General features: G+C 53.8%; 92 protein-coding genes, 5 tRNA genes and 2 riboswitches (1 of these 99 running past the window's edge). Of the genes, 31 read left to right on the top strand and 66 right to left on the bottom strand.

Going from position 1 to position 115,343, the window contains the following annotated elements; genetic code table 11:
• From fusA to modA, 20 genes are all read right to left on the bottom strand, one after another.
• Nucleotides 1-447, bottom strand: partial view of an elongation factor G gene (gene fusA, locus HF984_RS04895; protein ID WP_168614564.1) — the 5' portion only. 1,671 nt of this gene lie to the left of the window's left edge; 447 of the gene's 2,118 nt are visible here — the first part of the coding sequence; it begins with the start codon at nucleotides 445-447; its stop codon lies off the left edge, out of view.
• A 75-nt stretch (nucleotides 448-522) separates the two neighbouring features.
• Nucleotides 523-993, bottom strand: coding sequence for a 30S ribosomal protein S7 (rpsG, locus tag HF984_RS04890; RefSeq protein WP_168614563.1), 471 nt, complete (start codon nucleotides 991-993; stop codon nucleotides 523-525).
• Entirely contained in the window at nucleotides 993-1,367 is a 375-nt protein-coding gene (rpsL, locus tag HF984_RS04885; protein ID WP_168614562.1) for a 30S ribosomal protein S12, read from the bottom strand. The genes rpsG and rpsL overlap by 1 nt, the downstream gene beginning before the upstream one ends.
• 478 nt (nucleotides 1,368-1,845) lie before the next feature.
• A complete protein-coding gene (locus tag HF984_RS04880; RefSeq protein WP_168614561.1) occupies nucleotides 1,846-5,736 on the bottom strand; it encodes a DNA-directed RNA polymerase subunit beta' in 3,891 nt (1,296 codons plus the stop codon).
• 73 nt (nucleotides 5,737-5,809) lie between these two features.
• Entirely contained in the window at nucleotides 5,810-9,307 is a 3,498-nt protein-coding gene (gene rpoB, locus HF984_RS04875) for a DNA-directed RNA polymerase subunit beta (protein ID WP_168614560.1), read from the bottom strand.
• A 396-nt stretch (nucleotides 9,308-9,703) separates the two neighbouring features.
• Nucleotides 9,704-11,185, bottom strand: a complete 1,482-nt coding sequence (locus HF984_RS04870; RefSeq protein ID WP_247596466.1) for an L-serine ammonia-lyase — start codon at nucleotides 11,183-11,185, stop codon at nucleotides 9,704-9,706.
• Between the two features lie 104 nt (nucleotides 11,186-11,289).
• Nucleotides 11,290-12,405 carry a glycine cleavage system aminomethyltransferase GcvT gene (gene gcvT / locus HF984_RS04865; RefSeq protein WP_168614559.1) on the bottom strand — a complete coding sequence of 372 codons (1,116 nt, stop codon included), beginning with the start codon at nucleotides 12,403-12,405 and terminating at the stop codon, nucleotides 11,290-11,292.
• A gap of 170 nt (nucleotides 12,406-12,575) precedes the next feature.
• Nucleotides 12,576-15,419, bottom strand: coding sequence for an aminomethyl-transferring glycine dehydrogenase (gcvP, locus tag HF984_RS04860; RefSeq protein ID WP_168614558.1), 2,844 nt, complete (start codon nucleotides 15,417-15,419; stop codon nucleotides 12,576-12,578).
• 55 nt (nucleotides 15,420-15,474) lie between these two features.
• A riboswitch (glycine riboswitch) is annotated at nucleotides 15,475-15,585 on the bottom strand.
• Nucleotides 15,586-15,691: riboswitch (glycine riboswitch) on the bottom strand. It abuts the riboswitch before it with no gap.
• Nucleotides 15,692-15,802: 111 nt separating this feature from the next.
• Nucleotides 15,803-17,020: an MFS transporter gene (locus HF984_RS04855; protein WP_168614557.1), complete on the bottom strand. Its 1,218-nt coding sequence runs from the start codon at nucleotides 17,018-17,020 to the stop codon at nucleotides 15,803-15,805.
• 42 nt (nucleotides 17,021-17,062) lie between these two features.
• Nucleotides 17,063-17,869, bottom strand: a complete 807-nt coding sequence (gene narI, locus HF984_RS04850; protein ID WP_168614556.1) for a respiratory nitrate reductase subunit gamma — start codon at nucleotides 17,867-17,869, stop codon at nucleotides 17,063-17,065.
• Nucleotides 17,870-17,872: 3 nt separating this feature from the next.
• A complete protein-coding gene (gene narJ / locus HF984_RS04845) occupies nucleotides 17,873-18,628 on the bottom strand; it encodes a nitrate reductase molybdenum cofactor assembly chaperone (RefSeq protein ID WP_168614555.1) in 756 nt (251 codons plus the stop codon).
• 5 nt (nucleotides 18,629-18,633) lie between these two features.
• Complete coding sequence (narH, locus tag HF984_RS04840; RefSeq protein ID WP_168614554.1) at nucleotides 18,634-20,268, bottom strand: nitrate reductase subunit beta; 1,635 nt, start codon at nucleotides 20,266-20,268, stop codon at nucleotides 18,634-18,636.
• Complete coding sequence (locus HF984_RS04835) at nucleotides 20,268-23,990, bottom strand: nitrate reductase subunit alpha (protein WP_168614553.1); 3,723 nt, start codon at nucleotides 23,988-23,990, stop codon at nucleotides 20,268-20,270. Before HF984_RS04835 ends, narH begins: the two co-directional genes overlap by 1 nt.
• Before the next feature lie 76 nt (nucleotides 23,991-24,066).
• Complete coding sequence (locus HF984_RS04830) at nucleotides 24,067-25,266, bottom strand: ThiF family adenylyltransferase (RefSeq protein ID WP_168614552.1); 1,200 nt, start codon at nucleotides 25,264-25,266, stop codon at nucleotides 24,067-24,069.
• Nucleotides 25,263-25,742: a molybdenum cofactor biosynthesis protein MoaE gene (locus HF984_RS04825; protein WP_168614551.1), complete on the bottom strand. Its 480-nt coding sequence runs from the start codon at nucleotides 25,740-25,742 to the stop codon at nucleotides 25,263-25,265. The genes HF984_RS04830 and HF984_RS04825 overlap by 4 nt, the downstream gene beginning before the upstream one ends.
• The gene (locus HF984_RS04820) at nucleotides 25,732-26,217 is read right to left on the bottom strand and encodes a MogA/MoaB family molybdenum cofactor biosynthesis protein (protein ID WP_168614550.1); all 486 of its coding nucleotides are present in this window, start codon (nucleotides 26,215-26,217) and stop codon (nucleotides 25,732-25,734) included. Before HF984_RS04820 ends, HF984_RS04825 begins: the two co-directional genes overlap by 11 nt.
• Nucleotides 26,218-26,718, bottom strand: a complete 501-nt coding sequence (gene moaC, locus HF984_RS04815; protein ID WP_168614549.1) for a cyclic pyranopterin monophosphate synthase MoaC — start codon at nucleotides 26,716-26,718, stop codon at nucleotides 26,218-26,220.
• Nucleotides 26,719-26,761: 43 nt separating this feature from the next.
• Nucleotides 26,762-28,096 (bottom strand): molybdopterin molybdotransferase MoeA, encoded by a 1,335-nt coding sequence (locus HF984_RS04810; RefSeq protein ID WP_168614548.1) that lies wholly within the window; start codon nucleotides 28,094-28,096, stop codon nucleotides 26,762-26,764.
• A complete protein-coding gene (locus HF984_RS04805) occupies nucleotides 28,093-28,851 on the bottom strand; it encodes an ABC transporter permease (RefSeq protein WP_228008221.1) in 759 nt (252 codons plus the stop codon). Before HF984_RS04805 ends, HF984_RS04810 begins: the two co-directional genes overlap by 4 nt.
• 69 nt (nucleotides 28,852-28,920) lie before the next feature.
• On the bottom strand, nucleotides 28,921-29,706 hold the full coding sequence (modA, locus tag HF984_RS04800; RefSeq protein ID WP_168614546.1) for a molybdate ABC transporter substrate-binding protein: 786 nt from the start codon (nucleotides 29,704-29,706) through the stop codon (nucleotides 28,921-28,923).
• A 127-nt stretch (nucleotides 29,707-29,833) separates the two neighbouring features.
• On the opposite strand from modA, the gene moaA reads away from it, so the two are divergent.
• From moaA to HF984_RS04775, 5 genes are all read left to right on the top strand, one after another.
• Nucleotides 29,834-30,928 carry a GTP 3',8-cyclase MoaA gene (moaA, locus tag HF984_RS04795; protein WP_168614545.1) on the top strand — a complete coding sequence of 365 codons (1,095 nt, stop codon included), beginning with the start codon at nucleotides 29,834-29,836 and terminating at the stop codon, nucleotides 30,926-30,928.
• A 1-nt stretch (nucleotide 30,929) separates the two neighbouring features.
• Complete coding sequence (locus HF984_RS04790; RefSeq protein ID WP_168614544.1) at nucleotides 30,930-31,199, top strand: MoaD/ThiS family protein; 270 nt, start codon at nucleotides 30,930-30,932, stop codon at nucleotides 31,197-31,199.
• 6 nt (nucleotides 31,200-31,205) lie between these two features.
• Nucleotides 31,206-31,796 (top strand): NTP transferase domain-containing protein, encoded by a 591-nt coding sequence (gene mobA / locus HF984_RS04785; RefSeq protein ID WP_168614543.1) that lies wholly within the window; start codon nucleotides 31,206-31,208, stop codon nucleotides 31,794-31,796.
• 21 nt (nucleotides 31,797-31,817) lie between these two features.
• The gene (locus HF984_RS04780) at nucleotides 31,818-33,023 is read left to right on the top strand and encodes a molybdopterin molybdotransferase MoeA (protein ID WP_168614542.1); all 1,206 of its coding nucleotides are present in this window, start codon (nucleotides 31,818-31,820) and stop codon (nucleotides 33,021-33,023) included.
• Nucleotides 33,024-33,125: 102 nt separating this feature from the next.
• Nucleotides 33,126-34,133, top strand: a complete 1,008-nt coding sequence (locus tag HF984_RS04775; protein ID WP_168614541.1) for a LacI family DNA-binding transcriptional regulator — start codon at nucleotides 33,126-33,128, stop codon at nucleotides 34,131-34,133.
• Here the strand turns inward: HF984_RS04775 and HF984_RS04770 are convergent.
• The 12 genes from HF984_RS04770 to HF984_RS04715 form a co-directional block, all read right to left on the bottom strand.
• On the bottom strand, nucleotides 34,130-34,765 hold the full coding sequence (locus HF984_RS04770; protein ID WP_168614540.1) for a GNAT family N-acetyltransferase: 636 nt from the start codon (nucleotides 34,763-34,765) through the stop codon (nucleotides 34,130-34,132). The two genes, HF984_RS04775 and HF984_RS04770, sit on opposite strands and share 4 nt — an antisense overlap.
• A 124-nt stretch (nucleotides 34,766-34,889) precedes the next feature.
• Entirely contained in the window at nucleotides 34,890-35,459 is a 570-nt protein-coding gene (locus HF984_RS04765; protein WP_168614539.1) for a PTS sugar transporter subunit IIA, read from the bottom strand.
• A gap of 222 nt (nucleotides 35,460-35,681) precedes the next feature.
• Complete coding sequence (locus HF984_RS04760; RefSeq protein WP_168614538.1) at nucleotides 35,682-37,763, bottom strand: sucrose-specific PTS transporter subunit IIBC; 2,082 nt, start codon at nucleotides 37,761-37,763, stop codon at nucleotides 35,682-35,684.
• Between the two features lie 184 nt (nucleotides 37,764-37,947).
• Nucleotides 37,948-39,453: a glycoside hydrolase family 32 protein gene (locus HF984_RS04755; RefSeq protein WP_168614537.1), complete on the bottom strand. Its 1,506-nt coding sequence runs from the start codon at nucleotides 39,451-39,453 to the stop codon at nucleotides 37,948-37,950.
• 107 nt (nucleotides 39,454-39,560) lie between these two features.
• Nucleotides 39,561-41,063: a glycoside hydrolase family 32 protein gene (locus HF984_RS04750; protein ID WP_168614536.1), complete on the bottom strand. Its 1,503-nt coding sequence runs from the start codon at nucleotides 41,061-41,063 to the stop codon at nucleotides 39,561-39,563.
• Nucleotides 41,064-41,371: 308 nt separating this feature from the next.
• The gene (gene rplL / locus HF984_RS04745; protein WP_168614535.1) at nucleotides 41,372-41,746 is read right to left on the bottom strand and encodes a 50S ribosomal protein L7/L12; all 375 of its coding nucleotides are present in this window, start codon (nucleotides 41,744-41,746) and stop codon (nucleotides 41,372-41,374) included.
• A 108-nt stretch (nucleotides 41,747-41,854) separates the two neighbouring features.
• Complete coding sequence (gene rplJ, locus HF984_RS04740; RefSeq protein WP_168614534.1) at nucleotides 41,855-42,391, bottom strand: 50S ribosomal protein L10; 537 nt, start codon at nucleotides 42,389-42,391, stop codon at nucleotides 41,855-41,857.
• A gap of 623 nt (nucleotides 42,392-43,014) precedes the next feature.
• Nucleotides 43,015-43,710, bottom strand: coding sequence for a 50S ribosomal protein L1 (gene rplA / locus HF984_RS04735; protein ID WP_168614533.1), 696 nt, complete (start codon nucleotides 43,708-43,710; stop codon nucleotides 43,015-43,017).
• A gap of 120 nt (nucleotides 43,711-43,830) precedes the next feature.
• Nucleotides 43,831-44,259: a 50S ribosomal protein L11 gene (rplK, locus tag HF984_RS04730; protein ID WP_168614532.1), complete on the bottom strand. Its 429-nt coding sequence runs from the start codon at nucleotides 44,257-44,259 to the stop codon at nucleotides 43,831-43,833.
• A 267-nt stretch (nucleotides 44,260-44,526) separates the two neighbouring features.
• Nucleotides 44,527-45,288 (bottom strand): transcription termination/antitermination protein NusG, encoded by a 762-nt coding sequence (gene nusG / locus HF984_RS04725; protein ID WP_168614531.1) that lies wholly within the window; start codon nucleotides 45,286-45,288, stop codon nucleotides 44,527-44,529.
• Between the two features lie 134 nt (nucleotides 45,289-45,422).
• Complete coding sequence (gene secE / locus HF984_RS04720) at nucleotides 45,423-45,689, bottom strand: preprotein translocase subunit SecE (protein ID WP_168614530.1); 267 nt, start codon at nucleotides 45,687-45,689, stop codon at nucleotides 45,423-45,425.
• Nucleotides 45,690-45,775: 86 nt separating this feature from the next.
• Nucleotides 45,776-45,848, bottom strand: a tRNA-Trp gene (locus tag HF984_RS04715).
• Between the two features lie 305 nt (nucleotides 45,849-46,153).
• Between HF984_RS04715 and HF984_RS04710 the strand changes: the two genes are divergently transcribed.
• On the top strand, nucleotides 46,154-47,356 hold the full coding sequence (locus tag HF984_RS04710) for a pyridoxal phosphate-dependent aminotransferase (protein ID WP_168614529.1): 1,203 nt from the start codon (nucleotides 46,154-46,156) through the stop codon (nucleotides 47,354-47,356).
• 79 nt (nucleotides 47,357-47,435) lie between these two features.
• On the opposite strand, the gene HF984_RS04705 is transcribed toward HF984_RS04710, so the two are convergent.
• On the bottom strand, nucleotides 47,436-48,503 hold the full coding sequence (locus HF984_RS04705) for an HAD hydrolase-like protein (protein WP_168614528.1): 1,068 nt from the start codon (nucleotides 48,501-48,503) through the stop codon (nucleotides 47,436-47,438).
• 373 nt (nucleotides 48,504-48,876) lie between these two features.
• Here HF984_RS04705 and HF984_RS04700 point away from each other — a divergent pair, with 373 nt between their 5' ends.
• Nucleotides 48,877-49,905 carry a 6-phosphofructokinase gene (locus HF984_RS04700; RefSeq protein WP_168614527.1) on the top strand — a complete coding sequence of 343 codons (1,029 nt, stop codon included), beginning with the start codon at nucleotides 48,877-48,879 and terminating at the stop codon, nucleotides 49,903-49,905.
• Nucleotides 49,906-49,998: 93 nt separating this feature from the next.
• Here the strand turns inward: HF984_RS04700 and ygfZ are convergent, their stop codons facing one another.
• The 4 genes from ygfZ to HF984_RS04680 form a co-directional block, all read right to left on the bottom strand.
• Nucleotides 49,999-51,138, bottom strand: coding sequence for a CAF17-like 4Fe-4S cluster assembly/insertion protein YgfZ (gene ygfZ / locus HF984_RS04695; RefSeq protein ID WP_168614526.1), 1,140 nt, complete (start codon nucleotides 51,136-51,138; stop codon nucleotides 49,999-50,001).
• A complete protein-coding gene (locus HF984_RS04690) occupies nucleotides 51,138-51,812 on the bottom strand; it encodes a heme-binding beta-barrel domain-containing protein (RefSeq protein ID WP_168614525.1) in 675 nt (224 codons plus the stop codon). Before HF984_RS04690 ends, ygfZ begins: the two co-directional genes overlap by 1 nt.
• Before the next feature lie 137 nt (nucleotides 51,813-51,949).
• A complete protein-coding gene (locus HF984_RS04685; protein WP_247596464.1) occupies nucleotides 51,950-54,409 on the bottom strand; it encodes an MDR family MFS transporter in 2,460 nt (819 codons plus the stop codon).
• Nucleotides 54,410-54,741: 332 nt separating this feature from the next.
• On the bottom strand, nucleotides 54,742-55,500 hold the full coding sequence (locus tag HF984_RS04680) for a hypothetical protein (RefSeq protein WP_168614524.1): 759 nt from the start codon (nucleotides 55,498-55,500) through the stop codon (nucleotides 54,742-54,744).
• 177 nt (nucleotides 55,501-55,677) lie between these two features.
• Between HF984_RS04680 and HF984_RS04675 the strand changes: the two genes are divergently transcribed.
• From HF984_RS04675 to HF984_RS04640, 8 genes are all read left to right on the top strand, one after another.
• Nucleotides 55,678-56,370 carry a winged helix-turn-helix domain-containing protein gene (locus HF984_RS04675; protein WP_168614523.1) on the top strand — a complete coding sequence of 231 codons (693 nt, stop codon included), beginning with the start codon at nucleotides 55,678-55,680 and terminating at the stop codon, nucleotides 56,368-56,370.
• A gap of 97 nt (nucleotides 56,371-56,467) precedes the next feature.
• The gene (gene mshD, locus HF984_RS04670) at nucleotides 56,468-57,478 is read left to right on the top strand and encodes a mycothiol synthase (protein WP_168614522.1); all 1,011 of its coding nucleotides are present in this window, start codon (nucleotides 56,468-56,470) and stop codon (nucleotides 57,476-57,478) included.
• Between the two features lie 51 nt (nucleotides 57,479-57,529).
• On the top strand, nucleotides 57,530-59,755 hold the full coding sequence (locus tag HF984_RS04665) for an RNA degradosome polyphosphate kinase (protein ID WP_168614521.1): 2,226 nt from the start codon (nucleotides 57,530-57,532) through the stop codon (nucleotides 59,753-59,755).
• Nucleotides 59,756-59,906: 151 nt separating this feature from the next.
• Nucleotides 59,907-60,902, top strand: a complete 996-nt coding sequence (locus HF984_RS04660; protein WP_168614520.1) for an NUDIX hydrolase — start codon at nucleotides 59,907-59,909, stop codon at nucleotides 60,900-60,902.
• A gap of 227 nt (nucleotides 60,903-61,129) precedes the next feature.
• Complete coding sequence (locus tag HF984_RS04655; RefSeq protein ID WP_168614519.1) at nucleotides 61,130-61,951, top strand: thymidylate synthase; 822 nt, start codon at nucleotides 61,130-61,132, stop codon at nucleotides 61,949-61,951.
• Nucleotides 61,952-61,953: 2 nt separating this feature from the next.
• Nucleotides 61,954-62,526, top strand: coding sequence for a dihydrofolate reductase (locus tag HF984_RS04650; protein ID WP_168614518.1), 573 nt, complete (start codon nucleotides 61,954-61,956; stop codon nucleotides 62,524-62,526).
• Between the two features lie 138 nt (nucleotides 62,527-62,664).
• A complete protein-coding gene (gene asd, locus HF984_RS04645; protein ID WP_168614517.1) occupies nucleotides 62,665-63,804 on the top strand; it encodes an aspartate-semialdehyde dehydrogenase in 1,140 nt (379 codons plus the stop codon).
• Between the two features lie 16 nt (nucleotides 63,805-63,820).
• The gene (locus tag HF984_RS04640; protein ID WP_168614516.1) at nucleotides 63,821-64,258 is read left to right on the top strand and encodes a GntR family transcriptional regulator; all 438 of its coding nucleotides are present in this window, start codon (nucleotides 63,821-63,823) and stop codon (nucleotides 64,256-64,258) included.
• Nucleotides 64,259-64,279: 21 nt separating this feature from the next.
• Here the strand turns inward: HF984_RS04640 and HF984_RS04635 are convergent, their stop codons facing one another.
• The 13 genes from HF984_RS04635 to HF984_RS04575 form a co-directional block, all read right to left on the bottom strand.
• A complete protein-coding gene (locus HF984_RS04635; RefSeq protein WP_168614515.1) occupies nucleotides 64,280-64,675 on the bottom strand; it encodes a TIGR02611 family protein in 396 nt (131 codons plus the stop codon).
• A gap of 1,600 nt (nucleotides 64,676-66,275) precedes the next feature.
• Entirely contained in the window at nucleotides 66,276-67,373 is a 1,098-nt protein-coding gene (locus HF984_RS04630; RefSeq protein ID WP_168614514.1) for a UDP-N-acetylmuramate dehydrogenase, read from the bottom strand.
• A gap of 19 nt (nucleotides 67,374-67,392) precedes the next feature.
• Nucleotides 67,393-68,658: an MFS transporter gene (locus tag HF984_RS04625; protein ID WP_168614513.1), complete on the bottom strand. Its 1,266-nt coding sequence runs from the start codon at nucleotides 68,656-68,658 to the stop codon at nucleotides 67,393-67,395.
• A 204-nt stretch (nucleotides 68,659-68,862) separates the two neighbouring features.
• Nucleotides 68,863-69,321, bottom strand: coding sequence for a MaoC family dehydratase (locus HF984_RS04620; RefSeq protein WP_168614512.1), 459 nt, complete (start codon nucleotides 69,319-69,321; stop codon nucleotides 68,863-68,865).
• A gap of 6 nt (nucleotides 69,322-69,327) precedes the next feature.
• Nucleotides 69,328-69,786: a MaoC family dehydratase N-terminal domain-containing protein gene (locus HF984_RS04615; RefSeq protein WP_168614511.1), complete on the bottom strand. Its 459-nt coding sequence runs from the start codon at nucleotides 69,784-69,786 to the stop codon at nucleotides 69,328-69,330.
• A gap of 136 nt (nucleotides 69,787-69,922) precedes the next feature.
• Nucleotides 69,923-71,218, bottom strand: a complete 1,296-nt coding sequence (locus HF984_RS04610; RefSeq protein ID WP_168614510.1) for an Nramp family divalent metal transporter — start codon at nucleotides 71,216-71,218, stop codon at nucleotides 69,923-69,925.
• 171 nt (nucleotides 71,219-71,389) lie between these two features.
• Nucleotides 71,390-72,400, bottom strand: a complete 1,011-nt coding sequence (locus tag HF984_RS04605; protein WP_168614509.1) for an LLM class flavin-dependent oxidoreductase — start codon at nucleotides 72,398-72,400, stop codon at nucleotides 71,390-71,392.
• A gap of 92 nt (nucleotides 72,401-72,492) precedes the next feature.
• Nucleotides 72,493-73,134: an HD domain-containing protein gene (locus HF984_RS04600; RefSeq protein WP_311242221.1), complete on the bottom strand. Its 642-nt coding sequence runs from the start codon at nucleotides 73,132-73,134 to the stop codon at nucleotides 72,493-72,495.
• 135 nt (nucleotides 73,135-73,269) lie between these two features.
• Nucleotides 73,270-73,341 (bottom strand) — tRNA-Thr (locus HF984_RS04595).
• 1 nt (nucleotide 73,342) lies between these two features.
• A tRNA-Met gene (locus HF984_RS04590) sits at nucleotides 73,343-73,416 on the bottom strand.
• Between the two features lie 31 nt (nucleotides 73,417-73,447).
• Nucleotides 73,448-73,519, bottom strand: a tRNA-Thr gene (locus HF984_RS04585).
• Nucleotides 73,520-73,718: 199 nt separating this feature from the next.
• On the bottom strand, nucleotides 73,719-75,749 hold the full coding sequence (locus tag HF984_RS04580) for a DEAD/DEAH box helicase (RefSeq protein WP_247596463.1): 2,031 nt from the start codon (nucleotides 75,747-75,749) through the stop codon (nucleotides 73,719-73,721).
• Between the two features lie 358 nt (nucleotides 75,750-76,107).
• Nucleotides 76,108-77,706: a DUF2079 domain-containing protein gene (locus HF984_RS04575; protein ID WP_168614507.1), complete on the bottom strand. Its 1,599-nt coding sequence runs from the start codon at nucleotides 77,704-77,706 to the stop codon at nucleotides 76,108-76,110.
• A gap of 118 nt (nucleotides 77,707-77,824) precedes the next feature.
• Here HF984_RS04575 and HF984_RS04570 point away from each other — a divergent pair, with 118 nt between their 5' ends.
• Entirely contained in the window at nucleotides 77,825-78,817 is a 993-nt protein-coding gene (locus HF984_RS04570; protein WP_168614506.1) for a DNA-3-methyladenine glycosylase family protein, read from the top strand.
• Nucleotides 78,818-78,878: 61 nt separating this feature from the next.
• On the opposite strand, the gene trxA is transcribed toward HF984_RS04570, so the two are convergent.
• From trxA to HF984_RS04555, 3 genes are all read right to left on the bottom strand, one after another.
• Nucleotides 78,879-79,265 (bottom strand): thioredoxin, encoded by a 387-nt coding sequence (gene trxA, locus HF984_RS04565; protein ID WP_168614505.1) that lies wholly within the window; start codon nucleotides 79,263-79,265, stop codon nucleotides 78,879-78,881.
• Between the two features lie 216 nt (nucleotides 79,266-79,481).
• A tRNA-Tyr gene (locus tag HF984_RS04560) sits at nucleotides 79,482-79,563 on the bottom strand.
• Between the two features lie 114 nt (nucleotides 79,564-79,677).
• The gene (locus HF984_RS04555) at nucleotides 79,678-79,989 is read right to left on the bottom strand and encodes a hypothetical protein (protein WP_168614504.1); all 312 of its coding nucleotides are present in this window, start codon (nucleotides 79,987-79,989) and stop codon (nucleotides 79,678-79,680) included.
• A gap of 290 nt (nucleotides 79,990-80,279) precedes the next feature.
• Between HF984_RS04555 and HF984_RS04550 the strand changes: the two genes are divergently transcribed.
• Entirely contained in the window at nucleotides 80,280-80,771 is a 492-nt protein-coding gene (locus HF984_RS04550; protein WP_168614503.1) for a YajQ family cyclic di-GMP-binding protein, read from the top strand.
• A gap of 242 nt (nucleotides 80,772-81,013) precedes the next feature.
• Here the strand turns inward: HF984_RS04550 and htpX are convergent, their stop codons facing one another.
• Nucleotides 81,014-81,892, bottom strand: a complete 879-nt coding sequence (gene htpX, locus HF984_RS04545) for a zinc metalloprotease HtpX (protein WP_168614502.1) — start codon at nucleotides 81,890-81,892, stop codon at nucleotides 81,014-81,016.
• 129 nt (nucleotides 81,893-82,021) lie between these two features.
• Nucleotides 82,022-84,310, bottom strand: a complete 2,289-nt coding sequence (locus HF984_RS04540; RefSeq protein WP_168614501.1) for a sigma-70 family RNA polymerase sigma factor — start codon at nucleotides 84,308-84,310, stop codon at nucleotides 82,022-82,024.
• Between the two features lie 380 nt (nucleotides 84,311-84,690).
• On the opposite strand from HF984_RS04540, the gene HF984_RS04535 reads away from it, so the two are divergent.
• Together HF984_RS04535 and HF984_RS04530 are read left to right on the top strand one after the other, a co-directional pair.
• Nucleotides 84,691-85,203 carry a Fur family transcriptional regulator gene (locus tag HF984_RS04535; protein WP_168614500.1) on the top strand — a complete coding sequence of 171 codons (513 nt, stop codon included), beginning with the start codon at nucleotides 84,691-84,693 and terminating at the stop codon, nucleotides 85,201-85,203.
• A gap of 95 nt (nucleotides 85,204-85,298) precedes the next feature.
• Nucleotides 85,299-86,780, top strand: a complete 1,482-nt coding sequence (locus tag HF984_RS04530; RefSeq protein ID WP_168614499.1) for a catalase — start codon at nucleotides 85,299-85,301, stop codon at nucleotides 86,778-86,780.
• 98 nt (nucleotides 86,781-86,878) lie between these two features.
• Here the strand turns inward: HF984_RS04530 and HF984_RS04525 are convergent, their stop codons facing one another.
• Nucleotides 86,879-88,189: an SseB family protein gene (locus HF984_RS04525; RefSeq protein ID WP_168614498.1), complete on the bottom strand. Its 1,311-nt coding sequence runs from the start codon at nucleotides 88,187-88,189 to the stop codon at nucleotides 86,879-86,881.
• A gap of 257 nt (nucleotides 88,190-88,446) precedes the next feature.
• Between HF984_RS04525 and HF984_RS04520 the strand changes: the two genes are divergently transcribed.
• Together HF984_RS04520 and rarD are read left to right on the top strand one after the other, a co-directional pair.
• On the top strand, nucleotides 88,447-89,793 hold the full coding sequence (locus HF984_RS04520) for a DUF6882 domain-containing protein (RefSeq protein ID WP_168614497.1): 1,347 nt from the start codon (nucleotides 88,447-88,449) through the stop codon (nucleotides 89,791-89,793).
• A gap of 155 nt (nucleotides 89,794-89,948) precedes the next feature.
• Nucleotides 89,949-90,902, top strand: a complete 954-nt coding sequence (rarD, locus tag HF984_RS04515) for an EamA family transporter RarD (RefSeq protein WP_168614496.1) — start codon at nucleotides 89,949-89,951, stop codon at nucleotides 90,900-90,902.
• Nucleotides 90,903-90,969: 67 nt separating this feature from the next.
• Here rarD and HF984_RS04510 read toward each other — a convergent pair whose 3' ends face one another.
• Nucleotides 90,970-92,880 carry an FAD/NAD(P)-binding protein gene (locus tag HF984_RS04510; protein ID WP_168614495.1) on the bottom strand — a complete coding sequence of 637 codons (1,911 nt, stop codon included), beginning with the start codon at nucleotides 92,878-92,880 and terminating at the stop codon, nucleotides 90,970-90,972.
• A gap of 116 nt (nucleotides 92,881-92,996) precedes the next feature.
• On the opposite strand from HF984_RS04510, the gene HF984_RS04505 reads away from it, so the two are divergent.
• The 5 genes from HF984_RS04505 to HF984_RS04485 are packed head-to-tail and all read left to right on the top strand — an operon-like array spanning nucleotide 92,997 to nucleotide 99,153.
• Nucleotides 92,997-94,649: a TIGR04028 family ABC transporter substrate-binding protein gene (locus tag HF984_RS04505; protein ID WP_168614494.1), complete on the top strand. Its 1,653-nt coding sequence runs from the start codon at nucleotides 92,997-92,999 to the stop codon at nucleotides 94,647-94,649.
• Nucleotides 94,646-95,581: an ABC transporter permease subunit gene (locus HF984_RS04500; RefSeq protein WP_168614493.1), complete on the top strand. Its 936-nt coding sequence runs from the start codon at nucleotides 94,646-94,648 to the stop codon at nucleotides 95,579-95,581. The genes HF984_RS04505 and HF984_RS04500 overlap by 4 nt, the downstream gene beginning before the upstream one ends.
• 2 nt (nucleotides 95,582-95,583) lie before the next feature.
• Entirely contained in the window at nucleotides 95,584-96,387 is an 804-nt protein-coding gene (locus HF984_RS04495) for an ABC transporter permease (RefSeq protein ID WP_168614492.1), read from the top strand.
• Entirely contained in the window at nucleotides 96,384-98,054 is a 1,671-nt protein-coding gene (locus HF984_RS04490) for a dipeptide ABC transporter ATP-binding protein (protein ID WP_168614491.1), read from the top strand. The genes HF984_RS04495 and HF984_RS04490 overlap by 4 nt, the downstream gene beginning before the upstream one ends.
• Before the next feature lie 16 nt (nucleotides 98,055-98,070).
• A complete protein-coding gene (locus HF984_RS04485; RefSeq protein WP_168614490.1) occupies nucleotides 98,071-99,153 on the top strand; it encodes an alkylhydroperoxidase domain protein in 1,083 nt (360 codons plus the stop codon).
• An 84-nt stretch (nucleotides 99,154-99,237) separates the two neighbouring features.
• Here the strand turns inward: HF984_RS04485 and HF984_RS04480 are convergent, their stop codons facing one another.
• The 8 genes from HF984_RS04480 to HF984_RS04450 all read right to left on the bottom strand — a co-directional run bounded on the left by HF984_RS04480 (nucleotide 99,238) and on the right by HF984_RS04450 (nucleotide 107,182).
• Nucleotides 99,238-99,375, bottom strand: coding sequence for a methionine/alanine import family NSS transporter small subunit (locus HF984_RS04480; RefSeq protein ID WP_168614489.1), 138 nt, complete (start codon nucleotides 99,373-99,375; stop codon nucleotides 99,238-99,240).
• A 4-nt stretch (nucleotides 99,376-99,379) separates the two neighbouring features.
• The gene (locus tag HF984_RS04475) at nucleotides 99,380-100,966 is read right to left on the bottom strand and encodes a sodium-dependent transporter (protein WP_168614488.1); all 1,587 of its coding nucleotides are present in this window, start codon (nucleotides 100,964-100,966) and stop codon (nucleotides 99,380-99,382) included.
• Nucleotides 100,967-101,278: 312 nt separating this feature from the next.
• Nucleotides 101,279-102,337 carry a polyprenyl synthetase family protein gene (locus tag HF984_RS04470; protein WP_168614487.1) on the bottom strand — a complete coding sequence of 353 codons (1,059 nt, stop codon included), beginning with the start codon at nucleotides 102,335-102,337 and terminating at the stop codon, nucleotides 101,279-101,281.
• Between the two features lie 48 nt (nucleotides 102,338-102,385).
• Nucleotides 102,386-103,084: a demethylmenaquinone methyltransferase gene (locus HF984_RS04465; protein WP_168614486.1), complete on the bottom strand. Its 699-nt coding sequence runs from the start codon at nucleotides 103,082-103,084 to the stop codon at nucleotides 102,386-102,388.
• 114 nt (nucleotides 103,085-103,198) lie between these two features.
• Nucleotides 103,199-103,579, bottom strand: coding sequence for a cupin domain-containing protein (locus HF984_RS04460; RefSeq protein WP_168614485.1), 381 nt, complete (start codon nucleotides 103,577-103,579; stop codon nucleotides 103,199-103,201).
• A 101-nt stretch (nucleotides 103,580-103,680) separates the two neighbouring features.
• Nucleotides 103,681-105,387, bottom strand: a complete 1,707-nt coding sequence (gene menD / locus HF984_RS04455) for a 2-succinyl-5-enolpyruvyl-6-hydroxy-3-cyclohexene-1-carboxylic-acid synthase (RefSeq protein ID WP_168614484.1) — start codon at nucleotides 105,385-105,387, stop codon at nucleotides 103,681-103,683.
• Between the two features lie 330 nt (nucleotides 105,388-105,717).
• A complete protein-coding gene (locus HF984_RS11700; protein ID WP_265578803.1) occupies nucleotides 105,718-105,849 on the bottom strand; it encodes a hypothetical protein in 132 nt (43 codons plus the stop codon).
• 319 nt (nucleotides 105,850-106,168) lie between these two features.
• On the bottom strand, nucleotides 106,169-107,182 hold the full coding sequence (locus tag HF984_RS04450) for an o-succinylbenzoate synthase (RefSeq protein ID WP_168614483.1): 1,014 nt from the start codon (nucleotides 107,180-107,182) through the stop codon (nucleotides 106,169-106,171).
• Nucleotides 107,183-107,325: 143 nt separating this feature from the next.
• Here HF984_RS04450 and HF984_RS04445 point away from each other — a divergent pair, with 143 nt between their 5' ends.
• The gene (locus HF984_RS04445) at nucleotides 107,326-108,705 is read left to right on the top strand and encodes a phosphatase PAP2 family protein (RefSeq protein ID WP_247596462.1); all 1,380 of its coding nucleotides are present in this window, start codon (nucleotides 107,326-107,328) and stop codon (nucleotides 108,703-108,705) included.
• Between the two features lie 78 nt (nucleotides 108,706-108,783).
• Here HF984_RS04445 and HF984_RS04440 read toward each other — a convergent pair whose 3' ends face one another.
• Nucleotides 108,784-109,695 (bottom strand): MBL fold metallo-hydrolase, encoded by a 912-nt coding sequence (locus HF984_RS04440; RefSeq protein WP_168614482.1) that lies wholly within the window; start codon nucleotides 109,693-109,695, stop codon nucleotides 108,784-108,786.
• A gap of 206 nt (nucleotides 109,696-109,901) precedes the next feature.
• On the opposite strand from HF984_RS04440, the gene gluQRS reads away from it, so the two are divergent.
• The 4 genes from gluQRS to HF984_RS04420 all read left to right on the top strand — a co-directional run bounded on the left by gluQRS (nucleotide 109,902) and on the right by HF984_RS04420 (nucleotide 114,590).
• Nucleotides 109,902-110,858: a tRNA glutamyl-Q(34) synthetase GluQRS gene (gluQRS, locus tag HF984_RS04435; RefSeq protein WP_168614481.1), complete on the top strand. Its 957-nt coding sequence runs from the start codon at nucleotides 109,902-109,904 to the stop codon at nucleotides 110,856-110,858.
• Complete coding sequence (locus HF984_RS04430) at nucleotides 110,851-111,783, top strand: EamA family transporter (RefSeq protein ID WP_168614480.1); 933 nt, start codon at nucleotides 110,851-110,853, stop codon at nucleotides 111,781-111,783. The genes gluQRS and HF984_RS04430 overlap by 8 nt, the downstream gene beginning before the upstream one ends.
• 208 nt (nucleotides 111,784-111,991) lie before the next feature.
• Complete coding sequence (putP, locus tag HF984_RS04425) at nucleotides 111,992-113,488, top strand: sodium/proline symporter PutP (protein WP_168614479.1); 1,497 nt, start codon at nucleotides 111,992-111,994, stop codon at nucleotides 113,486-113,488.
• 148 nt (nucleotides 113,489-113,636) lie between these two features.
• A complete protein-coding gene (locus HF984_RS04420; RefSeq protein WP_168614478.1) occupies nucleotides 113,637-114,590 on the top strand; it encodes a 1,4-dihydroxy-2-naphthoyl-CoA synthase in 954 nt (317 codons plus the stop codon).
• The last annotated feature ends 753 nt before the right edge of the window (nucleotides 114,591-115,343 follow it).

Genomic DNA, 115,343 nt, shown 5'->3' with positions numbered 1-115,343 from the left:
GGTGAAGTAGAAGTCAGCACCCAGCTTGTCCATCTTGTTGACGAAGCAGATACGGGGAACTTCGTACTTATCAGCCTGACGCCATACGGTCTCTGACTGGGGTTCTACACCCTCTTTACCATCGAATACAGCAACTGCGCCGTCCAAAACGCGCAGTGAACGCTCAACCTCAACAGTGAAGTCAACGTGGCCGGGGGTATCGATGATGTTGATCTGGTTGTTCTTCCAGAAACAGGTGGTAGCAGCAGAAGTAATGGTAATACCACGTTCCTGCTCCTGTGCCATCCAGTCCATGGTTGAAGCACCATCGTGGGTTTCACCAATCTTATGGTTAATACCGGTGTAGAACAAAATACGTTCAGTAGTGGTGGTCTTACCGGCGTCAATGTGCGCCATAATACCAATGTTGCGGACCTTATTAAGGTCGGTAAGCACGTCTTGTGCCACTTGTCTCTCCCTTTGTGAAGATACTTTGAAAGCCTGCCAGATTCATATATCAAATCTGGCAGGCTACTCAAAGAATTACCAGCGGTAGTGTGCGAAGGCCTTGTTAGACTCAGCCATCTTGTGTACGTCTTCGCGACGCTTCACAGCGGCACCGAGACCGTTGGACGCATCCAAGATCTCGTTCATCAGACGTTCAGTCATGGTCTTTTCGCGGCGGACCTTTGAGAAGCCAACGAGCCAGCGAAGTGCAAGCGCAGTTGCGCGACCTGCACGAACCTCAACCGGAACCTGGTAAGTTGCGCCACCAACACGGCGTGAGCGCACTTCCAGTGAAGGCTTGACGTTGTCCATAGCCTTCTTCAAGGTTACTACGGGATCAGAGCCGCTCTTCTGAGCAACACCTTCGAGTGCACCGTAAACAATGCGCTCAGCGGTTGATTTCTTACCGTCAACCAGAACCTTGTTAATGAGCTGAGTTACCAGCGGTGAACCGTAAACCGGATCATTGACGAGAGGACGCTTGGGAGCGGGACCCTTACGAGGCATTACTTCTTCTCCTTCTTAGCGCCGTAGCGTGAACGAGCCTGACCACGGCCCTTAACACCCTGGGTATCCAGAGCGCCACGAACGATCTTGTAGCGAACACCGGGGAGATCCTTAACACGACCACCGCGAACGAGCACGATTGAGTGCTCCTGCAGGTTGTGACCCTCACCGGGGATGTAAGCGGTTACTTCAACGCCACCGTTGAGCTTTACACGAGCAACCTTACGGAGTGCTGAGTTCGGCTTCTTAGGGGTGGTGGTGTACACACGGGTGCACACGCCACGCTTCATGGGGCTGCCCTTCAGAGCGGGCGCCTTAGTCTTTACGACCTTAGGAGTACGGCCCTTGCGGACCAACTGCTGAATTGTAGGCACTATTCGTGTTCCTTGATTGTTCTTAGAATTTACCGATCTTCGTCCGGATAAATCCCTTGTCGATTGCTTGCCTCAGCTTTCCCAGCAAGAGAAAAGTATCTGGGCATGCGTAAAAATGGCATTTAGGCGTCAGATCAAAAATGATCAACGCCAAAGGACTGTATCCATACTGCCATTGATTCGAAGCCAGATAGCAACGTATCTGTTGTAACAACAGATCAGAAAATTCATATTTTCACACTGAGGCTAACTACTTCACATAAAACTATAGCGGCATACGAGCGCTTAAGCTAGCCCGTTAACACCGCGATATCGCTACATATGGCTTAAATTCGATGATTTACGACACTTAGAGTCTGCCAAATTGCACCGATGTAACTTATGCGACTTTTGGCTAACTACTTTAGCCACCAAAAACCAAGGACGCGGCCCTCCCCCGGTGGAAGAGAAACCGCGTCCTTTATTTATCAGCTAGTGATTACTGACCGAAGTTGTAATCATCCAGCGGAATAGCCTGGAACTCAGGAGCAACAGAACCCTCGTTCTCAGCAGCGTAGCTGAAATCAGAGAACATGGTCGGAGTTGCTGAGTACAGTGACTCACGAGCCTCGTCAGTAGGCCCAACTTCAACATCGTTGTAGCGTGCCAGACCGGTACCAGCCGGAATGAGCTTACCGATGATGACGTTCTCCTTAAGACCAACCAGCGGATCAGACTTGCCTTCCATAGCAGCCTGAGTCAGAACGCGGGTGGTCTCCTGGAAGGACGCTGCAGACAACCATGACTCGGTAGCCAGTGATGCCTTGGTAATACCCATCATTTCCGGACGACCAGCCGCAGGACGCTTGCCTTCTGCAAGTGCCTGACGGTTAGCTGACTGGAAGGTCGTGGACTCTACCAGCTCACCGGGCAACAGTGAGGTATCGCCGGATTCAATCACGGTGACGCGACGGAGCATCTGACGGACGATAACCTCAACGTGCTTATCGTGAATACCTACACCCTGTGAACGGTAAACGCCCTGAACCTCATCAACCAAGTGCTTCTGAGCCTCACGAGGACCACGAATACGCAGAACCTCCTTGGGATCAACAGCACCGGAAACCAGCTGGTCACCAACGTTGACGTGATCGCCTTCAGCCACATTCAAACGTGCACGACGCAGAACGGGGTATGCGATAGGCTCATCGCCGTTGTCAGGAGTAACTACGAGCTTGTAGGACTTCTCGGTATCTTCAATCGAGATACGACCTGCAACCTCAGAAATCGGAGCAACGCCCTTAGGGGTACGTGCTTCGAAGAGCTCCTGAATACGGGGCAGACCCTGAGTAATATCGTCTGCTGATGCAACACCACCGGTGTGGAAGGTACGCATGGTCAGCTGGGTACCGGGCTCACCAATTGACTGAGCCGCAATAATACCAACAGCCTCACCGATATCAACCAAGTTGCCGGATGCCATGGAGCGACCGTAGCACAGTGCACAAACACCGACTGCGGACTCACAGGTCAGGACTGAGCGAACCTTGACTGACTCGATACCAGCAGCAAACAGCTTCTCGATAACGGGATCGGAAACGTCCTCACCAGCAGAAACCAGTACGTTACCTTCAGCGTCCTTGATATCAACAGCAAACGCACGACCGTGGATTGAGTTCTCAACCTCATCATGCAGGGTTACTGCACCGGTCTCTTCGTCAACCTGAACCAAAGGCAAGGTCAGACCACGCTTGGTGCCACAGTCGTGCTCGCGAACGATAACGTCCTGTGAAACGTCAACCAGACGACGGGTCAAGTAACCGGAGTTTGCGGTACGAAGCGCGGTATCAGCAAGACCCTTACGCGCACCGTGGGTTGCGATGAAGTACTCCAAGACCGACAAGCCTTCACGGTATGAAGACTTAATCGGGCGAGGCATAATTTCACCCTTCGGGTTTGCCACAAGACCACGGATACCCGCAATCTGGCGAACCTGCATCCAGTTACCACGCGCACCTGAAGTAACCATTCGGTTAATGGTGTTCAAACCTGAGAGGTTATCGCGCATAGCTGCAGCAACCTCGTCAGTTGCCTTGGTCCAAATATCAATCAGTTCGGTACGACGCTCGTCATCGTCAATCAGACCGAGATCGAACTGGCTCTGAATATCAGCTGCCTGCTTCTCGTAGCCTTCCATAATGGCGGGCTTGGTCGGAGGCGCAGCAATATCTGAAACCGCAACGGTAACGCCTGAACGTGATGCCCAGTAGAAACCGGTGTTCTTCAGGTTGTCCAAGGTACGTGCCACGACGTCCATGTGGTACTTCTCAGCCAGATCGTTAATCAGAGCACCAAGGCCCTTCTTATCTGCAACGCCATCGTACCAGGGGTAGTCAGCGGGCAGAGTCTGGTTGAACAGAACCTGACCAACAGAGCAGTCAACGAGCAGGCGGTCACCGGGCTGGTAACCTTCCGGAAGCTCGTAACCTGCCGGAGGCACAAAGTCATCAAGAGCGATCTTGACCTTGGTGTACAGCTCAATCTCGTGCAGATCCATTGCCATGATTGCTTCAGCCAATGAGCTAAACGCACGACCCTCGTTCTTCTCACCATCACGCGGAGTGGTCAGGTGGTACAGACCGATAATCATATCCTGGTCAGGAACCGCAACAGGACGGCCGTCTGAGGGCTTCAAAATGTTGTTTGATGAGAGCATCAAAACACGAGCTTCAGCCTGAGCCTCGGGTGACAGCGGCAGGTGAACTGCCATCTGGTCACCGTCGAAGTCAGCGTTGAACGCTGAACATACGAGCGGGTGCAGCTGAATAGCCTTACCTTCAACGAGCTGAGGCTCGAACGCCTGAATACCCAGGCGGTGAAGGGTAGGTGCACGGTTCAAGAGCACGGGGTGCTCGGTGATGATCTCTTCGAGAACGTCCCACACCTGCGGGCGGAAACGCTCCACCATACGCTTTGCGGACTTAATGTTCTGAGCATGGTTGAGATCAACAAGGCGCTTCATCACGAAGGGCTTGAACAGCTCAAGCGCCATCTGCTTAGGCAGACCACACTGGTGCATCTGCAGCTGAGGACCACCAACAATAACTGAACGACCTGAGTAGTCAACGCGCTTACCCAGAAGGTTCTGACGGAAGCGACCCTGCTTACCCTTAAGCATGTCTGACAGTGACTTCAGCGGACGGTTACCCGGGCCAGTCACAGGACGACCGCGACGGCCATTGTCGAACAGTGAGTCAACAGCTTCCTGCAGCATACGCTTTTCGTTGTTCACGATAATCTCGGGAGCACCAAGATCAAGCAGACGCTTGAGGCGGTTGTTACGGTTGATCACACGACGGTAGAGGTCGTTCAAGTCGGAGGTCGCAAAGCGGCCACCATCAAGCTGAACCATGGGGCGAAGTTCCGGCGGAATAACCGGCACAACGTCCAAGACCATACCCAAAGGTGAGTTATCGGTAGTCAAGAATGAGTTGACAACCTTAAGACGCTTCAGCGCACGGGTCTTCTTCTGACCCTTACCGGTCTGAATGATTTCCTTCAGAGCGTCAGCCTCAGCCTGCATGTCAAAGTTCTCAAGGCGCTTCTTAATGGATTCAGCACCCATTGAGCCCTCGAAGTACATGCCGTACTTATCAACCATTGAGCGGTAGAGCGCCTCATCACCTTCAAGGTCAGCAACCTTGAGGTTCTTGAAACGGTCCCATACCTTGTCAAGGAACTCGATTTCGCGTTCGTGATTCTTGCGAACTGACGCCATCTGACGTTCAGCCTGCGCACGAAGCTTATCGATCTGCGACTTCTTGCCGCCCTCAGCCTCAATGCGAGCGAGTTCCTCTTCGGTCTCGCGAGCAATCAGGTTGATGTCGGAGTTCATCTGATCGGTGAGAACCTTCTTGTCACGATCGTGAGCTGCCTGAAGATTCGGCAGATCCTCGTGACGCGCGTCCTCATCAACGCTGGTAATCATGTACGCAGCGAAGTAGATGATCTTTTCAAGGTCCTTCGGAGCCAGATCAAGCAGGTAACCCAAGCGTGAAGGAACACCCTTGAAGTACCAGATATGAGTTACAGGAGCAGCAAGCTCAATGTGACCCATACGCTCACGACGTACTTTAGCGCGGGTAACCTCAACACCACAGCGTTCGCAGATGATGCCCTTGAAGCGTACACGCTTGTACTTACCGCAGTAGCACTCCCAGTCGCGGGTAGGACCGAAGATACGCTCGTCGAACAAGCCCTCTTTCTCAGGCTTCAGGGTTCGGTAGTTAATGGTCTCAGGCTTCTTAACCTCGCCGTATGACCAGCCGCGGATATCCTCGGCGGTGGCAAGGCCAATACGCATCAAACCAAGTGAAGATTCGTTGGACATTTGGTCCTTATCTCTTTTCCGTAAGTTTTGAAGACTTCTAATTTTTAGGATGCGGGTGCTAAACCGAGAAGGTTTAGACCTCTTCTACTGAGTTCGGCTCTGCGTGTGACAGGTCGATGCCCAGTGCATCCGCTGATCGGTAGCCTTCATCCTCAACATCGCGCATTTCAATGGTCTGACCGTCGGTTGAAAGAACTTCAACGTTCAGGCACAGTGACTGCATTTCCTTGATGAGAACCTTGAAGGACTCGGGGACGCCCGGCTCGGGGATGTTCTCGCCCTTAACGATTGCCTCGTAGACCTTCACGCGACCGTGAACATCGTCAGACTTAATCGTCAGGATTTCCTGCAGGGTGTAAGCGGCGCCGTATGCTTCGAGCGCCCAAACTTCCATCTCACCAAAGCGCTGACCGCCGAACTGAGCCTTACCACCCAGGGGCTGCTGGGTAATCATTGAGTAAGGACCGGTTGAGCGTGCGTGAATCTTGTCGTCCACCAAGTGGTGCAGCTTCAAGATGTACTGGTAACCCACAGAAATCGGCTCCGGGAAAGGCTCACCTGAGCGACCGTCAATCAAACGTGCCTTACCGGTACGGTTGATCAAACGCTCACCGTCGCGGTTGGGGTTGGTGTGATCGAGCAGGTCGAACAGCTCGTCTTCGTACGCACCGTCGAACACGGGGGTTGCAACGGTGGTGGGGCCTGACTCCTTGGGGAAGTTCGGCATGCGGTCGAGCCATGCGGGGTTGCCTTCAATCTTCCAGCCCTGCTTAGCCAACCAACCGGTGTGAACCTCAAGAACCTGACCGATGTTCATACGGCCGGGAACACCCATGGGGTTCAGGATGATGTCAACGGGAGTACCGTCTTCCATGAAGGGCATATCTTCGATGGGAAGAATCTTTGAGATAACACCCTTGTTACCGTGGCGGCCTGCAAGCTTGTCGCCGTCGGTAATCTTACGCTTCTGAGCTACGTACACGCGTACGAGCTGGTTCACGCCTGCGGGCAAATCTTCGTCATCATCGTCACGGTCGAAAATACGAACGCCGATAACGGTACCTGACTCACCGTGAGGAACCTTCAAAGAAGTATCGCGAACTTCGCGTGACTTCTCACCGAAGATTGCACGGAGCAAACGCTCCTCAGGAGTCAATTCAGTTTCACCCTTGGGGGTTACCTTACCGACGAGGATATCGCCTGCTTCAACCTCAGCACCGATGTGGATGATGCCGCGCTCATCAAGAGCTGACAGAACGTCCTCGGATACGTTGGGGATGTCGCGGGTGATTTCTTCTGCACCCAGCTTGGTGTCGCGAGCGTCAATCTCGTGCTCTTCAATGTGGATTGAAGTCAGAACGTCGTCTGAAACCATGCGCTGGGACAGGATGATGCCGTCCTCGAAGTTGAAGCCTTCCCATGACATGTATGCCACGAGCAGGTTCTTACCGAGTGCAAGCTCACCGTTGTCGGTTGAAGGGCCATCTGCAATGAGGCCACGAGCTTCAACGCGGTCACCTTCGCGTACAACAACACGGTTGTTGTAGCAGTTACCGGGGTTGGAGCGTGAGAACTTCATAATCGGGTATGAAGAAGCGGTGCCGTCGTCGTTGCGAACTACAACGAGGTCAGCTGAAACCTCGGAGACAACGCCTGCCTTCTTAGCAAGAACAGAGTCGCCTGAATCCAGTGCTGCGTACTTCTCCATCCCGGTACCAACAAGCGGAGCTTCTGACTGAAGCAACGGCACAGCCTGACGCTGCATGTTAGCACCCATCAGTGCTCGGTTAGCGTCGTCGTGTTCCAGGTAAGGAATCAACGCGGTTGCTACAGACACCATCTGGCGAGGCGAGACGTCCATGTACTGAACCTCTGCGTTCTCAACCAGAACAGCTTCGCCAGAACCATCGCCTGCACGGCACAGAACCTGATCTTCGCTAAAGCGGAAATCATCGTCCAAAGGTGCGTTTGCCTGCGCAATAATAGCGCCCTTTTCGTCATCAGCGGTGAGGTACTTAACCTCGTTGGTGACCTGACCGTCGCGAACGATGCGGTAAGGGGTTTCGATGAAGCCGAAGGGGTTGATGCGACCGTAGGTAGCCAATGAACCAATCAGACCAATGTTCGGGCCTTCAGGGGTTTCAATGGGGCACATACGACCGTAGTGAGACGGGTGAACGTCTCGAACTTCCATGCCTGCCCGGTCACGTGATAGACCACCGGGGCCAAGCGCTGACAAACGACGCTTGTGGGTCAGACCTGCCAGCGGGTTGTTCTGGTCCATGAACTGTGACAGCTGTGAGGTACCGAAGAACTCCTTGATGGATGCAACAACCGGGCGGATGTTGATCAGTGACTGAGGAGTGATTGCCTCGGCGTCCTGGGTGGTCATACGCTCGCGTACAACGCGCTCCATGCGGGACAAACCGGTGCGAATCTGGTTTTCAATCAATTCACCAACAGCTCGGATGCGACGGTTACCGAAGTGGTCGATATCGTCGATATCAACGCGGATGTCGGTCTCTTCGCCATCGCGGATGCCCTTGATGGATGAGCCACCAGCGTGCAGGGTTACCAGGTAACGAATCATCGCTGCGATGTCGTCCTGGGTGAGAACCATTGCGCTGGGATCGTTCAAAGGAGTGTCGATACCGAGCTTGCGGTTCACCTTGTAGCGGCCAACCTTCGCGAGGTCGTAACGCTTGGGGGTGAAGTACATGTTATCGAGCAGAGCCTGAGCAGCATCCACCGTCGGGGGCTCGCCCGGACGCAACTTACGGTAGATATCGAGCAGAGCCTCTTCGCGGGTCTCAACAGAGTCCTTTTCGAGGGTTGCACGGATGGAGTCGAACTCACCGAATTCGCTCAGAATCTTAGCTTCGGTCCAGCCAAGTGCCTTCAGCAAAACAGTCACTGACTGCTTACGCTTACGGTCAAGGCGAACGCCAACCTGATCGCGCTTATCGATTTCAAGTTCGAACCATGCACCGCGTGAAGGGATAATCTTCGCGCTGTAGATGTCCTTATCTGAGGTACGATCGGCTGACTTTTCAAAGTAAGCACCGGGTGAACGTACCAGCTGTGAAACAACGACGCGCTCGGTACCGTTAATGACGAAGGTACCTGACTCGGTCATGAGCGGGAAGTCGCCCATGAACACGGTCTGCTGCTTGATTTCGCCGGTGTTGTTGTTCATGAATTCGGCCTTGACGTACAGCGGAGCCGAGTAGGTCGCGTCGCGATCCTTTGACTCTTCCATGGTGTACTTGGGGTCAGCGAATTCAGGATCGGAGAATGACAGGGACATGGTGCCCTGGAAGTCTTCGATCGGGGAGATTTCTTCGAAGATTTCAGCAAGACCTGAAATCTGAGCAACTGAGTTGTCGCCGGTTTCCTTTGCTGCTTCTACGCGAGCTTCCCAGCGTTCGTTGCCTACAAGACGGTCGAAGCTGTCAGTCTGCAGTGAGAGCAGATTGGGAACCTGAAGGGGTTCGGAAATTTTTGCAAATGAAATGCGGCTGGGTGCACCGCCGCTAGCGGTTTGGTTATTAGAGGTGCTCGAGGCGACCAAGATTGGATCCTTCCACAGACCTGTTAGATTTGCGACACTGTATCCCGCCAGAGGAAAGGTCGTTACGTGGAATTCTTGAAAGTCAATAACCCCGCTAGTGATAACCCTATGAGGGGATTACCGCTGGTTGAGCTTTAGCTGTTTGCAGGTTGACTGTTCAAGAAATCGTGTGACGTCTTTACTCTGTATTCAACATGCCCACCGCTATATGAAGGCACAGAAGGTTAGGGAAAGCGTAAGTATTTACATTACAGCAACACAGAAAAATTGTCTATACCTTCTAGGGTAAGATTTTGCAACTTTCAGATGCTAAATCGGCACAATTATCCTCTAAAAACACAAAACCTACGCAGTTTTGAAACGCGTAGGCTTTGTGTTTAGTTTTTCATGAATAAATTAGCACTCCACGACGTTGACAGCCAGACCGCCCATAGAGGTTTCTTTATAGCGGTTAGACATGTCTTCACCGGTCTGACGCATAGTTTCGATGACCTGATCGAGAGAGACGCGATGCTGACCATCTCCACGCAAGGCAATACGGACAGCGTTGATTGCCTTGGTAGCAGCCATAGCGTTTCGCTCGATACACGGAATCTGAACCAGACCACCCACCGGGTCACAAGTCAGACCAAGGTTGTGTTCCATCGCGATTTCAGCGGCGTTTTCCACCTGCTCCACGGTTCCACCCATCACCTGAGCCAAACCTGCTGCCGCCATGGAGGACGCGGTACCAACCTCGCCCTGGCATCCCACTTCAGCACCAGAAATGGACGCGCGCTTCTTATACAGCGCTCCAACAGCCGAAGCCGCCAGGAAGAAGTCAACGATTGCGTCATCCTGTGCTTTCTGACCGTGGCTACGAACCGAGGGAACGTAGTTCAACGCATAATGCAGAACAGCCGGGATAATGCCCGCAGCACCGTTGGTAGGCGCGGTTACGACACGTCCGCCAAAGGCGTTTTCTTCATTGACGGCAAGAGCGATCAGGTTAACCCAATCGGTTGCCATTTCCATGGACTTACCGCTGTCTTCTTCCATCAAATCACGATGCCACTGACCGGCGCGGCAACGAACCTTGAGGTTACCAGGCAAGTAACCGACGCGAGAGAGCGATGAGCCAATGCACTCACGCATGACCTGGCGAATAGCCAAGATACCTTCTCGCACCTCTTGCTCTGAACGCTCAGATTTCTCGTTTTCCATCTTGAGCTGAGCGATGGTAAGGCCATTTGAGTTAGCCATGTCAACCATTTCTTCAGCCGAACCGAAGGGGTAAGGAGCGTGGTCAAGCCCGCCACCGGACGCTGCCTCTTCATTTTCTTCAATAATGAAGCCGCCACCGATCGAGAAGTAGGTACGCTCAAGGAGCACCTTCTCCCTCGCAAAAGCCGCCACCTTAATACCGTTTGTATGACGCGGCAAGATAGTAAGCGGACGCAGAGTCATGTCTGACTCTTTATAGTTCACTACGGGGCCTTCAACCAGACCCTGGTCACGAGACGGAGCGCCCTTCTCATAGGTTGCGGAACTAAAACCGGCCAGCGGCAAAGTGCCATCAACCTGGTTACGTTCCATCATGCGATCAGCATCAGCGATGCTAATGGTCTCGGGAACAAAACCGCACAGACCCTTGAGTGCTGCGCTCATAGTGCCGTGACCGGCGCCGGTGGCAGCCAAAGAACCATACAAGTCAATGTGTACACGATCTACAGACTCAAAGACGCCTTCGTCAATAAGCTCTGCAACAAAACGGTTGGTTGCACGCATCGGTCCAACGGTGTGGGATGAGGAAGGACCAATACCAATGCTGAATAGATCAAAAACGCTGATGTCGTATTCCAGCGCCTCTGCCTGCTTAAGTTCGGAACTAATGTCCAAGAATATTCGCCTTCTTCTTTGCGGTGCACACAAGCGCACCTACTGTCTATGATGCCTCAGAATGAGGGGTGCTTATTCATTTTTTAATAAGCACCCCTATTATTCTATTTTTCGCGCTTATAAAAAGGAAGCTCAACTACATCGAAGGGAGCCTGCTTGCCGCGAATATCAACATTAATGGTGTTACCAACAGTTGCATAATCGGTTTCTACCAAAGCCATGGCAACGGGGTACCCCAGTGTGGGCGAAGGAATGCCGGAGGTGATCTCGCCAATCGTCTTCTCACCATCAACCAGTGTTGATCCGGCACGAGCAGGACGCTTAGCCTGCGCCTTCAAACCAACCAGCGAGCGCGCGGGTGCAGACTCAGCCATCTTTGCCAACGCCTCGCGTCCTACAAAATCAGCCTTTTTCTTGGTCAGAGCAATTTCAACCAGTCGGCCCAAGCCAGCTTCAAAAGGAGTAATGTCCAGACCGAGCTCGTGACCGTAGAGCGGCATGCCCGCCTCCAGTCGCAAAGAATCGCGGGCTGCCAAACCGGCAGGCTCAACTCCCTCATCTTTGCCAGCTTCAAGAGCGGCATCCCAAATAGTCTGCGCATCCGCGTTCTTCACATAGATTTCAAACCCGTCTTCGCCGGTGTAACCGGTACGAGCCAACAAAATTTCGACTCCGGCAATTGTTACAGGCACAGAGGCGTAGTAACCGAGCTCGCGCACAGCGTCTTCATCGCTGACGCCCATTGCCAGAACAATCTTCTCTGAAAGAGGACCCTGAACAGCAACCAAAGAAGTCTCTTCAGACTCATTGGTGAACTCAACATCAAAATCACCGACGCGCTCGCTCATCGTCTTGAAATCGACCTCAACGTTTGCCGCATTCGGTACAACCATGAATTCATTATCAGCTAGACGGTAAGTAATGAGGTCGTCGATGACGCCGCCCTCTTCATTAACCAAAATCGAATACTTAGCCTTGCCGACCTTCAAAATCGACATATTTGAGACCAGCGCGTAGTCCAAAAATGCGCCTGCGTCTGCACCTTTCACACGGAACTCACCCATGTGCGAGAGATCAAAAACGCCAGCAGACTGACGCACGGCGTGGTGCTCAGCAACATCGTTCTTGTACTTCAGCGGCATATCCCATCCACCGAAATCGGTAAATGATGCGCCCAACTTATCGTGGGCATCGTAAAGAGCTGTTTTTTGAGGAGTCATAATATAAAACCTTCTGTTGACGGTGCTTCGTTGCACCCTTTAAGAAAATGAAAAAGAGAACGCAGAGCGCGGCGAGACGCCGTTGATAAAAGACAGCCCCGCCGCGCTTGCTAGTGTCCGCTGCTCGTAAAACGCAGGGGCTACGAAGCTATGTCTCGGGCGCGAACTTCTTACTTGTACTCGATGTCGAATGCGTCCATCGGAGGGCAATCACACACAAAGTTGCGATCGCCGCCCACGCCATCGATGCGTCCTACAGACGTGAAGTACTTAGCCTGATGCAGCGAAGCAACAGGGTAAGCTGCCTGGCTACGGGTGTAGACACGGTCCCAGGTATCTGAGGTGACGTCTTCAAGAGTGTGGGGTGCATGACGAATGACAGAGTCTTCAACGCTGACCTTGCCATCGATGATTTCCTGAATCTCAGCGTGGATGCTTTCCATAGCCTCAATAAAGCGATCCAGCTCCTCCAAGTTCTCAGACTCGGTAGGCTCAACCATCAGGGTGCCGGGAACAGGGAACGCAAGGGTAGGTGCGTGGAATCCGTAATCCATCAATCGCTTACAGACGTCCTCAGCCGTGACCTTGGACGCCGCAGTCAGCTCACGCAAATCCAAGATGCACTCGTGAGCAACAAGGCCGGTTTCAGTTGAGGTGTAAAGAACCGGGTACTTGTCTGAAAGCTTCTTAGCAATGTAGTTAGCGTTCAAAATTGCGTACTCACTGGATGCGCGCAGACCCTTTGCACCGGTCATTGCGATGTACATCCACGAAATCGGCAGTACACCGGCTGAACCGAACATAGCCTGAGAAATCGGCAGAGGTGCACCCTCGATATTGCCTTCTGCATCGGCAAGGTAACCGTTACCGGGTAGGTACTTCCCAAGGTGAGCACCCACAGCAACAGGACCAACGCCGGGGCCACCACCACCGTGAGGAATAGCGAAAGTCTTATGAAGGTTGAGGTGTGAAACATCGCCGCCGAACTGACCGGGCTGAGCCAGACCCATCTGAGCGTTGAGGTTCGCACCGTCAACGTAAACCTGACCGCCAGCATCATGGACCAACTGGCAAACGTCCTTGACCTGCTCTTCAAACACACCGTGCGTTGACGGGTAGGTAATCATAATGCCCGCAATGGTGTCGCTGTACTTCTCAATCTTTGCCTTGAGATCGTCAACGTCAACAGAGCCGTCGGACGCGGTAGCAACAGAAGCAACCTTAAGACCGGCAAGTGCAGCTGAGGCAGCGTTAGTACCGTGTGCCGACTGCGGAATCAAAACGATATCGCGCTGCGTATCGCCATTATCTTCGTGGTATGCGCGGATAGCGCGAAGACCAGCGTACTCACCCGATGCGCCAGAGTTAGGCTGCAGTGAAATTGCGTCGTAGCCGGTAATTTCGGTGAGCCAACCTGAAAGTTCATCGATGAGAAGCTTCCAGCCCTTTGCCTGATTCTCAGGAACCAGCGGGTGAATAGCCGCGAACTCAGGCCAAGAAATGGGTTCCATCTCAGCAGCTGAGTTGAGCTTCATGGTGCATGAGCCCAGAGGAATCATAGTGCGATCAAGCGCGAGATCCTTGTCAGACAAACGACGCAGGTAACGCATCATAGCGGTTTCTGACTGGTAGAGGTGGAAGACCGGGTGCTGCATGTACTCGTCAGTACGCAAAAGCTCAGCTGCCAGCTCATACCCTTCTGCTGATTCCGGCAGGGTTCCGCCCAGAGCCTTCACAAGACGTGCCAAAAGTTCTTCACCGTGAGACTCGCCCACAGAAATTGAAACGCGGTCAGCATTGATACGGCGGATATTGACGCCGGCCTCAAGCGCTTGAGCAACCAGTTCATCGGCGCGTCCTTTAGCTTCGAGAGCAACAGTGTCAAAGAAGCTATCGTGAACGACCTTCAAGCCTGCTTCTGAAAGGCCAGCAGCGACGCGTGAAGCATTAGTGTGCAGACGCTCAGCAATAGCACGCAGACCGGCAGGGCCGTGGTACACAGCGTACGCACCAGCGACAATTGCAAGAAGCGCCTGAGCAGTACAGATATTTGAGGTCGCCTTCTCACGACGAATATGCTGCTCACGAGTCTGCAATGCCAGACGATACGCGGGCTTACCCGCAGCGTCCTGTGAAACACCCACCAGACGGCCGGGAAGGTTACGCTCCATACCCTTGTGAATAGCAAGGTACGCTGCATGCGGGCCGCCGAAGAAGAACGGCAGACCAAAGCGCTGAGTGTTACCCACAGCAATATCAGCGCCAAGCTCGCCGGGAGACTTCAGCAAGGTAAGCGCCAGCAGGTCAGCATTAATTGCCACCAGCGCATTACGCTCGTGAGCGTCCTTCACCAGCTGAGCGACATCACGAACTTCACCGTCGTGAGCGGGGTACGCGAACACAACACCGTACAAATCGCCCTCAGGCAAACCGTCGGAGAAGTCAGTAATCACAAAATCAATGCCCAACGCATCGGCACGCCCCTTGACGACAGAAAGAGTCTGCGGAAGCACACGTGAATCAATAGCAAAGAAGCCATTCTTCACCTTCTTATTTGCGCGGTGCATCATCACAACGACCTCAGCAACTGCGGTGGATTCATCCAACAAAGACGCGTTAGCGATATCCAGGTCGGTCAGTTCCATCACGGTGTTCTGGAAGTTCAACAGAGCCTCAAGACGACCCTGCGAAATCTCAGGCTGGTAAGGAGTGTACGAGGTGTACCAGCCGGGATTCTCAAGAATGTTGCGGCGCAATACAGGCGGGGTAACAGCATCGTAATAACCCGCACCAATCATCTGCGCGTACACGTCGTTCTGAGCTGCATACTCTGCAAGCTTTGCCTGAGCCTCGTGCTCGCTCAACGCCTCGGGCAGGTTCAAATCGGCATCAAGTCGGATCTGAGAGGGAACTACTGCATCAATCAGCTTATCGAGAGACTCATAACCCAAATCTGAGAGCATCTGCGCAGTCTCATTTTCGTTGGGGCCAAGATGACGGTCGGTGAAGGACATGAAAACTCCTGGTAAAAAGCGACACCGCGATGGCTCGCTCTAGTGTTTTAAGTGCCCTCCCCGCTCTGTCGTAGACCTGAGAGTTTTCACGTTTAAAGGTTTCCACGCAAAACCTATACGAACGCTTGCCCCTTCGGTGGAGGTGTTACGCCCCTCTCCAGAGTTGCCTGAGCTAGCGGTACCTTTGCCTGAGAGTTTCCCGGGGAGGGTTTGCTCCTTCGGCGCCGCGTCCCGGCCCTCACCGGTCGACGGTCTCTCCCGCATAGCAGTAGACAGCAAAATCACTACTAAGTGTGCCACACATAACACAAAAGCACCACCTGAGAGCAGATGCCTCAGATGGTGCTTTTAAGGGGGTATTAACCAGGACGCTAGTTTGAGAGTTAGCGAGCCTTAGGCTTGCTGCCGTTTTTGATGACCAAGGAAATCAGCAACGCCACGCCGGCGGTGATTGCCAGAGCAACCTGCGCCCAGAAATAGTGGCCATTAGCGCCGTAGACAGCACCCATAACCAGCGGAGGGAAGTATCCACCGAGACCACCTGCTGCAGAAACAAGACCGCCAACAGTACCGGTATCTTCTGGCTTAGCAGCGCGTCCAACCCAACCAAACACGGTACCGGTACCGAAACCGATAAAGACCGCCATGATGATGAACAAAGCGTAGTAAACAGCAGGTGATGCGAACTGCTGAGCAATCAGCAGTGAAAGCACAACAACCGCCGCGAACATAATCAAAGTAACAGGACGAGGGCCAAGCTTGTCAGCAGCTACACCACCAAATGGACGAGCAACCACAGCGCAGGTAGCGAACAAAGCCGCAAAGGTACCAGCCTGAACAGGATCAAAGTTGTAGACGTTACTCATGTAAGTCGGAATGTAGTTTGAGAACGCCACAAACGCACCAAAGATAACACCGTAGATAAAGCACAGTTCCCAGGTAGCAATATCCTTCATAGCGTGCTTGATCTTCGGCATAATCGGCTCAGCCTTCTTACCGCGAGTCTTCGGTGAGTCCTTCAAAAAGAACCACACAATCACAGCGTAAACCAGCGCGATAGCAGCGATAATCAGGTGAGTTTCAAAATAACCAAAAGCCTTAACCATGCGAGGGTTGCAGAAAGCTGCAACAGCGGTACCGATCATACCCATGCCGAAAATACCGGTCGCCAAACCCTTACGGTGAGGCTCATACCACGACGCCGAGAAAGGAATACCCACAGCAAAGATAGAACCGCCAATGCCCAAGAAGAAAACAGACACCAAAAGCAAGGGGTAATTACCAGTCTGACCGATCAAAGCGGTAATCAGCACCATGATAGAAGTCAGAACCAGCAAGCAGGTGAACATGATGCGTCCGCCGAACTTATCGGTCAGCGCACCCACAGGAATACGAGCCACAGCACCGACAATCACAGGCATAGCAATCAGGGCAGAAAGCTGACCGGGAGTAAGGTGGAAAGCCTCTTTGTAGTAAGACTTAGCCAACGGACCAATCATGGCCCAACCCCAGAAGCCAATCGTCGAGGCAAGCGTAGCCATAATGACGTTTTTGAGCTGACCCTTAAGCTGCGGGTCTCGCTCCATGGTTGTAGTACTCATTTTTCCTCTACTACGGGTGTGAGTGTGTCAATTAGATAAGAATTATTTCTTCATGCGGTGCAGATGCAGACCGCGACGCTGCTCTTCAGCGCTCTTATCAGAAAGCTTGGCAGCGGTAGCCATCGGTTCCCAGCCGCGACGAGGTGCTCGCGCGCCGCGTCCTTCATTACCGCGTGAACGGTACACAATGTAAGGACGGAAGAGGTAGTGGAACGGCGCGGTGAAAGCGTGTACCAAGCGGGTAAAAGGCCACAATGCAAAGAGCAAGAAAGCTACAACGATGTGCGCTTTGAACTCCATCGGTACGTTGCTCATCAAGCCCACATCAGGCTGGAAGGTAAACAGCGAACGGAACCACGGTGAGATATCGCCGCGGTAATTGTGGCCGTGATGTCCCTGGAAAGCGCTAATGACGGTGGTAGCCACACCAAGAACAATTGCGCCCATCAAGAAGATGTACATGATCTTATCGTTAGTAGTGGTCGCGCGGAACACCGTTGCGTTGGTTCGACGGCGGAAAATCATCACCGCAAGACCAACAATCACGGCAATACCAAACGGCAGACCGGCGATAATCGCGAACAAGTGATACATCTCGTTGGAAATTCCAACGGCGTCAGTCCAGCTCCACGGAATAACCAAACCGATAATATGACCGCCCAGCACACCCACTAGACCGTAGTGAAACAGCGGGGATGCGATGCGCAAAACCTTGGACTCATAAACCTGAGATGAGCGAGTGGTCCAGCCGAACTGATCGTACTTATAGCGCCAAATCGTGCCACCGATCAAAAGAACGATGGAGATGTACGGCAAAATCCCCCACAGTAAGTGGTCGAGGAAGTTCATCGGTTAGCTCCTGGCAGATGTAGGTGGTGTTGAAGGTTGAAGAAGAGGCAATAGCCTGGGGTCCGTTGGTTCAAGCCCCACGGTCTCGCTGGGTGGGTTAGGACGCGCCATCTTCTGAATCTCGGCAGAAGACTGCGGTGATTCTCCCGGTAACGAATCGCAGATGCACTGCACCAGCCCGTAGAACGCTAAAGAATCATCGCGCAACGCAAAACGCAAAAGCTCAAGCGAGGGACGGTATGCCTGAAGGGCTGCGCGGCCAGCACGGGAATCGACCAGGGCGGTGAATTCTAGAACCAGCGGCAGGTAATCGGGCAGCTCACCGTGCAAGTCGGTAACCATGCCCGAATCTCGGTACATCTTTTTGAAGCGAGTTAGAGCTTCACCGCGACGACGGGTATCGCCTTCGGTCCAGTACGACATATGGAAAGAATGACGGCGGGATAGGTCATATTCCTGCACGTACTGCCCCGCGATATCCTCAAGCGGAGCGGAATCGTACCAGCGCTGAACGTCCTCGATAGCATTGACCAGAGCATCATGGTTAACCTCGCGGGCTAACTCTAGAAACTCGGGAATAAATGATCGGATCTCTTCGCTGGGATAGCGCATGAGCACTGATGCGCTTTGATAGAGCACGCGCTCGGCATCGCTTGCCTCACCGTGGTCAGCGTCGAAAGGATCAGTGGACGCGGGTGCTGCGGACCCAGCTGAAGCTGAGTCCGCTTTGCCCAATAGTTTTGAGAAAAAACCAGCCACGAACGCTACGCCTTCTTTGAGCCGCTGGTGTTAGGGAACATCGCGTCGGGGCGGCTGTTGCCGTCCCACATGAAGATGTCGACCTTGCCGTCAGCGCGCGCGGTGTTTGCGTAGGATCCTGCTGAAACGGGTACGGGACGGTCGCCCATGCCGGTAAAGGCATCGTCGTACAGCATGCCGGGGCCGCCGTCGCCATCCAGCGAGCAACCGATTTCTTCGAGGTTGTGTGCTTCTTCCATGTGAGCCGAAGGAATCACGTAACGCTCGGAGTACTTTGAGATTGCCATGAGGCGGTACATCTCGTACATTTCTTCTCCGGTCATGCCCACAGCGTTAGCAATGGACTCATCACCCACGTTGCCCAAGGTGATATCACGCATGTACGAACGCATCGCAGCAAGCTTCTTGAGAACGTCAACAATGATGCCGGTATCGCCGGCAGTGAAGAGCTCAGCCAGGTACTCCACGGGAATACGCAGGGAGTCGATGGCGCCGAAGAGGTTATCCTTGGACTCACCGTCGTGACCCTGTTCCTTGAGTAGATCGATAATCGGTGACAGCGGCGGTACGTACCAAACCATGGGCATGGTGCGGTACTCGGGGTGCAACGGAAGCGCAATCTTCCAGACCTTCGCCAGCTTGTAGACAGGTGACTTCTGAGCCGCATCAATCCATGATGAAGGAATACCGCTCTTCTTCGCCTCGGCAATAACTGTCGGGTCAAAGGGGTCAAGCATCAAATCGAGCTGTGACTGGTAGAGGTCCTTCTCATCGGGTACGGACGCTGCTTCGGTAACCTTGTCAGCGTCGTACAAGAAGATACCGATGTAGCGCATACGACCAACACAGGTTTCAGCACATACGGTAGGAATACCGTGTTCGATACGGGGGTAGCAGAAGGTGCACTTCTCTGCTTTGCCGCTCTTGTGGTTGAAGTAAATCTTCTTGTAGGGGCAGCCGGTGATGCACTGGCGCCAACCGCGGCAACGATCCTGGTCGACGAGCACGATGCCGTCTTCTTCACGCTTGTAGATAGCACCTGAGGGGCAGGACGCCATGCAAGAGGGGTTCAGGCAGTGCTCGCAGATGCGCGGCAAGTAGAACATGAAGGTCTTTTCGAATTCGAACTTGATCTTCTCTTCTGACTCTGTGCGAATCTTCTCAACAATGGGATCCTGGTGACCGGTAGCATAGGTACCGCCCAAATCATCGTCCCAGTTTGCCGACCAGTCGATAGCGGTGTCTTCACCGGTAATCAAAGACTTAGGCTTTGCAACCGGAAAGTCATCGCCCAAAGGAGCGTTGGTCAGGTTCTCGTATTCGTAAGTCCACGGTTCGTAGTAGTCGCTCATTTCGGGCTGAACCGGGGACGCGAAAATGGTGAAGAGCTTCTTGAAGCGGTTACCGCCCTTGAGCTCCAGGCGACCACGTTTATTTAGCTCCCAGCCACCCTTCCAGCGCTCCTGGTCCTCGTAGCGCTTGGGGTAGCCAAGACCGGGACGGGTCTCAACATTGTTGAACCACACGTACTCGGTACCGGTACGGTTGGTCCACGCCTGCTTACAGGTGACTGAACAGGTGTGGCAACCAAGGCACTTATCCAGTGCCATGATCATAGAAACTTGAGCCATAACTCGCATTAGTAGGTTACCTCCTGCTTACGACGGCGAATGACTGAAACGATATCTCGCTGATTACCGGTGGGGCCCAAGTAGTTGAAGGCGTATGCCAAATGGGCGTAACCACCAATAAGGTGGGTGGGCTTAACCAGGATGCGGGTGACGGAGTTGTGAATACCGCCGCGCTTACCCGTGGTTTCGGACTTAGGAATGTCAACCAGGCGTTCCTGTGCGTGGTGCACATAGACGACGCCCTGCGGCAGACGGTGCGAAACGACCGCGCGTCCTACAAAGACACCGTTGTCGTTGATGCACTCAATCCAGTCGTTGTCCTTGACTCCGATGCGTTCTGCGTCCTGGGGTGAGATCCATGCGTGCGAACCACCGCGAGATAGTGCCAGCATGTACAGGTTGTCATGGTATGAGGAGTGGATGGACCACTTGTTGTGCGGGGTCATGTAGCGAACCGCGATAGTGACCTCGTCGGTCTGCTCCCCCAGAACAGGGGCACCAAAGAGCTGGTGCATATCCAGCGGCGGGCGGTAGGTCGGCATCTGCTCGCCCATTTCGCTCATCCAGTCGTGATCCAAAAAGAAGTGCATACGACCGGTGAGGGTATGGAAGGGCTTGAGCTGCTCGATGTTCAGGGTGAACGGTGCGTAGCGGCGACCGCCGGTTTCTGAACCTGACCACTCGGGTGAGGTGAACACGGGGCAGGGACGATCCTGCGTATCACGGAAGGTGATGCGCTTTTCTTCGTTGCCTTCTGCCAGGTGCACGAACTTCTTGCCAACGCGCTTTTCAAGCTGCTTGAAGCCTTCAATAGCAACGGGGCCGTTAGAGGTACCGGAGAGCGCCAAAATGGTATCAACCAGCTTCTCAACGGTGTCGAGAGCAGGAAGTCCCTGCCCCTTACCGGAGTTCATCACGCCGTGCTCTTCTGCCAGCTTCTTGAGCTGCGGGTTCACATCAACGGTCACAGCCTTGGTAGTGGTACCAAGCTTTGACATGAGCGGACCCACCGAGGTGTACATATCGTACAGAGCAGGGTAATCGCGCTCAACCACGGTAAAGATCGGCATGTTCTTGCCGGGGACGCCCTTGATGCCCTGGTTCTTCCAGTCAGGAGCGTGGCCACCGGGCTGAGCGATCTGACCGGGGGTATCGTGCTGCAACGGCACCGAAACAACGTCCTTGCGAGCGCCCAAGTGCTTTGCCGCCAGCTTTGAGAAGACGTATGCCAGTTCCTTGAAGGTCTGGTAGTCAGTCTTTGCCTCCCACGGCGGATCAATAGCCGGGGTGAAAGCGTGGATGTAGGGGTGCATATCGGTTGATGAGATATCGAATTTCTCGTACCAGGTTGCGGTCGGGAAGACGATGTCTGAGGACAGGGTTGATGAGGTCATGCGGAAGTCCGCGGTGACCAGCAGGTCCAGCTTGCCTTCGGGTGCGGTTTCGGTCCACTTGACTTCGCGCGGGTGTACGTCGGAGTCACCGTTGCCCAGCACATTGTTGTGGGTGCCGAGCAGGTGCTTGAGGAAGTACTCTTCGCCCTTAGCCGATGAGCCCAGAAGGTTATTGCGCCACAGCATGAGTGTGCGCGGCCAGTTGACGGGGTTGTCGACGTCTTCAACGGAGAATTCAAGATCGCCTGAGTTCAGGCGGTCTGCAACGTACGACGCGGGATTTTCAGCGGCACCGGCATCGACGGCAGCTGCCGCCTTGTCCGCCAAATCCAGCGAGTTCTCGGGGAACTGCGGGTAGAACGGCATCCAGCCCATGCGTGCGCTTCGGGCAACAATGTCTGCAGTGTGTACGCCCTTCAGCTCACCCTTCGCAAGCGGTGACTGAACGGAATCCGAGGAGTAACCGTCCTTGCGCCACTGGTCAGTGTGCATGAACCAGAAAGAGGTACCTGCCTGGGTGCGCGGAGGACGAATCCAGTCAAGTGCGTTCGCCATGTTAGCCCAACCAGTAATGGGGCGAGCCTTTTCCTGACCAACGTAGTGGGCCCAGCCACCACCGTTGCGGCCTTCGCAGCCACACATCATGAGCAGAGCGAGAATCGCGCGGTAGGTCGCGTCACCGTGATACCACTGGCAAACACCAGCACCGAGAATCACCATAGAACGACCCTTAGAGTCGATGGAGTTCTTCGCGAATTCGCGAGCTACGCGAATGACAGCTTCTGCCGGAACCGAGGTGATTTCTTCCTGCCATGCAGGGGTGTACTGAGCTTCAACATCGTCTAGACCCTTTGCCCAGTCACCGGGCAAGCCCGGGCGACCAACACTGTACTGCGCCAGCATCAAATCGAAGACAGTGGTGACTTCCATACCTTCGACGTTGATAGTGGGAACGCCGCGTGAAACAACGTAACCATCACCGTTCGGGGTATCGAAGGCAGGCATCTTGATTTCGGCTACGCCGGTAGCGCCACCGGGAACGTCGTTGATCGACAGAGCGGGCTTGATGCCGTTGAGGTCAAGATTCCACTTGCCCATGTCCTGCTCGTTGTAGCGGTGGCCCATGGTGCCGTTGGGAATGAAGACTTCGCCGTTATCGCGGTTAATCAAAGCGGTCTTGAAGTCCGCATCTGCCTGGCCCTCACCAATGGAAAGGTCGGATGCCTTCACAAACTTGTGAGGTACCTTTCCACCGTCTTCGCGGGTTTCAAGGCGAACCAAGAAGGGGAAGTCGGTGTAGGTGGTGACGTAGTCTTCAAAGAATTCAACGCGCTGATCGACAAAATTTTCCTTAAGAATGACGTGACCCATCGCCATTGCAAGTGCAGCGTCGGTACCGGGCTGAGCGGGAAGCCACTCATCGGCAAACTTGGTGTTATCAGCGTAGTCCGGTGACACGGTGACGACCTTGGTTCCGCGGTAGCGAACCTCTGCCATCCAGTGCGCATCGGGGGTACGGGTAACGGGGATGTTCGAGCCCCACATCATGAGGTAGGTTGCGTCCCACCAGTCGCCTGACTCACGAACGTCCGTCTGGTCACCAAATACCTGCGGTGATGCTACGGGAAGGTCAGCGTACCAGTCGTAGAAAGATGTCATGACGCCGCCGATGAGCTCAATGTAGCGAGCGCCGGATGCGTGTGATGCCATGGACTTTGCAGGAATCGGTGAGAAGCCGATGTTGCGGTCGGGGCCGTAGGTGCGGATGGTGTGAATTTGTGAGGCAGCTACGATTTCAAGAGCTTCGGTCCAGGTAGCGCGAACCAGACCGCCCTTGCCTCGTGCGCTGGTGTAGCGACGACGCTTTTCGGGGTCGGTCACGATGGATTCCCACGCATCGACGGGGTCGCCCAAACGCGCTTTAGCTTCGCGGTACATCTCCAGCAGGGGGCCACGAATGTAGGGGTACTTCACGCGGGTTGGTGAGTAGGTGTACCACGAGAATGCAGCGCCGCGGGGGCAACCGCGAGGCTCATATTCGGGGCGGTCAGGGCCAACTGTGGGATAGTCGGTTGCCTGAGCTTCCCAGGTAATCACACCGTCTTTGACGAATACCTGCCAGGAGCAGGAACCGGTGCAGTTAACGCCGTGGGTTGAGCGAACAACCTTGTCGTAGCTCCAACGGTCGCGGTAGAAAACATCGCCTTTTCGTCCACCTTTACGGTAGACGGTACGACTATCTTCTGATTCGTCCCATTTGGAGAAGAACTTGCCAAATTTGATGAGGCGGTCCGAGATCGGGCCGTCTGGTCCGGGTGCGTGGGAAGTCTGAGTCATACAGACCAGAATATAAATTATTCGGCATAAAAAATACCAAATAAAAATATGACCTAATTCATCAAAACTTTACGCTTCAAGCATTCTCAAACCAGGAGTTAATTCCACCCCGCAGGGAATAAAACTCGCCATCGGCAACCTCTGAGAGTAGGTGCGCAGCCTCTAGCGAGCGCACACCACCGGCACAGTAAACGAGTACTTGATTGCCACCATCCCCCAAATGGCGCGGAATATCGCCCTTGAGTGCACCTTTACCAGATAGCGAGCGAATTTCACTCAGCGCCCAGTGGTGAGAACCAGGGATACTCACAGCCTCATGTTCATGCAGTTCACGCACGTCCAACAGATAAACCGAGCCTTCTTCAAGCTCCTTTTTTACCTGCTCAAAGTCAACTTCGCGAACACCTTTTTCTCCACTGAGCACTGCGTCACTCTTTGAATTATGACTATTTATGACGCTTTCTCGCGACGTTTCTTCCGCATTATTTGCTTCCGATTCGGAAACCGTGATAGGAGTCGATTCTTTTTCTTGACCATCCGAGTCCCCAGCCAGCAAAGGAATGTATTCCCAGCGTCCTTCAAGACCGGAGTAATAACCAACTTCACCCATTAGGGGCGTACCAACACCGGTGAGCACCTTAAGGGTTTCAAGCGCCATAGAAGTACCCACCACACCGGCAAGCGCGCCGAGGACGCCAGCAGTCGCGCAGTTAGGAACAGAGCCGGGTTCCGGCGCTTGGGGATACAGGTCTTCATAGACAGGACCTCGCCCTGACCAGAACACGCTCATCTGAGCATCAAAACCAAGAATCGCGCCCCACACATGCGGAATCTGCAATTGTGCGCAGGCTGCCGAGGCAATATAACGCGTCTCAAAGTTGTCGCTACCGTCGAGCACAGCGTCCGCGCCGTCCAACAGCTCTGCCGCATTATTCTCGGTGAGGCGTTCTTTAAGGACGTTGATGCGCACGGTAGGGTTCAGCGAGCGCATTGCCAGTGCCGCAGACTCGGCCTTGGAGTTACCAGCGGATGCAAACGTGTGAATCACCTGGCGATGCAGATTAGAAATTTCGACGCTGTCATCGTCAATCACGGTAATGGTTCCCACACCAGCAGCCGCCAGGTACAAGAGAGCGGGCGCGCCCAATCCCCCGGCACCAATCACAGCTACGTGAGATTCTTTAGCCGCGTTCTGGGCTGATGCTCCCCACTCCGGCAGAATAAGCTGGCGACGGTACAGCTGAATTTCAATAGAACTGAAGTTTTCTACGCTCATGAGTCAATTCCTACCCACTCCACGTCTCCGCTTGTGAGTGTCTGTTCTTTCCAAATTGGTACTTCGGCTTTGATAGTGTCTGCGACTTTCTCGCAGACCTCAAAAGCTAGACCGCGATGGGCTGCAGCAACCATCACCGTCAAGGCGGATTCCCCGATGGGGATATCTGCAACGCGGTGCACTGCCAAGATTCGCACGCCGTCTACTTCACCTGCAATTTTGTGCGCCACCTGCGCGATGGCGTCTTTCGATGAAGGATGATCGGAATACGAAAGACCGCGCACCGACTCACCGTGATCGTGGTTGCGCACGATACCGTCAAAAATAACAAGGCCACCCATCGCATCCGTCATCACTTGCTCGCGCCATTGAGTGGAAAAAGGCTCGAGAGGTTCAGCGATGATATCGGTGTGCACCACCGCTGACTGCGCCGGCTCTGTTAAAGGATATTTTTCGAGGTGCGGATTAGTGATCATGGTAGTCCTCCATCTGACACAGGATATGACTCAAAATTGGTTCTAGAGTGTCTACACCGTCGCGCACTCCCCCGCGAGATCCGGGCAGGGTCATTACAAACGTCCTGCCGATAACTCCCGCGATGCCGCGTGAGAGAACCGCCGCCGGAGTATTCTGCAATCCACGCGCCCAAAATGCGTGCATAATCCCGGGTATTTCTTTATCCACGTACGTGCGGACAGCCTCAACGGTGCGGTCATCGGAGTTTAACCCGGTACCACCTGAGGTCAAGATGATAGTGGGCAGATTTCCGTCTTCGACCAGTTGAGTAAAGTAGGCAGGAAAGTCATTGTCGGTCACCACAACGGCATCGGGCGTTTCAAACCCCTGTTCACGAAGCCAGTTCACCGCAATAGGTCCTGACTTATCTTCGTAAATGCCTTTAGCTGCACGAGTGGACGCGACAATCACTAAAGCTGTGCCACGTGCCGTCATTTATTTACCCTCGCTTGCAGGTTTATCCGTCACTGACCAATCCCCCGATTTACCGCCCGATTTTTCGAGCACTCGGATTCCTTCTATGACTGCGTATTTATCAACCGCCTTAATCATGTCAAAGACAGTTAGTGCAGCGGTTGAGACGGCGGTCAGGGCTTCCATCTCCGCCCCCGTCACGCCGCGTGTTTTCACGGAAACTTCAACGCGAACGTAGTTATCACCGCGATCAAAGTCCACGGTAATCTTGCCCAGCGGTAAAGGGTGGCAGAGCGGAATAATCTCGGGCGTTTTCTTAGCACCCATAATCGCAGCAACACGTGCTACCGGCAGCGCGTCGCCCTTTGGCAAGTCTGCGTCAAAAATTTTCTCAATCACATCGGGACGCGTGTAGATAAAGCCCTCTGCAATTGCCGTGCGGGTGGTGACTGCTTTTTCTGTTACATCTACCATGTGAGCGCTACCGTCTTCACGAACATGGGTGAGGTTTTCCGAAGTCATCTTAGTCTTTCGTGAGGTCGTATGGGTTTGAGGTGAAGTAGTTTTAGTCCGGTAAATACCAGATACGCACCGCGTCCTTATTCTTGTACTCGCGGCCGGGTTCTAGTTCGATCAGGCAGTTCGATTCTGAGGCGGCATGCAAGAGGTGCGACCCCGCCCCACCCTTTATTTCAGCTGTGAGGACAGCGGCTCCATCGGGGAGGAAGCCCATCGTTGTGGTGCCGCGCCTGAACTGGGTTTTAGCATCCAGCCCTTTCACCGTATCAGTCGTAGAGAGCTGAGCCGTCACCGGCTGATCAGTGACTCCAAGAAAGTACACAGCGTTCAAGGCAACGCGGACCGCCCGTGTGTACGTCACCAGAGTGCTTACGGGATTACCCGGCAATGAGATGACAGGGATTCGTTGTTCGGTAAGCGACAGCACGCTTACACCTTGTGGCCCACCGGGCTGCTGGCTGATATGCCCAAACCAGCAGTCAGCCTCCCCTTTTTTCGCTAGGGCGTTGAGAGCGTTACGCACAACCTCATAGCGCCCAGCACTAATACCACCGCAGGTCACCACGAGATCCGGCGAATATGTTGCGCTATCGGTGGCGAGGATACCTTGGAATTCTTCTGCATCATCAGTGATGCGACGAGCCGTTACCTCAGTAATCTTGTCAGCAGCCAGCAGCCCGGTAAGAAGCGGCGCGTTCGCATCGTAAATTTTACCGGCCTGCAAAGAGTCAGAATCTGCCTGGACTTCTTCACCGCCGGTATACACCAGGACGCGAGGACGTCGGTGCACGAGAACCTCACCGATGCCCTGCCCCGCCAAAACGCCAAGATGAACAGCGCCAAGAACGGTACCTGCATCTACTAATCGAGTGCCGCGTCTAATGTCCTCGCCCGCGGTTCGTACAAAAGTGCCCGGCTCTACCTCGGGCAGGCGCACGCGTCCTCCTTCTGCAACAAATCCCTGGGCATCCACCTCAGAATCCACTGCTTGTGAGCGTTCCACCGGAACTACAGCGCTAAAGCCCTGAGGAATCGGTGCGCCGGTCATAATAGGGTGAACGGCGCGGGCGCAAACGTCAACAGAACCTTGAAAACCTGCGGGAATATCGTGCCCCACCGTAAACTCTCGCGCATCAGAGAGAGCATCTGCCGCGGTGAGAACATAACCGTCCATCTGAGAGTTATCAAAAGACGGTGAATCCAGTGCGGCATCAATGGGTTCAGCTAAAACCTGCCCTAAAGCGTCCGCAAGCGGCACACGATGCGGTGCAAGGAAGGCAACGCGTTGCAGTATGGCGGTAAGCCGTTGCGCATACTGTTGTGGAGACTCGTTGTGCGCAGAAAATAGTTCTGAAAAATTATCTTCAGCAGAAAGCATCATGCCCCCTTCTTGTGCACTATCAAGGTTAGTGCAAAAACCCCGATGAGTAAGAGGTAGATTGCGATCATGACCAGTGCGCTCCCCAGGGCACCTGCGCTGTCGCTTGAGGAGAGCATCAGCTCAATATTGAGCGGCAAGGTACGCGTTCTACCTTCTAGATTTCCAGCGAACATGAGTGTTGCACCGTATTCGCCCAGCGCTCGCGCAAAGCTCATCAAGGATGCGGTGGCTAGACCAAATCCGGTGACGGGCAGCAATACGCGGAAGGTAATATCATAGGCGTTTGCCCCTTCGGTGAGCGCAATTTCTTCGAACTCTACAGGTACGGTTCTTAGCACGTTGACGTAGGTTGCTACAAAAAAGGGCAAGGCAACAAAGACCTGTGCCAGCACCACGGCAATCGGTGTAAAGGTAACGGTGAAGCCCAACTCGTTGAGCCAGTGTCCGATGAGTCCTTTGCGCCCCCAAAAATAAACCAGCGCAAGTCCCGATACTACGGGCGACAGCACTACTGGCGCGTAGATGAGAGCGTACAGAGCGTTACTGATTGAACTCCAGCGGGTGCGCGGTAGCACCCGCGCCAGCACAATAGCGAGGGGCACACCAATAATCATGCACACGAGGGTGGAGGCAACCGCGGTTTTCACCGACAGCAACGCTGCCGCTTTCACCTGCGGGTTCGCCAGCAGTTCAGAAAGCTGACCCCACGGGATAGCTACCGCTAATCCCACGAAAGGGCCAACAGTCAAGCACACGCCAAGAAGCGCGGCGCCATAAAACCACCGCGGAACCAAGGAATGGGCATGTCTGAAATATGAAGACAATTACTGTGCCTTATCGAATCCGTATTTTTCCAAGACAGATTGGGCTTCAGCTGAATTGAGCCACTGCGCGAAATCCGTCGCTGCGCTGTTCGATTCGCCCTGCGAGGTCAGCGCCATCGGGTATTCATTAGGCGGAACATCAGCAAGTTCGATAACCCGTGCGTCTTTGATATTACGAGCATCGGTGGTGTAGACAAAACCGGCGTCCACCTCACCATTTGAAAGCTTTGTCGCAACTTTGCTGACGGAAATTTCTTCTGACCGGGTTGACACCGTCGCCCCTGCTTTATCAAGAGCAGTGGTAGCCAAGCGTCCGCACGGCACGTCAGAGGCGCAGATACCAGTCACGACATCCTCGCGCTGCAGGTCTTGAATGGACTGAATATTTTTAGGATTACCGGGAGCTGTGACCAAAACGAGCTGGTTAGTAGCAATAACCTCGGTATCCTTCTCCAGCGAATCCACCTCAGAATGTGCTTTTTCCATAGCTGCAGCATCCGCAGTAATCAGCACATCAGCGGGTGCACCATCCGCCAATTGGCGCACTAACGTTGAGCTACCCGCATAATTAATCTGCACATCGACGTTGTGGGTTTCTTCATATTTCTTCTCAAGCTCATCTCCAGCGGCATTAAGCGAGGCAGCAGCAAACACAATGATAGGCGCGGTAGAAGACGCTTCGCCGGGAGAATCGGCCTTTATCTGAGAGTCAGCCCCTTGTGAGCATCCCGCTAAGACTGCCCCTGAAATCGCGGCGGTAACGCCCAGTGCTACCTTTGTGTTCATAACAGACATTCCCTTTCGTAAGTAAACTTACGTATAATGACGCGGATGGTATGTTGACTGCAATTCGGCTAGTCTAAATATACCTACCATATGCAAATTTCTTTCTTTCACGTGCAAAGGTGTGTGTATGAACTCATCCCCTCAACACCTCGGTGCAATAGCTATGCCACCGCGCAACCGCCCCAACGCCAAGCAGGGCAGCTCTCAGCTGATTGACCAGTGGGGACGAGTCGCGACAGACCTGCGCATCTCACTCATTGATAAGTGCAATCTACGCTGTACATACTGCATGCCGGCAGAAGGTCTCGACTGGTTGCCTCAGTCCAAGTTGCTCACAGCTGACGAAGTAGTGCGTATTGCTCGCATCGGTATTGGCACTTTCGACGTTGAAGAGATCCGTTTTACCGGCGGCGAGCCCCTGGTTCGCGCTGATTTTCCCACTATTCTGCGCCAGATTCGTCAGGAGTTTCCTGAGGTTCCCCTGTCTGTAACGACTAACGGTCTGGGACTGGAGAAGAAGATTGATGAGCTCATTGATGCTGGTCTAACCCGCCTGAATGTTTCGATGGACACCATCTGCAAAGAAACCTTCGCCAAGCTCACCCGCCGCGACCGTCTTGATGACGTCGTCAAAGGTATCGATTACGCAGCCTCTCGCGGCATCAAACCCATTAAGATCAATGCTGTTCTGATGCCCGGCGTGAACGACCACGAGGCTCCGGAGCTTGTCGATTGGGCCCTAGGACGCGGCTACCAGTTGCGCTTTATTGAGCAGATGCCGTTGGACGCCGACCACCAGTGGGATCGCGATAACTTAATTACCGCTCACGACATTAAAGAGCAGCTCTCTATCAAATACGATTTAACGCCGCATCCGGCACCACGTAAAAGCTCACCGGCGATGCTTTGGGACGTGCGCCCCATGGGTAGTCCCGACGTGCTGGGGCAGGTGGGCATTATTGCCTCGGTGACAGAGCCTTTCTGCGCGGCCTGCACCCGCACCCGCATCACCTCAGATGGTAAGGTGAGAAGTTGCCTCTTCTCGCTGACCGAGACCGATTTGATGGGTGCAATGCGCAGCGGCGCATCCGATGAAGAGGTTGCCGCTATCTGGCAAAATGCTATGTGGAATAAGCCCGCGGCTCACGGTAAGAACAGTGCTGGTTTTGAGGCTGAGGACTTTGTTCAGCCGGAACGCTCGATGAGTGCTATTGGAGGCTAATATGGACGTTCATTTTTTTGCAGCTGCACGTGCTGCCGCAGGAACGGCGCAGACAACGGTTCAGCATCATCAGTTGTCGAGTCCTTCCCTCGGCGCGCTGATCGATGTATTGGGCCGAGATTTTGAAGGCAAGAACACCGGCGCTATGGGACTTGCCGACGTCCTCACGCGATGCTCATTTTTGGTAGACGGTGTGAGCACCACCGACCTTACCACGTCCCTTGAGAACGCGCACCGTGTAGATGTTCTGCCTCCATTCGCTGGAGGATAAATCGCGGTGTCTGGCGTGAATTTTAACGCGATTATTCTTGCCGGTGGACGCTCCTCCCGACTCGGTGGCACCCCAAAGGCTCTACTGTCTGACGGATCAAAAACGTTACTTGCATCCACAATAAAGGCAGTGTCCGATGCCCGTCACACGATTGTGGTTGGCCCAGCTGATTTGCCGGTTTCTGAAAATGTGCTGCTAACGCGTGAAGACCCACCGTTCTCCGGACCGGCAGCAGCGTTGGCGGCAGGTGCTTCGCGCCTCGCATCCTTGGGTTCACCCGCTGAGTGGACGGTTATTCTCAGCGTAGATATGCCCTATATTTCGACGGCTTTCACCGCGCTTGTGGAGGCAACTACCGACGCGGCTCCCGATGTGCTGGGTTTTATGGGTGAAACTGAAGGCATACGTCAGCCCCTTGTCGGCATTTATCGCACTTCTCAGCTAGTTCAGGCGCTGTCTAGCGATATGACGGATTGCTCTGTTCGGTTTGCCCTGCGTCCGCTGTCTCCTGCGATCGTACAGTTGCCCGCCGGGTCAACCGATGATGTTGATACGTGGGAATCCGCCCGAGCCACCGGGTTTGACCGTCAACTTTAGAAGAACGAACAGAAGGCTTTCATGCACCATCCTGCCTCTATCGACTGGGATTCAGCGCGTGCCGCTCTCTTCGAGATTGCCCGCGCGCGCCTTTCACCCGCGGTTATGACGCTCACGGTTCACGATGCCATTGGGTATGTGCTTGGGCGCGATGTTTTATCGCCGATGCCGGTGCCTCACTATGATTCTTCAGCAATGGACGGTTACGCAGTTGCTGGTCGCTCACCGTGGACGCTGAAAATCCCTGATTATCCTGATGACAGCACCCAGAATATTCACAAGCTCACCGTTGCGCTGGCAGCCGGAGAGGCCACCCCCATCTTCACGGGCGGGCTGATTCCTGAGGGTTGTGAGAGCATTGTACGCAGTGAGCACGCCAGACTAGAACAGCAGGATGCTGCTACCCTGCTTTTCTCGGAGCATGGCGAGCCAGCTGCTGGAAAAGATATTCGCCGAGCTGGCGAAGAGCTGGATCGCGGTGCTTTGCTTGCCCGCTCAGGCACCAGCGTCACGCCGCGGTTAGCAGCCGCTTTAGCTGTGGGCGGCATTGATGAGGTCGACGTCTATGAGCCGGTGGGTGTAGCTGTTGCCTTTAGCGGTAATGAGATCATTACCTCTGGCGTGCCGGGGCCGGGCGAAGTGCGCGATGCCTTTATGGGCGCTGTCCAACCGATGGTAAGCACCCTCGGCGCCCAAGTTGTTCAGTCTCGTCGCCTCCCCGATGAGGCACAAGCGTTCACCTCGTGGCTTCAAACAACCGACGCGCCGGTGCTCATGGTCACCGGCGGCTCCAGCACCTCAGGCGTTGATATGGTGCGCGATACTCTGGCAGAAATTGGAGCCACCTATGTCTTTGAGTCGGTTTCGGTACGTCCGGGACACCCCGCCCTGGCGGCACTCCTGCCGGGCAACCGCATCCTGCTAGGGCTGCCGGGCAACCCGCTTGCCGCCTATACCTCGCTGTATTCGTATCTTCCAGCGCTACTCGATGGTGCTTGCCAAAGAGAGTTAAGAACACTACCGACAGCCCCACTGGCACGTGATGCGCAGGCAGGACGCGGCGGCACCGCCCTTATTTTGCCGTGCGCTCTGAACTCTGGCGAATTAACTCCCCTCGAACACCGGAAATCACACATGCTCACAGCTTTCGCTAGCGCCGATGCGCTCGCCGTAGTACCTGCATCCGGGTCGAGCGCAGGTGAGCTAGTAGGCTACATCCGATTGTAAGTTCTGCCGAAACCTGACACTTTATAGCCTGCTTTCCGAAGCTCGGGTGAGGCTTACCACCGCATATAATGGCTGAGTTAGTTTTCGATGCAGAAAGTAGCCATGGTTAATCCAACATTAGAAGACGTTGCGGCTATCGCTGGCGTATCGCCCACCACCGTCTCACGCGTGCTGAACAACCGCGGCTATTTGAGCGAGAAAACTAAGCAGAAAGTTTTCGCAGCGATGCAGGAGTTGGACTACCGCCCCAACGCTATCGCGCGTTCTTTGCAGAACAAGAAAACCAAAATCGTTGCTTTGATTTTCCCGACAGTCGCGCATCCTTTTTACGGGGCGATGGCAACGTACCTTGAAGAGCGGCTATCCGATCGCGGGTACAGGGTGATTTTATGCAATAGCCAAGATCATCCCGAGCGCGAACGCGACTACATTGATATGTTGCTTTCGCATCACGTCGATGGTGTTATTACCGGCGCTCATTCCGATGCTATCGCCAACTACCCCACCTTGCGTTCTGCTCTGGTGACGATTGATCGCGAGCAGAGCCAGCGCTATCCCAATATTCGGTGCGATAACTACGGCGGGGCACGCAAGGCTACCTCGGCTCTTATTGATGCGGGGGCGCGCCATATTGTGCACATTACCTCTACACGGTCTGATACGAATCAGCGTCAGCGAGGCTACCTAGATGTCATGCAGGAGAACAATCTCGAACCTCGTATTTTAGAGGTGGGTTTCGCGTCTGAGAGCGCTGCCAAAAATAGGGCAATTACCGATTACCTTGACCAGCACCCCGAGGTAGATGCTGTGTTTGGTTCGAACGATACGTACGCAGCCTACGCGCTGAACTGGGCTCAAGTACAGGAGAAAAAAGTTCCGCAGGACTTCCAAGTAGTAGGCTTCGACGGCACTCAGGCTATTCACTCGTTACTTCCGCACCTTGCTACCGTTGTTCAGCCCATTGAAGATATGGCTGAAAGGGCAGTAGAGCGACTCGTAGAAGCAATGGAGTCCTCAACTCCGCACGAGGTCATGGCCGATGAATCCCGCCTCGAAAACGATGTTTTCCCGACCGTCTTTCGGCCGGGAACCACAGTACGACTGCCCTAACGCTTACCCCGGTTTTTGTCGATAGCCGACACCGGCGAGGGACGCCACATCCCCAACACAGCGTTGCTCAGCTTGCCGAAACCGCCCATCTCAATAAAACCGTGGCGCCGATACAGCGCCGCCGCGTCATAATTTGATGCTTCAAGGTAGGCAGGATACTCCCCTAGCTGCTGACAACGATATTCGAGCAGAGCTCCGCCTACTCCTTTACCTCGGTCGCTCCCGTGCACTCCTACACAGTACAGGTACCAGTGGGTAAAGACCGGACGCGCGCGCAACAGCCCCACTTCAACCAGTGCAGCTCGTGCAAGGCCCAGCTTGAGCGCTTTAGCATAACCGCGCACCGAGTGAAGATCTTTCATGAGATCATTTTTACGTTGGGGAGATTCCCACAGAGCCGCCCCCAGCACAGTACCCTGATCATCCACGGCTACGTCAATAATGCCGTACTCTTCCTGAGCAAAATGATGCTCAATCTGAAAAGTGAAGAGAGCTCGCGAACGACGAATTCTCATCTGTCCGCCTAAAGCCCGGCTCATCACCGGATCCTTTTTAAAGGCATCCACCAGCGCCTCGACAGCCCCCGGTAGATCGGCCTTAGTTGCTTGGCGAATAATTATCTGCTCGCTCATCTATTCTCTTTTCGCGTGGTTTTTGTGGGGAAGGGGAATATACGTCAAAAGATTTTAATATACCGATGAATACAGAAAAGCAGGACGCTCCGAGAACGTCCTGCTTTATTCGAAAAATTTTGTATTATGCGCTCGCGTCGATGGAGAATGTCACGAGATCAGCACCGTGAACGGTCTGGCTACCGGTGCTCACGCCATCAGCCAGTGATGTTCCTGTGACCAATCGACGGTGGTTGGTTGCTACCAAAGGAGTGGTCACCTCATAGCCGGCACGCTTAATCTGATCTACGTCGAATTCTACAAGAAGGTCACCGCGCTTGACGATATCACCCTTAGCAACCTTTATATCGAAATGCTGACCGTCAAGTTCAACGGTGTCGAAACCAATGTGAATTAGTAGCTCAAGACCTTCGTCGGTGCGGATACCTACAGCGTGACCGGTGGGGAAAGCTACCGTCAGTACACCGTCAGCGGGTGCATACAGCTTTCCTTCGCTGGGTTCAATCGCCACGCCGGGGCCGAGAGCGCCGGTTGAGAAGGTGGGATCTGAAACCTCAGAAAGCTCGCGGACTGTACCGGTCAAGTGAGCGCCAAGAGTAACAATCTCGCCACCCGATTGAACGGGAGGTTGCTCAGTTGCGGTAGGGGCGGTGTCTTCTTTGCCACCGAAAAGTTTTGAGAAAAAGCCAGCCATAGGGGCCTCCTTGATGCTTCATTGAGTATTACGCGTCGTCAACAAAAAATAATAAGTCGGATGCGTGTTATCACGATTTTAGCATTCCGGTAACTTCTGATTTTGGTGCTTTGTTGGGTTACACCGCTTTTCCAGTTTTCGAAAAGTTTTTCTCTCGGTAGACAAAAAGTGCTGGCATACGCTGGTGAGTATGCCAGCACTTTTTGCGTGAAAATAAGGTTGTTACTTCTTAGTAACGCTCAAGAAGTCACTACCAGCTACTACGTTACCGTTGTGAGCAACGCCCGCGGTGAGGGATGAACCCTGCACAGCTTTCTTCGCGTTGGTAATCACCAACGGAGTTGCCAGCGGATAGCCTTCGGCAGCAATTGCCTGGGGGTCGAATTCAACCAGGACGTCACCACGCTTAACTGTATCGCCCTTAGCAACCTTGAGATCAAAATGCTTGCCATCGAGTTCAACGGTGTCGAAGCCAATGTGCATGAGCAAATCGAGTCCGGTTTCGGTACGCATACCTACTGCGTGGCCGGTGGGGAACGCCACGGTAACCTTGCCATCTGCAGGAGCGTAGAGCTTGCCTTCGGTAGGTTCAATAGCGGCGCCGGGGCCAAGAGCACCGGATGCAAAGGTGGGGTCTGAAACCTGTGAGAGTTCCAGAGCCTTACCGTTAAGGTGGGCGCCGAGTTCTACGACCTCACCTGAAGTCGCGGACGCTACGCCAGTAACACCGGTTGCAGCGGCGGCGGTGGCCACACCAGCGCCTGCGGTTGCACCGTTTTCAGTGGTTGCGCGTTCTGAACTAGCTGCTTCGGTATGAGCGGCAACAGAGCCGCCAGCAGGAGTGTGAGCCGGTGCCGCGTTGAGAGCCGCAACTTCAGCATCCTTCTCAGATGCCTGACCGGCGAACTTACGCTTACCCATAATGAAGCTGACGATAAATGACAGCAAAGTGGTGATGATCAGAGCGATGAAGAAGCCGCCCCAGCCCCAGCCAGCGTTAGGAATGATGGAGAGGAAGCCCAGGTAACCAGCAGCACCGGGGGCGCTTGCCTTAATACCGAACAGAGCAACCAAAAGACCACCTACAGCTGCCGCGCCCATTGCCACGAAGAAAGGCCAGCGCAGGCGCAGGTTTACACCGAAGATTGCAGGTTCGGTAATACCCAAGAAAGCTGAAGGAGCTGATGCACCCGCAACACCCTTAAGCTTCTTGTCCTTGGTGGTCAAGAAGACTGCCAAAGCAGCTGCACCCTGTGCGACGTTAGCCATAGAAGCAATTGCGAAGATGAAAGAGCCACCCTGGGTAAAGAGCTGAAGCTCAATAGCGGGGAATGACTGGTGCAAACCGGTGATAACAATCGGTGAGTAGAACAGACCAAAGATCAGACCGCCCAAAGGTCCTGCAGTGTTGTACAACCAGTTGATGCCGTCGCCCAGCATAGTACCGAGCTTGAACATGGGAGGACCAACCAGCAGGAAGGTCAAGAAGCCGGTAATCAGCAGGGTAAGAGTGGGAGTGAAAATAAAGTCTACAACGCCCTTGAGTACCTTGTGGAAGAACTTCTCAAGGTGCGAAAGGATGAATGCCACCAAAATGATGGGGAGCACGGTGCCCTGGTAACCTGCCTGCTGAACCTGCAGACCAAAGACGTCCCAGTAGGTCATGGTGCCGTCCTGCAAAGCAGCAGCTACGCCGTAACCGTTAACCAGTGCCGGCGACACCATAGCAGCTGCCATGGTCATGCCCAGGTAGGGGTTACCGCCGAACACCTTGGTTGCTGAATAGCCCACCAAAACGGGCAAGAAAGCAAACGGCGCTGCTGAAATCAGGTTAACAATCTCAGAGAAACCGGTCCATGCAGGGTACATTTCAACCAGTGACTGGGGGCCAAAGAGATCTTTAGCAACCAGCACATTGTTGATAGCCATCAAGAGACCGCCACCAACCAGCACCGGAATCAGGGGCAGGAAGATGTCGGAGATGACCTTGATAAAACGGGTCAGAATGTTGCCCTTTGAGGCAGCAACTGACTTCAGCTCATCTTTGCTGACCTGCTTCATGCCGCGGGCAGCCATCACCTTGTAGACCTCGTCGACATCGCCGGGACCGACAATAATCTGGAACTGGCCCGAGTTGTTGAAGGTACCCTTCAAATCATCGTCATCATCCAGACCAGCCTGATTGATCAGGCCTTCGTCTTTGAGGACGAGGCGCAGACGGGTTGCACAGTGCGCACCAGCCTGAATGTTATCGAGCCCGCCGACGTTCGTCAGAACGCGCTCTGCCACGGATTTATGATCCATGTCTTCTCCTCTGTACAGTGCATTTTGCCGATTCCTGTTGCAACAAGAGAAGGCAAGGTTAGTGATGCAGGTTCAGCATCAAATATGCTAATCGTTTGACACTCTAGCACGTGGTTGCCGTCACGTATCAAAGTGAGGCAGATTATTACCGCAGAATTTATGCCAGATTCTGAACTTATTTTCGCTACTTCTGCAGTGCGGCAAACTTCAGGTCGCTGACCTGCGAAGACGCATCCTGGGAAAATTCGTTCGTGAATTTTAGCGTGCGGGAATCATCGTTGAAGTAGCAACGCGCGGTGAAAGTAGTCTCTCCCCCATCGATAAAGATTTCTACAACCGATGAGTCAACGATGAGGTCAAAGGTACGCTCAGCTTTCGCAGAAAGATCAGCTGTGCGAGTCTTGCCAGCAGCCAGGTAACGATTACCGGAGCGGTCCATAACCACCGACTTCTCAGCAAAGGTCACGTACATGGTCTTACCCGCCTGATCATGCAACTCCAGGCTCACGGGACCGTTAGAAACATCAACAGTGCCGCTGACTCTAAATACTCGCTGATCTTTGATCGCGGCAACTTCACCGTCGATGAATTCAGTAGCGTTCAGCGTCAATTCATCGTTAATTTGATCAGCAGGACGCTGCACAATGCGTCCATTCGTCAGAGTAAAGATGCGCGGAAGAGTCAGGCAGTGCAACCAGTGGTTCTCCCAGCTGGGATGCATATCTTGATCAGACAAACCGCACCACGCGCCGATAGTAATTTCACCGTTTTCGCCCTCAATGTTGTAAAAAGGCTGCGGTGCATAAAACTCAAAACCGGCATCGAGCTCAATGAACTCTGAATCCAGCGTGAAGTGCGTGCCGTTCAGCTCGCCCACTACGTAGCCGCACTGATAAAGGTTGGTAAAGTGATTACCCGTCGCGTCCATGCCCTGGGGACTGAAAATCAAAACGTCGCGTACCTGGCCGGTAGCGGTATCGGTCATGCGGGCGACAGCCGGGCACTCCCACATGTAGCCCATGTGTTGCTCGAAGGGCTTGTCAAACGTAATTTCACCGTCAAAAGTCCAATTACGACGATCATCCGATGAATACTTGAGAATCGCACCGGTCAAATCATCGTGCTGAGCACCTAACAAGGCATAGTATTTGCCGTCTTCTTCCCAAACTTTGGGATCGCGAAAATGCGCGGTGTACCCTTCAGGCTGAGACATAATCAGCGGGTTAACATCGTGCTGTTTGACGAAGGTTTCGCACTCGTCATCTGAAGTCACTAGACACTGGTATGACGATCGAACTTCGTTCTCGTCTTTCACATTTCCGGTGTAGTAGAACTCGTAGGTGCCATCGGGCGCAATAAATGCCGACCCCGAGTAGCAACCTCGCTTGTCATACCAGTCAACGGGATCAATAGCGCTTTTATCATCTTGCCAGTGCAACAAATCAGTGCTGGTTGCGTGACGCCAGAACACCTGATGCTCAGGATGCGTAGGCGCATACTGATAGAAGGCGTGGTAGATACCTTTGTCGTAGAACAAACCGTTAGGATCATTCAAACGCCCCACAGGAGGCGCAAGATGAAGCACCGGATAATCGGGGTCATTAATAACGGTTTCATGCCAGGTGCGGTATTCATGCTCTGCATTTGCATACAGCTGTGCCGGGTTTGCGTGGGGTGTGCGATCTACCATCAATCGGTCTTTCAGTAGGAAGTGTCAAACGTTTGTCTCATCAAACACATTCCCAGAATACCGAAAATTGCCCCGTGGCAGTGACCCGGCACATAGTCAAAGACTGGTTAATCTTCCAAATACGCGACGCTCAGATTTTCTACCGAAGGTACTCCGCCCTGTTCGGGAGGACGCACAAAGACAGCCTGCGGTGCGCCATCTAGATAGATGCGGGCCGAGAAAACCTCAGCTCCGGCGTCCACAAACATTTCAAGAGCAGAGCCGTCAAAGAGAATCTCAAACTGACGCGAGTTGCTGGGAGTCAGCATCCGGCGGCGAATAGGGCCGCCCGCTTGATAGCGAGCGAATCCGCGGTCGAGAGCCGCGAAGTCCTGCCCGAAAGTCATAACCACAGGCTCGCCTTTTTCGTCACGGAGCCCCAGCTGCACGTTGTGCTCCCCCACGTTGAGGGTGCCTTTGAGGCGGAACTGGCGGCGACCACGAACATCAGCCAGAATTCCGTCCTCGCTCATCTGTGCTGCCTGCAGGGGCAAGACCTCATCGAGCTGTTTGACCGGACACTGAAAAAGTTTTCCGTTGTGAAGCTCGAGTTCGCGTGGGTAAGTAAGCATATGAACCCAACGGTTTTCCCAGCTGGGATGATCGTCTTCTTCAGCATTACCAAACCAGCCCATCAGCACGGGAGCATCATGCTCTTCATCCGCGGCGTGAACAGTTTGCGGAGCGTAGAACTCAAAACCGGCGTCGATCTCGGTAAAAGGTTGCTCAATGTCGAATTTCAGGCCATCAAGCTTCCCTACCACATAACCGCACTGATAGATGTTGTTGTACTTATCGCCATCGGGTTGCATACCCTGCGGGCAGAAAATAAAGATATCTTTTTCTACACCGGTAGCAGTGTCAGTGATGGTCAAGAAAATAGGGCATTCAATCATGTAGCTCATATCGCCGATTGAAGTGTCCGAAAATTCGATTTCTCCCTCAAACGTCCACTCGCGTCGATCCGAGGACGAGTAGCACACCACAGCGCCAGTATTATTAGTGCGCTGCGCACCCAAAAAGGCGTAGTAGATGCCGTTGCGCTCTACAAGGTGGGGGTCTCGGTAATGAGCGGTGTACCCCTCTGGCTGGTCAAAAATCAGCGGGTTGTTTTCTTCGCGCTCAAAAGTTTTACCTTTGTCATTTGAGGTAAACATCGACTGATAGGCACTACGGTTGTTCATCTCATCTTTGACGTTACCGGTGTAGAAAAACTCGTAAGATCCGTCGGGGGCCACAAAACCCGAGCCAGAATAGCATCCCGACTTGTCATACCAGCTAATCGGTGCAATCGCCGTTTTCTGATCGCTCCAGTTGGTGAGGTCAGTACTGACAGCATGACGCCAGAAGACAGCGCGGGTAGGGTGCAACGGCGAGTACTGGTAAAAAGCGTGGTAAACGCCGTCATCATAAATAAGACCGTTGGGATCGTTGAGACGCCCTACAGGCGGAGCCAGATGGAGTTTAGGATACTCCGGGTCAGCACTCACGGTTTCAACATAGTCGGTGTAAACCTGCTCTGAATCCAGAAGTAGCTGATCGGCGTCAGGACGCGGCGCGTAGATGCTCAAGTGGTGTCAATCCTTCAATATGTCAATCGTTTGTCATATTCGTGCAAGAGTCAATACTCTACTCGTTCAACGCTCACCTCTCAACGTGATAAGTCGCTCTTATAAGCAGGGTGATAACCTTCAAAGATCTCTCGCATTGAGGGTCTGACTAGGCAATATACTTCGTTTAATGCAAAATGCTATCAAGCACTGTACCCATGTGTGCGAGTTTGGGCTATACCACAGTTAAAAGCCGCAGGGCGGCACCACCGTAAGGTGATACCGCCCTGTGCGTAAGAACAGCGAAAACGCTACGAAAAGTAATGGAATTACTTGAGGGTGATGGTTGCGCCTGCGCCCTCGAGCTGTTCCTTTGCCTTTTCTGCGTCTTCCTTTGAAGCGCCTTCGAGGATAGCCTTGGGAGCTGAGTCAACGAGGTCCTTAGCTTCCTTGAGGCCGAGTGAGGTAAGTGCGCGAACTTCCTTAATCACTGCGATCTTCTTGTCGCCTGCTGATTCGAGGATTACGTCGAATTCGTCCTTCTCTTCAGCTGCTGCTTCGCCGCCAGCTGCGCCTGCAACTGCAACGGGAGCTGCTGCGGTTACGTCGAATTCTTCTTCAAATGCCTTAACGAATTCTGAAACCTCTACGAGTGAGAGTTCCTTGAATGCTTCAATGAGTTCTTCGATGGAAAGCTTAGCCATTGTTAGGCTCCTTCTTTATCAGGTGTAGGTAATGTACCTACATGTGAAAAATCTTTGGGTTTGCTCGAGCATCGTGCCGAGCGAAGCTGAAAAATCAGCGGATCAGAATTACTCTGCGTCCTCTGCGGGTGCTTCTTCTGCTGCTGCAGGTGCTGCACCTTCGGTTTCTTCGAGCTTGATGCGCAGTGCATCCACGGTGCGTGCAATCTTGGAGAGTGCACCCTTTGCGCCGCCTGCAACCTTTGCCAGCAGAACCTCGCGTGATTCGAGGCTTGCGAAGCGGTCAACGCCTGCCTGATCGAGAGCTTCACCTTCGTAGTAACCGCTCTTGATAATCAGCTGGGGGTTTTCCTTGGCGAAGTCACGCAGTGCCTTTGCAGCGTCAATGAATTCACCGTTGATGAATGCAATTGCGCTAGGACCTGCAAGCTGACCTTCGAATGCGTCGATGCCAGCTTCCTTTGCTGCGATACCAGCAAGGGTGTTCTTCACCACGGCATATTCAGTCTCTGCGCCCAGTGCGCGGCGAAGCTCCTTGAGCTTTGCTACTGAGAGACCACGATACTCAGTGAGGACTACTGCGTTTGAGCTTGCGAAGCGTTCCTTCAGCTCAACAACCGCAGCTGCCTTTTCTGCTGTCGCCATAGTATTCCTTCCGTTCTTGGTCGCTGGCCGAGTTCTTTTGAGCCTTTCGGCAATAAAAAAACCCCGGCGCGTAAGCGACGAGGTAGAACACAATAGTAGTTTCGGTTTCTAAAAACCGTTTGTGTTTGTCCATCACCTACGCGGGCGGTTCTTTCGAACTCTTCTCTGCCAAACTTCTGATGAAGAAGGCATAGACCAGCGGTCTTTGGTTCTTCTATCAAACCACAGAAAGGGCGAGCCGACAAGCTGGAATGCTCACTTTCATCGTTTAAGCGCGGTTAATCACTTAAATGTGGCGGAGTTACGATGCTGGCGTCTGTGGATGAGGCTCGCTGCCAGTCCGAAGAAACCTAAAAATAGAACGGCTATCGAAAGCCGTTGAAGTACATTCGCTGAGTGCTACCCGCGGAAAGTACAGCAAGCGGCAAACAATCCTTCTCGCCTGATTCGCTTCGCTCATGAGGCGATTCATGCCAGACCCACCAGTTCGCCGCTTACTGTACTTGCCTTCGAACGTACGCACATCCCCAAAACCTCAGACTGTTTCAGTAATAAAAATCCGGCGCCCTCCCCTACAGGAAAGACGCCGGATTTTTATAAAAGCTCTAATCTACAAAGGTAGATTATGCTGCAACCTCTGAGGGGTCCACGGGAATGCCGGGGCCGAAGGTGGTAGCAACGGTAGCCTTTGAGATGTAGCGACCCTTTGATGATGAGGGCTTGAGGCGGTTGATTTCCTCAAGTGCTGCTTCAAAGTTCTCAACAAGCTGTGCTTCTGAGAATGATGCCTTACCAATGATGAAGTGCAGGTTTGAGTTACGGTCAACGCGGAAGTCGATCTTACCGCCCTTGATATCGTTAACTGCCTTGGTAACGTCCATGGTGACGGTACCGGTCTTGGGGTTCGGCATGAGGTTACGAGGACCAAGAACCTTACCCAAACGACCAACCTTACCCATCAGGTTGGGGGTTGCAACTGCTGCGTCGAAGTCAACCCAGCCGCCAGCAATCTTAGCGATCAGTTCGTCTGAACCAACGAAATCTGCGCCTGCTGCCTCTGCTTCAGCTGCCTTATCGCCTTCAGCAATAACTACGACGCGAGCGGTCTTACCGGTGCCGTTAGGCAGGTTTACAGTACCGCGAACCATCTGGTCAGCCTTACGGGGGTCAACTGAAAGACGAAGAGCCACCTCAACGGTTGCGTCGGTCTTAGTTGAAGAGGTTTCTTTCGCAAGAGCAATTGCTTCTGCAGGGGTGTAGAACTTACCCTCTTCAATTTTGGCTACAGCTGCCTTGTACGCCTTGCTGCGCTTTGCCATCTGCTTATCTCCTTATGCAGTTGTGGTCATTATGAGCCGCGCGGGCCCTGCCACATGCTCACACTCATGTAGGTGTAAGCGCTTAAAAATTTTCAAGTGTAGCTTGCGCTACGGGAGGCCTTACTTAACCTCGATACCCATTGAACGAGCGGTGCCTGCAATGATCTTTGCAGCTGCATCGATGTCGTTCGCGTTGAGGTCGGGCATCTTGGTTTCAGCGATTTCGCGAACCTGTGCCTCGGTGATTGAACCAACCTTGTTGGTGTGGGGCACACCTGAACCCTTAGCAACGCCAGCAGCCTTCTTGATGAGGCCTGACGCCGGAGGGGTCTTGGTGATGAAGGTGAATGAACGGTCTTCGTAAACGGTGATTTCAACCGGAACGATGTTGCCGCGCATGTGTTCAGTTGCAGCGTTGTAAGCCTTGGTGAACTCCATGATGTTCACGCCGTGCTGACCCAATGCGGGACCAACGGGAGGAGCCGGGTTAGCAGCGCCTGCCTGAATCTGCAGCTTAATGAGGCCTGAGACCTTCTTCTTGGGAGCCAATGTAGCGTCCTTTTCTTAGCTGTGGAACCAACGCACAGGAGCGTGACGTTGGCGGTTGGCAACCGTGGCGCGGTTGCCCTGCATGAGTCCGCTAAGCGTGAGCGAACACATGCAACTAACTATCATAGTGGTTTTAAGGTTTTAAAACCAATGAAAGCTGAATTCCTCCGGTGTTCTTTTCTTCACACCAACTATCCGAGTAACCGCCCTTACCACTACAAAAGCCCCACTCCCTGAACAGGGAGTGGGGCTTTCGCATCAAAAGTTTTACATCTTGGTGACCTGGTTGAAGTTCAGGGTCACGGGGGTCTCGCGCTCGAAGACAGAAATAAGAACAACCATTGAGGATGATTCGGGCTTGATTTCTGAAATGGTCGCGGGCATACCCTCGAACGGGCCTTCCTTGACGGTGACAGCCTCGCCAACTTCCCAGCCGGTCTCGTACTGGGGTGCAGCCGCAGGTGCCTCGCCTGCGTCGGCCTGCTCGGTTTCGAAGACAGGAGCCAACATGTCAACAACCTCATCCAAGCGCAAGGGCACAGGGTTGTAAGCGTCCTGGCCCACGAAGCCGGTCACACCGGGAGTGTGGCGGACAACACCCCAGGTCTCATCGGTCAGGTTCATGCGAACCAAAACATAACCGGGGATGCGCACACGACGAACGAGCTTCTTGGAAGTGTTCTTAACTTCCATGACCTCTTCCATCGGAACCTGAATCTCGAAGATGTCTTCTTCGGCGTTGAAGGTCTGAGCGCGGGTTTCAAGGTTAGTCTTCACGCGGTTCTCGTAGCCAGCGTAGGTGTGAATGACGAACCATTCACCTTCCTGGCGACGCAACTTGGACTTGAATTCTTCCATCGGATCCACTGCAGGCGCATCTTCAGTTTCTTCCGCTACCTGAGCAGCAGCTACCTCAACAGCCTCAGCGGGCTCTTCGGCGCCGGTTGGCTCCGCGTCGATTTCTTCGGTGTGCTGAGAAGAAGTCTCTACAACTTCTTCGGTTTCGGGTGAAAGTTCCTGGTCGGACACTTTTGCCTGCTTTCCGTGATACTGAAAGAACCTCGCGTTACACACAAAATGTAACGAAGGTTCTTAGTTCGTTCAGTTAAGTCTAAATCTCTAAACTCAAGTCTAAATTATTTCGGTAACTTAAGCACTCAACGCTAAGCGCCAGGCATATCTCCGTTACCGAAAATCCAGAATGCTGCCTGACCAAAGAGGTAGTCAAGACCAAAGATGAGGAGCATCATGAAAACCACAAATACCAGAACAACAGCTACATAGTTAGCCAGTTCTTTTTTAGTGGGAGTAGTAACTTTTTTGAGTTCTGCGATGATTTCGCGGAAGAACTGCAAAATGCGACCAAAGAATCCACGACGCTTGTCAGTTTCGGGTGTGCGTCCGGCAGAAGCAACAACAGACTTAGCCATAGATGCGACGCCCCTTTCGTTGATTCATGAGCGGATATCGCGCCAGATGAACCGCTTGAAAAAATAATATAACTGAGGCTTGGAAGCAGGGCGGACAGGACTCGAACCTGCAACCTGCGGTTTTGGAGACCGCTGCTCTACCAATTGAGCCACCGCCCTTTGAAGTACTAATTACTTCTAGGGTTTATGTCTTGATACAGGACATAAAACAGTTGTCCGGTTGCGAACAACAGGTACAACTCTAAGGGATAAAAAAATATTTTGCAATTCAGCTGGTCTCAGCGTTCTGCGCCGCACACCCTATTGCGCCCCTGCGGCCCGCCAAAACACAGTTGATTATGTCTCACTGCGGTATTTCACCGCGACAATACACGCTCCGCTCCGCGCGCATCATTATGCTTTTAACCACGGACATTACTGTTATCGCACCGCTAGAAACGTGCACCACGGAAAGAGAGCGTCCCATGTCATCACGAATTTCACGCCGGATTGCGGCGATTGCTCCGAGTGCGACCTTGGCTGTCGACTCCAAAGCTAAGGCTCTAAAAGCAGAAGGACGCCCGGTTATTGGCTTCGGCGCGGGTGAACCTGACTTTCCCACTCCCGACTACATTGTCGAAGCAGCAGCTAAAGCCGTTCGTGACCCCAAAAATCACCGCTACACAGCCGCCGCTGGTTTGCCCGAGCTCAAGAAGGCAATCGCTGAGAAGACCAAGCGTGATTCAGGCATCGACATTGATCCTGCTCAGGTGATTGTTACTAACGGCGGCAAGCAGGCAGTCTACGAAGCTTTTGCAACCGTCATTGATGAGGGCGACGATGTGTTGCTGCCCGCTCCTTACTGGACGACCTACCCCGAGGCAATCCGCCTAGCCGGTGGTAACCCCATTGAAGTTTTTGCCGGATCTGAGCTTGAGTACAAGGTCACCCCCGAGATGCTCGAGGAAGCCTACACCGAAAAGACGAAAGCACTCATTTTTGTTTCTCCGTCTAACCCCACCGGCGCTGTTTACACTCCCGAAGAAACCAAAGCTATCGGTGAGTGGGCATTGGCTAAGGGCATCTTTGTTCTCACCGACGAAATCTACGAGCACCTCACCTACTACGGTGTTCCCTTCACTTCCATTGTTAAAGCCGTTCCCGAATTGGCTGAGAACACCGTCATCCTCAATGGCGTAGCAAAGACTTACGCTATGACAGGCTGGCGGGTGGGCTGGCTGATTGGCCCCACCGACGTTGTCAAAGCAGCAACCAACCTGCAGTCGCACCTGAGCTCCAACGTCAACAACGTAGCTCAGATTGCAGCGCTCACCGCAGTTTCAGGTTCACTGGATGCCGTCAACAAGATGCACGAAGCATTTGATCGCCGCCGCAAGACCATCGTCGAAGCTCTCAACGCTATCGAGGGTGTCCACTGCCCCACTCCTAAGGGAGCCTTCTACGTGTATGCGGATGTGCGTGAGCTACTGGGTAAGGAAATCGCGGGCAAGACCCCGAAGACCTCAGCTGAGCTTGCCGAAATCATTTTGACCGAAGCAGAAGTTGCTGTGGTTCCAGGCGAAGCATTTGGGCCCTCAGGCTACCTGCGTCTTTCATACGCACTCGGCGATGACGACCTCGCAGAAGGCGTAGGACGCATCCAGAAGCTCTTGGCAACCGCCAAGTAAACTGTTTCTTTCCAAACAATAGCCTCTTGCCACTTTGTGCTGGCAAGAGGCTATTTTGTTCCTTATCCATGGATAAGGTCTATGCGAAAAGCTCAGGCAGATTCTTGAGATCCGATAGAACAGTGCTGCGAGAGCTGAAGTCATCAGCTTCAAAAAGACCGGTGGTTACCGCAACAAAGTTGAACCCGGCATCCAATGCCGCTTGCTCGTCTGTCAGTGCGTCGCCAACATAGGTAATCTCGGTTTTCCCTAACGCCTTCAAAAGTTTGGACGCTCTGCCAAAGACGCGAGAATCAGGCTTATGGAAGTCAGTAAGATCAGCTCCCTGCACCAGCAAAAGGCGATCCATCGGGTATCCGTGGCGTGTCAACTCAGCGACCGCTCGTTCCGTCACTGTAGATGTAATGATTCCCACCGCAATACCGCGATCCAGCAGTTCGTTCACCGCGTCCAATGCACCGTCGATAGGCTTTTTAGGAAAACGCTCATTGCTAGCTTTATTGGCCTCAAGACGTTCCTCGGGTGTTCCCAGTCCGCCATAGAGCAGGGCGATCATTTCTTCGAACGGTTTACCCCAGTGCTCGGTGAGTTCTTCGTCCGTCAGGTCGATACCGAAAGAATCCTTAGCAACAAACCGATGGTGCTCCCACTTGACCTCACGCGTTAAAAACAGGGTATCGTCCAAGTCAAAAAGCACAGCACGACGCGGGTTAGCAGCACCGGTCACCACAGACTTTTTGGCGAGGTCAGCAAGAATCAACTGCCCGGCAGATGAAACCTGCTCTGCCTCTGCGGCGCCCACCCACCGCAGCTCTTCAATTTCTTCGGACGCCTGCGGAGACCCCTCAAGGACGGCCGCAAAAGCGTGAAGATTGACCTGTTTACCTTCGCGCTTACCGTGGGCTTGACCGGTAAACACGCCGAGCTCGACCGCGGATTCTTCAACTAGCTTCGTTGCCAGCTCCTCCTGAACCTCTCGCTCTAAAGCCTGCTCAGCGGTTTCGTCAGTCTCGATTTTACCGCCGGGCACGTAAAACGTGTCCTTGCCATAGCTACGAGCCACCAAAAGCTTGCCATCACGTACTGTCACCAATGCTGATTTTTGGATGGGGTCATTGAGAGCATAGGTGGGACGGTCATTCGACATGATTTACCTGCTTTGCGTGACATGCTGAGAATGGTCAACATCATCTCAACTCGATATTAGGGCTCGCCTCATCGTAGCGACTGTCGGCATCGAATCCATACATTCTTGCCACAATGCTGAAGTATTACGCTAACCCCACTGCTTCCCCGCGGTTTGTTTAGGTAAAAATACACCTAATGCAGAGTGAAAGTTCATACTCAACAACCACTCCCACAGCTACCCACATAACAACAGATTTACTACAATAGAAACCAACTGGCATTGGTGTTTACAGTCGTCGCACAAGATGAAAACTCGTGCAAAAAGATTACAAACACACATCACGGTGCCAACATCAACCATTTCCACCTGGAAAATTTTAGGAGATCCTCCCATGAAGATCGGTCTGCTCACCTCCGGCGGCGACTGCCCCGGCCTCAACGCTGTTATTCGCGGTGCTGTACTCAACGGCATCAAAACATACGACTACGAATTCGTAGGCTTCCGCGACGGCTGGCGCGGTGTTGTAGAGGGCGATTACATGGATCTCCCCCGTACCAAGGTTCGCGGTCTGGCACGCCAAGGTGGCACCATCCTCGGCACCTCACGCACTAACCCCTTCGATGGCAACGGTGGCCCCGAGAACATCGAAATCATGCTTGAAAAGAACGGCATCGATGCAATCGTAGCTATCGGTGGTGAAGGCACCCTCGCTGGTGCAAAGCGCCTGGCTGACGCGGGTCTTCCCGTTGTTGGTGTTCCCAAGACCATCGATAACGATCTTCAGGCAACCGACTACACCTTCGGTTTCGACACCGCTGTTTCCATCGCAACCGACGCAATGGACCGCATCCGCACCACCGGCGAATCACACCACCGTTGCATGGTCGCAGAGGTTATGGGCCGCCACGTAGGCTGGATTGCTCTGCACTCAGGTATGTCAGCAGGTGCTCACGCTGTGCTGATTCCCGAGCAGAAGGTCTCCATGGAACAGGTTTCACAGTGGGTCAAAGAAGTACACGACCGCGGCCGCTCACCGCTCGTTGTTGTTGCTGAGGGCTTCATTCCCGAAGGTTTCGAAGAAGTAATGCACGACAAGGGCGTAGAGAAGGACGGTCGTCCCCGCCTCGGTGGCATCGGCGAATACGTCACCCACGAAATCGAACGCATCACCGGCATCGAAACCCGTAACACCACCCTGGGTCACATCCAGCGCGGTGGCGCCCCCACCGGTTTTGACCGCGTGCTTGCAACCCGCCTGGGCATGGGCGTTGTCGACATGATCCATGACAAGGAATGGGGCAAGATGGTTGCTCTGCAGGGCACCGATATCAAGCGTGTTGACTTCTCAGAGGCACTCGACGGTCTTAAGACCGTTCCCCAGCACCGCTGGGAGGAGGCTAAGGTTCTCTTCGGCCGCTAAGCCAAGGCTCTTTTAGGAAGTTATAGAAAAGCGTCCGCACTCGGTAGTGAGTGCGGACGCTTTTCTTTTGCAGTTTAGAGGGCTGTTAGGCTCCTAGCGGAGGAAGTCTCCCATATTTCGACGTCCGACAACCTGACCGGCGTCGGGTGCAACAATCACCATCTGTGAGGCTGCGTAGTCGACAGTAGGTGCGTTCTCCTCACCGTCATCAGCTAACGATTCTTCACTAACAATCAACTGCGCCTTAGGATCTACGTTTCGCTTAATAACTGCAAGCGCGATTGGTCCTGCCTCGTGGTGCAAGGCTACCGAGGTGACGCGTCCGACCTTCTTGGTTCCCGCATACACCACTGAACCTACCGGAGGCTGTGTATGCTCCGTGCCGTCGAGGTCCAGAAAGACCAGACGGCGCGGCGGGTGACCCAGGTTGTGCACGCGTGCCACGGTTTCCTGACCTTTATAGCACCCCTTATTGAGGTGGACAGCGGTGCGCATGAGGTCGAGCTCGTGAGGAATTGTTTTCTCATCGACTTCGTAAGCTGCGCGAGGACGCCATGCCTCTACGCGTAGTGCTTCTGCAGCCCACGTACCGGCTAGTTCGCAGCTCTCCCCCAGAGCCTCAAGGTGCTCAGCGGGAAGAATATACAGATACCAGTTGCGTTCCGTTCCAGGGTGATTGTCGGTTGCAGCATAGCTGAAGCCACCGGTGACGATGCCAGGCCAAGGGTCGCACCAGGTTACTGCGTCCTTCAAAGTATCGGGTGCAGCATCAAGCTGGGCCATGTTCTGAGTTGATCCCACTACCGCGTACTCTGCTGTGCGGTTTTCAATCTCAACGCGCAGCATGAACTTCATGCTGTTCAAAAAATCAGTGAGCGGCTGAGCCTGGTCGCGTTCGACAATTAGCCACACGGTGTCGTGAGCTTCAACGGCGTGAGCGTAAAACTCAATGCGCCCCTGAACCGACATCAAAAGCAACTCACTGCCCCGAGCAACATCGGGAGAAGTCATGACCTGGGATGACAAGGTGGTCAACCATCTCGCTCGGTCAGCACCGGTGACTGTTACAACACCCAGATGAGAAAAATCAACGATAACGGGCTGATCGGTAGCGCGTGCCAAACGGCGCTGTTCACGCATTGGATCGCCATAGTGTGCCGCGACACCAGCGTCCGCTCCCGTTGCAGAGAACGTGCCGTATCGCTGCATCAAAGGGCTGACGTAATCACTCATTATTTGTCGTTGCTTTCTTCGCTCTCATCCAGTGAGCCGAACATGGTAGTACCCAGCGATTCACCGCTCATGCTGGAGGTCTTGCGCAGTTCTGCGGATGCGTGCTTCTCGAGCTTCTTGGTCTCGGGATTGGCGGTTTCCCAGTCCCACATGAGGTTGCCGTTTACAAGACCCCACAGGCGAACAGATCCCGCGTATTCTTTAGAGATTTCATCGCGCATGAGGTTACCGGTCTGCATACGCACAACGGGGCCATTAACCATGCCCACGTAATTTTCGCTGATGCCGCCGGGGTGGCTGATGGTTGCCATGATGTTGAAGCCGTCGTCAGCGTTGCGCAGCTTTTCGACGGATTCTGCGTCTGCAAACTCGGGGACGATATCTGCCGCTACCAGACCGGGGCCAACGTCGCCGTCTTTTTGTTCGCGGTCAATTTGCCAAAAACCTGTCTCGACAGAAATAGGACGCAATTTGTTGCCGTCATCGTCAAGCAAGAAAGACTCCGCGCGGTATTCGATGAAGGGCAAACCGTCTTGAGTAAAGGTAATGATCTGACCGAAAGGAGTCTGCTCCTCGCCTTTGTACCAGAGGGAACCGGTACCTTCCCAGGTGCCAAGCATCCAAGAAAGCGGTACGAGTTCGGGTGAAAGATTTGAAGGAATTTCAATAGCCATGTCTCTAGTCTATTACGACGCTCTAGGCTGGCACAGAGAGTTATCCCTGCGGTGAACAGGCCTCACAACGTTTCTCTCAGGATGCGAAAAAGCGGCCAGAACCGCCTGGGGCTCTGGCCGCTTGTGTCGAAAAGTTGTTACTTCTTGCTTGATTTAATCAAGGCAATAGTTGCAACAATCATCGACATTGTAGAGGTGGCAAGCGCAATCATGCTTTCCGTTGAAATGCGCTGCGCCGGTGCCGAGTGATCAGCAGAAGGTACAACGCGCACGTTATACACCGGTTGCTCTGCTGGTTCTTCTGCGGTCGCACGGCTGTCGTGAGCGCGCACGGCCTCACGGTCTGCAATTTCCGGCGCGGGCGCTACTACAGCTGCAACGGGAGCCGCATCCGAGTAGGTGAAATCGCGGGATGCTGAAGGCTTAGATTCAACCTTGTCTTCGGTCTTTGCAGGATCTTCCATACCTCCTGCAACGATCGCCTGCGCCGCGGTACCGGGAGCAACCGTCTCGGCAACGATGACGTTACTTGAGGTCACTGCCTCGGGTTCGCGGTTATCGGCATGATGCTTATCGGCGGCTTCCTGCAGTGCTGATGAGTTACGCAGCGGCGGAACCTTGAAGAACAGCGACAGGATGAACGCGACCAAAATCGCGACAAAGCCTACCCAGTACACCGTTACAGCTGACTCGGTGAAACCGCGCATGAACGGGCGAGTCAAACGTGAGTCTGCACCATCGAGGTATGAAGTATCCGACGTTGATGCAGAATCATCGGAATTTTCGCTGTCAGAATCAGCGTTGTTAGAAATTTCCTCTGAGATCTGAGGAGCGATCTGATCAACCCAGTAGGCGCGCTGATCGTCATTAGCCCAGTCAACAGTCAAGGTACCGTTTGAAACAGTTGCATGAGCCTGTTCAGCGGCAGCGCTCAGCGCGTGCTCTTCAGCTGCACCCTGATTTTCAGCAACCTGCTGGTCAATGATGCCCTGCGCAGCCTCTGCCGGAATCTCACCGGAGTCCACGCGTCCTTGAACCGCAGCGGTTACCTGATCACGCACAGCCTGATCAGCGGCAGCCTTTGCCTGGTTAGCTCCACCATCAAGCTGGGTCTGAATATTGCTTTTAACAGGATCAACAATCTTGTTCCACATCTGATCCATGATGCCGGCATTCTCAGGAGCTGAAGCCACAGCCGGATTGGTCGCAGCATCCAACGCCGAACGAAGATCATCTTCATTGCTCATAGCGCTCATGATGTTATTGGGCATAGCGGTGAACAAAACTGACAACAGAACCGCGGTACCCATGGTGCCGCCAATCTGACGGAAGAAAGTAGCAGCTGAGGTCGCAACACCCATATCGCGCGGTTGCACAGCGTTCTGAGTTGCCAAAGTCAATGACTGCATCAGCTGACCCATACCTGAACCAATGATGAACATACCGATCATCAAGAACCACAGGGGGCGATCAACGGTCAAGAAGGTTAAGTAGTAATAACCGGCAGTAACCAACAAGGTACCGATGATCGGGAAGATGCGGTACTTACCGGTCTTAGACACAATCTGACCGGAAACAATCGATGAGAGCATAATGCCCGCCATCATCGGTAGCGTTGCCAAACCTGATTCAGTAGGAGTCAAGCCCACAACAATCTGCAAGTACAGCGGAATAGTCATCATCGCGCCGAACATCGCAAAGCCCACCAAGAAGCCTAGGATGGTTGACATCGAGAAAGTACCGTTACCAAAGAGGTGAAGCGGAATAATCGCATCCTGCCCCATCTTGGATTCAACAATCAAGAAAGCAATCAGGCCAAGACCGGAGACAACATAGGAGGCGATTGATGCGGTAGAGCCCCAGCCCCACTCGCGTCCCTGCTCAGCAACCAGCAAGAGGGGAACGAGAGCAACAATAACGAACGTTGCACCCCACCAGTCGATGCGCGGCTTAGCGGCATTATTGCCGAATGAAGGCAGGTGCAGGAACTTCCAGACCATACCGAGCGCGATAATACCGATCGGCACGTTCACCAGGAAAACCCAGCGCCAGCCGGTCACCCAGAGAAGGCTGTCAGCACCGGCGAAAACACCGCCGATGAGCGGGCCCAGCACTGATGAAATACCGAAGACAGCCAGGAAGTAACCCTGGTATTTTGCACGTTCACGAGGAGCGAGCATATCGCCCATAATCGCCATAGGAAGCGACATGAGAGCGCCTGCGCCGATGCCCTGGAAAGCTCGGAAAGCCGCCAGCATCATCATCGATGTAGAGAATGATGAAAGCAAAGAGCCCAGAATGAAAACGCCAATACCGAAAAGGTACAGAGGGCGGCGACCGAAGATATCGGAAAGCTTGCCGTAAATCGGCGTTGAGATCGTAGAAGTGATCATGTAGGCGGTGGTTACCCACGCCTGCTGCTCTAGACCGTGAAGATCATCGCCAATGGTGCGGATTGCGGTGGAGACGATGGTTTGGTCGAGAGATGACAGAAACATGCCGGCCATGAGGCCAACGATGACAAGCGTAATCTGGCGCTGTGTCATCACCGGTTGTGCGGATGCTGTTGAAGCACGCTCCGCGGGGGCTACTGACATTTAAACCTTCACTTTGAAGTAGGTGAAAAACTATTTAAGACTCACCAATACTAAATGCACTTCTGCAACTTTTGCACTACTGCAAGATAATTTTTGACGGTTTGGGAGCATAAACACACCCGCGCGATCCGCGCATCACACCCCGCTGCCGTAAATGGGCACAAAAAATGGGGTTGCCAGCTACTTCGCTAGCAACCCCACTCGGGTAAAAGGTGATTTATTTCTGACCTCGGAAGAGACCGCGAATAACTGCAGCCATACCACCGAAGATGAATACAAATGCTCCACCCAGCAGGCAGAGGAAGAGAATTTCTAGTGCTTGAATCATGGTTTTACCCTAGCACATAGGTGAGAAAGGTCGCACTTGTGTAACCGACAACGCCAATAAATGCTACGGGTGTTACGCCAAGTGTTAAGGCGCCGCGACGGGGCCCTTCTTTAGGACCTGCTGAGATGATGCGCAAACCAATTAGTCCCACCAAAAGAGCGAAGATGACGCCGGTCAATAGAATCGGCAAGGCTCCCCCCGGTGTGTCATAGATGCGTGAAATGCCAACCCAGCCAGCGGCAGAAACAGAAGCGAGCACACCCGTGACACAAGAAATAGTGGACTCCAGGCGTCCTTTAGACCCTTCGCCGCGTACCAGTTCAACGAGAAAGCTGCAGACGATGCCTACCGCTGCCACCAGTGGCAGCATCGCCAAGCGATCAGCTGAGGGAGTCGTCAGTGCTAGCACCACCGACACCACACCGGAGAGCAGAATGATCGTGGAGTGCTGATAAATTCTATGGGTTCCGCGGAGCTCAGCCACGCCAGTGGCCGCAGGCCAACCGCCAGCGACCAGTGCCACAACGCCCAAACAGACCGCTGCCGAAACATACGGATGAATAATAGAGGCAACCACTACAGCCAGCAGAGTCACACACGCAGCAATACCCACTAGACGGTAGCGCGACTGAGGTGATGCTCCGATAGCCCCAATACGACCCTCATACATCTTGCGACGCTGCTTATCGCGAATCTGCTTGAGCTCAGGAACGAAGGTACGCAACTTGGTGGTCTGTGCATCTGAGTGTTCAGTATGAGTCACGATGAGTTCTGCCGTCTTTCGCCTTGGGCACTGAGTGCGGTGAATGGTGAAACTTTATTACACACCATCTTGCTCTGTGAAACGCTTTTTCTAAAGGTTCGCGGTTGTGTTTTGTAGTATTAATTTTGGAAATTGTGTCTTTAGAAGATTCTTCTAAAAGTAGGCTGGCGGTGAAACATGACCCATCTGATGCTGTTATCAGATACTGCTTATACAAGCGGTGAGGTTTTACCTGCCCTTGATTTGCTGAACCACAGGGTGACGATCCTTCCGCTATCTACAGACTCAAGCGTCCTTAATCGCGATGCGGGTGTCGTGATTTTGATTGACGCCCGCGATGCCTTAGTGCTGGCGCGCAACACTGCTCAACTTCTCAAATCATCGGGTCTTACCGCTCCGCTGTTGATGGTTCTAACCGAAGGCGGTATGGCTGCGGTTTCTAGTCAGTGGCTAGTTGACGATATTATTCTTGACACCGCCGGCCCCGCTGAGCTTGAGGCTCGCCTACGCTTAGCATCTGCTCATTCCCTGCCAGAAGAACCTGACGATTCCATTATTCGCAGCGGCGAGGTAACTATCGATGAGGCATCGTACACTGCCCGCCTGGCAGGGGCCCCGCTCAACCTCACCTACAAAGAATTTGAGCTGTTGAAATTTTTAGCTCAGCACCCAGGACGCGTGTTTACCCGCGCTCAGTTGCTGTCGGAGGTCTGGGGCTACGACTATTACGGTGGCACGCGCACCGTGGACGTTCATATTCGTAGGTTGCGCTCAAAGTTGGGACCTGACCACGAGCACATGATTTCGACCGTGCGAAATGTGGGTTACAGTTTCAACGCTCCGCGTTCTTCGTCGAAAGATGACATCTAAGTAAACCTTCTAGCGTAACTTCGGCTCTATTTACCTTTATTTTCTTGGTTTTGGGTAGAGTAAATAGGTAAGCAAGAGCTATCAACGAAGGAATACTATGCACACTGAGCATCTGGGTCTTACCCCGCTAGAAAGCGATATGAGCGCTAAGCACCTTGCACAGTTCGAGGCCTTTGTTGATGCAGTCACTGCACACGACGGTACCTCTGCTTTTTCTGAGCAAACTCTTGTTGCTGTCCGCCAAGAAAGCGCAGCGCGTACCGACGGCACTCACAACCGGTCTGCTTCTAAAGCACGACTTTTCTTCATCTCCAACGACGACTCTGAAATCTTAGGCGCGTGGGTAGCTGTTGTACCCACCCCGGATGCAGCTGGTGTACTAGAAGGTGCAGTTTCACCGAAGCATCGTGGACGCGGTATTGCATCCCAGGCAGTATCGTTCGTTATTTCAGCACTGGGGAAGGAAAACCTCTCGCAGTACACGGCTTGGGTTCATCAGGTTCTCACCGGTGAAGGTGATGCTATCGCGAGCGCCGCTGAACAACTCACCTCGCAGTACGGTTTTACTCCTGTGCGCGAGTTGCACAAGATGGCTGTGCTTCTTACCGATGACAGCCGTACGCGTATCGAGAACGCGACCAAAAACGCGGCTTTGCCGGAGGGAATTGCCATCAAGACCTTTGAACCCGCAACCGACGCGCTCGCGTGGTTAACCCTCAATGCAGCGGCGTTCGCGTCGCATCCGGAGCAGGGCAAGCTCACCCACGATGATTTAGCACAGCGCATGGAGAGCTCCTGGTTTGATGCTCGCGGGTTCTTCATCGCCCACGCGCCCAACGGATTAGCGGGCTATCACTGGACCAAGGTTGAAACTGCAGAAGAAGGCGAGGTCTACGCGGTAGGCATCTCGCCCGCATGGCAGGGCAAAAAGCTAGGTAAGGCACTCACGCTCACCGGTATGAACCATCTGGCGCAGTACCGCACCGAGAACGGGGCTCAGCTAGAGCGCATCGTCCTCTATGTCGATGACGACAACCAGGCAGCCATGCATCTCTACCGCTCGCTAGGCTTTGAAGACCTCAGCGTAGACCGCATGTACACCCACTAATTTTTACCAAGAGACCACATCCACCCGAGTCATTACCGGAAAGAGACGACAATGAGCAAGACACCAGCTGCTGAAAATAAGCAGCCTCAGGCGGTTCATCACATCGCCACAGACATCAACAAAATTGAGCGAGCCGAAACCCGCGGCGACCGCATCGACGTCGGCGAAAAAATCACGCTCCCTCATCTTGCCGGAGACTTCGGCTCAGACCGCTTCTTGGACCGTGAAACCAGCTGGCTGGACTTCAACACCCGCGTCCTTGAACTCGCTGAAGATCCCGACCTGTTTCTTCTAGAGCGCCTGAACTTTCTCTCCATTGTGACCAGCAACCTCGATGAGTTCTTCATGGTTCGTGTGGCTGGTCTCAAGCGTCGTATTGCAACCGGTATTGCAGTGCCGTCTGCGGCTGGTTTGACGCCTGAAGAGCAGATGGAAGAAATCGCTGAAGCTGCCCACCAGCTTCAGGAACGTCAGGCTCATGTCTTCCGCGATCAGGTTTATCCTGAGCTTGAAAAAGAAGGCATTCGCATTGTCAGCTGGGAAGATATCGATGATGAGGCGAAGAAGCGCCTAGGTGATTACTTCCGTCAAGAAGTATTCCCTATTCTTACTCCGCTTGCTGTTGATCCGGCGCACCCCTTCCCGTATATCTCGGGTCTCTCTTTGAACTTGGCTGTCATCGTGCGCAACCCGCAGACCGGTAAAGAGCTTTTCGCTCGTCTGAAGGTGCCTGATCAGCTAGATCGTATGATTCCAGTGTCATCGATGCGCGATGTCAACTCACCGGGTAAGGAAGCTCTGTTCATTCCCCTTGAAGCGATTATCGCTGAGCATCTTGATATTCTCTTCCCCGGTATGGAGGTTGTAGAACACCACGCCTTCCGTGTGACCCGTAACGAGGACTTGGAAGTTGAAGAGGACGACGCTGAAAACCTGTTGAAGGCGCTGGAGAAAGAGCTTCTGCGCCGCCGTTTTGGCCCTCCGGTACGCCTTGAAGTTGAAGACACCATTAACCCCAACATTCTTGAGCTTCTGGTATCTGAACTCAGCGTGGTGGAGTCTGAAGTGTACAAGCTTCCCGCTCCCCTTGATTTGCGCGGTATGGCTCCCATTGTTCGCGCCAACCGTCCTGCCTTGCACTACCCCAAGCATGTTGCCCATACTTCTCGCTGGCTCAATTCCACTGAGACTGCAAAGGCAGCTAAGGTATTTGCGGCAACCCGCGAGCACGACGTGCTCCTGCATCACCCCTATGACTCCTTTGCGACCTCTGTGCAGGCGTTCTTGGAACAGGCTGCCGCTGATCCCAATGTTCAGGCAATCAAGCAGACCCTGTACCGCACCTCGGGTGACTCCCCCATTGTGGACGCGCTCATTGAGGCAGCCGAAGCTGGCAAGCAGGTGCTGGCGCTGGTTGAAATTAAGGCACGCTTTGACGAAGAAGCGAACATCAACTGGGCTCGTAAGCTAGAACGCGCTGGCGTTCACGTGGTGTACGGCATCGTGGGTCTAAAGACTCACTGCAAGCTCTCACTGGTGGTGCGCAAAGAAGCCGACGGGCTGCGTCGCTACGCGCATATCGGTACGGGTAACTACCACCCGTCCACCGCACGATTCTACGAAGATCTGGGTGTAATCACCTGCGATCAGCAGATCACCGAAGACGTATCACGCCTGTTCAACCAGCTCTCAGGCTACGCACCGAAGACCACCTACCGCGAGCTGCTGGTTGCACCGCGCTCACTGCGCTCAGGTCTAATCGACCGCATCAACAAAGAAATCGAGCACAAGCTGGCTGGCCGTAAAGCCAAGATTCAGATCAAGTGCAACTCAATGGTGGACGAGGCAATCATCGACTCGCTCTACCGCGCATCGCAGGCAGGCGTCGAAGTCAACGTGGTTGTACGCGGCATCTGCGCCTTGCGTCCAAATGTTCCCGGTCTCAGCGAAAACATTAAGGTCCGCTCAATCCTAGGACGCTTCTTGGAACACTCCCGCGTCTTCACCTTCGAAAACGCCGGCGAACCGGTGGTCTTCATTGGCTCGGCAGATATGATGCACCGCAACCTCGACCGCCGTGTTGAGGCCCTAGTGCGCGTTAAGCACCGCGAACACATCAAGTACCTGCTCGATATGTTTAGCAACTACATGTCAGAAACCACCAGCAACTGGCATCTTGACTCAGACGGCAAGTGGACGCGTCATCACCTGGATTCGGACGGCAACCAGCTCACCGACGTCCAGCAGATGTACCTGGATTCACGCCGCAAAAAATAACCAGCCGCGCAGGAACGACCGTTGCGTGCCCACACATTGAGGTACCGCAACGAAACGTAACACCGCATAGCAGGTACTAGAATGTCCTTGATAGTTCTTTACTGCCAAGGACATTTTTGTACAGGAACTTCAGAAAGTCATTCACACGCACATGGCAAAAGATATACTCTACTCTGCGGTACGCCGTGACGGCGATTTTACCGTCACAAAAACATCGGACAACATGCCTGATGTTGTTGCCGCAGGCTGCCTTATTTGGCGCGAAAAAAAAGATCAGCTCGAAGTTCTGATTATTCACCGCCCCCATTACGATGACTGGTCGTGGCCTAAGGGCAAGCAGGACGCCGGTGAAACCATCGCTGAGACAGCTGTGCGCGAGGTTCGCGAAGAAGTGGGTCTGAACGTTAAGCTCGGTGTGCCTTTGGCTGTCACCAAGTACAAGGTCAAGCACGGCAAAAAAGAGGTTTTCTACTGGGCAGCTCGCACCACTGCTGCTGCACACGCTCAGGCGGATCACGGTGAAGTCGATGAGCTCAAGTGGGTGACGCCCGAAAAAGCACGCGAGATGCTCACCAATGACACTGACCGGGAGCCTTTGGACGCGCTGGTAGATTTGCAGGCCAAGGGCAACCTTTACACCCGTCCGATTCTTATCGTGCGTCACGCAAAAGCGAAGCCCCGCTCATCATGGGCGGGAGCTGAAGGTGAACGCACTTTGGCGGCTACCGGCAAGCGTCAAGCAATCGCAGTGGGCAAGCTTCTTGAGGCGTGGGAGCCCACCAAACTCATTTCTTCTCCTTGGGTTCGCTGTATGCAGACCGTCTCACCGTTTTCGAAGACCAGCGGCGTCGTGATTAAGCAAAAAGCACCGCTTACGGAGGACGCCCACAAGGCCAACCCTAAGAAGGTCGCCAAGATTGTGCAGTCCCTTTTTGATAAGGACGACGCGGTAGCCCTGTGCACGCACCGCCCGGTACTACCTACCGTCCTGCAGGTGATGTCTGAGAACATCGGCAATAAACTAACAGCACAGCTGCCTGTGGAAGATCCCTACCTGACCCCCGGTGAAATGCTTGTGGTTCATGTAGCTAAAAAGGACAACCGCAAAGCTATTGCTGTAGAGCAAATCAAGCCCTTTAACGACTAAGAGTAGATAGTTCGGAGACGAGGCAAAACTCGCGCTCACCAGCGGTCCCTCTCGCGTGGTTCGCTAACGCTCACGACGCGATTCACGCCAGTCCCGATGCCAGCTGGTGAGCGCAAGTTTTGCCTGCATGTGCTAACCGACATCACAGGCGGATACCATGTGATAACACGTCGTTTCGCAACTATAGTTATAGATAGTTTTTGTCTCCGTCACCGAAAGATTCATTGATGACCAATATCGCCACACCCTACGAAGATTTGCTTGCTGAGATTATGGAAAACGGCGATGACAAGGGCGATCGTACCGGCACCGGTACCCGTAGCATCTTTGGACGTCAGATGCGTTTTGACCTTCGTGAGTCTTTCCCGCTCATTACGACTAAACGTGTTCATTTTAAATCTGTAGCTATTGAGTTGCTGTGGTTCTTGCGCGGTGAATCGAACGTGAAGTGGCTTCAGGAACGCGGCGTCACCATTTGGGATGAGTGGGCTGATGAGGACGGCGAACTAGGGCCGGTCTACGGCGTTCAGTGGCGTTCGTGGCCCGCTGGTCACGGCGAAACGATCGACCAGATTGCTAAGGTCGTTGAGTCGTTGAAGAACAACCCGGATTCACGCCGTCATATTGTCTCTGCGTGGAACCCTGCCGAGGTTGATGACATGGCGCTACCTCCTTGCCATGCGCTCTTCCAGTTCTACGTGCGTACTCGTAAGGACGGCACCAAGGAACTCTCCTGCCAGCTGTACCAGCGCTCAGCCGACATGTTCCTGGGTGTTCCTTTCAATCTCGCATCCTATGCTTTGCTGACTCAGCTCATCGCTGAAGAGGTGGGCATGGAACCCGGCGAGTTTGTGTGGACCGGCGGCGACTGCCATATTTACTCCAATCACTTTGATCAGGTGCGCGAGCAGCTTTCCCGTGAGCCGTATGAATACCCGCAGCTGCGCATCAAGAACAAGAAATCCTCAATTTTTGAGTACGAATTTGAAGACTTTGAGCTGGTGGATTACAAGCACCACCCCACTATCAAAGCACCGATTGCGGTCTAATCATGGCTAAAATTTTAGGCGCTGTGTGGGCGCAGGCTGAGAATGGAATTATTGGACGCAACGGCGATATGCCCTGGTATGCTCCGGAGGATTTGGCTCATTTTAAAGAGGTGACTCTCGGCGCCCCTGTGATTATGGGACGCAAGACGTGGGAGTCCTTTCCGCCGCGCTTTCGGCCGCTGCCCGGGCGTCTGAATATCGTGGTCACGAGTTCTGTTGACGAGCCTACTGAACGCGATGGCGCTACCTGGGTGGCAGATATTCCCAGTGCCGTTGAATACGCATTGAATCATGCGCAGGACGCCGAAACCGTATGGGTTATTGGTGGCGCCAACATCTATGAGCAGACACTGGCTCTCACCGATATTCCGGGTGTCGTCGACGGACGCGTGAGCCTGGTTGAGCGCACCGTCTTTACCGGATCGATTCAGGGCGATGCGTCTGCACCGGTTGTGAGCGGGGAATGGAGCCAAAGTGCCGTGAGCGATTCCCAGCGTTCTGAACGTGGCTACCTCATGGATGACAATGATCAGAAGCTACCGCTGACCTATCGTTTCGAGACCTGGACCCGCTAAGCCCAATCTTTCTCGACGAACCTCACTACACGGGACGCGACTTCACAAACCTTGTGAGCCGCGTCCCGTTTGTTGCGCTTTCGTTTCACAATTAGAAAGTATCCTGCCATAACAGCCCACAAAAGCTAGACTGAACACATGACTTTTACAACCGGTGACTCAGTAGGTTTTGTAGGCTACCGCGGCATGGTGGGCTCCGTGCTCATGAAGCGCATGCTGGAAGAAAACGACTTTGAGGGTATTACCCCCGTTTTCTTCTCAACGTCGCAGGCGGGTAAGCCCGCGCCCACATTCGATGGTGCGCTCGAAGAAAGCACCTTGCAGGACGCGCACGATATTGATGCGCTGGCTAAGCTTCCTATCATCGTGACAGCTCAGGGTGGCGACTACACCAAAGAGGTGCACTCCAAGCTCCGCGAACGCGGCTGGGACGGTCTATGGATTGATGCAGCGTCAACCCTGCGCATGAATGACGACTCTGTCATCGTTCTTGACCCCATCAACCGCGACGTGATTGATCGCGGGCTGGACTCCGGCGTCAAAGACTTTATCGGCGGTAACTGTACTGTATCCTGCCTGCTCATGGGCTTGGGCGGACTCTTCAAGCAGGGTTTAGTTGAGTGGACGACCTCCATGACCTACCAAGCAGCATCCGGTGGCGGTGCGCGCCACATGCGTGAGGTACTCAAGCAGTTCGGTGACCTCTCCGGTACCGTTTCTGCAGAACTTGCCGACCCCGCGTCCGCTATTTTGGAGATCGACCGCAAGGTACTTGCTAAGCAGCGTTCCGGCGAGCTCGACACCACCCAGTTCGGTGCTCCCCTGGGCGGCTCCTTGATTCCTTGGATTGATGCCGATCTTGGCAACGGCCAATCCAAAGAAGAATGGAAGGCCGATGCTGAAACCAACAAGATTCTAGGACTCAGCGAAGAAGACCGCGTCATCATGGATGGTCTGTGCGTACGCATTGCAACCATGCGCTCACACTCACAGGCGCTCACCATGAAACTCACCGAAGATCTCTCCGTTGAAGAGATTGAGAAGATTATCGATGAAGATAATCAGTGGTCGAAAGTCATTCCTAACACCAAGGAAGCCTCGATGGAGGGTCTGACCCCCGTAGCAGCGTCCGGTTCATTGGATATTCCTGTAGGGCGCATCCGCAAGTTAGCAATGGGACCGCGGTACATCAGCGCGTTCACCGTGGGCGATCAGCTACTATGGGGCGCAGCTGAGCCTGTTCGCCGTATGCTCAAGATTGCTACCGGCGCCCTCTAGAGGAGACAATAGGCGTATGCCTCACGCATCATCGCAAATCAATACTGACGTCGTTAGCCCCGCTAGCGACGTCAGTATTTTGCATTTTACGGTCAATAAAGATTCAGACACTCCCCCGTACTCGCAGTTACGACGGACGATTATTAGCGCGCGTGCGCAGGGCACCTTCAAGGCAGGAGATCGGTTGCCACCGGTCCGTTCTTTAGCCCATGAACTAAATATCGCGGTAAACACTGTTGCAAAAGCGTATAAAGAATTAGAAGCCGCAGGTGTTATTGAGACCCACGGACGCGCGGGGAGCTTTATTACGGCCGTGGACGCCACCGAGCATAAGGCTCATCAGCTCACGGCTGACTACGTTGCCGCTATGCGCGGACTCGGTTTTGAGGACTCCCAAATCCTAACCGCATGCCGTCATGCGCTAGGTTTTGAGCAAATTCAGCATCACGCCTAAGCCTTGCGGTGCTCCGCTGCTTTATGAATGGTAGTGAGTGCCTGTCGGGCAAAAATGAGTTTGGTTTTCTCGGCCCTGCCAGATGCGGGCACGCTGTCGCAGATACCTTTCGTACCGCTTGCGTTTAGCTGCATTCCAGGCATCAAGCACTTTCTTTTTACCCCACACGTTCACACGGTGTGCCCAGTGAAACTCTGTTCCCCACAGCCCCATGCCCATAAAAATAAAGAGCCAACCAGGGCCGGGCGTCACCAGCATGATTAACCCCATCAGCATCAAAATAGTGCCAACGACAATCACAAGGGTGCGGTATAGCAGCAAAAGTGCAGGGTGATGATGCAGGAAGCCTCGCAGCCTGGCCATGAGGCGGTGCACAGCGCCACCCGAGCTGCGGTCAAGCTCGTGATTAAGACCCATGCATTCCCCCATAATCTCAGTAGTTGCTCTTGAATCTACCTCAGCAACCTGAATGATAGCCGCGTATATCTAAGCATAAGTTATAAAAGTTGTGTGGAAGGAGAACCCCACATTCTCCTCCCACACGGTGTTACTGATTGGGGACACGAAAGACGTCAGTCGCGGTCTGAGTCTCGCCGTGTCTATCAGTAAAACTCCAAGTATTAGCGACTACGCACTCAAACGTTTCTCGCTGAAAGCAGCGAGGGTTATGCGCGCAGTCAGAGGCCAAAAATTCTTCGCTACACCAGCTGTCGAGAAGCTCGGTGAGGTTTTCTGCCCACAAATGTCGTGGCGTTCTAAAACGGAACTCATACACATCACAGTCGCCCACATATTCGCGGATACCGCGCGGGGAGCATCCTTCGGGTTCTATATATGTTTTTGGATTTTATGTGCTGACCAGTTGTTGTTATCGATAATCCATTCCACGCTAGTACATCCGCAAAGAAAGGCTACGATCAGTGAATGCGAGTGGAGTTCCGTAGCACCGTGAGCGATTAGTTCTTGGATTCCTCTCACGCGCTGGATGCAGCCGAGCGCGTGAGTACTCACCGTGGTTTTAACGCTCGTGCAAATTGCGCCATACGTCGTATAGTCATACTGAATATGCGCTGGTGCGAGCAACTCGAAGGCGTAAGGGGCGGACGCGGCGTAGGTGGGAACGGGTACCGTGGCGTGTATAGCCGGAGATGCCCACCGGGTTCCTGGAGCTGTGTTTCGAGTAAAAGTGCGTACGCCCACCGTTAAAAATTCCGTCGTAGTAGATAGCCAATATCGTTATGAGTATTCACCGATCTTTGCGCATATTTAACAATTTTGCAAGATTTTTAAATATTTATTATTGGTCTGACCACAGAGTATTTTTTCACAAAGAACACACCTGACTAGTAATAATACTGATGATATAGACCACTGAGAAAAATTTTGCAATAATGCAAACATAAACAAATCAACCCGATTAAGCCACGATTGATTTTATTTCAGAAGAAATCTTTATCTTTGTATAACTATTTACCAAATAGTAACTTATACCCGGTTCAAAATCAATAGCGAGCCACACAGCACTCGCAATCACATTCTTAAAATTGAGAAAGATTCTTATTTACCAAGCAAGGTTGGGCGCAAAGCGTGCCCACATCCCAGCACCAAAGGTGTCGGCGGATGCATCATTTTGCATAAATATACGTATTGGTAGGGGTTTCTACGCCGCGCAGATGACTCAGCTATTTGTCCTCAGCTTCATTTTCAGCGCCCCGAAACCTCGATGTGTCGGATGAGCAGAATTACCTTAGCTAGTTAGCTTTGGATAGCACTCAAAGGACCTAACTTCAGCTCCCTCCACAAGTACAACCACGGCGCACAGCCCCTCTCGCTTGGTTCGCTACGCTCGCAAAGCGATTCATGCCAGACTCAACCAGTGCGCCGCGTTTTTACTTGTCTCCGGGAAGCCCTCTTACACCGATTCTCTACGCCGTAAACCATATAAAAATGGGGCTGCCCTTTCACAGGACCGCCCCCACATCGTCGCTACAACGATAAAAAAATTTCTATAGAAAACTTACTTCGCTAAGCCTGTTCCCACAATCACAGGTTCGGGTACAAGCTCGATGCCGAAGGATTCTTTCACGCCATCGCGAATCGCGCTAGCGATTGCCATAAGATCGTCAGCACTAGCCTCACCACGGTTAGTGATAGCCAGGGTGTGCTTGGTAGATAGCGATGCACGACCACCAGCAATCTGTTGAGAATCGCCCTCCAGCCCAAACCCCTTATCGAAGCCAGCGTTCTGAATCAGCCAGGCCGCGCTGAGTTTAATCTTGCCCTCAAGAACCTCGCCTGCCGCGTTGGTGGCAGGGTAGGACGGCGCATCCGCAGGTAACTGCTCTCGCACTGACTCATCAACGATGGGGTTGGTAAAGAACGATCCGGTGGAGTAGGTATCGCGGTCATCCGCGTCCAGCACCATGCCCTTAGACGCGCGCAGCTCAAGCACGGTCTCACGCACCTTGCGGGATTCTGCGTGTTCACCTACCTCAACGCCCAGGCGACGTCCTAGTTCGGCGTAGCGTATAGGTGCAGAAAGAGTACCGAAGGTGAACTGGAAATCAACGGTCAGCACCACGTAACGCGGTGAGCCGTTGACGGTGTTTTCTTTGAGCACCGAATGGCGGTAGCTAAAATCTAGGTCTGAAAGCGCAAAGGTCTTTACAGCGCGCTTTTCGCGATCCCAGGTGCGAACCGATGAGATAGTCTGAGCGACTTCCGCACCGTATGCCCCTACGTTTTGTACGGGGGTTGCACCAACGGTACCGGGAATACCTGAGAGTGCCTCGATACCAACCCATTCATGGTCGATGGCGTACTGCACAAAAGCATCCCAGTTATGACCGGCTTGCACGCGGATGTTCGCACCGCCACAGGCAGGTACTTCAAGATCGCGAATACCCTCTGAGGCGATGTGCACAACGGTGCCGTCGAAGCCAGCATCAGCGACAATCAGGTTAGAGCCACCGCCAACAATGAGCAGTTTCTCGCCTGCTTCGTCGGCAGTTTTTACGGCTTCGATAATTTCAGATTCGCTGGTTGCGCGAACATAATTTTTGATGGGTCCGCCCACTGCGGCGGTCGTCAGTTCGCTTAATAACATTTCACTCACTCCCCTAGTTTATCTGTATTTAGGGCTGGTTGGGATGTTCTTGCGGAACAGCAGCTGCCGGATCAGGCCCAAGAGATTCAGTGTGAACAGGCTTATCGTTCTTGAAAACTTCAAGGTAGCGGGTAAGCATCAGCGAGGAGACCACGAATATCAGCACCGCTAGCAAACCGTGGCGAATTCCGAAAGCTTCGCCCAGCATTCCCAGCAGTGGCGGACCGCCCAAGAAAGCGGCGTAGCCAATGGTCGAGACAACAGATACGCGCACCGCAGCTTTCACGGGGTCGTCGGATGCGGCGCTCATACCGGTGGGGAATCCCAGGGATGCGCCGAGACCCCAAATGACTAGCCCCACAAACCCGATGGCGGTATTCGGCGCAAAGATGAAAATAATGAGTCCGATGATTGCCAGTGAGCAGGTGCCGCGTAGCACGCTGATGCGTCCGTGAGCGTTCAAGAAGCGAGTACCTAACAAGCGTCCTGTGGTCATAGCAGCCACAAAAGTGAAGTAGCCAAGTGACCCCACGGTAGCCGTCGTTTCGTATTCTCGGGTGAGGGCAAGTGCAATCCAGTCGTTAGCTGAGCCCTCCGCCAGTGCCATACCCAGCACAAAAATACCGATGAGGATAGTGTGCTTATCACGCCATGCATCCTTGACTCGGTAGGAGGTAACCTGCGCCATCATGGCGGTACTATCTTGACCGTAGTTCTCAGAATGGCAGTGACGCAACGAGTACAGTACCAAGGCGATAATCAAAACAGCCATATAGAACATATGCACCCCGAACGGCACTCCGAGGAAGGTGTCTGCGGTCCCGATGGCAGCACCAACTACCGTGCCGATCGAGAAGAAGCCGTGCATAATCGGGGTGACAAAGCGTCCTAGCGCGCGTTCAACCGCCACGCCCTGAACGTTGGAAGCAACGTTAGAGACAGCAATACCAAGACCCATAATCATCAGCGAGAAAGCCGCCAGCGGGACGCTTGCGATACTCACGGCTAACCCCACGAGTGTTGCTCCCGCGGTTGCAAGAATATACGAGCCTAAGATACAGGTGCGAGCACCAAATTTCGATACCAAATACCCTGACATCGACACCGCAGAAAACGAGCCCACCGTCTGCGCCAGAAGTAGCATCCCCATGGGTCCCGGCGTAAGGTGCAAACCGTGCGAAATATCATGCAGTCGAGTCAGCCAGGATGCGGTCAAAAGACCGGAGGCGAAGAAGATAATAAGTACTGCCCGGTACCAGGTTTTTATCTGTTGGTCGGTAAGAGTAGCTTTCACGACAAAGATGCTTTCAAGTACGAGATAGTATGCGAGAGTCTTTAAACTCTAGTGCAGTAAAAGACATCATTTCTAGTTCGGTGAGCAGTGGTTACCTCTTATGTCGTGAGAGGTTCATCGCGGTCAGCGCTTAGAAGGAATATGCCTCGCATCCGGTCATGAGAAACCGGATGCGAAGCACAAATGAGCAGGTACAAAAGTCTCTTAGAACTTGACGACTGCTTGGGCTTTGACCAGAACTTTTTGGTCTTTGCCTTCTGAATCAGGGGCACTCACGGTGAGATCTACGCGAGCGGTTCGCGCGTCATCATCAAGAGCACCGACCTTACCGCTAACCGAGATAACGTTGCCACCGGTGTTAGGCGCATTATCGCCCTCGGCATCTGCCACAGGTACAGGCTTAGTAAAACGCGTCTGGTAATCGATAATCGCACCGGGGTCACCTACCCAATCGGTTACCAGTTGAACGGCGGATCCCATGGTGAACATACCGTGAGCAATCACGCCGGGTAGTCCGACAGCGGTGGCAAAACGCTCGTTCCAGTGAATCGGGTTAAAGTCGCCGGACGCACCAGCGTAAGCCACGAGGTCAGCACGCGTCACGGTGATTTCGCGGCTACCGATTTCAGTACCCTTTTCAAGGTCTTCAAAACGAATAGTCATGCTTCTCTACTCCCCTGCTCGCACTAGAAGTGAAGAGATGCAAGTCGCTACCTTTTCACCGATGACAGTCGTTATTTCTTCGCGAGTAGTCAGCATGGCGCCAGCGCCCATCACGCGCACATTATCCACGTGTACTTCGGTGACGAGCTCATCTCCGGCAATGATAGGACGATGGTGTGTAAAACGCTGGTCAGCATGAACGACGCGGGAAAAATCGATACCCGCGCTCTCATCCTGAATCAAAGCGGCATCCGCCTTCTGCGCCAGAATAATAGCGAAGGTCGGCGGTGCAACAAGATCAACGTAGCCAGCTGCCTGCGCAGCATCCACCTCAAAGTGGATGGGCGAGGTTGCTTTTACGGCGCGCGCGAACTCGCGGATTTTCTCGCGTCCTACCGAATACATCTCGTCAGCAGGGTAGACCCTGCCTACGATATCGGGATTAATTTCTTTAGTCTCTGCCATGTACTCCAGTATGTCACGCTGATGATAAGGTGACCACGAAACTCTCAAAATACCTAGTCATGAGGGGTAATTTTGAGAGTTTTGTGGTCACAGTGATAAAAACGTGGTCACGTATCGAGGGGACCCCAACCTGTAACTAGAGTGCCTTAGCAATAACTTCCCAGGTTTGCATAATTCCCAAAGCTCCGAAAAAGACGGTAGTAATCACCAGCAGAATGTTAGTGACCAGTCCATTACGCCAACGGTCCGGGACGCGCCTGGTATTGAGCAACTGCAAAAGAGTGAGCGCTAAGAAAGGCATAAACAGAGCGCCCAGCACCCCGTAGAGCAACACCAAAAAGATAGGTCGATTCAGGAGTAAGAGCGTCATGGGTGGGAAAGTAATCCACAGCAAAAAGAACTTGAAGTACTTCCCGCCTGTGACAGTATCAGGATGCCCGTGCTCTTTACCGCGTAGATTTCCCCAGAAGTCTGCGAACATGAGCGAAACGCCTGACCACACGCCAATAACGGATGAAAACGATGCTGCCCAGAATCCTACGAGAAAGAGATTGCCGACTACCGCGCCGTAGCGATCATTGAGAACGTCCGCGAGTTCCAACAAACCTTTGTCACCGCTCGATACGGCAAGACCAGCTGAGTAAAGAACTTCTACACCGATGACCAAAGTAGCTGCAACAAAGATGCCAGACAGAACGTACGCAACGGTATTATCCAGTTGCATCACGCGCATAAATCGTGGACGATCCCACCCTTTTTCGCGCAACCAGTAACCATAGGCAGCTAAGGTAATAGTGCCGCCGACGCCGCCGCACAGAGCCAGGGTATAGCTCAGCCCACCAGCCGGGATAAATGGAATGAGCCCCTTCAGGATGGCGGGAATGTTAGGAAGCGTGTAAACCGCCAGGCCCACAATGAGCAGGAACATTAGTCCCACTAACACGGCCGTCAGCTTTTCTACGAGATGGTACTTACCTGCCCAGACCGTCACCAGCCCCACTATACCCATGATGAGCGCCCAAATTTTCAAATCAAAGAACGGGAACAGCACAGCTAAAGGCATCGCCGACGCGCTCATGGCTGTTGCGCCGTACACAAAACCCCAAATGATGATGTAGGGGCCAAAATAGAGCGACGTCCAGCGTCCTAAGGAACGCCAGCCTTCAAAAATGGTGCGCCCGGTAGCAAGGGTGTAGCGTCCTGCGCCCTCTACAAGGATAATTTTGAGGACCACGCCGAGCACAACCGCCCAGAGCAGGGCGTAGCCATAGCGTGAGCCCGCAACGAGGGTGGCTACAAGGTCTGCAGCTCCGATGCCGGTTGCTGCGACAACGAGGCCGGGCCCAATAATTTTGTATTTTTTAACGTCTTCTACCGGCTCGTTGGGGTCAACCAGTACTGACGGGTACTTTTCAGCATCTGTGCGGCTCATGAGGCTCTCCAAACTAGTGAACAGTGTCTTACTAGTGTTACACAGCGCACATTACAGAATTGTTTAATATCCGCTGACCACGCCGCTGTGTATTACCCGCCCCACGGCAATAGAAAAGGCGACAACAGGGTGTTGTCGCCTTATCAGTTACTATTCCTTCTCCCCGGCGCGTTACAGTGTTGCTTTCCAGCCCAATGCAGGGCCGATGTTTTCTGCAAATTCGTGCAGCATCTGCGTCCAATCTTCAATGCCGAATTCGAAGGGAAGCTCGAAGATATAGTCATCGGCCGCCTGGAAAGCTGCATCGTTGACAATAGTCTCCACAATTTCTTCGCTGGAGCCGATAATATCTTTCGCGATGATTGTTCCAGAAGGAAGGTGCTTTTTAGTGCGCGGGTTACGAGCCTGTGCGTACTGTACATATTTTTCAACTTGGCTGGCGGTTGCGTTATCAGTAGGTACAACGACGCGCGCTACCGCTACTCTGCCCGATATATGCTCAGGCAACGACTCGCGGTAACGATCGATCTGGTTGCGCTGTGCCTGATCGAAAATTTCTTTGCCTTCTTCAGCTTTGCTGATGTTCGAAACCAGTAATCCCAGGTTTTCGCTTCCTGCCCAGGCAGCAGATTTCAGCGATCCTGCACCGCACCACAGGCGGTCTGCCAGTCCCTCGCTATAAGGTTCTACGCGGTCACTATCGATCTGGCCACCAAATCCCTGATATTCGGGTAAGTCACGCAATGATTCGCCGGCCAGCAGTGAGCGCAGTTGCTGAATGCGTTCATAACTAAAGTCTTGTTGCTGCCAGCCTTTACCGTGCACGGTGTCGTTCAAAGTCTCATCGTATTGCGGCGGGTGGACGCTCAGTCCCGGCTGCAAGCGTCCACCGCTGAGCACGTCAGCGGTTGCCAGGTCTTCAGCCAAACGGAAAGGATTCTCAAAGCCCACGGGAATGACAGCATTGCCGAGCTCAATGCGTGATGTTACTTGAGAGAGCGCGCCAAAGAGCACCACCGGTGAAGGCACACCGTACTGCATGTGGCGGGTGCGTAACCAGCCGGAATTTAGTCCAAGTTTTTCACCGAGGGTAAAGAGTTCAATAGCCTCATCAAACCCCTGGGCGGGATTATCACGAGTGAAGGGAACAAGATGAAGAAAACCAATATTTTGAGGTGCCACGAGCAGTCCTTTCGCCAGCTTTTACCCTCATAATACTTTCTTTGTAAAACTTTTTATAGGGGTGTGAAACCCAAGGTCATCTTCACAGCAACCTATTCGCCCCACGGGGATTCCTTGATTACCTTCACAAAGTCCCCACGAACAAATCCCGGCACAAAATGAGCCAACACATCGGCTTTCACATTCCCAAACGTGGTGTCCGGGCGGTGCTTAATACCCTCGGTAAAAGCCTGCAAAATCTGGTTCTTAAAATCAGGACGCGGATGCACTTTAAGAATTTCAGCACGCTCCTGCTCCGAAACAGTCTCATACCCCACCCCCATCACATCGTGCTCAACACCTCGCGTCACCAGGGCAATCACCGGATCCATATGCAACGGGATTTCAGGTGTGGTGTGTAGCGCGATTGCGGTCCATACCGTTTGAGCTTCTGCTTGCGCTATATCGTGTTTGAGAAGGAATGCACGAGCTTCATCAGCTCCATCGATTTCAAATCGCTGATTATCACTTGCATACGGCGCGACTAGCCCAAAATCATGAAACATAGCACCGATATAGAGAAGTTCAGCATCAAAGGTGAGCCCATCACGCAACCCGCGATGTGCACCAAAGAGGTAAGTACGACGCGAGTGATGGTAGATGAGCTCATTAGTGGTGTCTCGAACCAGTTCTGTAGCTTCTCGCGCAAGCGCGCTATCGGGAATGTTGATACCTGCAATATCCACTGACATCATCAGCCTACTTTCATGATCTGTGTAGCTTCAGACTACGCCCCAAAGGCAGGCATCCGCCAGAGGGTACACAGAATACGATCAATGCAGATAACAAAAAATCCGCCCAGTCCTAAGACTGAACGGATTTCATATCTGAGCCCCGACCGGGAATCGATCCCGGGACCTCCATCTTACCAAGATGGCGCTCTACCACTGAGCTATCGGGGCGTAGCGGTGGCGGGACTCGATCCCGCGACCTCACGATTATGAGTCGTGCGCTCTAACCAGCTGAGCTACACCGCCATGTATTTACCTTTTTACGGGCTCATACGAGAGCCCCGACCGGGAATCGATCCCGGGACCTCCATCTTACCAAGATGGCGCTCTACCACTGAGCTATCGGGGCAACAGGTAATACCTTACGGCATTTATTGACCGCCGCGCAACTTGAGAACATCAATTTTTTGGTGTTATACGCCACGGAAAGCACCCAAGGGCTACAACAAAGCCTTACAAGCTCATCAGAAGGACGCATGCCCCACCCTCGCAGGCAGGAACACGCGTCCTTTTTTCAAAGTCTCACACGCTACAAAGTAGCGGTAAGTTTAGTACTTCTTACGACCCTTGAAACCACCACGACGCTCGCTTCCGAAGTCGCGTCCACCACGGTCATTACGGTCACGGTCGCCACGGAAACCACCGCGATCCTTACGGAAGCCACCGTCGCGTCCACCACGGTCATTACGGTCACGGTCGCCACGGAAACCACCGCGGTCACCACGTCCACCAAAATCACGGTCGCCGCGATTCTTGCGGAAGCCACCACCACGACGCTCACCGCCGAAATCGCGTCCACCACGACCGCCGCGTCCGCCACCCTTAGGACCGCGATCGCGCTGAATGTTGATGAACTGGCCAGCAACCTTGGTGTCTTCCAAGCGATCGAAGAAATCGCGGGGAAGGTCTTCGGGCAGACCAACAATGGTGAAGTGCTGGCGGATATCGATGGAGCCAATCTGTGAGCCCTCGATGCCACCTTCATTAGTCAGCGCACCAACGATGCCACCGGGGTTAGCACCCGATGAACGACCAACGTTGAGCTTGTATGAAACCATACCCTCGTCGTTGTGTTGCTTGCGTCCGCGACGGTCACCATCGCGTCCACCGCGGTCACGATCGCCACGGTCGCGGCGGTCACGAATCTCGGGCAACTCTTCGACGAAGAAGGGACGGCCCTGCTGAGCAATGACAGCCAAAGCAGCTGCAACTTCCTCGGGTTCAACATCGTGCTCATTGACGTAAGAATCAACGATTTCGCGGAAGATTGAAAGATCTTCGGTCTCGATGGTGTCAGTAATCTGCTGAGCAAAACGAGTCTTACGGTTCTCATTGACATCCTCAACAGAAGGCATGTGCATCTGCTCAACCTGCTGACGAGTAGCCTTCTCAATCTGACGCAGCATGTACTTCTCACGCGGGGTCATGAAGAGGATTGCTGCACCTTCGCGTCCTGCACGGCCGGTACGGCCAATACGGTGCACGTATGACTCGGTGTCGTGAGGAATATCGAAGTTCACAACCAGTGAGATGCGCTCAACGTCAAGACCGCGAGCAGCAACGTCGGTTGCCACCAAAATATCGATGCGACCATCGCGCAGGGAGTCAACAGTGCGTTCACGCAGGTTCTGCGGAATATCGCCGTTAATTGCTGCCGCCTGGTAACCGCGAGCTTTCAGCTTGTCAGCAAGCTCTTCGGTTTCCTTCTTGGTGCGCACAAAGACAATGATGCCGTCGTAGTCCTCCACCTCAAGGACGCGGGTCATTGCCTCAAGCTTGTGAGAGTGCATAACCTGCATGTAGCGCTGCTTGATGTTAGCGCTGGTGGTGGTCTTGGACTTAACACGAACCTCAACAGGATCGGTCAGGTACCGCTCTGCAATCTTGCGGATAGTCTTAGGCATGGTTGCTGAGAACAAAGCAACCTGCTTGGAATCAGGGGTGTCAGCAAGAATCTGCTCAACATCTTCAGCAAAGCCCATGCGCAGCATCTCGTCAGCCTCATCGAGCACGAGGTACTGCAGGTTTGAAAGGTCCAATGAACCCTTCTTGAGGTGGTCAATAACACGGCCGGGAGTACCAACGACTACCTGTGCACCGCGCTTCAGGCCTGCAAGCTGCGGACCGTAGGGTGAGCCACCGTAAACGGGAAGAACAGTGAAGTCTTCCATCTGGTTAGCGTAAGAACCGAAAGCTTCAGCAACCTGAAGTGCGAGCTCACGGGTAGGTGCAAGAACAAGCACCTGAGTGTCTTTAGAAACACCGTTGATGTCTGCAAGCTCAGCCAAACGTGACAGAGCGGGTAAAGCAAATGCTGCGGTCTTACCGGTACCGGTCTGAGCCAGACCAACAACATCGCGGCCTTCTAGCAGCAACGGAATGGTTTCAGCCTGAATCGGTGAAGGCTTTTCGTAGCCGACAGCGTCAATTGCTGCCTGCACACGAGCGTCCAAACCGAGATCGGTGAATCGAATGCCCTCTTCTTCAGTAGCTTCGGGCTTAACGGTGTCAGCCTGGGCGTCTTCGAGAGTGGGCTCTACGAATTCGGTGGTCAGGTTAACAGAGTTATTTTCAGTCATTATTCTCTTCTCGAGTGGGGTGATACAGCCGGTTTTGGCTGTACTGCACGGTGTGTGCCCCATTGAAAAGTTCGCCTGATTTGACTGTGGTGGCAGTATATCCGCGCCACCTTCACACACTTCTGTTGGGATCAACAAACAGAGACGATGGCCATGTACATAGGCCTGAAAGTTAGCGCTTGCGAACTTGAAAGTACTTGGAGAGGTTCTTTTTCAACCGCTATATCGTAAAGCGGGATGCTGGTAGCTTGACTACCGAAGAACATTCTTGGACGGGGTTATACCGTTGATTGCGTATTTCACTCTACCCTACGCGCGGCGTTTAAACCGGTGTGGGTGATGCAACCTACACGCTAAATTAGATGCGCTTCATCACGTAGACACTGCCAAAGTGGGCAACTTCTTCATAAGTTGAGGCGTAAAGTTCACCCGCGTATTGGACGGGATATTCAACGGGAGTTGAGCCCCATGCTGAGTTTTGTTGGTCAATTACTACATAGTCGGGTGCGGGATCGTTTTTACCACCAATCCAGTAGACTTCGTGCTCTGGTATAAGGTAGGTGAGAACTGATAGGTCGGATGCCACGCTGGCTCCCGCCGGTACAGTGTTCGCCGCGTTCTGCTTGTTGGTAAGGCTTTGTTGGTAGGACGGGCTCTCGTACTGGGTGCCGGTGAGATCACTCAGCGGCAATGAGGGAATCGAGAGTAAGGCTACCACCAGCGTTGCTATGGGAAGCACCGGGTACCCCATGAGCTTCAAGAGCTTAGCGCGATGCGCGGCGTGTTCGCCGCCGCGACGCATCCACGGATAGCGAGTGCCCCGCAGCGAAACAATGACATCGAGCAGGGCACAGAAAACCACGGGCATCAGCACCAAAGAATAGTGCCAGCCGGTACCCCAGTACCCCTCGTTAGGTGAGAGAAAACGCCACGCCAACGTCGGGAGAGCCACCAGCGCAAGAGGGCTAAAAATCCAGACGAATACACCGGTAAGTAGAAGCGCCAACCACGTCAGGGATTTTTCCCAGGGAAAGAACATGAGCCCTGCGCTTTGCAAGGGATCTGCAAGAACCGCTTTGGCATCGATTTTATTGGAATAGTCAAAGACACCGCCCACGTTGAAAGCGGGCAAAATGACAGCGACCGAGGCAAGCGTCCAGAAAACACCCCAGGCGGCAAGAACTACCCCTGAGGTCGAGCCCTTACCCGATACCAGAGATCTCCACTGACGCGGCGGCTTCTGCCCCTCATGAGTCACGGGGAAAACAGCGTCTTTGACAGATGCCAGCCAGCCGCTGCGCATCATGGCAACCAGCCCAAGAGCAGCTACGGTCAGGCCCATATCTTCTTTGACGAACACCAAGGGCAAGGCCCACAACACGGCCTTTTTGACGTGTAACTGTGGGAGCTCAGTACGCGCTAAAACAAGGTGAGAAAGGGACGCCACAAGAAACGGCAGGGCAAAAGCGACTTCGTGAAATTGAACCGCCACAGCCTCTTGAATACCGAAGCTTAAAGCATAAGCGAGCCCCACGCAGATAGCTCCCAGCAAAGGAATCAACCGCGCTGAATATCGAATGAGCAAATAGACAGAAAGTCCGATGAGCAGATTCTGCACCACCAGTAAGGTGAATGGCGAGGGAAAAAGTTTATAGATAGGACCAAGCACTAACAAGATAGGGTGAAAATGATCGCCCCAGAGGTTAAAGCCGTGCCCCTTAATGCTCACGATAGGTTGCTCAAAAGCAGCATATGCTTTCGCCATCTGAGTGAAGATACCAAGATCCCATGAGGGAGTCACCCAGTTTCTCCACTGCATCCACGAGAAAAGGGTGTAGAGTCCAGCCACTACAGCGCCAAGCACCCCGCCGCTGAGCTCAGCGGCTGTTCGAGTGCGAGCAAGAGAATTCCGTGAGCTATCTATTTCGCTACGTACCGAAGCATGTCGAGTACTCATATTCCTCAGCTTTTCTCGTGCAGATACTTTCACACCCATGGTTTTTCCCTCGCTTTCTTACCGGCTAGATTACCGTAAAAATTACGATGCTCCCCCAGACCCGTGAAAGAATAAACGCATGCTCCGTGCCACATTCATGCTCACTCCCCCGCATCCGGTTCACCTACCGCAAACACTGGGACAAATGGCGCGCGGTCACTATGACCCCCTCTTTCGAATCACGCGATTGCAGGGGCACACAAAGATTTGGACAACAGCGACCGCTGATGGATCCGATGTTCTGCTGAGCTTTGACCGGTTACCTGAGAACATTTACAACCTTCATGAACGGTTGATGCGCCCTATTCGCGTGCGTTTATGGAGCGAATCTGCTCAAGCACTCCAGACCATAGGAACCTCAGTTCACCGCTGGCTAGGCTTTGAAGACGACTGGTCAGCGTTCACGGAGCACCCCGCCTTCCAGAAACTTCCAGCCTCATTAGTCGTTGCCCACCGCGAAAACCCCGGTGTACGCATCCCCTCAACAGGGCAACTCACGCGTCATGCTATTACCGCTATCGCAGAACAACGGGTCACCGGCATCGAAGCAATGGGCGGTTTACGAGCAATCATCAAGCGCTACGGCAACGACGCGCCGCGCTCCGACGACCCGGATCAACCCAAAGATCTCAAGGTCTTTCCGGACGCGTCTGTATGGGCATCGCTCCCCTCCTGGGTCTGGCACACCAGCGGTTTTGATGGCGCTCGTTCTCGAGCAATTGTTGAGTACGCACAACGGGTAGATTCCCTAGAACACCTGTTGCGCACTCACAATGTCGCGGCAGTGGCACGCGCTCTCAATGCCGTTCCCGGCATCGGTCCGTGGACCATCGCCGAGACCCTGCAACAAACAGTCGGCCACCCGGATGCCATTAGCGTAGGCGACTATCACCTAGCGCATACTGTGGGCTACGCGCTCACCGGCAGAAGAACCAACGACGCGGGCATGATAGAACTACTGCGTCCTTGGGCTGGGCACCGGCACCGGGTTGTCACGCTCATCAAAGTTGCCAGAATCCAAGAACCCCGCAAAGCCGCACGCTTAGCACCTCAAGACCACCGTTTTCACTAATTCGCGCAAGGACGCAAAAGAGCCGGCCTCACTACGAGACCGGCTCCTCATCTAAAGAATCTTATTTTGCTTCTTCGTTAGCCTGTGCTGCTTCAGCCTCAGCTACCTGCTTGTGAACCTCTGCCATGTCCAAGCCCTTGACCGCGTCAAGAACCTGATCAAACTGCGAGCCATTCAAAGCACCGGGCTGTGAGAAGACCAGTACACCCTCACGGAAGGCCATCAGCGTAGGAATAGAGGTAATACCTGCTGCTGCCGCCAGCTGCTGCTGATCTTCAGTGTCAACCTTGCCAAAAGCGATGTCATCGTATTTTTCCGATGCTGCTTCAAACACGGGAGCGAACTGCTTGCAGGGACCGCACCAATCTGCCCAGAAATCCAGAAGCAGAATGTCATTGTTTTCAACGAGTTCGGTCAAATTTTCTTGAGTTACTTCAATCGTAGCCATGGCTTACACGCTACAGCTTTCTGACGTGTTTTTACAGAAGTTTCTCTCTCGATGAATCACCGGCGACTCACAGGGAAACTTTTTGTCTTATACCCCAAACAAAAACGTCGAGGTCCTGTTTTAAATCAGGATCTCGGTGATAAAACGGGATCTCGGCGGGGTTGGGGTGGCCAGCTTAAACAAAAAATCCCGACTCATCAGAGTCGGGATTATCTGTGGCAGATGAGGGATTTGAACCCCCGTAGGCAATGCCAGCTGATTTACAGTCAGCCCCCTTTGGCCGCTCGGGTAATCTGCCGCGTCAACGCTTGAAAACTTTCGTTCTCGTTTGCGCGAACATGAATACTCTACCGAACATTTTTGAAAATCAAAAACTCAAACCAGGGTTTGTGACAAAAGCCACCAAAAGCGCTTACGATGCGGCTTCCAGCTCCGCCTCGCGTAAAAGACGCATCTCAAAATTCTCTAGATACTGGTACGCCTGTTGAACCGTGCTCAGCTCAGAACGAACCTCACGAACCATATTTTCTTTCACCGCTTCAAAACGCTGAATATGGTCAGCACGCTCAAGCGTCAGACCAACTTTATCGAACTCTGGATACTCATGGTCACCATGAGCAGACTCACTCCATGCAAAACACGAATCAGCGTCTTCACGAATAATTTCCTCAACGATAGCTGCGTACTCATCAAGAACGTATGCATTCTTATCAGCAATCGCCATTGGCTTCCTCTTTTCTAAAGGTACGGTACTTTCCGCATCCCGTATGCGCCCGAAGAATATCAACGGTGCGCTCGTACTCTCTCAGACGGCAAACGATTCGCCTACCGTTTAGGGGACAACTACTATTCTTCGCCCGAAAGATTAACAGAAGCTGAGAAAGCGGTCACAGTTAGGTAACGATTCATAAAGCCTCCCAAAGCCACGCGGAACCTGACACACCAACGAATAACCCTGTACCGTTAACACCAAACGCGCTCACCGGCAGCGCATAAGAACGAAAGGACGGCCCCGTGGCTAGCGATTCATCATTCGACATCGTTTCAAAGGTAGACAAGCAGGAAGTATCTAACGCCCTCAATCAGGCGCAGAAAGAAGTAGCACAGCGCTACGATTTTCGCGGTGTAGGCGCAGAGATTGATTTCTCCGGCGAGAAAATCCTTATCAAGGCAAACTCAGATGAACGCGCTCTTGCAGTTCTTGACGTTTTCCAGTCAAAGCTCGTCAAGCGCGGCATCTCATTGAAGTCCCTGGATGCGGGCGAGCCCTACGCATCCGGTAAGGAATACCGCATTGAAGTGTCCATCAAAGAAGGTATCGCTCAGGACGACGCGAAGAAAATCTCAAAGATTATCCGCGAAGAAGGCGCTAAGGGCGTTAAGGCAACCATTCAGGGTGACGAGTTGCGCGTAACCTCCAAGTCACGCGACGACCTTCAGGACGTCATCGCGCTGCTCAAGGGCAAAGACCTCGACGTTGACCTTCAGTTCACCAACTACCGCTAAACTCGCTGGGCACCGACAGCTCACGTCATAGCACCAAAAAAGCGTCCACCTGCTAGCGGGTGGACGCTTTTTTCTTGTTTTAGCGCTGAGCTTTATTCATAAGGATCTAAAGCCCAGCACAAACGTAAGGACGTTCAACGGTTCTTCCTACCGGTTCACCTCACGCTCAAGGCTATTCATGCCAGAGCAAACCAGTTTGCCGTCCGCAACATTTGGACTCTAGGTACCCCTCTGAAGAAGTCTCACTGCCCCATGCTGCGAGCCATATCCTGCAGACGCGCAATACGCTGCTCCATAGGCGGGTGCGTACTCATGGCGTTACGCAAACCGCCAAAGGGATTAGCAATCATCATCGCCGCCACGCCCTCGGTTTTTTGATTGTTAGGATTCATCGGAACACGAGCAATTCCACCGTGGAGCTTGCTGAGCGCCGATGCCAAAGCCAACGGATCGCCAGTGAGCTGTGCGCCATCCTCATCGGCATCGTATTCACGAGTTCGGCTAATAGCCATCTGAATAGCGCCAGCAGCCAACGGCCCCAAAAAGGCGATGACGAGTGAGCCAAGCGCCCCGGTGCGGTTCTCGTCGCGATTGCCACCGAACATCATCGAGAAAGACAGCATCTGGCCAATAGAACCAATCACACCTGCCACCGCAGCCGCTATTGATCCTGTCAGAATATCGTGGTTATAAACATGCATCAGCTCGTGCCCAAGAACTCCGCGCATCTCACGCTCATCAAGAAGCTGCAGGATGCCCTCGGTACAGCAGACCGCCGCATTCTCGGGGTTTCGGCCGGTTGCAAAGGCGTTAGGTGTTGCGGTAGGAGCAACATACAGGCGCGGCATCGGTTGCTGCGCGCGCGCCGAAAGTTCCTCAACGATTGCGTACAAACCAGGAACCTGTTCGCGGGTTACCGGATAAGCATTCATGCTACGTAGCGCCAGCTTATCTGAGTTCCAATAGCTGTAGGCAATACTGACCAAGCCCACCAAAGACATCAGCAAAATAAAAATGCTGTTATTCGTAAAGTACGCGAGAAATACACCGATGAGCACCAAAAATGCCATCAGTCCGCCCATCAGAACAGCGGTTTTAAGCCCATTATTGTGGTTGTGCACTGTAGCTTCAGCATCCTTTCACATTCAACGGATAGTACAGTTCTAAAATACCTAGGTTTCTTGTGAGTTTGCAGTGACAATACCCCACATACGGTGAAGACCCCGCACTATGCGGGGTCTTGGCATCCGTTACGGAGTGGGATTCTCATTCCACATGATCTCAGCATCCAACATCTTGTCGTAACCATAGAGGTATTCCATGCCCGAGTAGAACCAGCGGTTATCGACGAAACCCTTAGGTAGCCACTTTCCTCCGGTGTATTGCTGCCCGTTTTCGCTATAACGATACGACACAAAATAGTGGGTGGCGGGATCAGGCGTCTCGAAATCCCTGACAAAGAAAGACACTACCCATCGCTTAAACGCCGCAGGATCTTTAATCTTCTTAGGAACCTGGCGGTCATCCTCCACCGGATCAGGTGCAGGGACACCACGGTCTTCACCGTTCTCAGGGTCCGGAACGGGTGCGGGGTCTACAGGATCCACCACGGGAGCCGGGTCAACCGGATCCACCACGGGATCCGGGTCTACAGGTCCGGGAACAACCGGGTCCTCGGCAGGATCGGGGTCGACAGGCGCCGGAACAGGCGCAGGATCCACGGGGTCCACAACGGGATCCGGGTCGACGGGATCAACAGGCTCAGGGTCAACAGGATCGGGGTCCACCGGATCATCAATCGGCGCAGGTGCCGGGTCGATAGGCTCTGGCTGATCATCGATCGGTTCGGGATCCACCGGGTGCTCGTGAGGCGTAGGTTCGACCGGGTCAGGGGTGGTCGGTGTTACGACAGGCTCCGGCTGGTTCTCTTCCTCTGGCTGAGTAGGAGTAAAGCCGTCCGAATTATCGGCAGGCTGCTGATTCTGCGCATCACGTGAAGCGCTACCGTTTTCACCGGTGGCGTCAGTGGCGTTCGAAGGCGCAGATAAGTTTGAATCTGCGGTCACAGACTCCTGACCTGCCGTAGCATTGCTATTTTCAGAGTCCGCGGACCCACCGAAAAGGGCACCTCCGGCAAGAGGTAGCGAGCTGGCTGCAGAAGCACCGTCTGATGCCTGACCAAAGCTTTGCAACGACCCTGCATTTGCATCGGGAGCAGAACCGCTTGAAGGGTTAGCGGCTGAATTGTCGTTCGCGCCCCATCCCAAGCCGGCTAGAGCCAGCGAGCTAGGACGGTTTGAGCTTGCAGCCGCCTCATCTGAGGAGGACTCAGCGTCCATTGAGCCGCCCATTGTTCGCTGGGCTTCTGCGGAAGTTCCGCTCTTAGAGTCGTTCGTTGAGGACTTTGAGTCGGGTGCTGCTGAGGCTTCGATCCTTCCGGAGTCGCCGGATGAAGTCACGGGTTCTTCTGCGAAGTTGTTGATACCCATTGAGATACCGCCGACCACAGCGGCCAGGGCCAGCGCACCGCCACCGGCGATTGCAAGCGGGCTTGTTCCCGCGGCAGATGGCCAGGTTGACGGGCGGCTGATAACAAAGGTTTTGCTACCTGCAAGCGCGCTACCGGTGCCGTGAGAGGCAGAAGCCCCTGCTGCTACCTGATGTGAGGACGCGCTCAGCCCCGAAGCGGAAGTCGATGACGTGTGTAGGGACGCTCCGTCCAACGTGCCAGCTACAGCGGTTTTGCTGATAAAGCTCAGGATGGTAGCGCCATCGGTTGTCCAGGGAACAAGGCCGGCGAGCACAGGAAAGACCCAGACGCGCATGGACTTGTTGATACCCAGCAGTGAGAGGTATTCAGAAGTGCAGTAGGTGCAGTCTTCGAGGTGCTCGCGTACCTGCTGAGTGCGTCGTTCGCTCAGTGAACCGCGGACGAGCGCTGGCAGGTAATCAAAGTATTTTTGGCACTGATCCGTTTGCGGCGCTGATTGGTGTGCGCGCAGGAACCCTTCGCGCAAGCTTTCGCGCGCGCGTACAGCAAGTGCTGATACCGCGTTGGGGGTGAGGTCTAGAACGGTTGCGATTTCGCGGGGCTTACGCTCTTCAACTTCGGTGAGCCACAGGACTGACTGCCAGCGTTCGGGCATAGATGTAAAGGCTTTAATGAGCTCGTCAGAGTCTTTGAGCTGCAACACCGTCTCATCAAAAGTCGCAAGGTTCTCTAGCGACTCGCTGTCAGCGGGAACTTCGCGTCCGCGAATGAGACCAAATTCGCCCGCAAGGTGCGCAATGGTGGTGGAAAGATAACCACCCATAAAGGTGGTGGGGCCATTACCGTTTCGAAGGGCTTGCAGGATGCGCGCAAAAGCTTCGGCCACGATATCGTCAACGGTACCGGGGTCACTGGTGTGCTTGTATGCGATAGCTTGAGCTGTTGAACGATAGCGCTCATAAAGGGTGCCGTATGCACCTTCTTCGCCGGCGCGTACAGCTTTTAGCAGAACTTCATCAGAAAGTTCTGTTCTGGAGTCCTCGAGCAATGAGTACGACGGGGTAATGATGAGCCTCTATCTTGTGTGGTTTTTATAAGTGGGGGGATTAAGTGTGGGTAATCGTCATGACATTACAACTTTTATCGATGCCGGTAGCTTGTACTGAAACTACCGCACGCGATGCCAGCCTTGGGGGTTAGGGCTGGCCAGTTGCTTGTGGGACTGGCATGACTACACTTCATCTTATCCCTCCAATGTTACCGTTTAGTAGTATTTAGCAACAACACCCTATATAAAGTTAAACCTATTGATTCGCATCACTTAAATATAGTCCAACCAGTACATATTTTACTGAAAGAGCATGTCAGCTCATGATGGGACACAAACTTTTTATTGTGAATTGTTCATAATAACTATAAACTATAAGTATGGCTACGATTCAACAAACGCAAACTGCTCGCCCCCGCCAGGAGGCGACGGAGGCAATTCGTCGTGCCTGGACACAAGAACTGCGAGCACACGGGCGCCGCGTCACCAGACAGCGCCTGGCTGTTCTCTCAGCTATACACCGCGCCCCGCACTCTACTGCCGACGCCATTGTCGCGAGCGTGCGCGAAGAACTTCCGACCATCACCATGCAGTCTGTCTACGTGGTACTGGCGGACCTAACCAACATCGACATGCTCAGAAAATTTGAACCTCCCGGAACACCGGCTCTTTATGAAACCCGCACCGGCGACAATCACCACCACGCGTTCTGCATTCGCTGCCTTCGCGTTGAAGACGTTGACTGCGCTGTGGGAGAGGCTCCCTGTCTCATTCCTAGCGAACATCACGGCATGACCTTTATCAGTGCTGATGTTCTCTACCGAGGTATATGCGCTGACTGTCAGCAAGAAATTGACCGCGAAATAGTCGCGCAAAACACCACGCTTTCATAGATTTCCCAGCAGCTACTTGGCACCTGTCAAGCAGCTGGAAACACACCGCAACACGTTGAAGAGACGTGCAGTCGAAAACACCAAAGGAGTTGAATATGACTGGTAACCCCATCAACAAGACCGGTACATTCACAACAACCAGTACCGGTACCCCCGTGGCATCGGACAACGATTCACTCACCGTTGGCAAGGACGGCCCCATCGTCCTTCACGATGTCTACACCGTTGAAAAACTCGCGCAGTTCAACCGCGAGCGCGTTCCCGAGCGCGTAGTACATGCTAAGGGCTCCGGTGCTTTCGGTGTTTTTGAAACCACCGAGGATATCTCGCAGTACACCAAGGCTGCACTCTTTCAGCCCGGTGTAAAAACTGAAATGCTCGCACGTTTTTCATCCGTTGCAGGTGAACAGGGCTCACCCGATACTTGGCGCGACCCTCGCGGCTTCTCGCTGAAGTTCTACACCACCGAGGGTAACTACGACCTCGTGGGCAACAACACCCCGATCTTCTTTATCCGCGACACCATTAAATTCCCGGACTTTATCCGCTCACAGAAGCGTCAGCCCGATTCAGGTCTGCGCGACCACACCATGCAGTGGGACTTCTGGAGCCTGCGCACCGAATCAGCTCACCAAGTCACCTGGCTTATGGGTGATCGTGGTACCCCCAAGAGCTTCCGCCACATGGATGGCTTTGGCTCACACACCTACCAGTGGATCAACGCTGACGGGGAGCGTTTCTGGGTGAAGTACCACTTCAAGACCGATCAGGGCAACGATTACCTGACCGATCAAGAAGCAACTGAGCTTGCCGGTACTGACCCCGACTATTACCGCAAGGATCTTTTTGAGTCCATCAAGAACGGGGACTTCCCCAGCTGGACTCTCTATGTTCAGATCATGCCATTTGATGACGCGAAGAACTACCGTTTTAACCCCTTTGACCTCACCAAGGTATGGCCTCATGCTGATTACCCGCTGATCAAGGTGGGTAAGATGACGCTGAACAAGAACCCCGATAACTTCTTCGCTCAGATTGAACAGGCTGCGTTCTCACCGAGCAACTTTGTTCCCGGTATCGCAACTTCACCTGACAAGATGTTGCTCGGCCGCATCTTCTCTTACGCCGATGCGCAACGTTACCGTGTAGGCACTAACTACGCTGATTTGCCTGTTAACTACGCTAAGAACGCTGAGATTAACTCTTACTCGAAGGAAGGCGCTATGCGCTACACCTTCAACGATCCTTCCACTCCAGTATACGCACCGAACTCATACGGCGGTCCGCACGCTGATCCGGTAAAGGCTCACGAAGAGAACACCGGCTGGGAGTTTGACGGTGAGCTGGTACGCTCTGCAGCTACTCTTCACGCTGAAGATGACGACTGGGGCCAGGCACGCACTTTGTACGCTGAGACCATGGACGATGCTGCCCGCGAGCGTCTGGTAGCAAACATCGCTGGTCATATGAGCGAAGTCGATAACGACGCCGTTCTTGAGCGTGCTTTCCAGTACTGGGAGAACGTGCACGAAGAACTCGGCGCACGCGTCCGCAAGGCTGTGGCTGAGCAGAAGTAGGTCTCTGCCACTTCTGATTCAAACCTAAAAGGTGGGGCTACCGGTTGATACCGGTAGCCCCACCTTTTTAAGATCTGCTGGTAATACAGAGCAGAGTTTTATTTAACCCCTAAGGATGCGGCGTCCACGAGTTCTACCAGCTCTTTGACCTGGGCAATAGGCAGGGTGGCGTACGGGTTCAGTCCGTTAATGCGCACGCTATCGACACCAGCATCTACGGCAAATCGGAGGACGTCCATGGAGGTGGCGCTGGTGACCTCCAGGGTGGGATCAAGCGAGGAGACCTCGGCAGCTGAGGTAAAAGTCAACAGGGTGCGGCCCTCTTCTGCTTCACCGTCGATAATCAGCGGCTGACGGTCAATAGAACCGGCAGGAGTGCCCAAGAGCAAGAAAGTGCTGGGAGCGGCAAGAGCCGAAAGAAGCTGTTGCATGTTCTGACCCATCAAAGCCATTTTCGCGGCAGGGTTATGGGGAGTTCCCAAAACCCACTGCACCTGAGGACGTTCCAGAACACTCATTGTCGGTGAACCCGGGTCGATTACCAGCAGATCAATTTCTTGGTTGTTCAAGAAATCCATCATGACCTTCACTGAATTTTCACGAACCATCACAGGCTCGCCTTCGCGTCCTTGTTCCTGATGAGACTTCAAAACTGCCTCAGGAGAAGAGAACAGGCACAGACCGCGGTATCCCTCCAACGTTGCGAAGGTGTACTTCACCGTGGTTTCAGGACTAAACGGGTTATCGCCATCGGCCACGAAGTCTGAGTTGGTAGCATCCAGAAGAATATCGCCACCCATCAGCTGACGCATCACGTTAACGAGGGCGCGTTCTGAGCGCTCTTCGGAAAATTGCACGAGGGCGTCACGAAGATAAGGGTTGGGCGATTCTTCATCATTAATATCGGCAACGTTCAAAGAACGTCCGCGATTAATCTTGGCATCAGCCCACGCCGGAAGAGAATCGGTGCGAGGGAACTTCTCAAGGTGCTCACGTACATCTCGCGCGCTGAAGCCGCCTTCGCCGTCCCAGTTCTGCGGCTCATGGGTGCGGTTATACGCGGCACCGACCTGATACTCAGGAGTTGGCCAGTTCTTCGCGGCAACCACCACGGTAACTGACAGCCAAGCACCCTCAGCCTCGTCGTAGGATGCGTGCTGCAGTCTAGAGAGCTGCTCCGTGGCGAATTCTTCATCATCAAGCAAACGAGAAGTACCAGTCACATCGCGTTCATCGTAGCTTTCCGTAAAACGCACAAAGAATGAATCGCCAACGGGCTTAGCCTCAAGCACCAGCTCATTCCAACCGGTGGTAGACACCGTTGAAAGCATCCAGCTACCCACTTCATTGAGGGCCTGTTGCAACTGTGCCGGACGTTCAGACACTGAAAAACGGGGTGAATTACTCATAAATAAAGTTATTTTCTGGTTGAAGACAACGTAATCAGGTTTGCCTTTCATTCTACCGCCCTCCTTTCAGCAGACAGGAAGGGATCTTGCCACTGTTTTCTGCGAATGAACGTTATTTATGTGGACACCACCGTCCAGCCCCAGCACACCAGCCCTGAAAGCCTGCAACTCGATGTGATGTTTAGCAGGATAAAAGCCCTCCCGAAGACACCGTAAATAGTGCGTCATCTCAGGCAAACATTGATAGCCTTAAGGCTATGACTAAAACACTGCAGGATTTGATTGACGAATCAATCTTTATCTCTACCGAATACCAGGCACGCCTGGCTGAGCTGACCGGCGACTCGGAATGGTCAGTGGACTTCTCAGCTCCGTCTTTTACTCTTTCATCTGATGATTCAGTTGCTCTTTCCCCCTACCTTCTGGGTACCGAATCAGAATCACGCGGTTCTTGGATTTGGTCGTGGCAGGAACTCGGTCATTTTCCCGACTCTGTAGTTTCAGCAGCTATTCAGGCACGCGAGGCAGGAAGCCAGCACGGAATCTCGGAGCTGACCACCGACGAGTTGGTTCTTGAAGATGGTCTAGCACGCCGCCTCACCCTTGCTACCAAGGCAGTTACCGGCATTTACGCGCATTACCCCGTTCAGGCCGGTGCAGGCGTGCGCGCATGGTTGCTACTCGATGGTGATCTTCTTGAACTTGAAGCTCCCACCGTCAACCGCATGGGACGCGTAATGGCACAGGCTCTGCAGACCGGCACCGCTGTGAACCACCTCAAGGCTGTTGATTCTTACGCACGTTTGCGCGGTGCGCACATTGAGTGGGACACCGAAGCGACCGCTGTCATCACTGCAACCGACGGCGCCCTGCGCCTGTGGTTCGACGAGGGCAAGATTTCAGGCATTGAGCCTGCCGAGCCCACCGTTGACGCTGATGAACTCAATCGTTGCGCCGCGCACGCAGCATCCTTGCGTGAGCAGATGCGCAGCGAACGCAGCGAAGTTGAGCGCATTGCAGCATCAGAGGCAGCTCAGCATAGCGCGGCCCGCGAAGAAGCAGCCGCACGTGAGGCAGCTGAACGTGAGGCAGCTGCAGCACGTCAGGCTGAGGCAGAAGCAGCTGCCCAGCGCGAAGCTGAGCAGGAAGCTCGCGAAGAAGCTGCCCGCGCAGAACGCGAAGCTGCTGAGCGTGAAGCCGCTGAACGTGAGGCTCGTGAAGCTGAAGAGGTCGAGGGTACCACTACCACCGACCGTGTCTACACCGATGTTTCTGACCCCTATGATCAGGATCCTCGCGACGATGCTCAGCCCGGCCGCGTCACCACCGGCTCATTCGACGACGCTGCGGTTGCTGAAGACCGCGACGCTGATGAGTTCGAGCAGATTGAGACCGAAGAGGTTCAGGAAGCTCCCGCAACCACCGAACGTGAAACCGTTGAGGTTGACGAGGCTGAAGAGTCTCACGAAGCTTACAAGCCCGCAGCATTCCGTGTTGCCGGTGAAGCTCCGGATCTTGAGGCAGAACGCGAAGAAGCTGAGCACGCTCCCAAGAAGGAGACCAAGGAGAAGAAGGGCTTCTTCTCACGTTTCTTCGGTCTGTAAGACTAAAGCGAAACTGAACATTTCGCGTGTTACCCCGGTTTGCCGTTTCTTACGGCGGACCGGGGTTTCTTATAGCCTCATTTGATTTTGAGTGTTCACAAGAGTTTTATGATGAGTAGTCACTTTCATACTCTTTTCTAACTCAAGCAGGTTCTATGGCTCAGTCTTCTACCACTGCAGCCTCCGATGGGCTCAGCCGCACAGGTCTTTTAGCTGTTTTTGGCGCCTATTTGATGTGGGGCGCCTTCCCGCTGTATTTTGTGTTGACTTCCCCGGCGTCTGCCCTTGAAGTTGTTGCGTGGCGTGTGGTGTTCTCGCTGATTTTCTGTGCCATTCTTCTGGTGGTCACGGGAACCTGGAGAAGCTTCTGGACGCTGGTGCGCAACGGATCGCTCATGGCGCGTCTTTTTGTTGCGGGGCTGTTAGTGGGTGGCAACTGGCTGATTTACGTGATTGCGGTGACCACCGGCAACACCCTTGAAGCTTCGCTGGGTTATTTCATCAATCCGCTGGTGTCTGTGCTTTTGGGCGTGGTAGTGCTCCATGAGAAGCTTCGAAAATTGCAGTGGGTGGCTGTGGGAATTGCTACCGTGGCGGTGTTAGCGATGAGTATTCTCTACGGCCAGGTCCCCTGGTTGGCGCTCGGTCTCGCCTTCACCTTTGGCTTTTACGGTCTGGTGAAAAGCCGCTTGGGCAAGGGGGTGACGGCTCTCAACTCGCTCAGCGCAGAAACTCTCTTGCTGAGCCCTATTGCCCTGGCTGTTATTGCTTTTATCAATGCGCAAGGCAACCTCACCCTGCTATCAGAGGGCACCTCACATTTTTGGGTTCTCGCGTTCTCGGGCATTGTCACCGGCGTTCCTTTGCTGTGCTTTGCGGTTGCTGCGGCAAACCTTCCACTGTCGGTGGTGGGCATGGTGCAGTACATGACTCCGATTATGCAGTTCCTCATTGCCCTGCTGATTTTCCACGAACACATGAGTACAGAACGTTGGTTAGGGTTCATTCTCGTCTGGGTAGCAGTCGCGCTCTTTATCTTGGACGCCCTACGCCACAACCAGCGTCGTCGCGTCCATCGCAGGGCGCAGGTGGCCAACACACGCGCCTAACACACGCGCCTAGAGACTCAAAGATCCCGTGTACCATACACGGGATCTTTGAGTACCGGCGGTGAGACTACTTGATGCCCACCACCTGAAGAAGGTGCGCCGCCACCTTATCTGTCTCTTGCAACATCAGCGGGTTGGTACCCGGCATGGGAGAAATAGTGGTGTCAGGCAACTGCGCGTACGTAGGAATACCGATGAGGTGCAGACGTGGATCAGCGGTTCCATCAGGATTGACCAGCTGACGGGTTGCAGGCACAACCTCGGGCGATCCGGTTGCAACGGGCGAGCCATCGGCGAAGGTTTCTCGGAACGGACGCGTGCGACCCTGAATGGAAATTGTGGAGGCATCGGCGGGGCGACGCGTATCGGGGCTGTACATCCACGCGTCCACCAGAGTCGATGCGTGCACCTCTTCAGCAATATTTTTGCCCGTCATCACAAAACCGTCACCGTCTACGCGCACCTGCGGTCGGGCGCCTGCAAAGCTGACCAAACCGGCGTCCGCCAGCGCCAAGAGCTGCTGGGTACGGAACAGCGGAGGGCCAGAACCAACCATCTGACCAAATGCCATAAACGATTTATACAGCGAGAGGCGAGAATCGTAAGTGTAGCGTCCTTCTGCACCCAGAATGCTGGCAGGTTTACGAGAGGCGCTAATAGACCACAGCCCTGCTTTGACCGCGCTATCACGGGCCAGAAGAGCCTGTTCAATGTCAAAGACCATGTGCTTGGCAATACGCGAGGTGAGCTCGTCAATGCTGAGCGGTTTATCTCCCGCTAGAGCTGTAACAGGGTCTTGCCAGTAGCTCAGGCTAAAGCGATCGTGCGGGTTGGGCACAAAAAGTTCCAGGGCGATATCCATCTCTGAAAGCTCGCTCGCATCGATGGTTTCAACTACGGTCTCGATGCCTGCGGTCAGCGCCTCGGGGTGATTTTGAGCAAGGACGCGGTAGTAGGCCTCGTAGGCGTCCTTGACGATGGCGGGGTACACCTGTTCACCGAAATCGATGCGCTCGTGCTGGCGCTCTTCGCCGGTCAGCTCAGCAATAACCGCTTTGAGTCGAGAAAGCGCAGCCTTGGGTGGCAAGGACTTATATTCTGATTTGGGAAGGTAGGGGTAGCCGCGTCCGGAACTTACGATGAAGTGGGGCTCTTGCCCGCTGGGAATATAGCGCAGACCCGAACGGGCTTCGGAGTCCTCTACAAACTTTCCACCGCGATCAATGGTGGTCAAAGCCATGACGTCGAAGAAGCCCATGCCCAGTCCGCGTACCAGTATCTTCTGCCCGGCGGGAATCTGTTGCACGTCTTGATCGAGGGGGTTGCCCGGTGCGATCCATGTTCCGGGTGCTGATGCCAGCTGTTCTTCGTCAGCGGTGGGGTGTGGTTGCTGCCAGCCTGTTGCAAGCACTGTCGAGTGAGAGACCAGCTCTGTGCCATCGGCAAGATGTACCAAATCGTAGCCGTCGCGCTCGTCAATGGAAACAGCGCGTGAATGATGCTGATGCACGGTAACGTGCTCAGGCATCAACCCCAGGGCAACGCGAAAGCACCACCTGAGGTAAGCACCGTACAGCGCTCGCGAGGGGTTAGATTCCACACGGGTAGCGCGCACTTCTTCATCAAAGCTAGCGTCAAGAATTTCAGGAAAACGATCAAACATGCTCTGGGCTTGCTCGCGCACCGACTCGCCACGAAGAATCTGAATCCACTCGTACATCGTGGGCCCTTCAATAACCGGAGCACTCACCGTTGAACCGGGTTCAGTAAAGAGAGTCACCGCACCGGCAAGCGTGTTCATGCACAGGGTACGCGTCTGCTCGGTGTCCCAGATGCGTCCGGCGCCCAGTTGTGCATCATCCACAATATGCACGTCAAGCGGCTGCTTAGATCCCGTAGCCGCAAGATGTGAGCCTAACCTCTCAAGCACCGAAATACCGCGCGGACCAGCACCAATGATAACGACCGAGGGCCTCAATGTTAACTCCTTTTACATTTTACTTATCAACTGTTGCACGCGTTGAGCTAGGGTGAAAAAGCCCTCACATTCTCACCGTACGGGCCAAAGCCCCCAGCAAGAAAGCCACCACGCAGATGAAAAAACGTGCAATGCCGCTGAGTTCCATTGTGCTCGCATTGCTCCTCGGTGTCACAGCGTGCGGTAACGTAACGCAACATGCCTCTGAAGCCGAGGACGATATCGTCACCTACCTCGAACCCAATTTCTTCAAGACGCTGTACCCGCCGTCGGCAGGTTTCTACGCTAACGGTGGTGTGCTCAACCAGGTCACAGACAGACTGCTTTATCAGGACCCTGAGACGCTTGAACTGTCTCCTTGGATTGCGACTAAGCTTCCCGAGGTTAACGAGGACGCGACCGAATACACTTTTGACATCCGCACCGATGTCACCTACTCCGATGGTTCACCGCTCACTGCTGAGAACGTTGTCAAGAACTTCGATCTTTACGGCAAGGGAGATAAGTCCCGCAAGCTCACCTCGTCGGAGCAGATTACTAATTACGATCACGGTGAAGTAGTTGATGAAGATACCGTGCGTTTCTTCTTCTCTGAACCCGCCCCCGGTTTCGCGCAGGCAACCAGCTCTTTCAATGCCGGTTTGCTCTCTGATGCCACGCTTGATAAAGACACCACGGGATTCGCCCCGGGTAAGGCAACCGAGATTATCGGTTCCGGCCCCTTCGTCATTGAAGATGAGCAGATGAACTCATCGCTGACCATGAAGGCCCGTGAAGACTATGACTGGGCTCCTGCTGAGTCTGAGCATCAAGGACGCGCCTACATCGACGGCATCAAGTACGTGTTAGCGGCTGAAGAATCCGTGCGTACCGGCGGCCTCGTCTCCGGCCAAGGCGACATCGCTCGCCAGATCGAAGCCCCCGTTGAAAAACACCTGCAGGAGCAGGGACTCACCATTTCATCGCACTCCACCAATGGCGTCACCAACCAGCTGGCCTTCCGTTTCAGGGACCCTCGCCTGTCTGATATTCGCGTTCGTCAGGCCATCATTGCGGGTATTGACCGTGATGAAATTCTAGAGACGCTGTTTTCTGACTCTTATCCCAAAGCCAACTCTGTGCTGTCATCTTCTGCACTGGGCTATCAAGATATGAGCCAGTACTACGTCTACGACCCTGACAAGGCTCAACGCCTGCTCGATGAGGCTGGATGGGTACGCGGTGAAGACGGCATCCGTAGCAAAGACGGTCAGCGCCTCACGCTCAACATCAACGAAGCCCTGCCCCAGCCGCGTTCACGCGAAGTCATCACCAAGGTTCAAGAGCAACTCGCCCGCATCGGCATTGAAATCACGCTCAACCCCGGTGATCAAGCAGCGCAGGACGCCGACTCTAAAGACATCAACAAGGTTCAGATTCGCCACACTATGGTGGGACGCGCAGACTACGACGTGCTCAAATCTCACCTTCACTCAGACAACCGAGACTCCCTGCTGAACCTCGATGAAGAAACCGGTGAGCTGGGCGATCCCGAACTTGAGAAGCTCTTGGAGCAAATCGCGTCCTCACCCCGCGAAGAAGACCGCGCAGAAGCCTCAGCCAAAGCCCAGCGCATGATGGCCGAAAAAGCCTACGCGCTACCTCTCTTTGAAGAGCCCCAGGTCTACGGCGTCCAGCCCTACCTTGAAGGCTTTGAAGAAGAATCTATCGGCCGACCCAATTTCTATAACGTTCGTATCAACCATGATCGTTTGGAGGAATCACAGTGACCGCTCGCCAATTGTGGTTGCGCATAGGGCAAGCTCTCCTTGTTCTCCTCGCAACGTACACGCTCGCTTTTATCCTGCTCTCAGCGCTCCCGTCCGATGCGATCATGGCACGCTATGCCAGTCCCGATTTAGGGCTCAGCAGCGATGAGATCAATGCAATTCGTGCCGAATACGGTGCAGATAAACCACTCATTGTCCAGTACTTCACCTCGCTGTTCGGCTTTCTAACCGGCAATTTCGGCTACTCCGTGCAAACCGGTGCGTCGATTGCATCCATGGTGGCAGAAGCATTGCCCGGAACGCTGGCGCTCGCCATTTCAGCTTTTGTTCTTGCCTGCATCTGGGCTCTTCTGATCGCAGTGGCGGCGTCCTTCTCTCGCGGTCTACGTGGCTTTGTTCTCGGTTTACCGTCGCTGATGGTCTCGCTCCCCAGCTTCTGGATTGGCATTATTCTCATTCAGCTGGTCTCCTTTAAACTCGGCTGGGTACCGGTTATCGGCGCATCCCCCGTGCAGTCGCTGATTCTGCCGGCGCTCACGCTCTCGATTCCCATTGCGGCGCCTCTTGCTCAGGTGCTCGTGCGTTCCATCGAAGACGTTGAACGTCAGCCCTTTATCTCAGTGGTCAAGGCCCGCGGCGCATCGCGATCACGCATCTTCTTTGGCAACGTTCTACGCAATGCGATCCTTCCTGCGCTGACCATCGCGGGTGTGCTCTTCGGTGAGCTCGTGGGCGGCGCAGTTGTTACCGAAGCTGTCTTTGGACGCGCCGGAATTGGTCAGATGACGGTCAACGCCGTTGCTAACCGCGATACTCCCGTTCTCATGGCGGTGGTTGTTATAGCCGCGACCCTCTACGTTCTTATCAACCTCCTCGTCGATCTGCTGCACCCGGTACTTGATCCGCGAGTGCGCCGAAAGGAACGCGCATAACGATGAATACGGCGACTTTCAAAAAACCCAGCGTCATACTCGCTTCGATCATCCTTATTCTCGCGGTGCTTGCGGCGCTAGTTCCCGGTCTCTTTACCTCGCACAACCCGCTCAGCGGCACCAGCGGGGCGCTTCTCTCCCCCAGTCTTGAGCACTGGTTCGGTACCGACTCGGTAGGACGCGACCTCTATTCCCGCGTCATTTACGGAACGCGTCAGTCTCTGCTCGGTGCTCTTGTAGCGGTTCTGGTGGGGCTGGTTGTCGGTACAATCCTCGGTCTCATTGCAGGTGCACAAGGTGGTTGGCTGGATGCTCTGCTCATGCGCATCGTGGATGTGTTGCTGTCGATTCCCTCGTTGCTGTTGTCTCTTTCTGTGATTATCTTGTTGGGCTACGGCACGGTTAACGCGGCTATTGCGGTAGGTATTACCTCTGTGGCTACGTTTGCCCGTTTGGCGCGTTCACAGGTGATCTCGGTATCTTCGCTTGATTTTGTCGAGGCTGCCTATGGATCGGGTGCATCGCGTTTTCAGGTGCTCACCCGCCACATTCTGCCGAACTCGCTGACGCCTGTGATTGCACTGGCAGCTGTACAGTTTGGTAGCGCTATATTGCAGCTTTCTGTGCTGGGCTTCTTGGGCTACGGCGCGCCGGCGCCTACTCCCGAGTGGGGCCTGATTATTGCGGACGCCCGTGACTACATTGCAACCTCGTGGTGGCTGACCGTTTTGCCCGGTGCCGTCATCATCGCTGTTGTGATGTCAGCAAACCACCTCAGCCATATCGTTCAGAAGAAGGCACGATGAGCATTCACGATTCTCTTGTTATTTCAGACCTTGCTGTCACGTATTCCACCTCGCGCGGCGTCGTCCAGGCGGTGCAGAATGTCTCTCTGAGCGTGGCGCCCGGCCAGATTACGGCTGTGGTGGGTGAGTCAGGTTCCGGTAAATCTACAACCGCGCAGGCCGCCATTGGTCTGTTAGCCGATAACGCGCAAATCACCGCTGGCACTATGCACCTGGGCGAGATTGACCTCGCAAGGCTCACTGACAAGCAGTGGCAACGCATCCGCGGGCCGCGCATCGGTCTCATTCCGCAGGATCCCAATAACTCGCTGAACCCGGTGAAAACCATTGGAGCTTCGGTTTCAGAAGGTTTAGAAATTCACACCTCGCTATCAACCGAGGCGCGAAAAGCACGAGTCATCGAACTGCTTGAGATGGTAGGTATTGATAATCCCGAGCATCGGTACCGTCAGTACCCGCACGAGCTCTCCGGCGGTATGAAGCAACGCGTGCTCATTGCAGCTGCTCTGGCGCTCGAACCGGATTTCATTATCGCGGACGAGCCCACCAGCGCCCTGGATGTCACCGTTCAAAAAACCATTCTCGATCTCATCGACGAATTACGACACAGCCGAAACATTGGCGTTCTGCTCATTACTCACGACTTGGCTGTGGCAGGCGACCGGGCAGACCGCATCGTGGTGATGCACGATGGACAGGTGAAAGAAACAGGGTACGCAGCCAGCGTTCTTTCTGACCCGCAGGACTCCTACACCCGACAGCTACTTGCCGATGCGCCGTCGCTGTCGGTGGCAAGCGTCCCCCAGCGACGCAGCGTTGCAGGTTCAGTCCGTGCCCAGCAATCAGCTCACGCGGTAGCGCCTTGGCAACGCGATGTCTCTGCGCAGGCAGAGCCCGCTCCCCTGCTGAGCGTCCGCAACTTTACACAGAAATTTGGGGACTTCACCGCCGCTGAGAATATCTCCTTCGACGTTCAGCGCGGCACCACGCACGCTATCGTGGGTGAATCCGGTTCCGGCAAAACCACGACAGGACGCGCCATCGCAGGGTTCTCAAGCCCCACCACCGGCGAGATCCTCTTTGAAGGCAAGCGCATTGACCCCAAGAGCAAGCAACTGCGAAAGCATGTTCAGCTGGTCTACCAGAACCCCTACTCATCGCTGAACCCCAAAATGACAGTGGGAGTTACGCTCGCCGAACCACTCAAAAACTTTAAACTGGTCGGCAAGTCTCAGATTAAAGAGAGGGTGGCTCGCTACCTAGAACTTGTCTCGCTTGACCCTGAGTTCGCATCCCGGCGCCCGGCAGAGCTCTCCGGTGGTCAGCGTCAACGCGTTGCTATCGCCCGCGCACTGATTGTAGAACCTGAGCTTGTTGTTTTCGACGAGGCAGTCTCGGCGCTGGACGTCACCGTTCAGTCTCAGATTCTGCGCCTGCTCGCGCGTTTACAGGAAGAGCTGACACTCACCTATGTCTTTATCTCTCACGACCTTGCAGTGGTTCGTCAGATTTCAGATACCGTTTCGGTGATGAGTGCCGGCCAGCAGGTCGAATACGGTGAGACAGAGCGCGTGTTCTCATCACCCACCAGTACCTTCACACGATCGCTGATCGATGCTATCCCGGGTCAGCGTTTTCGGGACGGCTCACTGAACATGGGACTGTAGAGATAAGGAGTATACGATGGCAGATATTATCGATATCCTCTCAGAGATTCCGGACAACCTTCGCTCAGTGCGACGCATGCGTCAGGACGCTGTGGAGAACGCGCAGAAGAGCTTCGAGTTGCTGGTAGAGGGCGAGAGTTCCCTGACTCCAGCGGAACGTTTTGCGGTGGCAGCTGAGGTCGCCTGCCTGCATCAGGTAGAAAAGGCAACAACCTTCTATCAAGAAATTGCCGCTGAAGAGCAGGCCTCCGGCGAGCGCCTGGACGCGATTTTAGCGGCAACGCGCGTCATTACTTTGGCTCCTGCGCAGGCTGATGCTCGGGTACTCTCGCAGGTACGTCAGTACCTCACCGAGGACGAGGTCGTTACCCTTTATCAGCTGATCTCTTTTCTAGCTTTTCAGCTACGAGTTGTGCTGGGTTTGCAGGTACTCGCTGGCGGGGCGTCAGGTTCTGGCTTGGTCGATGAACACGTGGCCGTTGATCATCTGACGGTAGGCGATAATGTGCGCACTTACCCGGACCTGGTTGGGCCGACAACGTTCGTTCGTCATTCGCTGGGGTGGAAACCCTGGGTAGCTCCGCTTGAAAAGAATGAGCTCACCGATGAGCATCGTGAAGCTTTGGTCTCTAAAGACCGAGAAGGCTCTGAATACTTCAGGTTGCTAGTGCGAGATCCCGGTGCGCTTCGCGCTCGTACCCTCACCGATTTCGATATTTTCTACAATGTTGATGGCGGTTTGGGCAGAGCAGAACGCGAGTTGGCAGCTACCGCTGCGTCTAAAGTCAACGGCTGTATTTACTGCGCATCGGTTCACTCGGTACGCGGTGCCAAAGAGTCTGACCGCGGTGAAGATTTTGATGCCCTGCTCGCCGATGTTAACGCCGATGTGGGATCGACTGAGTGGAGCGCTATTAGGGATGCTGCGGTGGCTTTGACGCAGATGACCTTTAGTTACAAGCATGTGGATGCCCTTCGCGCAGAAGGTTTTGATGATGCCTCTATTATCGATGTCATCAACGCCTCAGCCTTCTTCAACTGGGCAAATAGGTTGATGCTGACGCTAGGTGAGCCTGAACTTCCCCAGCGCTTTCGCTAGCCTCCTTTAAGACAGTAAAACCCCGGTGTCTTGAGATGTCAGAATCTCAAGACACCGGGGTTTACTGATGAACGGTCTTTCGGACTATTCCAAATCGCCGTCGCTATTGGCGTAAGCTTCGGCGTCCTCAGGGTTGCGGATGAGGTTGACGATTGCCAGTGCAAGGCCGCCCCAAATCATCAAGATTGCAACGATGAGCATAACGATTGCTGAAGTACCCACGGGACTAACCTTCTTTCACTTCGGTAGACGCATCGTGCTGAATCTTGCCAGCTGCCACAGGAGGAGCCGGTGCCTTAAGGGCTGCGCGTGAACGCGATGACCACGGCAGGAATGAAACTACGACAGCGACAACGAGCAGCAGAAGAACCATGCCCCAGCCAAAGATGTTAATCATTTCTGTGGGGTACCCTTCGTAGGGTTCCTTGACCAAACCGATAAAGGTGTTGATCAGGGAGTAACCCAAGATGATGGGGGTAACTGCCGCCAGCAGAATCATCCAGATAGGACCAATCTTGATGGACGCGGTCTGGTTGACGTGATCGCGCAGAACGGGCAAAGCACGCACTACGTAACCCACCAAGAAGATGGAGAGCAAGCCCGCTGCCAGAATGCCGAACTGGTTGACGAAGTTGTCCATGATATCCAGAACGTAAAGGCCCGAGGTGGTGGGCATCAGCAGGGTGGATGCGATAGCGAGAGGCACGATGACAGCTGCGGTTGAGACCACGCGTGAAGCGCCAAACTTATCCTGTACGCCCGCAACGATAACCTCAACAATTGAGATCAACGAGGTAATACCGGCAAACAGCAAGGAGCCAAAGAACAAGATGCCGATCAGGGTACCTGCAGGTGCCTGAGAAATGATGGTCGGGAACGCAATGAACGCCAGACCAATACCGGAGGTCGCAACCTCAGAAACCTGGGTGCCAGCAGCGTTTGCCATGAAGCCGAGAGCCGCAAAAACACCGATGCCTGCCAGCAGCTCGAAACCTGAGTTTGCAAAACCAACGACCACGCCGGTACCGGTGAGGTCTGATTGCTTCTTCAGGTACGACGAGTAGGTAATCATGATGCCAAAGCCGATGGACAGCGAGAAGAAAATCTGGCCGTATGCAGCCACCCAAACCTTTGCATCCAGCAGGGAAGACCAGTTAGGGGTAAACAAAGCGTTCAAGCCGTCGAATGCGCCGGGCAGAGTCAGCGAGTAAATCACCAGAGCCAAGAACATGACGATGAGCACGGGAATAAACACGATATTCGCCGCGCCAACGCCCTTCTGCACGCCCAAAGACATAATGACTAACAGAGCCACCCAAATCAGAACAACCGGAATCAAAATGCCGGGAACAAAGTCCAAGGTGACGCCAGCGGTGGGGTCTGATGCCTGCAAGAAGTTACCGCTAAAGAAGTCAGCCGGTGAGTCGCCCCAGGCGTGGTTGACCGAGAAAATCATGTAGCGCAGTGACCACGCGATAATTGCCGCGTAGTAAATCGCGATAATGACGTTGATGCCCATGTGCCACCAACCGATGAACTCGGTTTTGCGGTTGAGGCGGCGGAAGGCAAGAGGCGAGGATGCGCGTCCGCGGTGGCCGATTGCGTAGTCGAAGAAGAGGAAAGGCAGACCAGCGGTGAGCAGTGCTACCAGGTAGGGAATCATGAATGCACCGCCGCCATTGTCAAAAGCAATGTAGGGGAAGCGCCAGATGTTTCCCAGACCCACTGCCGAGCCGATAGCAGCGAAGATGAAGACCTTGCGGCTTGAGAAGCTCTCGCGCTTCTTAGGTGCCGCAACCGATGATTGAGTCATCTGAATAACCTTATAAATCACAAAAATGGGCAACGCTGTCTTTCGACGTGGTTGCCCCAGAAAAAATGATGCGTGTATCTTTTGCTGATCACTGGGTGCGGTGATGAAAGCAAAATACGATTTTTCTTGTGTTCAGAGCGCCGGGTCTGGCTCATAATCCACAAATTATCAATGTGATGATTCTACTGCGGGGTAAAGAACTGATTCACAGTAGTCTTACATTTTGAGAACCTACACTGCTGGCTAGGGCCTTTACTGGGCATACAAAAAGGCTGGACTCCCCTGTTCGGAAAGCCCAGCCTCAAAGATTCCTTAGATATCGCGCTTGACTACAGCGTGAGCAAAGGATTTCAACGCTTCTTTAGCGGTGGAATCCGGCAACGGCTCAATAGCAGCGATCGCTTCGTCAGCCCAGCTGTAGGCAATGTCCCATGCCTTTTGAGTCACGGGGTGAGCTGACAGGGCAGCTACCGCATCTGCAAGCGCGGCGTCACTGCTCAAATCACCACTAATCATGGTCTGAATACGCTGAGCCTCTTCATCTCCTGCCTCGGCTTCCTGTGCCAGCAAAATGGTGGGCAGGGTGGGAACGCCCTCGCGCAGGTCAGTGCCGGGAGTCTTACCGGCAGCGGTACCGCCGGTCAGGTCGATAACATCGTCTGCAAGCTGGAAGGCTACACCCACCAATTCGCCGTAGCGAACCAGCATCTGCACAGCGGATTCAGGTGCCTCCGCCAGCACAGTGCCGTACTCGCCGGCAGCGGAAATCAGCGAACCGGTTTTTCCTTCAATCACCTTGATGTAGTGGTTGTAAAGATCATCACCGTTTTGCGGTCCAGTCGTTTCAAACAGCTGGCCAAGAACCAGACGTTCGAAGGTGCAAGCCTGAATAGCCAGCGCACGAGCGCCCAACTCAGAAACGATCAAAGAGGCACGAGCAAAGATGAGGTCACCGGTAAGAATCGCAACAGAGTTACCCCAAATAGTCTGCGCGGTATCAACACCGCGGCGCTTGGGCGCATCGTCCATGACATCATCGTGATACAAAGTCGCAAGGTGGGTGAGCTCAACAACGACGGCGGCATCAAGCACCTTATCGTTGATTTCGCCGCCCGCTGCAGCCGCCAAGAGAGTCAGCAGGGGGCGCACACGCTTACCACCGGCGTCGAGCAAGTGACGCGACGCTACATCTGCCAAGTGATTCGTGTTCTCGACAGCACGCGAGAGTCGCTGCTCAATTTCAGCCAGCGACTCGACGATTTTCGGGCCCAACTCCGGATCTTCAGCGATGAGGTCAAACCCCTTAGGCAGGTTGAATTCAAACTCACCAGCTAAATCAGCCGACGCTTTATGTACGGGGGTATCAGTCACAGTAGTGTTGCTTCTCTTTTATTCGAATCAGGAAGGTGTTTTATCAGTTTACTTGGAAGGCTTGAAACCGCGGTGGATTGCAACGATGCCGCCCGTCAGGTTGCGGTACTTCACATCTGCCCAGCCTGCATCTGCAAAGTGCTGCGCGAGTTCGGCCTGCCCCGGCCAATCGAGGATTGATTCGCCCAAGTAAACGTACGACTCGGGGTTGGATGACAACACCTTGGCGACCGGAGGAATAGCAGGCAAAACACAGTTCTTGTAGATAGCTGCAAAGGGTGCGAACGTAGGTGTTGAAAATTCAAGCACAACGATGCGTCCACCGGGTTTGGTGACGCGGTACATCTCTCGCAGGGCACGAGGAAAATCAGCGACGTTGCGCAGACCGTAGGACATGGTGACAGCGTCGAACTCTTCATCCTCAAAGGGCAGGTCGGTGACATCCGCCTGGACGAAGGTCATGTCGGGGCGACGCTTGCGACCAACTGCCAGCATTCCTTCTGACAAGTCAGCGGCAACAACATCAACACCGGCATCGGCAAATGGCTCTGAGGAGGTGCCGGTGCCCGCAGCGATATCTAGAACTCGCTGGCCGGGGCGTGCGTCGACCGCGGCAACAGTCTGCTTACGCCAGTAAATGTGCTGGCCCAGGGATGCGATGCCGTTCATGAGGTCGTAGCGCGGTGCTACCTCGTCGAACATTGAGGCAATGTCTGTTGTTTTCTTATTAAGGTCTGCTCGATTCACCTTGCTATTGTTTCACGTTCTGACGCTTTGTGGGTACGTCGCGGTCAGCACAGCACATTTTTTAGTGTGTTTTACGCACTTTCTCACTCGTTATTTTCTGTGAGTGAAAAGAAACTAGATGCTGCGGATGCCTTCAACGTTGGTCTTTGCGGGATCGTAAGTTTCACCGGTGAGCATGGTGACCATAACGGTGGAAGGTTCCATCGCACGCACTTCGTGAAGCAGATGACTGGTGAGGTGAATAGGAGTGCCTGGCACGAGGTCAATAATCTCGTCCTTGACGGTGAACTCTACGCGTCCTTTGAGAACCTGAACAATCACGGGGTGAACGCTGTGATGCTCGCGCCACACCTGCCCCTGCGCAAATTCAAGGATGACGAGGTTAGCGCCGGTTGCATCAACAATCTTTTGCGCGTGAGGCTTGTTATCAAACGGTTCAAAGGCCTCGGTAAGCTGAGGAAAAACTAGAGCCGTACCTTCATGAGTTCCTGCCATGATGAGTCCTTTCGCAAACGCAAAGTGATCGTTCCACTCCCCACGTTACGCCTCGAATATGGCACTGTGCAGGGGCTATGCGAAAAATCTCAGATGCGCACCTAGACGTTCACAATTTTTACGCTAATTCCTGAGGATGCGTAGGCATGCGCTAGAGCCTCAAGATCCACATCTACCGGGGTGGTGAAATACCGTTGCACCGCGTTCTTATATACGGGCTTTTTGCCTAATTTTCCGTGCTCTAGCGTGCCAAAAATACCGCCACCGTGATCGTTCAACACGATGATTTCTACATCCGGCTTTGTTTCAAGCGGTCCAATGTTCAGCGAGGACGCGTCGTGCAAGAAGGTGAGGTCACCAACGATGAGGCGGACTTTCTGCGGTGTGGACGCGCCACGTTCTTTGCCGCTCTCCCCTGCTAGGGAGATGCCGATGGCTGTGGCGATGGTGCCATCAATACCCGCCAGCCCTCTATTGGCGTAGACGCGCGGTGAGGTAGCGCGCGACACCACACCCAAATCGAGATCACGAATAATATTCGAAGACCCAACGACCAGTGAAGCGCCGTCTTCACGGCAGGCGTTCCAGGCATCTTGCACCAGTGCAAGCGCAGCGGCGCGTCCTGAATTTTCGCCGGATTCACGGTATCGATCAATGTTCTGCTGATGCTCGATGCGGCGGCTCTCGCCTGCCTGAACCCACGCATTCAGCCAGCTCTGCTCAGAACCCACGGCTGAGACACCGTGACCGCTACCGGCGAACCGTGCCAAGTCAGCTATGTATTTATAGGGTTTTTCGGAACGGCGCCCAGGAGCGTACCAGGCAACGGGTGCAGGCTCATAGATAGCTTTTTCAACATCTGCGTTATCGAGCAAAGCCGAGATAGGACGCGACAGGGTGGGGTGGCCAAAAACTACAGCGCGTTCTATCTGCTGCCCTAAGCTTTCAGAAAGCACCTCTCGATATGCGCAAATGGCGTTGGCAGAAAACAAGGCGTTCGATGATGGCTCAGCGAATAACGGCAACCCGAGTTTTTGAGCAAATTCCGTAGCTATTGCGCCCGCGCCATCGCCGGCAACGACGACGGTTCGATAGCCCTCGGCGGGCAGATGATCTGAACCAAGCCACGGTTCTACGGTGGGATCAGCAGCAATAACGGATGCCGGACGCTCTACTTCTTTAAGGCTCTGCGCCCACTGCGGAAGAATCTGTTCGGCAGCGTCATTCGGAGTCAGCGGTGTATCAAAGGCACAGTTAACCTGAACAGGGCCTGCCGGCGTGCCCGATGCGTTGCCCCACACATGCGCGTCGCGTCCGGTTAATGCCGCAAGACACTCGTTGAAACCTACGGTCTGTTCACCCGTGCTTTCTTCAGGGTAAGCAGTTAAATCAACGGTCGCGCGCACGTGTGAGCCGAAAAAATTGACCTGATTCGTGGTCTGGTTAGCACCGGTTCCCCGAAGACGCGGCGGACGGTCCGCACTCAAAACCACCAGAGGCAGTCCTTGATGATCAGCTTCCATGACAGCGGGCATAAGGTTGCCTACCGCCGTACCACTGGTCACGATGATTCCAACCGGCTCATTCAATGATTTCGCCAACCCAAGAGCGGTGAAACCTGCGGTTCGCTCATCGGTGCGCACATAGGTTTGCACAACCCCGGCCTCTTCAAGTGCGGCCACAGCGTACACTAAGGGGGCGGAACGAGACCCCGGTGATACCACCACATGGCGCATACCGATGCGAACTAGAGAATCTAGAACTGAAACAGCGGTAAAGATCGAAGCAGGTACGGGTAATTCACTCATCACCGCTCTATTCTACTCGCCCGTTAACATCTGAGCCGGTGCGCAACAAAGGCAGATTAACGTGAAAAACCGCACCACAATAGTTTCCACCGCATCTGTTATTCCGTGGTCAGGTAATCCTCCCAGACATACTCCGCTACGAGCATGCTTAAAACAAAAGCCCTCGCGTCTGGGGTAAGACGCGAGGGCTTATCAATATGCTTTCAGCTCAACCTATCTCTAGGGGAAGACAGCTAAGGAGCTTTGGCATATGGCTACCTCATTTGTAGCCAAGTGTGGCAAGGAGTAATCCACACTAAGTTTTGGGGGACGGTCGCAACCAGTTGAAGCTTAGTTGGTGCGGTAGTCGTAGTAGAGATCCCAGCGCTCATCTTCGGTGAGCTCAGGAGTCAAGAAAACCTGACGCAGGTTCTTCGCTACAGAGTGAGCCTTCTTTGATGCGGGGGCCATCAACAAAAACATAGGTTTTCCTTAAGTTCGGGGGTTACAACTTATTCTCTACAAACTTCATTACCGTTGGGTAATTTACGGTATCCGTTTGCGGTAGCACCAGCCTAACATACTTGTGGGCGGTTTGGGGACAATTTTTTAAAAATATTTTCCACCGATTCTATTTTTTCTTTATATACAAGGGTACTTTCAGGAATTTGAGCAGCACCAACTTCCAGATTTTGTCCCCTACTTACCAGTAACTAACCAAGTGAGGGGCTTTGTTTACCCAACGTTATTTTTTAAACAAACTAAATTTCATCGCTATAAATTTATTTAACCAATCGTTAAATTAGTTATTTATTACTAGGTGCGCATAATTATGCTCAATTCGCTCACGCCACCAGCGCACACGCGCGTCCGAAGCACTAAATCGCGTGAGCAACTCTTGCGAAGGCTCCACGGTTCGCACCGGCAACATTCCATCTCGTGCAACGAGCGAGTTTTCAGTGACATCGCCGTCCAACAAAGAGACAGTACCTAAGCCGCATCCAAAAGGAAGCTCAGGTAGCGACGCCGCAAGCGCAGCACCTGCACTTATACCTATAGACGTTTCAAGCGCAGAAGAAATCACGCACGGAAGACCAGATTTTTCCACAATTCTAAGTGCACTTCGTATTCCTCCTAGTGGGGCGGCTTTGATGATCAACACATCTGCTGCTTTAGCCTGCGCAACCTTCAACGGATCCTCCGCCTTGCGCACCGACTCGTCCGCAGCAATCAACAAAGAATTGCCCTTTTCACGCAATTCAGCGCGAACCTGCGCCAGACCTTCAATAGTTGCCACCGGCTGCTCAGCATAAAGAAGGTCATACTCCGAAAGGTGCGTCAGCGATTCCACGGCCTGCGGTAGATCCCAGCCCATGTTCGCATCCACCTTAATACCGGCATCGGGCAAAAGCTCCCGAACCTTTGCCACGCGCGCGCAATCATCGCTCAGCGTTTGTCCTTTCTCAGCAACCTTCACCTTTACCTCGCGGATTGAGCCTTCATAACGGGAAAGGACCCGCTCAACCTCATGAGCCCCAACAGCAGGAACAGTGGCGTTCAAAGGAATCTCATGACGCTTAGGCTCAGGGAAGCCCTGCCACGCCGCCTCTAGTGCGCCCTTCAGCCATGCGGACGCTTCAGCTGGCTGATATTCAAGAAATGGAGCGAACTCACCCCACCCAGCGGGGCCTTTAATAAGAGCGCTCTCACGGTACGTGACTCCGCGGAACTTCACTTTCATAGGGATGCTCACCACACGCAGAGTGGACAAAATATCGTCAAGAGGGGGTACAACTAATTCATTAGCACTCGTCATAGCTCTACGTTACCGCGTAAGTGCTGACACCGAATACAGTAGATTCCCAGCAAAGCTAAAGGTTTCTCGGGCATAGTTAACTACTGGTCGCATCTTGCTGCGACACTCACTTTTACGTCATCAAGCGAAAGCGGATACCGTCTATGAGTTACCGAAATAATCACCGGGGCAACACCCCTCACGACACTTCGCGCACCCTCTCATTCGACGCTTTCTCTGACGACGAGAAAACTGAGGTTCTCAACCTCGATAATGACTCTCACCCTGTCGCAGGCCCCGACACCGAACCAACCCGCGTCATTACCGCGGCTTCTTCGCATAAATCTCACCACGAAATACCGGCAAGCGCACGTAGCTCTCAGTTCAACGATGATCCCACCGAAGTTTTTCCGGTGCGAGCAGCACACACCGCGCCTGCAACCCAGCAGATGCCCGTTAGCAAAAATGCTACACAACCGCTACAGAAAATAACGCGCCCTACCTTAAAAGGTTCCAAGGTCGCGTCCTTTCTTCTGCCCGCTCAGCCTACTAAAAATTCTCATCAGCAGGTAGAGCTACCTCGCGATTATCAGACGCAGGTTGCCCCGCAGACTTTCAATCAGTCCAATCCCCAAGCTCCAAATGCTATGCGCTCAGGGCTACCCTCGCATATTCGGCAGACTCGCCCCAGCACCTGGGGAATCATTCAGCACCTCTTAGCCTGGCTGCTCATTGTGGGGCTATTGTGCGCAAGCCTCTGGTTCTTTGTGCTCACCCCCAGTGGCCAGCAACTTGATGAAGTAGCTTTCCGCGAATACGCCTACCAGTTCCTCACTATTCAGCCGCAGACCGCCACAGGTCTCGATCAAATACCCGCGGCAGCAGGCATCTTTGCTGTCACCGGCCTTCTCTTTGTGTTGATCTGGAAGCACCGCTTTGTCCCGGCTATCGTCGGCATCGGTGTAGCGTTGGCGTCCAACGCAACAACGCAGGTCATCAAAAATGTCATACTCACCAAGCCCAACTACGGCATTCAAGAAGCTACGATGAACTCAGCGCCTTCAGGGCATACCACGTTCGCGGCAAGCGCTGTTGCCATGCTGTTCCTCGCATCGCCTAAGCGCCTGCGTCCGGCGGTCGGTTTTATCGGCATGCTCTTTACACTTGCCGCTGGCTACTCAACGATTATCAACGAATGGCACCGCCCCGTGGACGTCATCTCGGGCATTCTCGTCACCGCCAGCTGGACCATCGTGGGGCTCGCCCTCTTGCGTTTCTTGCGATCCGAAGAGCTTGATATGAGCAACACACAACGCTCTGGCCTAGTGATGATTCCGCTGCTACTGATTGGTGGGTTCTTCCTCAGCTTCTGCGCGGTTGCTATGTATCTGCTGGTCTACACCGACACCATGGCGGGTTCAGCGGTTATTGGCGCAACCTGCATGATTGCGGCCGTCGCTTTCTTCAGCACCGCTATCTTGATTGCTCTGCTCAGACCGCAAAATAAGAAGCGTAAGGTCTACACCAAGGTCTGGACTTACTGACCTCATACAAGCGCATACACTCAGGGCGGCTGGAACTCATCAAAAGTCCCAGCCGCCCTGAGTGTATCTACGAAAAAGCTACTGACCTTCGCCCAAGGTAATAGGCCCGGTAAGTCCGGTTTCGTTATCGCCAAAGCGAACCTCCGACAGGCTCACGCCGGCTTCTTCTTTTTGATCCAGCCAGGTGAGTCGATCAAGTAGGATGCGGGTTGCACCGGGGCTGTACGGTAGCTTGTACATAGCCGCGGTGGTGCTAGCGTTCTGATCCAGTTTTGAAGCGCGAATGCTGTGAATAGCGTCCTTCATGGTCTGCCCCATGCGCTCGATAAATGGGCTCTCCACGGGCATGCCGTGGCCGGGAACGAACACGCGGTAACGGTCTAGCGCTGCAAGCTGTTCAAGGGTGCTGACCCACTGATCGGGGTAAGAATCGTCAAATGCAGGGTCAGAACCCTGTTCAAGAATGTCGCCGGTGAACAGTACATCGTCAACGCCCACCAGAACATCGTTATCGGTGTGCGCTAAGCCGAGGTAAAAGAGGGTGACTGCGCGGTCGCCAAGTTCAACCCTGGTGAAGGATGCGCGGCTGCCGTCGCCCGGAAGCAAACGGTTAGGAATAACCAGGTGGGTATTGGCACCCTGCTGGTGAGTCATTTCAGGTTCAAGAACCTCAACATAGGTGCGCTGACGGTCACCGTATTTTTCGATGGCGTGCGCCGCGCGCGGATGCGCCCAGAAGTCATCTGCACCGTCGGATTCAAAGACGGCGTTACCCATGAAGCGGTCAAAGTGCGTGTGAGTGTTGACAACGCTGAGAGGGAGCTCGGTGATTCTACGAACTGCGCGTAAAATCTCGGCGCCTTGCCTAGGGCCAGCGCCGGTATCAATCACCATAGCTTCTTCCGATCCAAGAATAAGACCGGAGTTTAGACGGTAGTTATCTGTTGCAATGAGATAAACGCCGTCAGCTATTTCTGTAGTACGTGCCATAGCACCACGGTACTTCACTCTTGAGGAATCGATGCGGTTTGCACCTAGAATCGCCGTGTTTTGCGTTCTCTATCACATTTAAGACGCAAAGATGACCTCATTGTTAAGTAATAAGCGGCGAAAGAATCTCCTAGTGAAGCCTATTTTTTACGGTATTTTAGCCGCTTTTCAAAGGTTTAGCGTCCCACCCTTTAATATTGAAGCCTATGGATTCTCAAACATTGTCTTCACCTTCTGCTGGCCGTTACGCTCCTTCACCTTCCGGCGATTTACACCTGGGCAACCTGCGCACCGCCTTGTTCGCGTGGCTTTTTGCGCGATCTGAGGGGCACGATTTTGTGATGCGTGTTGAGGATCTTGACCGCGTTCAAGAAGGAGCGGCACAACGCCAGCTTGATGATCTGGCGTCCTTAGGTACGGATTGGGACGGCGAGGTGCTTGTGCAGTCCACCCGCATCCCGCAGCATATGGACGCGGTCCAAAAACTACGTGATGCAGGTATGGTTTACGAGTGCTTCTGCACCCGCAAGGAGATTCAGCAGGCGGCGAGCGCGCCGCATGCAGCTCCCGGCGCTTACCCGGGCACTTGCCGTCACCTCACGGATGCGGAGAGGCAGGAACGTCGTCAGGTGCGTCCGCCTGCCCTCCGTCTTGCCGCTGATACCGCTGAATTTACGGTGTACGACCGTTTTGCCGGTGACTACACGGGCGCTGTCGATGACTTTGTATTGGTGCGCAATGATGGAAAGCCCGCCTACAATCTTGCCGTGGTTGTCGATGACGGTTTTCAGAACGTTCAGCAGGTAGTGCGCGGTGATGACCTTTTATTCTCTGCGCCGCGTCAGGCTTATCTTGCAACTCTATTGGGTATCGATATTCCCGAGTACGTGCATGTTCCGCTGGCGTTGAATACTGAGGGAAAGCGTCTGGCAAAGCGTGACGGCGCGGTGACGCTTGCTCAGTTGCGTGCTGGAGGTGTGAGCACTGCTCAGGTGATGCGCATGATTGCCGCTTCGATGCCGCTTGCGCCCTGGCGCGGTGAGGGCGGCCCGCATCTGCCCGAGACCGCCCAGCAAATGCTGGAGGTCTTTAACCCCGACACCATTTCGCGGGAGCCGTGGACGGTGATTCCCACCGACTTAGAAAGTATCTGCTGTGGCTAGCGGTTCTGTGATCGCAAAAGTCCCGCATCATCACCGGGGAACAGCCGCTTTCTTCTTGGTGATGGCAGGAAGCCTGGGTATTCAGATTTCAACGGCAGTCGCTGCTTCTTTGTTTGAAGATTTTTCACCGGTGACTGTCTCTGGGTTTCGCATGCTCATCGCCGGTATTTTCTTGGCTGTCCTGGTGCGTCCTCGCGTCATGCGACTGACAAGAAATGATTGGCCTCAGGTGCTGATCTATGCGGTAGTGGCATCGCTGATGAACGTCTTTTTCTATCTGGCGGTAGATCGCATACCGCTGGGCATCGCGGTGACTATTGAGTACCTCGGCGCTTTCGTCGTGTCTTTGCTCGGAGTGAGGAAGCTGAAGGACTCGCTGTTTGCAATTGTGGCGCTCACCGGCGTCATATTGATTGCCGGGCCTACGTTCTCAAGTTCCAACTGGCTAGGTTACGTTTTTGCCGCACTGGGTGCCACCTGCATGGGCTCGTACACTCTGCTCTCTGCTCGCATGGGCGGTGGATCCGATGCAACGGCGGGGCTCAAAGGCATCAGCATTTCGGTGTGTATCTCTGCTCTTTTGCTCTTGCCTTTCTCAGCACCTCATCTAGGCCAGCTGGATGCTGAAGGTTGGCTTCGCGCCGCAGTGGCCGGTATCGTCGGCGTCGCCCTTGCTTTCTCCGCTGACTCGATGGCCGGACGCCTGACGTCCTCAGCCGTGATTGGCGTATTTTTCAGTCTTGACCCGGTCATTGGCGCCTTAGTGGGTACTCTGCTGATGGGGCAGGTACTCTCGTTCTGGGCTTACCTAGGCATCGGGCTGATTGCTCTCTCCGGCGCACTTTTAGCATGGAAAACCAACCGGTCAGCTATCGCGATTACCACGCACACCGGCGCCCTACCACAAGCGTCCAACCTCGCTTAGCGCTCGACGCTAACAAAGGCTTCTGCAAAGAATCTTGATTCAGAGAGGCTTCTTCCTGAGGGCTGAGATACCTTAGACAAGCACAGCAGCGGCAAATAAGAATCTCCGTTCAAACTTAAAGTGTCTAGCACCTTAATACGCAAACTGTGACGTATCATTATGAGCTAGCACACTACAACATTTTTATTCACTACTTCTAGGAGCACGCATGGCTTCTTCAACATGGCAGCTCATTGCACTTGCCATCTACTTCGCTGGCATGATTGCCATCGGTTTCTGGGCTAAAGGTAAAAACGAAAACCTCGATGACTACGTTCTCGGCGGCCGCAGCCTCTCCCCCGCAACCGCAGCGCTCTCTGCAGGCGCAGCAGACATGTCGGGTTGGCTCCTCATGGGCCTGCCCGGTGCGCTCTACATGACAGGTCTCGCCGAAGCATGGATGGCCATCGGCCTCACCATCGGCGCGTGGGTCAACTGGAAACTCGTTGCTCCCCGCCTGCGCATCTACACCGAAGTCACCAAAAACGCGGTAACGGTGCCCGTCTTCTTTCACAATCGCCTTCGTGACAACACCAAGCTTCTGCGCGTTCTCACCTCTTTGATTACGCTCATCTTCTTCACTTTCTACGCATCCTCAGGCATGGTTGCAGGCGGCAAATTCTTCCAGTCATCCTTCGGTTTGGATTTCCACTGGGGCATGCTACTGATCGCGGGCATCACCGTTCTCTACACCCTCTTCGGTGGCTTCCTCGGCGCGTCCTACACCGACATGGTGCAGGGTCTGCTCATGCTCGCGGCACTGTTGCTCCTGCCCATCATGGCGCTTTCCTACGTGGGTGGTCCTGCCGGTGCAGTTGAAACCATTCAGCAGGTGAATCCCACCGCGCTGTCATGGTTTGCAGGCACCTCGTTCCTGGGCATCATTTCAGCTGCCGCATGGGGCTTGGGCTACTTCGGTCAGCCGCACATCATCACCCGATTCATGGCTCTGCGCTCGGCAGCAGATGCACCTACAGGTCGTCGCATCGGCATCGGCTGGATGGTTCTAACTGTCATCGGTGCTTGCTCGGCCGGTCTTATTGGCATCGCATTCTTTGCTAAACATCCTGAAGCTACTCTGACCGACACCGACGCTGCTGAGTCAGTATTCCTGGACCTCTCCCAGATTCTTTTGCACCCCTTCATCTCAGGCTTTATTCTCTCCGCTGTTCTCGCGGCGGTGATGTCAACCCTGTCGTCACAGCTGGTGGTGTGTTCATCGGCTCTGGCAGAAGACCTCTTTGGTGTGGTCTCAAGCCGCAAGCTTTCTAACTCTGAAGGCCTGTGGTTGGGACGCGCAGGCGTCCTCGTGATCTCGCTGATTGCAGGTGTACTGGCGTGGAACCCCGATAGCTCCGTGCTCGAACTGGTCTCCTTCGCGTGGGCTGGCTTCGGCGCAGCGTTTGGCCCCCTAGTTCTGCTCTCCTTGTTCTGGAAGAAGCTCACTAACTGGGGCGCAATCGTTGGTCTGATTGCAGCAACTATTACTGTCTTCGTGTGGGGCACCAACGAGACTCTGCACTCCACCATGTACGAAATTGTTCCCGGCTTTATCGTGAACATCGTCCTGGCTGTAATTGTTTCGCTAGTTACCTACAAACACAACCCCGAAATTGAGGCTGAGTTCGAAGAAACTCAGGCTCAGATGCGCGCGCTCAAGCGCTAGATGCATCGGGTGGTAGGCGCCTCGAGCATCTAGCGCGGGTGTGCTCACCGCACGCACCTTTGCACCGAGATCCTGTTTTATCGTCGAGATCCTGTTTTAAATCAGGATCTCGACGATAAAACAGGATCTCGGCGTTTAAGATGGGGGTATGACTATTGAGCTTCCCGAAAAAGTTTCAGATATCTTTGACCCCAACTCGTGGCGAGTTGTTGAGGGTTTTGAGGATTTTCAGGACATCACCTACCACCGCCAGGTAGAGCGCGACGAAACCGGCAAGATTGTGCGCGATTTGCCGACCGTTCGCATCGCTTTTGACCGCCCGGAGGTGCGTAACGCTTTCCGCCCCGGCACCGTTGATGAGCTGTACCGCGCGCTTGATCACGCGCGTATGACGTCCAACGTGGGTACTGTTCTGCTCACCGGTAACGGCCCCTCTCCCAAGGACGGTGGCTGGGCGTTTTGTTCCGGTGGCGACCAGCGTATTCGAGGCCGCGACGGCTACCACTACGCGGACGGTGAGACTGCTGAGACCATCGATCCTGCGTGTGCGGGACGTCTGCACATTCTTGAGGTGCAGCGTCTGATTCGCACTATGCCGAAGGTGGTTGTGGCGCTTGTTTCTGGTTGGGCTGCCGGTGGCGGGCACTCACTGCACGTGGTGGCCGACTTAACCATCGCATCTGAGGAGTACGGCAAGTTTAAGCAGACCGACGCGACCGTTGGCTCTTTTGATGCGGGCTATGGTTCTGCGCTGCTGGCGCGTCAGGTGGGTCAGAAGTTCGCGCGCGAGATTTTCTTCTTGGCTAAGGAGTACGACGCTCAGCGTATGTACGAAATGGGTGCTGTGAACGACGTTGTGCCCCACGAAGAGCTGGAGAAGAAGGGTCTGGAGTACGCGGCTCATATTGCGCGTCAGTCACCGCAGGCTATCCGTATGCTCAAGTTCGCGTTCAACCTGCCGGACGACGGCATGGTCGGCCAGCAGGTCTTCGCGGGTGAGGCAACCCGCATGGCATACATGACCGACGAAGCAGTGGAAGGACGCGACGCCTTCCTGCAGAAACGCGACCCGAACTGGGAAGAATACCCGTACTACTTCTAGGGTCTGACTTTCACTTCAACCCGCGCGATTGGCGCAGTTTTGCTGTTTTGGCACATCTTTGCTCACCCAACCAGCAAAATTGCGCCATCCGTGTTTAACGGGTTGTACCCTCGTCCGTCTGACAAGTTTTGCGTAATTTAGGCGGTTTTGCGTAGAAAAAGTACGCAAAAGAACCAAAACTACACAAATTTGATAATCATGAGCAGGGTTAGGGCAACAGGTGCCTTCATGGCTGAGCCAACCTGTATGGCTTATATAACTAACGAAGCGACAGAGAATCGCGACGTCTTCTTGCATAAGTGCGACCCAAACTGGGAAAAGCATCTCTACTATTTCTAGAATTTTTACACTTTATTTACCGGCGTCTTATTTTTCTAACTATTTTTAATAGGACGTCGGGAATAAGTAGATAATGAGATCATGAGCTGCAAAATATTAATTTATATATAAATCGTCATCGTCAATTTCTAAATAGGGGCGAAAGGCCGGATGGATTCTATAATGTGCCTCATGGGATCCATTACTGAACAATCGCTTGGAAATACTTCTCTTTTTACGAGCTTCTTGCGCACCTTCCACATAAACGAATTTCCCTCCCTTGGTCTCAACACCTAAGAAAGAAGTTTGAGGCTTATTCAAAAGTCCTCCCAGCCGCATAAAACACCAACCCCCGAACCACCGCAAACACCCGCCCATACACGCTCAGCGGCCGCCGGAAACCTGTATGCAAAACCCGCCACGTCTTGACCTGCG

This window comes from Rothia terrae, assembly GCF_012396615.1.
Classification (GTDB): Bacteria; Actinomycetota; Actinomycetes; order Actinomycetales; family Micrococcaceae; genus Rothia; species Rothia terrae.
The sequence above is the reverse complement of the archived record's forward strand: the minus strand, read 5'-3'. Positions and strand labels throughout refer to the sequence as shown.

What these genes read in the sequence shown, in the direction of transcription:
- gcvP (WP_168614558.1), bottom strand. Translation starts at nt 15,419, where the DNA reads ATGTCCTTCACCGACCGTCATCTTGGCCCCAACGAAAATGAGACTGCG.
- HF984_RS04450 (WP_168614483.1), bottom strand. Translation starts at nt 107,182, where the DNA reads ATGACGAGTGCTAATGAATTAGTTGTACCCCCTCTTGACGATATTTTG.
- HF984_RS04520 (WP_168614497.1), top strand. Translation starts at nt 88,447, where the DNA reads ATGACTAAAACACTGCAGGATTTGATTGACGAATCAATCTTTATCTCT.
- HF984_RS04710 (WP_168614529.1), top strand. Translation starts at nt 46,154, where the DNA reads ATGTCATCACGAATTTCACGCCGGATTGCGGCGATTGCTCCGAGTGCG.
- menD (WP_168614484.1), bottom strand. Translation starts at nt 105,387, where the DNA reads ATGAGTGAATTACCCGTACCTGCTTCGATCTTTACCGCTGTTTCAGTT.
- narI (WP_168614556.1), bottom strand. Translation starts at nt 17,869, where the DNA reads ATGAACTTCCTCGACCACTTACTGTGGGGGATTTTGCCGTACATCTCC.
- HF984_RS04700 (WP_168614527.1), top strand. Translation starts at nt 48,877, where the DNA reads ATGAAGATCGGTCTGCTCACCTCCGGCGGCGACTGCCCCGGCCTCAAC.
- HF984_RS04810 (WP_168614548.1), bottom strand. Translation starts at nt 28,096, where the DNA reads ATGATGCTTTCTGCTGAAGATAATTTTTCAGAACTATTTTCTGCGCAC.
- HF984_RS04770 (WP_168614540.1), bottom strand. Translation starts at nt 34,765, where the DNA reads ATGAGCGAGCAGATAATTATTCGCCAAGCAACTAAGGCCGATCTACCG.
- HF984_RS04665 (WP_168614521.1), top strand. Translation starts at nt 57,530, where the DNA reads ATGAGCAAGACACCAGCTGCTGAAAATAAGCAGCCTCAGGCGGTTCAT.
- narH (WP_168614554.1), bottom strand. Translation starts at nt 20,268, where the DNA reads ATGCGAGTTATGGCTCAAGTTTCTATGATCATGGCACTGGATAAGTGC.
- HF984_RS04490 (WP_168614491.1), top strand. Translation starts at nt 96,384, where the DNA reads ATGAGCATTCACGATTCTCTTGTTATTTCAGACCTTGCTGTCACGTAT.
- secE (WP_168614530.1), bottom strand. Translation starts at nt 45,689, where the DNA reads ATGGCTAAGTCTGTTGTTGCTTCTGCCGGACGCACACCCGAAACTGAC.
- HF984_RS04760 (WP_168614538.1), bottom strand. Translation starts at nt 37,763, where the DNA reads ATGGATCATAAATCCGTGGCAGAGCGCGTTCTGACGAACGTCGGCGGG.
- HF984_RS04535 (WP_168614500.1), top strand. Translation starts at nt 84,691, where the DNA reads ATGGCTACGATTCAACAAACGCAAACTGCTCGCCCCCGCCAGGAGGCG.
- mshD (WP_168614522.1), top strand. Translation starts at nt 56,468, where the DNA reads ATGCACACTGAGCATCTGGGTCTTACCCCGCTAGAAAGCGATATGAGC.
- HF984_RS04570 (WP_168614506.1), top strand. Translation starts at nt 77,825, where the DNA reads ATGCTCCGTGCCACATTCATGCTCACTCCCCCGCATCCGGTTCACCTA.
- HF984_RS04640 (WP_168614516.1), top strand. Translation starts at nt 63,821, where the DNA reads ATGCCTCACGCATCATCGCAAATCAATACTGACGTCGTTAGCCCCGCT.
- HF984_RS04880 (WP_168614561.1), bottom strand. Translation starts at nt 5,736, where the DNA reads ATGTCCAACGAATCTTCACTTGGTTTGATGCGTATTGGCCTTGCCACC.
- HF984_RS04830 (WP_168614552.1), bottom strand. Translation starts at nt 25,266, where the DNA reads ATGAGCGTAGAAAACTTCAGTTCTATTGAAATTCAGCTGTACCGTCGC.
- HF984_RS04790 (WP_168614544.1), top strand. Translation starts at nt 30,930, where the DNA reads ATGGACGTTCATTTTTTTGCAGCTGCACGTGCTGCCGCAGGAACGGCG.
- HF984_RS04495 (WP_168614492.1), top strand. Translation starts at nt 95,584, where the DNA reads ATGAATACGGCGACTTTCAAAAAACCCAGCGTCATACTCGCTTCGATC.
- ygfZ (WP_168614526.1), bottom strand. Translation starts at nt 51,138, where the DNA reads ATGAGTGATTACGTCAGCCCTTTGATGCAGCGATACGGCACGTTCTCT.
- HF984_RS04555 (WP_168614504.1), bottom strand. Translation starts at nt 79,989, where the DNA reads ATGGCGATTGCTGATAAGAATGCATACGTTCTTGATGAGTACGCAGCT.
- rarD (WP_168614496.1), top strand. Translation starts at nt 89,949, where the DNA reads ATGGCTCAGTCTTCTACCACTGCAGCCTCCGATGGGCTCAGCCGCACA.
- HF984_RS04615 (WP_168614511.1), bottom strand. Translation starts at nt 69,786, where the DNA reads ATGGCAGAGACTAAAGAAATTAATCCCGATATCGTAGGCAGGGTCTAC.
- HF984_RS04620 (WP_168614512.1), bottom strand. Translation starts at nt 69,321, where the DNA reads ATGACTATTCGTTTTGAAGACCTTGAAAAGGGTACTGAAATCGGTAGC.
- HF984_RS04530 (WP_168614499.1), top strand. Translation starts at nt 85,299, where the DNA reads ATGACTGGTAACCCCATCAACAAGACCGGTACATTCACAACAACCAGT.
- HF984_RS04705 (WP_168614528.1), bottom strand. Translation starts at nt 48,503, where the DNA reads ATGTCGAATGACCGTCCCACCTATGCTCTCAATGACCCCATCCAAAAA.
- HF984_RS04775 (WP_168614541.1), top strand. Translation starts at nt 33,126, where the DNA reads ATGGTTAATCCAACATTAGAAGACGTTGCGGCTATCGCTGGCGTATCG.
- HF984_RS04685 (WP_247596464.1), bottom strand. Translation starts at nt 54,409, where the DNA reads ATGTCAGTAGCCCCCGCGGAGCGTGCTTCAACAGCATCCGCACAACCG.
- HF984_RS04660 (WP_168614520.1), top strand. Translation starts at nt 59,907, where the DNA reads ATGGCAAAAGATATACTCTACTCTGCGGTACGCCGTGACGGCGATTTT.
- HF984_RS04820 (WP_168614550.1), bottom strand. Translation starts at nt 26,217, where the DNA reads ATGACGGCACGTGGCACAGCTTTAGTGATTGTCGCGTCCACTCGTGCA.
- HF984_RS04855 (WP_168614557.1), bottom strand. Translation starts at nt 17,020, where the DNA reads ATGAGTACTACAACCATGGAGCGAGACCCGCAGCTTAAGGGTCAGCTC.
- HF984_RS04650 (WP_168614518.1), top strand. Translation starts at nt 61,954, where the DNA reads ATGGCTAAAATTTTAGGCGCTGTGTGGGCGCAGGCTGAGAATGGAATT.
- HF984_RS04460 (WP_168614485.1), bottom strand. Translation starts at nt 103,579, where the DNA reads ATGGCAGGAACTCATGAAGGTACGGCTCTAGTTTTTCCTCAGCTTACC.
- HF984_RS04440 (WP_168614482.1), bottom strand. Translation starts at nt 109,695, where the DNA reads ATGGCACGTACTACAGAAATAGCTGACGGCGTTTATCTCATTGCAACA.
- HF984_RS04675 (WP_168614523.1), top strand. Translation starts at nt 55,678, where the DNA reads ATGACCCATCTGATGCTGTTATCAGATACTGCTTATACAAGCGGTGAG.
- HF984_RS04835 (WP_168614553.1), bottom strand. Translation starts at nt 23,990, where the DNA reads ATGACTCAGACTTCCCACGCACCCGGACCAGACGGCCCGATCTCGGAC.
- rplL (WP_168614535.1), bottom strand. Translation starts at nt 41,746, where the DNA reads ATGGCTAAGCTTTCCATCGAAGAACTCATTGAAGCATTCAAGGAACTC.
- HF984_RS04475 (WP_168614488.1), bottom strand. Translation starts at nt 100,966, where the DNA reads ATGACTCAATCATCGGTTGCGGCACCTAAGAAGCGCGAGAGCTTCTCA.
- HF984_RS04635 (WP_168614515.1), bottom strand. Translation starts at nt 64,675, where the DNA reads ATGGGTCTTAATCACGAGCTTGACCGCAGCTCGGGTGGCGCTGTGCAC.
- HF984_RS04420 (WP_168614478.1), top strand. Translation starts at nt 113,637, where the DNA reads ATGACTATTGAGCTTCCCGAAAAAGTTTCAGATATCTTTGACCCCAAC.
- HF984_RS04755 (WP_168614537.1), bottom strand. Translation starts at nt 39,453, where the DNA reads ATGGTAGATCGCACACCCCACGCAAACCCGGCACAGCTGTATGCAAAT.
- putP (WP_168614479.1), top strand. Translation starts at nt 111,992, where the DNA reads ATGGCTTCTTCAACATGGCAGCTCATTGCACTTGCCATCTACTTCGCT.
- HF984_RS04655 (WP_168614519.1), top strand. Translation starts at nt 61,130, where the DNA reads ATGACCAATATCGCCACACCCTACGAAGATTTGCTTGCTGAGATTATG.
- gcvT (WP_168614559.1), bottom strand. Translation starts at nt 12,405, where the DNA reads ATGACTCCTCAAAAAACAGCTCTTTACGATGCCCACGATAAGTTGGGC.
- HF984_RS04445 (WP_247596462.1), top strand. Translation starts at nt 107,326, where the DNA reads ATGAGTTACCGAAATAATCACCGGGGCAACACCCCTCACGACACTTCG.
- HF984_RS04780 (WP_168614542.1), top strand. Translation starts at nt 31,818, where the DNA reads ATGCACCATCCTGCCTCTATCGACTGGGATTCAGCGCGTGCCGCTCTC.
- trxA (WP_168614505.1), bottom strand. Translation starts at nt 79,265, where the DNA reads ATGGCTACGATTGAAGTAACTCAAGAAAATTTGACCGAACTCGTTGAA.
- HF984_RS04580 (WP_247596463.1), bottom strand. Translation starts at nt 75,749, where the DNA reads ATGACTGAAAATAACTCTGTTAACCTGACCACCGAATTCGTAGAGCCC.
- HF984_RS04485 (WP_168614490.1), top strand. Translation starts at nt 98,071, where the DNA reads ATGGCAGATATTATCGATATCCTCTCAGAGATTCCGGACAACCTTCGC.
- HF984_RS11700 (WP_265578803.1), bottom strand. Translation starts at nt 105,849, where the DNA reads ATGTTTTTGTTGATGGCCCCCGCATCAAAGAAGGCTCACTCTGTAGCG.
- moaA (WP_168614545.1), top strand. Translation starts at nt 29,834, where the DNA reads ATGAACTCATCCCCTCAACACCTCGGTGCAATAGCTATGCCACCGCGC.
- rpsG (WP_168614563.1), bottom strand. Translation starts at nt 993, where the DNA reads ATGCCTCGTAAGGGTCCCGCTCCCAAGCGTCCTCTCGTCAATGATCCG.
- HF984_RS04765 (WP_168614539.1), bottom strand. Translation starts at nt 35,459, where the DNA reads ATGGCTGGCTTTTTCTCAAAACTTTTCGGTGGCAAAGAAGACACCGCC.
- HF984_RS04690 (WP_168614525.1), bottom strand. Translation starts at nt 51,812, where the DNA reads ATGGCTATTGAAATTCCTTCAAATCTTTCACCCGAACTCGTACCGCTT.
- HF984_RS04505 (WP_168614494.1), top strand. Translation starts at nt 92,997, where the DNA reads ATGAAAAAACGTGCAATGCCGCTGAGTTCCATTGTGCTCGCATTGCTC.
- HF984_RS04575 (WP_168614507.1), bottom strand. Translation starts at nt 77,706, where the DNA reads ATGAGTACTCGACATGCTTCGGTACGTAGCGAAATAGATAGCTCACGG.
- rplJ (WP_168614534.1), bottom strand. Translation starts at nt 42,391, where the DNA reads ATGGCGACAGCAGAAAAGGCAGCTGCGGTTGTTGAGCTGAAGGAACGC.
- asd (WP_168614517.1), top strand. Translation starts at nt 62,665, where the DNA reads ATGACTTTTACAACCGGTGACTCAGTAGGTTTTGTAGGCTACCGCGGC.
- modA (WP_168614546.1), bottom strand. Translation starts at nt 29,706, where the DNA reads ATGAACACAAAGGTAGCACTGGGCGTTACCGCCGCGATTTCAGGGGCA.
- moaC (WP_168614549.1), bottom strand. Translation starts at nt 26,718, where the DNA reads ATGACTTCGGAAAACCTCACCCATGTTCGTGAAGACGGTAGCGCTCAC.
- HF984_RS04610 (WP_168614510.1), bottom strand. Translation starts at nt 71,218, where the DNA reads ATGAGCCGCACAGATGCTGAAAAGTACCCGTCAGTACTGGTTGACCCC.
- HF984_RS04525 (WP_168614498.1), bottom strand. Translation starts at nt 88,189, where the DNA reads ATGAGTAATTCACCCCGTTTTTCAGTGTCTGAACGTCCGGCACAGTTG.
- HF984_RS04600 (WP_311242221.1), bottom strand. Translation starts at nt 73,134, where the DNA reads ATGATGTCAGTGGATATTGCAGGTATCAACATTCCCGATAGCGCGCTT.
- HF984_RS04825 (WP_168614551.1), bottom strand. Translation starts at nt 25,742, where the DNA reads ATGATCACTAATCCGCACCTCGAAAAATATCCTTTAACAGAGCCGGCG.
- gluQRS (WP_168614481.1), top strand. Translation starts at nt 109,902, where the DNA reads ATGGATTCTCAAACATTGTCTTCACCTTCTGCTGGCCGTTACGCTCCT.
- rplA (WP_168614533.1), bottom strand. Translation starts at nt 43,710, where the DNA reads ATGGCAAAGCGCAGCAAGGCGTACAAGGCAGCTGTAGCCAAAATTGAA.